Raw genomic sequence first — 112,804 nt, 5'->3', positions numbered from 1 at the left:
GTGATCCTGTTCGCCACCGTCGACCCGGAGCTGGGCTCGCGCGGGGTCACCTGCTTCCTCGTCGACATGGACAACCCGGGCCTGACCCGGTCGCGGCCGATCCCCACCATGGGCGACGACTGGGACCCGCACGAGCTGTCCTTCGAGAACTGCGTGGTGCCCGACGAGAACCGGCTCGGCGACGTGGGCGCCGGCTGGGCGCTGGCGACCGAGCAGCTCACCCACGGCCGGCTGAAGATCGCCGCGTTCCAGCTGGGCATCGCGCAGCGCTGCATCGACATCGCCGTCGAGTGGGCGAAGGAGCGCACCACCTGGGGCAAGCCGATCGCGTCGCGGCAGGCGGTGCAGTGGATGCTGGCCGACTCCGTGACCGAGCTCGAGGCGGCCCGGCTGCTCGTCCACCGCGCCGCCTGGCTGGCCGACGAGGGCCGCACGATCACCAGCGAGGCGTACATGGCCAAGCTCTACGCCACCGAGATGGCGCAGCGCGTCACCGACCGGTGCCTGCAGATCCTCGGCGGCCTCGGCTACACGCGCGAGCTGCCGATCCAGAGCTTCTACCGCCAGGTCCGGGTGTGGCGGATCGGCCACGGGACCAGCGAGATCCAGCGCTGGATGATCGCCCGCGAGCTGCTGGGCACGGCCGCTCGTGGGTGACGGCGACACCGGCGTCCTCGTCGCGGCGGAGCGGCGGCTGGCCGCCGAGACCGGCGTGACGCGGCGGCGCGACCTCGGCGTGCTGGCGGTCCGCGACCTGGAGCGTTTCGCGTTGGTGGCGGGCGCGCCGGCGTTGCCGGACGGGCAGGCGCCGCCGTTGTACCTCAGCTCGGTCATGGGCTGGTCGCCCGGCCCGCCCGAGTCCGAGCTGCGGCCCGACGGCTCCGGCACCGACGAGACCCGCGGCCTGCCGCTGGAAGGGCTGCGGCTCATGGGCGCCGGCCAGGAGCTGCAGTTCCACCACCCGGCCCGCGCCGGCGACCGCGTCGTCGAGACGACGACGCTCCTGAGCGTGCGCCACAAGAGCGGACGGACCGGCGACCTGCTGCTGCTCCACGTGCGCCGCGAGTTCGCCGACGGCGCCGGCCGGCCATTGGTGACCTGCGACGAGACGTTCGTGGCGCGATGACCGTCCTGACCGAGGTCGTCGCCGGTGTGACGCTGCCGCCGTACCGCCTGCGCACCAGCACCGTGCGGCTGTTCCGGTTCAGCGCGGTGACGTGGAACGCGCACCGCATCCACTACGACGCGGAGTACGCGCGGTCGGAGGGCTACCCGGACGTGCTCGTGCAGTCGCACCTGCACGGCTGTGTCCTGCTGAACGCCGTCCTGGCCTGGGCCGGGCCGGGGGTCACGCTCCGCTCGTTCGGCTGGCAGAACCGCGGCATCGCCGTCGCCGGCGACGAGCTGATCGTCACCGGCGAGGTGGTCGAGGTGCGGGACGCGCCGGGAGAGCGCGTCGCCGAGCTGCGGCTGGAGGAACGGCGCCAGGACGGCGAGCTGTGCGCGCCGGGCCACGTCACGGTGGCCTGGCCGGCCGGTCCGGCCGGCCCGGATGGGCCGGCCGGGCCGTAACGCGCCCCCTGCCCCGGGCGGGCGCGGCGAACCAGAATCGACAGCGCTGGTCAGAGAGCAATCGGCTGCGGAAGGACGACTCGCGTGCGCCCACTGGTGATACTCGGATCCGGCGGCCTCGGCCGTCAGATCATCGGCCTCGCCCAGGACGTGGAGCAGCAGACCTCCGCGTACAAGCTGCTGGGCTTCCTCGACGACGGCGTCGACGAGCCCGACGTCTGGGGTGTGCCGGTGCTCGGCGGCGACGACCAGCTGGCCGGGCTCGACGCCCACTACGTCATCGGCGTCGGGCTGCCCACCGCGCGGCGCCGGCTGGCCGCGATGGCCGACGCGCACGGGCGCGAGCCCGCGACCCTCGTCCACTCGGCGGCCTGGATCGGCCTGCACACCAGCGTCGGCGCCGGCTCGCTGATCTTCGAGACGGCGCACGTCGTCGCCGGCGCGCAGGTGGGGCAGCACGTGATGATGGAGGTCAACACGTTCGCCGGGCACGACTCCCGCATCGGTGACCACGTGCTCCTGGCCGGCGGCGCCTCCGTCGGCGCCCGGGCCGTCATCGGCGACGACGTCATGCTCGGCATCGGCTGCATCGTGCTCGGCGACGTCGTGGTCGGGGACCGTGCCGTGGTCGGGGCCGGCGCCGTCGTCACCAAGGACGTCCCCGCCGGCGCAGTCGTCGTCGGGATCCCGGCGAAGGAGACGCGGCTGCGGCGCGGCCGGATCACCGCATGACGGGCGGGCTGGCCGGCCGGCGGGTACTGGTGACCGGGGCCGACGGCTTCATCGGCAGCCATCTGACCGAGCGGCTGCTGCGTGAGGCGGCCTCCGTCAGTGCCTTCTGCGTCTACAACTCCAACGGCTCCTACGGCTGGTTGGACGAGCTCGGCAGCGACCAGCTGGCGGCGATGAACCTGCAGCTGGGCGACATCCGCGACGCCCGCTCGGTGCGCCAGGCGGTGCGCGACGTCGACCTCGTGTTCCACCTGGCCGCGCTGGTCGCGATTCCGTACAGCTACCAGGCGCCGGAGTCGTTCGTCGACACCAACATCACCGGAACCCTCAACGTGCTCGAGGCCGTCCGCGACGCCGGGCACGTGCGCATGGTCAGCACGTCGACCAGCGAGGTCTACGGCACGCCGGAGTCGGTGCCGATCACCGAGACGCACCCGCTGTGCGGCCAGTCGCCGTACGCCGCCTCGAAGATCGCCGCCGACCAGCTCTGCCAGGCCTACGCGCGCTCGTTCGGTGTCGACGTGCTCGTGCTGCGGCCGTTCAACACCTACGGGCCGCGGCAGTCCGCGCGCGCCGTCATCCCGACGATCCTCGGCCAGCTCCTCGCCGGCGCGACCGAGGTCCGGCTCGGCAGCCTTGCACCTCGGCGCGACCTGACCTTCGTCAGCGACACCGTCGACGGGTTCGTGCGCATGGCGCTGTCCGACCTGGCGCCCGGATCGCTGGTGCAGCTGGGCACCGGCCAGTCGGTCTCGATCGGCGAGCTGTTCGAGCTGTGCTGCGCGGTCACCGGGGTCGACGCCGTCGCCGTCACCGACCCGGAGCGAGTGCGGCCCGAGGCCAGCGAGGTGCAGCTGCTGCTGTCCGAGCCGAGTCGGGCCAAGGAGCAGCTCGGCTGGCAGGCCGGCTGGTCCCTGCGCGACGGGCTCGCGGCGACCGCCGCCTGGCTGGCGCCGCGCGTCGACGTCGAGCGGGCGGCGAGGTACCAGCGATGATCCCGCTCGCGGAGCCGTCCCTGGGCGGCAACGAGGCGCGCTACCTGCGCGAGTGCGTCGACACCGGCTTCGTCTCGTCGGCCGGGCCGTTCGTCGGCCGGTTCGAGCGCGAGTTCGCCGCCGCCGTCGGCAGCCCGAACGCCGTCGCCTGCGCCAGCGGGACCGCCGCCCTGCACGTCGCCCTCCGCATCGCCGGCGCCGGGCCGGGCGCCATGGTGGCGGTCTCGGACTTCACGTTCATCGCGTCGGCGAACGCCGCCCACTACACCGGTGCCGACCTGCTGCTGGTCGACAGCGAGCCGCAGACCTGGAACATGGACACCGAGCTGCTGCACGACGAGGTGCTGCGCCGGGCCCGCCTCGGCCGGCCGATCCCCGACGTCGTCGAGGTGGTCCATGTCCTGGGCCACCCCGCGCGCATGGAGCCGCTGTTCGACCTGCGCGACCGGTTCTGGATCGACATCGTCGAGGACGCGGCCGAGTCGCTCGGCGCCTCGTGGACGGCCGGTCAGCTGGCCGGGCACCAGGTCGGCACGGCGGGCGACCTCGGGTGCTTCTCATTCAACGGCAACAAGATCATCACCGCGGGTGGCGGCGGGATGATCGTCACCGCCGACGGCGACCGCGCTGCCGCCGCGGCCCACCTCACCACCCAGGCCAAGGTCGACGGCGAGCACTACCGCCACGACGACGTCGGCTACAACTACCGGCTCACCAACATCGCCGCCGCCGTCGCCACCGCCCAGCTCGAGCAGCTGCCGGCGAAGGTGGCCGCGAAGCGCGCGGTGGCCGCCCGGTACCGCGACGCGCTGCGGTCCGCCCCTGTGGCCGCCCCGCCGGCCGCTTCCTGGGCCGACTCGACATTCTGGCTCTACTCCGTCCTCCTCGACGACCCCGGCCTCGATCCGGAGAAGATCGTCGCCGTCCTCGCCGCCGACGGTGTCCAGGCCCGGCGGCTCTGGCCACCCCTGCACGACCAGCGCCCCTACCGCGCCGCGGACCGGATCGGCGGCGAGGTGGCGGACGACCTGTACCGTCGCGGCCTGTCCCTGCCCAGCTCCGCGCACCTCTCCGAGCGCGACCAGGACACCGTCGTCGCGGCCCTCATCTCGGCACTGTCCGCCAACTGACGCCAGAAAGGCTGCTTCGATGACCGTCCTCATCACCGGGATCGCCGGCCGAGTCGGATCGACCCTCGCGCACAGGCTGGTGCGCGCCGGCTACGACGTCCGCGGCACCGTCCGGCCCGGCGGCCGCTCGTTGCACCCGCTGCTCGCCGGTCGCGTCGAGCTCCTCGAAGCCGACCTGACCGACGCGGCGGCCCTGGAACGGGCGACCGACGGTGCCGACGTCATCGTGCACCTGGCCGCTCAGATGGTCATCGGCGACACGAGGCCCGACCGGTTCCACGACGTCAACGTGCTGGGAACACTGCGCCTGCTCGAGGCTGCCGCCGGCTCGAGTCGGCCCGTGCGCCGGTTCGTCTTCGCCAGCACGGACAACACCTATGGCCCGGCCGCACCGCAATTCCTGCCGATCACCGAAGACCATCCGCAACTGCCCGGTGACTACTACGGCACGGCGAAGGTGCTCGCGGAGCAGCTCGTTCGCAACCACCACGAGTTGTACGGCCTGGAGTACACGATCATGCGGCTCGGTTCGGTGGTCGCGCCGCACGAGGTGCTCCCGCTGTTCCGGCTGTCGTGGGTCACGGCCTTCCTCGGGGCGCAGGCCCAAGCCGGCCGCCGGGGCAATCTCTACCAGCTCTTCGCGGACCAGCCCGATCTCAGTGCAATGGTCCGCGACGCCGTCGGCGACCGGCCGGACGACCCCGCCGTGGCGCTGACCGGCCCGGGTGGGGAGCCATGGGCGCTGCACTTGAGCGACGTCCGCGACGTCGCGTCGGGACTCATGCTCGGCATCGAGCACGTCGCCGCGGCCGGCCAGTCGTTCAATGTCGTGGGCCCGCACACGACGACCTTCGCCGAGGCAGCCGCCGTCGTCGCCAAGGAGTTCGACCTCGACACGGTGACGGTCCATCTGCCGGTCACACTCTCCTTCGAGGTCTCCACCGACAAGGCACGACGAGTCCTCGGTTACCGGCCGGCCTGGGACTTCGCCGGGACGCTGCGCACGGCTCTCGAACCGGCGCCACAGGACTTCCTGCCGGCCGGCGGCGAGTGATCGATGCGCCGCGTCTGTGTATTCACCGGGTCGCGCGCCGACTACGGACCTCTGCTCGCGGTCATCGCGGCACTGCACAAGGACCCGGACATCGAGCTCGCCGTCCTCGCCTCGGGTGGCCATCTCGTCGAGGCACAGGGAACGACCGTGGACCAGATCGAGGCCGACGGCTTCCCGGTCTCTGAGCGGGTCGAGATGGTGCTGGCCAGCGATACCGCGACGGCCGTGGCGAAGTCGTTCGGGCTCGGGGTCATCGGCTACGCGGACGCGCTGGAACGACTCCGCCCGGAGATCCTGATGGTTCTGGGCGACCGTTACGAAGCGCTCGCCGTCACCGTCGCCGCGGCGCTCCGTCTGCTCCCGGTCGCACACATCGGTGGCGGGGAGCTCTCGTACGGCTCGACCGATGACTCCGTGCGGCACGCGATCACGAAGCTGGCTCACCTGCACTTCACCTCGAACGAGGAGTTCCGGCAACGGGTGATCCAGCTCGGCGAGGACCCCTCGCGCGTCCACGCCTTCGGCGCTCCCGGCCTGGACACGATCCGGACCATGCCGCTGCTCGGCCGCGGCGAGCTGGCGGAGGCCCTCGGCCTCGACCTGACCGGGCCGCTGTTCGCTGTCACCTACCATCCGGCGACCGCCGACCCGAGGGGCAGCCGCGACGGCGTTCTGGGACTGCTCGCGGCACTGGACCGGTTACCCGAGGCCACGGTCGTCTTCACGGGCACCAACGTGGACCAGGGCGGCGCCGGCGTGTTCGCGCCGATCCGCGACTACGTGTCCGCTCATCCCGGTCGGGCCATGGCTCGAGCATCACTGGGGCAGGTGACCTACCTCAGCCTGGTCGCCCAGGCTGCGGTGGTCATCGGGAACTCGTCGAGCGGCCTGGCCGAGGCGCCGGCCCTGCGGACGGCGACCGTGAACATCGGATCTCGGCAGGACGGGCGACCCCGGGCCGGCTCGGTCATCGACTGCGGCGAGTCGGCAGCCGAGATCGAGGGCGCCATCAGACAGTCCCTGTCGGCGGAGCATCAGGCCATAGCCGCCGTCGCCGTGTCGCCCTTCGGCGACGGCCACGCGGCGGAGCGGATCGCGGCCGTGCTCAAGATCGTGAGTGTGGACGCACTCACGGTGAAGGGCTTCGCCGACGTGACCCAACCGTCAGGCGATTTCCTTGACGATGCGCGACTGGGCGATCCATAATCAAGACACTGATTTCATTAGATAAAACAGCTGTATTCTGGCGCGCGGCTGTGGGCTGCGGCCAAATCGTGTGACTCAGCGGGGTCGTACCGCATCGAAAACGGCCACCCTGCGCCGTGTCCACGATCGCGAAAGTATGAACCCGTGCGGAGGTGAGCCTCCGGCGCGGAGCACATCTGGCGACGGACGAGGAGAGAATGTGACAGAGAACGACATCGTGGGGCTTGCCCGCAAGGCTTGCTCACATCTCGAGGCGCGGTATCAGGACGGTCAGGCCGGGATCACCCCGCCTCGGCCGCTCGACTACCACCCTCTGATCGACATGTTCGCCGAGGACGGCGTTTTCAAGGTGCCATGCCCGCCCGGCACTCCGGTCTTCGGAGGAGAGTTCCGAGGCAAGGACGCCATCAAGAAACTGTTCCTCGAGGACGACCCCGACCTCATCGAGGGACTCGTCGTCGAGAAGCCGCTCGAATACTTCTGCAACGGGGATCGCGTGGTCGTCCTCACGTCGTACGCCTACACGATCAAGAAGACCGGCGCGATCGCGAAGGGCAAGGACATCGCACTCGTTCTCGACTTCGCCGATGGCCGGATCTCTGTCGCGACAGAGATCCAGGACCTCTCCGAGTGGGCCGACGCATACAGCCAGAACGACTGATCCGGGCTCGTTTGCACAAGGAGGAGTTGGGTGTCGTTGGCTCAGCGATATCTGGATGACATGGAAGCCCGGCTGATCCGGTATGCGCCAGCGTTTGGCGCAGAGTACCGAGGAGTTCTCGACGAGAGCGCCTACGCGCAGGCTTTCGACGTCGTGTGCCGCCACTACGCCGCGACGCGAGCAGCGATCAGTCGTGATCGTCGAGGGTACGTTCTGATCGGGGAACGCGGGCAGCCGGAGTTCGTCTCAGTCGGCCGCGACCAGTTCGAATCGGCCCTCTGGGGTAGCTGGGACAACTCCGTCGCGCTGGCCAGGCTGGTCGTCGGTTCGGACGCGGACGGCGGTATCACGGCGCTGCGCATGTCCCACGCGGTCGTCGACGGGCGGGCGTTGAACACCATCATGTACGAGGTCTGGTCAACCTACGTCGACCTCGTGGCGGGCAGGAAGCCGGTACAGGCGGCGCCGGTCCCGCTTCCGACTCCGCCATTCGACCTGCTCTCCCAGAGGTTGCAGATCGCGAATCGCGCGCCCAGCCCACAGGTGAGCACGGCTGCCATTCATGTCGACAGTTGCGAAATCGTGCAGCCGCTGCTCCGGCTGACCGCGGCCGAGACGAGTGGATTGGTCGACACAGCCAAATCGGTCGGTCTATCGGTCCACTCGATACTCTGCGGGTCAGTGCTCACGGCGCAGCGCGACTTCGCGGAGGATCTCAACGGCTCGGCCCGGATGTTCTGCTGGGCCGCCGTGGATCTCCGAGATCGGGTGTCTCCGCCGGTCAGCGCGACCGAAACGAGCATGTTCGTCACGATGCACAGAGCTGACGTCGAGGTCGACCGTGCGGACGACATGATGCGTGTCGCCAAGCTGGTAGCCGATCAGGTCGACGAGGCGCTGGCCGATCCCAGGAAGCTTTCGGCGGACATGTCGGGCATGCTGGAATTGGACACCGAGAGCAGGCTGGGTCAGCAACTCGCGAACACAGGAGTCAGCAACTACGGACGACTCGCCGTGATTCCGAACGCTGAGGGCCTGCAGATCGCCAACTTTCGGACCATGGTCAACGTCTATCCGCCGGTGTCGCCGGGCTATTCCGTCTACACGTACGGCGGCCGGCTCAACCTGCAATGCCGATTCCGCTCAGACACCTTCTCCAGTTCGCAGATCGACCGGCTGACGACCGACATCGTGACTCGGCTTCGCACGATCGCCGGCCACGGCGTCTGACACAATTCGGCCGGCGGACCTGGTGCCAGGGCCGCCGGCCGAGCCTATGGTCAGCGCCGTCTCAGGTTCCGGCCCAGTGATTCGGACAACCGGTTCAGGCCGAGCACTGTGATGAGGATCGCGAGACCAGGGAACAGCGCGACCCACCACGCGCCGGCGTGGACTATCGCCTGGCCGTCCCGGATGATGTTCCCCCACGAGGGTGCCGGCGCCTTGATCCCTGCGCCGAGGAACGACAGAGCAGCCTCGGCAACGATCGCGTCAGCCATGATGAGCGTCGTATAGACCATGATCGGTAGTGCGACGTTGATGCCGACGTGATACCCGACGACGCGGACTGAACGCGTCCCGATCAGCGTCGCGGCCGTGACGTAGTCCTCCCCCTGCTCGGCGAAGATGCTCGCTCGGACCAGACGAGCCATGGAAGGCGTGTAGATCACCGCGAGAACGATGATCGTCGTGGTCATGCTCGGCCCGATGGCTGCGGCGAGGACGACTGCGAGGAGGATGCCGGGGAATGCCAATGCGACATCCATCAACCGCATGATCGGCTCATCGAGCCACCGCCTGTTCCTTGCCGCGATGGCACCGAGCAGAGCGCCCGCTACCAACGCCGTTAGCGCGGAGCAGGCAGCGACAGTGAAGCTCAAGCGTGCTCCGTGAACGACCCGGGCGGCCACGTCGCGGCCCAGTTGATCGGTCCCGAAGAGGTGTTCGCGACTCGGTGCCTCAAGCGGAGACCCGACATTCAACGCGTTGGGTGAACCGACCAGCGTTGCAGGGAGTATGACGAGCACGCTCAACAGGATGAAGGCGGCTAGCACCCACCACACCAGTCGACGCGTTCGTGCCGACTGGTCCTGTGGAGTATCGAGGCGCGAACGAGCGAAAGTCTCCGGGATCCCGTTCGACATCATGCAACCGCCTCCACGCTTCGTGGACTGAGAAAGAGGTAAAGGAGGTCGATGACGAGATTCACCACGACGAACGATGCGGCACCGACGATCGCGACCCCTCGAACGACGCCAAGGTCGCCTTGAGTCACCCCGGCGATCAGGAGGTGGCCCATCCCGGGAACGTTGAAGACGACCTCGACCAAGATCGCGCCCGACATCATGGCGCCGACATAGATGCCCAGCACGGTGAGCGGTCCGGTCATCGCGTTGCAGAGCACGTTCCTCCACAGGACCGCCGCCATCGGCACTCCGGCGCCGACTGCGGTTCGGACGTAGTCCTTGTCGAGCTCGTCGGCCACCGATGCGCGGACGACCCGCGTCAACGCAGCGGTGACCGGCAGGGCGAGCACGACAGCCGGACCGATCAAGGTCGACAGCCACTCTGAGAACCCGTTGCCGATCGGCATGTGTCCGCCGGATGGCAGGACCCCCAGCGATACCGCGAAGAGCTGTATGAAGAGGAGTCCGATCCAGAACTGCGGGGTCGCATAGAACACAGCCGCGGCGGAGCTGATCACGCGGTCGGTAGCCCTTCCCTCACGCCAGGCGGCAAGCACTCCGAAGCCGAAGGAGAGCACGACGGCGATGAGCGACGTGAGCAGCAGAAGCTGCAATGTCACGGGCAGGGCCATGGCGACCAGCTGATTTACGGACTCCGACCGAACCACCGAGTCGCCCAGGTCGAACTGAGCGAGGTCGGCGAGGAATCGGAGGAAACGCAGGGGAAGCGGATCGTCCAGACCGTGCTCGGCGGCGAACTGTGCCCGTGCTTCTGCGCTGGCGAAGATGCCCAGACGGGCTCGCGCGGGATCGTTCGGGGACAGATCGACGGCTACGAAGACCGCAAAGCAGGCTCCGATCAAGAGCAGCGGTGCGCCTGCCACCCGCCTGATGACGAGTCTTCGTGCGATGGAACGGCTGAGCCGGCGGTTGGCGTCGGGCCCTCCGTTCGCGGCGGAATTCCGCGCTGGGCGTGTGTCGAGAAGGTTCGCGGTCACTTCGCTCCTTGGGCTGTTCAGCCCTGGACGTCATCGAGTGCCAGGCCGGCGGCCGGTAGCGCCTTGAAGCCGTCGAGGGAGTCGTCCCATGCCGTGATCTGCTTCTTGAAATGCAATGGGACGATGGGAACCTCATCCTGGATGATGTTCTGAACCTCTTCGAGGATTCGTTCTCTCTCAGCGTCGTTCGTCGAGAGGGACACGGATCGAAGGAGCTCTTGCACCCGGGTCGCCTCGGGCGTCAGCCAATAGAAGAACCCGGTCTGGAATGTCCCGACCCAGAGGAAGCGGATCATGAACTCTGCGTCGGCGGCGTAGACCGAGGGGTCGGTCAAACCCAGCCATAGCCCGTAGTTGCCCTCAGTTACACGGGAGACATGCGCGACACCTTCGCCGGGGATCATATTCGGTTCGAATCCCGCGGACCGGAGGTTCTCCTCGATGATGGGGCCCTGCGATCCGAGGAACTCGACGTTGGTGGTCACGAGCACGTCGATGGGCACGCTCTGATCGCCGTAACCGGCCTCGGCGAGCAGCTCACGAGCGCGCTCTGGGTCGTGTCGATAGACCGTTTCGGCTTCCACCGCTCCGGAGATCTCCGCGGACAGACTTTGAGCCCACGCGGGCTCCGCCTGGCCGAAGAACGATGACTGCGTCACCGAGTCGCGGTCGATGGCGTAGGCGACGGCCTGGCGCACGCGAACGTCATCGAACGGTGGCTTCCCGCAGTTGCACATGAGGTAGGTGATCAGCGCGCTCGGCGCAGCCTCCGTCCGAATGCCGTTCGCTGTCGACAGTTCCTCGTAGGCACTGGCCGGAACGTCCTCGATCGCCCTGAACTGTCCCGTGCGTAGGCCGGAGATGCGGGCATTGGCGTCAGCGACGACGCTGATGTCGACGCGCTCGTAATGGAACTCGCGGGCACCCGTGTACTCGGTGAATCGCTCGAGGCTGATCCTCTCGCCCGAGACGGCGGACACCACACGCAGCGGGCCGCTGCCGACGGGCTCGAGCACAAGTGCATCGGCCGATGCCGTCACTGCCGCTTCTGACAGGATTCCGGGGATGAGCGCCAGGCGCTCGGCGAGGCGAGTAGTGGGTGCCGTGAGTTCGATCTCGATCTCGGTCGCGCTCGGAGCGCGGACCGCTGCGATGATCTCGAAGGTCTGTGCGAAGGGGGACGCCGTCTCCGGATCCTTGATGCGATTGATCGTGTAGACGACGTCGCTTGCTGCCAGCGTGCTCCCGTCATGCATGCGAACGTCGTCGCGGATGGTCAGGCGGTAAGTGGTCGGCGTGATCTCCTCGGGGAGACCTACCGCGATCTCGGGTGAGATCTCGGAACGCGGAGTGAATTTGTCGATGCTATAGAGCGATTCGTAGACGTAATCGTTGACGGTGATGGTTCCGAACTGGATGGCGGTGGTCGGGTCGAGATCGCTGAACGGATTCGCCATGGCGACGGCCAAGGAGTCGGGCGACTCGCCGGCGTCTTGATCCTGCGATGACGATGCGCTCTCGCTCGTGCATGCCGCGATGGGTAGGCCGACCGCGGCGGCGCCCATGGTCAATCCGGTCATCCGGAGAAACTGTCGGCGGGACGCGAGTAGTGGCCAAAGACCCTCGAAGTCGTCCTCGTGCCTGCTCGTATTCATTCGAGCCTCCGACCTGCGGGAAAACGAAACAGGCGTTTCAAGGTACGTTAGGATCGTTGCTGCCGTCGTGTCAACGTGGTCGTGGCTCACAAACGTGGCCGTGCCGCCGTGGCGGCCATGGAGCGAAAGTCGAAGCGGGGCTCGAAGCCGAGCATGGTGCGGGCACGGCGGATGTCGAGCTCGAGGTGGTGGGCCATCGGCATCTCGACCATCAGTTTCGGCACGCCGTAGGCGTCGGCGATGGCAGCCGCTCCGTCGTCGTGGGAGGTGGGGCGGGCGGCGGCGAGGTTGAAGGCGTGGCCGACGGCCTCGGGCTCGGTGAGGGCCAGGTAGAGGCCGTCGACGGCGTCGCGGACGTCGAGGATCGAGAGGGTCCAGGGTGTGCCGTCGGGGCCGGTCAGGCCCACGGCGGTGTCGCCCGGCGCGTCGCCGGTCTGGGCATCGAAGATCTTGACCAGGTCGGGTTGACCGTCGAAGAGATGCCAGATGTGGCAGTCCTTGCCCAGGGCCTGCCAGCTCAGGACGCGCCGCCAGAAGTCGAGGCGGAACATGTCGCCGACCTCCTCGGGGCTGACGACGGTCGCGAACCGGGTGATGGCGAAAGGGATGTCGTACTGGGCGGCGTGGTTGCGCAGGATGTACTCGCCCAGCAGCTTGCCGGTGCCGTAGTAGTCGGCCGGTTCCTGCGGCGAGTCCTCGGTCAGCGGCACGGCGGGCGGCGCGCCCGGGCGGTAGGTGCCGTCGGAGCTGGCCAGCACGAACCGATCGATCGGGACGCCGGCCTTCACGACGCCCTCCAGCAGCCGGAGGGTGCCGAACGCGTTGACGTCGTAGAAGCGGTCGACGGGGGTGTCGCCGCGGATCAGCTGGGCCGCGAGATGGACGACATGGGTGACGTTCTTGCAGGCGGCGTCGATGGCCGGCTGGTCGCCGAGATCGGCCTCGACGACCTCGATGTCGGGGAACGGGTCGAGCTTGCTGCGCAGCGGGTCGCCCGGTAACACCATGGCTTTCACGTCGGCGCCGGCGGTCACGAGCCGCCGCACCATGTTCGCGCCCACCCTGCCTGCCGCACCGGTCACCAGAACTCGCATGTCGCGCCCACTTCCGTCGTCGTCGTGCCGCCGCGTTCGTGTGGTGCGGCGGGCGATGGCCGTCCGCTATGGTGGCGAGAATGGAACCTGAGTTTCATTAATCCTAGACGGCGACCTCCATGGACTCAACGCGGTAGGACGAGCGACGACATGGGCGAGGTGGCGATGGAGCGAGCTGATCAGGCGTCGAACGAGCAGACGGCGCTGGCGGGCGGGGCGGTGCTGACGACGGTCCGCGGTGGCCCCGGGCCGACGGTCGCGCTGCTCGGCGGGGTGCACGGTGACGAGGACGAGGGGGTCCTCGCGGTGCTCCGGGTCGTGCGCGAGCTGGCCGGCGCGCCGCTGGCCGGGACGGTGCGGGCGGTCGCGCGCGCCCACGCGGCGGCCTGGGCGGCGGGCAGCCGGACCGGTCCGCTCGACGGCGGCAACCTCGCGCGCTGCTTTCCCGGCGATCCGAAGACCGGCCCCACGGCCGGGGTCGCGGCGTCGATCACCGAGTCGGTCATCGACGGCGCCGACGTCCTGATCGACCTGCACTCGGCCGGCGTGGCGTACCGCATGCCGCTGTTCTGCGGGTTCATCCGTGACGCGGGCGACGCCGAGGGGTCGAGCCGGGCGGCGACCGCGTTCGGGGCGCCGCTGATCTGGGCGCACTCGGGAGCGCCGCCGGGACGGAGCCTGTCCGTGGCGGCCGACCTCGGCATCCCGGCGGTCTACGCCGAGTGCGGGGGCGGCGGCGGCATCCGCGGCGAGCACCTGGACGCCTACACCCGCGGCGTCCTGGGGGTCCTCGCGGAGTTCGGGCTGCTCCCGCCGTCGTGGCGGCCGCCTGAACCCGCCGCGACGACCTGGGTCTACGACGGCGGCGGCGACCTCGACGCCGGGGTGCTCGCGGCCCACGACGGGTTCTTCGTCAGCGCGGTCGACGCCGGCGAGCGGGTGACTCCGGGAGCGGAGATCGGCCGCCTCCACGGCTACGACGGCGCCCTGCTCGAGACCGTGACGGCGCCGGCGGCGGGCATGGTGATGTTCCTGCGCCGCCGGGCCCGCACCCGCGCCGGTGACGTGCTCTTCGCGCTGGCCGGCCTCGACGACGGCGGCCTCGGCGACGGGGCGGGCGCGTGAGCGGGCTCGGAATCGGCCGGTTCGCGGCGGACCTGCCGGACGCCGGCGAGTTCGTGACCCTCGGCGAGGGCGACACCCCACTCGTGGACCTGCCCGTCCTGGCGCGACGGCTCGGCCTGGCCCGGCTCTCGGCCAAGATGGAGTCGCAGAACCCCACCGGCTCCTACAAGGACCGGGTGGCTGCGCTCTCGGTGTCGCTGGCGCGACAGCAAGGCAGGAACGGCTGGATCGCCTCGTCCTCGGGCAACGCCGGTCTCGCCATGGCCGCCTACGGTGCTCGGGCCGGGCTTCGTGGCTTCCTGTGCCTGGTCGCGTCGGCGCCGGTCGAGAAGCGACTCCCGGTGCTCCCGTACGGCGTCGAGCTCATCGGAGTCGACGGTGTGGGCGACGGCTCCACCGCCGCGGCGATCGACGCGCTGGTCAAGCAGTTGCGGATGGCCTCGGAACGGTACGACCTGTTCCTCGGCATCACGGCTCACGCCTTCAACCCCGACGGCATGCGCGGGATCGACACCATCGGCTACGAGCTGGCCGAACAAGCGCCCGATCTCAGCCACCTCTACGTGCCCGCCGGAGGGGGCGGGCTCCTGGCCGCGGTGACCCGAGGGCTGCGTGCGCGCGGGATGCGCGCGCGCACCATCGCCTGCCAGCCGTCGGGCTGCGCGCCGATCGTGGCTTTTCTCGACGGAGCCATCGCGACGCCGGCCATCGATCGTTGTGAGAGCGGGATCTCGGCCTTGCAGATCCCCGATCCGCCCGACGGCGACCTGGCCGCCCAGGCGGTGATCAGCACGCAGGGCTGGGGCACGGCGGTCGGCGACGACGCCATTCTGGCTGCTCAGCGCATGCTGGCCGAGGTCGAGGGCCTGTTCGTCGAGCCGGCCGCCGCGGCCACTCTGGCCGGCCTCGTCGCTGACGTCGAGCGAGGACGAGTGGCGCCGGACAGCCGGCCGGTGCTCGTCCTGTCCGGCGCGGGGTGGAAGGACCTCGGCCGGATCGCCGCCGCGACGAGCGACCTCCCGGTCGTCGCGGCCACCGAGGTCGCTCACCACATCGGTACCTGGTTCGACGGGCGGAACGGTCAGTCGAGTTCGTAGGGGTGGTGCTCGAGCAGTTCCGCCGGGATGCCGTGCCGCGGGAAGGGGGTGCGGCGCTGGCCGCGGATGGGCGTGGTGACGACGAAGACGTCGCCGGCGAGGCGGCCCTGGCGGCCGTGCTGAGGGGCCGCCTGCGCCGCCGTCGTGATGTAGAGCTCGTTGCGGTGCGGGCCGCCGAACGCGCAGCTCGAGACGTTGGGGGTGGGGACGGCGACGGCGCCCAGGAGGCGGCCGTCGGGGGCGTAGCGGCGGACCTCGCCGGCGCCCCAGACGGCCAGCCAGAGGCAGCCCTCGCTGTCGACGGTGAGGCCGTCGGGGAGGCCGTCGCCCGACGGGACCTCGATGAACGGCTCGGGGTCAGACGGCACGCCCGCGCAGGCGTCCCAGCGGTACCGGTGGACGGTCTGCGCGATGGTGTCGACGTGGTAGAACCAGCGGCCGTCGGGGCTCCAGTCGAGGCCGTTGGACATGCCGATGCCCTCGAACAACGGCGTGGTGCTGCCGTCGGGGTCGACGCGGTAGAGGGCGCCGGTGAAACGCGGGTCGTGGGCCGCGGTGCCGGCGACGAACCGGCCGTCGGGGGCGCACTTGCCGTCGTTGAACTGGGTGGCGCGGTGCGGCTCGACCGGCTGCCAGAGGACGGGGAGGTCGTTCCAGCCGGCCAGCACCAGGACGCCGCGCCGTCCGGCGAGCAGGAACCCGCCGCCGTCGATGAGCGCCACACTGCCCAGCGGCTCACCGATCTCGCGGTACGCGACGTCGCGGCTGGTGCGGTCCCAGCGCCACAGGTGACCGGCGGGGATGTCGACCCAGTAGAGCGTGCCGGACGTGGGGTCGTAGACGGGGCCCTCGCCGACGTCCGCACGGCAGTGAACCAGCAGGCGCGGCTGAATCGTGTTCACCATCGTCCGTCGGTTCGTCCTCTCGTCACGGTCCCACCGCCCCGGGCCGACCGCCCCTGCGCCGCGGGCGGACGGGGGTCAGCCTCCTGTCGTTCGGTCGGTGCGGTAGGCGCCGGGCTCGCCGGCCAGGTGCGCGGCGACCTCGGCCAGCCGGGCGGCGACCACGGGGACCTCCTCCATGGCGAACCGCACGGAAGGCGCGCTGACGCTCAGCGCCGCGGGCAGCCGGGAGCCGAGGATCGCGACGGCGACGCAGCGTCCGTCGTCCTCGTTCTCGCCGTCGTCGACGGCGTATCCCTGGCGTCGGACTTTGTCGAGCTCGGCGAGGAACCTGTCGATGGACGTGATGGTGTGGCCGGTGCGGGGCTTGAGGTCGACCTGCTCGAGCAGCTCGACGACCTGGCCCGCGGGCAGTTGAGCGGCGATGGCCTTGCCCAGAGCGGTGCAGTAGAGCGGGTCGCGGCTCCCGCGCACGCTCACCATGCGCACCGTGCGTGGGCTCTCGGCGACCTCGACGTAGCGGACCGCGACGCCGTCCAGCACACCCAGGTTGGTGGTCTCGTCGGTCTCGTCGCGCAGCCGCTCCAGCCAGGGGCGGGCGCGGTCCTGCAGGACCTCGAGGTCGCGCGACTGCATGCCGACGAAGCCGAGACCGAGGCGGTAGCGGCCGCTGGCGTCGCGCTCGACGTATCGGTGTTTCTCGAGCGTCCAGAGGTAGCGGAACGCGGTGGCCTTGGCCATGCGGATGGACCGGTGGATCTCGACGAGCGACATGGGCTCGGTCGACTCCTGGAGCACGTTGAGCATGGACACGACCCGTTCGACGGACCGGTTGTTGTATTTGCGGGCTTGTTCGGGTGTCGCAGTGGCCGGGTCGGGCGCATCGTGGATGTCGAGATGCTCGTCGCCGGCCTCTGACGTGGACTCGTGGTCGAGGTCCTCGGGGTTGCGGCCTGCGGGCCGTCTGCGTGGCATGAGGCCGCCTCCGTGGGTTTCTGGATCCGAACCTGCAGTTTCAGACTGAGAATACCGGAATCAAGATCATCTGCCAGGGGCCAATTTCGCGGCGTTCGTCCCTCGCCGGCGCGCCCGATGGTCCATCGCCTCGATCCCGGTCGCAGGCGGATGCTGCGAACTGGCCCCCTTGACGCATGGTTTCTCACGATCGTAGCGTGATTTGCCAAGTGGAGCATCTGTTTCGATAAACAAAACGCGCCTGACCCGGAACCCGTGTCCAGCCCGTTCGGCAGGAGCCCGCCTCATGAGCACAGATGCTCGACCACACGTCCGTTCCCACGAGCTCCACCAGCGGGCCAGCCGCTGCACGCCCGGGGGCGTCCACTCCAACGTACGGCTGCCCGGCCCGCGGATCTTCTTCGAGCGGGCCGACGGCGCCTGGCTGCGAAGCGTCGACGGACACGACTATGTCGACTACCTGCTGGGCCAGGGCCCGAACTTCCTGGGCCACGCGCCCGCCGCGGTCCTCGCGGCGGTCAATGACGCGTGCCAGGACGGGGTGATCTTCGGCGGCCAGCACGAGATCGAGGTGCAGGCGGCCGAGCTGGTCTGCGAGACGCTCGGCTGGCCCGACATGGTGCGCTTCGGCGTCTCCGGCACCGAGGCGGTCCAGGCGGCGTTCCGGCTGGCCCGCGCGGTCACGGGCCGCACGAAGATCATCCGGTTCGAGGGGCACTACCACGGCTGGCTCGACAACGTGCTCATGGCGCCCGACGGCGACGGCTGGGGCACCGCGAGCGCGGGCCAGCTCGCCAGTCACCTCGACGACGTCGTGGTGCTGCCGTGGAACGACGCCGACCGGCTCGCCGACGCGCTGGCCTCCGGTGGCGACCAGGTGGCGGCCGTCATCATGGAACCGGTCATGATCAACGCCGGTGTCATCGAGCCGCTGCCCGGCTACCTCGAGCGCGTGCGCGAGCTGTGCACGCTGCACGGCGTCGTCCTGATCTTCGACGAGGTGCTGTCGGGGTTCCGGCTCGGGCTGGGCGGCGCCGCCGGCCGGTACGGCGTGGCGCCCGACCTCGCGACGTACGCCAAGGCGCTGGCCGCCGGCTGGCCGGTGGCGGCGCTGGCCGGGCGGGCGGACCTGATGGAGCGGTTCGGCACCGGCGAGGTCAACCACTCCGGCACCTTCAACGGCTCCGTCGTGGCGACGGCGGCGGTCAAGGCCAGCCTCGAGCGGCTGCGCGACGACCCGCCGTACGCCGCCATCGAGGAGCACGGCACCGCGCTCATGGCCGGCATCCGCGAGCTCGGCGAGACCCACGGCGTCCCGCTGCGGGCGGCCGGGCTGGCGGCGGCGTTCCACGTCTCGTTCGGCGACGCCGACGTCGTCGACTACCGGTCCCTGCAGCGGCTCGACCTCGCCCGGTACGAGCAGTTCGCCGACAAGCTGATCGACAACGGCGTCTGGGTGGCGCCGCGCGGGGTCTGGTACGTCTCGGCCTGCCACGGGCCGGCCGAGTTGGACGCCGCGCTGACGCGGTTCGGCAAGACCCTGGCGGAGTGGCTGTGACGGCGACCTCTCCCGACACCGCGCCGTTCTCGGCCTACGTCCAGGCCGGTCCGTTCGTCTTCGTGTCCGGCCAGGCGTCGGTCGACGAGGCCGGCCGGCTGGTGCCGGGCACCTTCGAGGAGCAGATGCGCCGCTCGATCGAGAACGTCCGGCGCGTGCTGGCGCTGGCCGGACTGGACCTGCGCCACGTCGTGCGGACCGGGTGCTATGTCCACGACCCCGCCGACGCGCCGGAGTTCAACCGCATCTACCTCGAGTACTTCCCCCCGCCGCGCCCGGCCCGCACGACGCTGACCGGCTGCCTCACCGAGCAGGTCCGGTTCGAGATCGACGTCGTCGCGTTCGCCGGCGACGGGGAGGGCTGACCGGTGCGGCTGGCCCTGCTCGGCCTGTTCCACGAGGCCAACACGTTCTCGCCGCTGCAGGCCGACCGGGCGCTCTTCGCCTCCGGCGGCGTCTTCCGCGGCGGGGGCATCGTCGACGAGTACGCGGGCTCGTCGACGACCATCGGCGGCTACCTCGCCGCGGCCGAGCGGCTCGGTGTCGAGGTCGTCCCGCTGACGTTCGCGTTCGTCAACCCGGTCGGGGCCGTCACCGAGGACGCCTTCGAGTGGCTCGCGGGCGAGATGCTCGACGACTTGCGGCGCGAGGGACCGTGGGACGGCGTGCTGCTCAACCTGCACGGCGCCGCCGTCGCCGCCCATCTCGACGACGCCGACGCGGAGCTGGCCCGGCGGGTGCGCTCGGTCGTCGGCCCCGACGTGCCGGTCGGGGCGGTGCTCGACCTGCACGGCAACGCCTCGCCGGCGCTGGTCGACGCGCTCACCGTCACGCTCGCCTACCAGACGAACCCGCACGTCGACGCGGCCGTGCAGGGAGCGCGTTGCACCGAGCTGGTGGTCCGGGCGGCGCGCCGAGAGATCGCGCCGGTCCAGGTGCTGGTGCCGCTGCCGCTGGTCGTGAACATCGCCCGCCAGGACACCGGCGAGGAGCCCATGGCCTCGCTCGTCGCCGCCGCGGAGCGGATCTCCGCGCGGCCCGGCATGCTCTGGGCCGGCGTGGTCGAGGGCTTCCCGTACGCCGACGTGCCGCACCTCGGGATGTCCTGCCTGACGCTGCACGACGGCGACCGCCTGGCGGCCGAGTGGGCGGCCTGGGAGCTCGCCGAAGCGGTGTGGAACCGTCGTGACGACCTGCAGGCCACCGGACTCACCGTCGATGAGGCCCTCGACCTGGCCGAGCGCGAGCCGAGCGGGCCTGTCGTCCTGCTCGACGTCGGCGACAACGTCGGCGCGGGCGCCCCCGGAGACTCCACCGTGATCCTCGAGGCCGCGGTACGCCGCGGCCAGCGCTCGCTGGTCCAGACGCTCTGGGATCCCGTCGCCGCCGCGACCTGTGTCGCCGCCGGCGTGGGCGCCGAGCTGAGCCTCAGTGTCGGCGCGCGGCACGGCCACTCCGCCGGCGCGCCGGTCCCGGTGAAGGGCCGGGTCCGGGTCATCTCCGACGGACGGTTCGAGGAGCCGGCGCCGACGCACGGCGGGTTCCGCTGGTTCGACATGGGCCCGACCGCCGTCCTCGAGACCGCCGACGGGCCCACTCTCGTCCTGATGTCGCGGCAGACCATGAACACCAGCCGGCGCCAGCTCACGTCCCTGGGCCTCGACCCGAGGTCGTTCCGGGTGGTCGTCGCCAAGGGCGTCAACGCCCCGCGGGCCGCCTATGCGCCCGTCGCCAGCCGGCTGGTCGTCGTCGACACCGACGGCATCACGGCCATGGGCCTGGAACGCTTCGAGTACCGGCGCCGGCGCCGCCCGCTCTACCCGTTCGAGCCAGCGCGGTTCCCCGTCCGGCCGGCGGAGGAGCCGAGCCGATGACGACGGCGGCGTTCGACCATCTCACGCTGGGCGCCGTTCTGGCGCACCGGGCCGCGGCCGACGGCGACCGGCCGTTCCTCGCCTACGCCGATCCGCTCGAGCCCGCGGCCGCCCGGACCTGGACCTACTCGGACTGCGCCGCCGGCGTGGCCGAGCTCGCGGCGCTCCTGGGCGAGCTCGGCGTCGGCCCCGGCGATCGCGTCGTGCTGCACCTCGAGAACGCGCCGGCGTTCGTCGTCGCGCTGCTGGCGATCACGGGGCTGGGGGCGGTCGCCGTCCCCACGGTGGCCCAGTACACCGCCGACGAGCTCGGCTACGTCGTCGAGCACAGCGAGTGCGCCGCCGTCGTCACGAATTTGCGGCACCAGGGCCTGGCCGAACGGGTGGCCGCCGGCGCGTCGGTCCCGCCGCCGGTCGTGTGCGGCACGACGGTGACCAACGGCCGACGCCGGGCTCGCACGACGACGACGCCGCTGCCGGACGATCCCGCCGGCCCGCCGGGGCGGCGCACCGCGCTGATCATGTACACGTCGGGCACCACGGGCCGGCCCAAGGGGGTCATGCTCTCGCACGCGGCGCTGCTGGCGGCCGGCGCGACGACCCGCGACCAGACCGCGCTGACACCGTCGGACCGCTCCTATTGCGTGCTGCCGCTGTTCCACGTCAACGCGATGTGCTTCCAGCTGATGCCGGCCCTGCTCACGGGCTCGCAGCTGGTGGTCGGGCCGGTGTTCAGCGCCCGCGCCTACTGGTCGGTGGTGGCGGAGCACGCGGTCACCGTAGGCAATCTCACGGCCGGGCCGCTGCGGATCCTGCTCGCCGCGCCCCCGGGACCGGGCGAGAGGGAGGCGGCGGCGTCGATGCGGCTGATGATGTACGCGCTGCCGCTCGACGGCGACGAGATCCGCGCCGTCGAGACTCGGTTCGGCGTGGCGGTGTCCATGGGCTGGGGGCTGACGGAGTCCGCCGCGTGCGGCACGCGCACCCCCGTCCACCTGGACCCGCGGCACGACTGGCAGTCGATCGGAACGGTGAGCCCCGGCTGGGACCTGCGGGTCGTGGGCGACGACGGGGCCGAGGTCGCGCCAGGCGGCGTCGGCGAGCTGCTGATCCGCGGCCCGTCGACCATGGCCGGCTACTTCAAGGACCCGGCGGCGACGGCCGAGGTGCTCGACGGCGGCGGCTGGCTGCGCACGGGCGACCTCGGCCGGGTCGACGACGGCTACGTGTTCTTCCACGACCGGCGCAAGGACGTCATCAAGGTCAAGGGCGAGAACGTCGGCGCCGGCGAGGTCGAACGGGTGCTGCTGGAGCATCCGCTGGTCGAGGAGTGTGCGGCGGTCGGCGTCCCCGACCCCATCCTCGGCGAGCGGCTGCTGGCCTTCGTCGTGCTGTCCGCCGGTGCCGCCGTCGACGACGACGCGCTGCGCGACCACTGCGCCGAGCGGCTGGCGTCGTTCAAGGTGCCGTCGCGGGTCGTGCCGGTGCCGGAGTTCCCGCGCACGTCCATCGGAAAGGTCCGCAAGGCCGGGCTGCGCGACCTCGCCCGGGCGCTCGCGTGAGCGCCGAGCTCCTCGAGCTGTACCGGCGCATGCGCCGCATCCGGCGGTTCGAGGAACGGGCCGGGCAGCTCTATCGCGACACCGAGGTGCCGGGGTTCCTGCACCTGTCCATCGGGCAGGAGGCCACCGCCGTCGGCGCCTGCTGGCCCCTGCGCGCCACCGACGCGATCACCTCGACGCACCGCGGGCACGGGCACTGCCTGGCCAAGGGGATGCCCCCGGCGCCGATGTTCGCCGAGCTCATGGGGCGCGACGCCGGCACCTGCCACGGGCGCGGCGGGTCCATGCACATCGCCGACCCCGCGCTCGGCGTCTACGGTGCCAACGGCATCGTCGGCGCCGGACTGCCGATCGCCGGGGGCGTGGCCACGGCGTTCCGCCTCACCGGGAACGACGGCGTGGTCGTGGCGTTCTTCGGCGACGGCGCCGTGGCGCAGGGGATGTTCCACGAGGCCGTCAACCTGGCCGCCGTCTGGGACCTGCCGGTGATCTTCTGCTGCGAGAACAACCACTATGCCGAGTTCTCGCGGGCCGCCGACCAGCACCGGGCCGGACTGGCCGACCGGGCGGGCGGCTACGGCATCGAGTACGCGCATGTCGACGGCAACGACGTCGTCGCCGTCGCCGAGGTCATGGCGAAACTGGTGGAGGGGCGCCGGCGGGGCGGCGGCCCCGTGCTGCTCGAGGCCGACACCTATCGCTGGCAGGGCCACTACGAGGGCGACCCGCAGCGCTATCGCGACGCCGGCGAGGTGGACGAGTGGCGCCGGCGCGACCCGCTCACCGTCGCCCGCGACCGGCTGCTCGCGCTCGGCGTCGGGTCCGCAGCCGTCGCCGTCGTCGACACCGAGGTCGACGCCGAGATCGAGGAGGCCATCGAGTTCGCCCGGGCGGCGCCGGAGCCGTCACCGTCGTCGCTGGGGGAGTATGTCGTGGCGCCGTCGGTCGCGGCGGTGTCCGAGACCGTTCCGGTCGCTGAGGCGGGGACGGGGGCGGGGGGCGAGCGGTACCGGGTGATGGACGCCGTCCGCGACGCCCTGGACCGCGAGCTGGCCGAGGACCCGGACGTCTTCGTCGCCGGCATCGACGTGGGCGCCGGCGGCAACGTCTTCGGGCTGACCCGCGGGCTGGCCGAGACGTACCCGGAGCGGGTGCGCGACACCCCGATCAGTGAGACGGCGATCGCCGGGCTCGCCGTCGGAGCCGCGATGGCCGGGCTGCGGCCGGTCGTCGAGATCATGTACATGGACTTCCTGGGCGTCTGCTTCGACCAGCTGCTCAACCAGGCGGCGAAACTGCGGTACATGACCGGCGGGCGAGCCCCGATGTCGCTCGTGCTGCGCACCCAGTTCGGCGCCGGGCGGTCCTCGGGCAGCCAGCACTCGCAGAGCCTCGAGGCGCTGCTCGCGCACATCCCCGGGCTCACCGTCGTCATGCCCTCGACGCCGGCCGACACCTACGGACTGCTCCGCGCCGCGATCCGCGACCCGAATCCGGTCGTGTTCGTGGAGCACCGGCACCTGTACGGGTTCCGCGGAGTGAAACCACCGCCGACTCATCTGGTGCCGCTCGGGCGCGCGGTCGTGCGGCGGCCGGGGACCGACGTCACGGTGGTGTCGTGGTCGCGGATGGTGCACGAGGCGCTGGCCGCCGCTGACGCCGTCGCCGCCGAGGGGATCTCGGTCGAGGTGGTGGACCTGCGGACCATCGTGCCGCTGGACCGCGCGACGGTGCTCGAGTCTCTGGCCCGTACGAATCGCCTGGTCATCGCCCATGAGGCGGTCCGCGACTTCGGGGTGGGGGCCGAGCTCGCCGCCCTCGCCGTCGACGAGGGGTTCTGGCACCTCGACGCCCCCGTCGTCCGTGTCGCCCCGCCGCCCACGCCGGTGCCGTACGCGCCGGCGCTCGAGCGGGCCTGGCTGCCCGGCGCCGAGGCCATCGCCGACGCCGTCCGCCGCCTCGTCCGCACCTGACGTCTCACCGTCCACGCCCGCAGGCGCAGCCCGCCCGGCTGCGCCCGCGGGCACTTGACGTGCCACGCGCCGTGCCGTATTAAAACTGTTGTATCAGTGAACGAAACACCCGAGCGTCGGTCCATCGGCTCCGATCGACCGCGGAATGGAGGGCCGACCCGTGTCCGTGGGCTTCCGATCGTTCCTCCACACGTTCTCCGGACCGGTCGTCGAGACCGTCGTCGACCACGTCGGCCGGTGGTCGGCAGCGAAGGAGATCGACGTCGACGCGGGGCGGCCGGGACGGTCCGAGCTCGACGCCGACGACGTCGTCACCGTGCTGGTGGCCGACGACGACACCGGCCGCCGGCTGTACCGCTGGCGCCGGCTGCACCCGCTCGCGCGCGGGGCCGAGGAGATCTGGCGCACCACCATCACCGCCGTCGAGGCGGGCGAGTCCGGCCCGGGGTGGATGTGGGTCGAGATCGAGGTGGCCGACGAGCCCGGCGACCGCGCGCCGAGGGTGCCGTTCATGTCGGTGCCGGCGGTCCTGCGCGGGCTGCTGCCCGACCTCGACTGCGCCGACGGCCTGGTGCCGGTGAGCACGGAGCCGCGCTGGGCCGGCAGTGCCGACCTTCCCGACCTGATGGACTACCTCGCCGACGAGTCCCGGCTCGGCCCGGTGTACGTGGCGCGGCAGGGCGCGCGCGACTCCGCCGAGTTCCAGACCTGGGCCACCAACGTCGCCTGGGAGGTCGTCAGCCTCGGGCACATGTTCCTGCTCCCGTCCGGCGTGGAGGACGAGTTCAACGACATGGTCGGCCCGAACCACGCGATCCCCGACGCCGCCATCCGCACGTACCTACCCGGCGTGCGCCTCGACGACCCGTTCGACCCGCGCCGGCACCAGATCCTCGGCAGCGTGCGCATCGACCGCACGGGCCCGCGGCGGCTGTCGTACATCCTCGGCCTGTCGCAGCGTGACCGGACGCTCAGCACCCCGCTGCCCGACGAGGTCGGGCTCGTCGACTCGGCACTGACCCTGCTCGAGAGCCGCATCGCCGACGACGCCGTCGTGGCCAGGCTGCCGGTGGTGACGGCGCCGACGGGGGCCGGCGGCGTGGGCGCCGCCACCCGCCGGCCCGTCGCCGACGGCGTGACGCACCAGTCGGCCAGTGGGCCGGCCGCCGGGCCGGACGGCGCGCCGGTCCAGGTGCTGACCCGGCGCGGCCAGCACCGCCGGCTCGTCGAGCTGCTGTCCGAGAACGACCGGCTCCGCGCCGAGAACGACGAGCTGCGCGGCGTGCTGAACGGTCAGGGCCACACCGGCGCCGCCGTCGTCGCGGCTCTGGACGCCCTCGAGCAGCAGGTGCGGTCGTTGCGGCAGCGGCTGGGCGTCGACGCGGCGGACTGGCGGCGGCTCAGCGCGTCGTAGTCCGCGGCCCGGGCGGCGATGAGATGTCGCAGCCGGAATTCGGCTGTCGAGCCGTCATTTCGGCGAGTCTTGTGGCAGACTTCGAGTCGACAGACAATGAGTAGCATTTTCCATGAGTTCGCACGATGCACCACTGGTGGCATCCGGTATTCGGCCCGGTTCGGCCGGCTGCGTCATGAGCAGTCGGGTTGCACATAGTCAGCGCCGTAGGACAATGGCTGATCAGGAGTTGGAGCTCGCCCGCCCATCTCGAACGAGGTGGTCCAGGTGTTCGACGCCGCTCGTGACCGCCCTGTCGGCTGTGACCCCGGGCCAGCCGGACAACCCGCCCTGCGAACCATGTCGTGCGAGCGAGGTGACCGGAATGGCTGACCTTCCCGCGAACCCGATGTCGATCGAACTGAGCGTGACCCACAGGATGCTGTGGTGGCAGACGGTCGACGAAGATGACCTCCCCGAACACTGGCACGTTTCCGCGGACGTGTGGAACCTCGACCTCTGCCGCCCCGAGCACCGTCACGTGGGCGACTTCTCCCTCGCGGTCGCCGACCTCAACGGCGACCGCAACCTCCTCGACAGCGTCGAGCTCGGCGAGTGGGCCCTCGAGTTCATCGCCGAGACCGTCCTCGACCTCGCCGAGGGGACCCTGGTCGCCGAGCTGGACGACCAGATCAGTGACGGCCTGCCGCGCATGGTGATCCTGCGCCGGTTCGAGCTCGCGCCCGCGTGGCGCGGTTTCGGCCTGGCCGGACCGCTCATCGCGGCCAGCCTCGAACGGTTCGCCGCCACCGCACGGCTGGCGGTCTGCCGCATCTCGCCGGCCGACTTCTTCGGGGTCGCGGGCGACCGCGTGTCCGCCGAGCTCACCTGCCTGCGGCTCGGCGCGCTGCTCGAGCGCATCGGCTTCTACCTGTGGCGCGGGGTGTACGTGGTCGACCTCCGCAACACGGCGCTCACCGACGCCAGCCTCGAACCCCTCGAGCGCTGGGGCCCCTACAGCGACCTGGACCAGTGAGGGGCGGGCCCACGACCGTGCTCAGCGCCCCACCGGCCAACCCGATGTCCGTCGAGCTGACCGTGCTGCAACGCCGTGCCTGGTGGCAACCCGACGACGAGCTCCGGCCCGAGGCGTGGGAGGTCACCGCCGCCGTCTCCGAGCTCGGCCTGTGCGCCCCCGAGGTGCGCCACGTCGCCGACCTGTCCGTCACCGTCGCCGACCTTCGGCGCGGCCGGGTGGCCCTCGACGCCGTCGTGCTGGGGGAGTGGGCGCCCGGTTTCCTCGCCCATGTGGTCGACGACGACGGCGGACGCCTGCTGCCCGAGCTCGAGGCCTGGGTCGGCGACGGACCGCCGCGGGTGGTGGTCGTGCGCCGCTACGAGCTCGCCGCCGCCTGGCGCGGGCACGGGCTCGGCCCCGTCCTGCTGGCCGGTGCGCTCGGCGCCTTCCTGCCGCTGGCCCGGCTCGCCGCGTTCCGGGTGGCGCGGGCGGCGCCCGCCGTGCCCGGCCGGCCGCACACCACCGGACTCGGCCGGGCCGCCCGCGAACGCGTGGCCGAGCGGCGGAGGGCGCGGCGGACCGCGGTGCTCGAGGAGCTCGGGTTCCGGCTCTGGGACGGCGTGCACGTGGCCGACCTGCGCAGCCCCGCGCTCGCCGACACCCGTCAGGGCGCCCTCGAGCGCTGGGAGCGCCTCGATTGGCACTGACCGCAGGCTGACCCCGTCGTCAGATGGTGGCGAGGGCGTCGACGCCGGTGAGGATGGCCGAGAGCGACCACAGCCGGGCCGCCTGCTCGGGGTCGACGGCGTAGTCCTTCACCCCGCTGGCGGTGGCGCCCTCACCGGCGGCCGGACCGGCGACGTCGCAGTCCTCGAGGTAGAGGCCGCCCAGGCCGTCGAGCTGGGGCGACGTCGCCGCGAGGACCTGCGTCGCCGCGCCCTGCTCCGGCGTCTTGAAGCCCTGCCCGAGCGGGTTGCCGGCCTCGTCGATCCAGCCGTAGCCGACCATCTCCTCCCTCGGCAGGTGGCGCTGCAACGGCGTCAGGATGCCGCCCGGGTGCAGCGCGAACGCCCGCACCCCGGCGTCCTTGCCGAGGGTGTCGAGGTGGACGGCGAACAGCACGTTCGCGGTCTTGGCCTGCCCGTACGCGAGCCACTTGTCGTACCGGGTCTCGAACTGCACGTCGTCCCAGCGGATCGGCGAGCGGTGGTGGCCGCGGGACGAGACCGACACGACCCGGGCGCCGCCGCCGGCGGACAGGGCCGGCCAGAGCCGGTTGACCAGCGCGAAGTGCCCGAGGTGGTTGGTGGCGAACTGCGCCTCCCAGCCCGGCCCGACGCGCGTCTCGGGGCAGGCCATGATTCCCGCGCTGTCGATGACGGTGTCGAGGCCGCGGCCAGACGCGAGGAACCGCTCGGCGAACCCGCGGACGCTCTCGAGATCGCCCAGGTCGAGCTCGTCGACCTCGACGGAGCCGGTGCCTGAGCCGCCGAGGCCGGCCAGGGCCTCGCGGGCGTGGTCCGGTCGCCGCGCCGGCACGACGACGTGCGCGCCGGCCGCGGCGAGCGCGCGGGTGGTCTCGAGGCCGAGGCCCGAGTAGCCGCCGGTGACGATCGCGACGCGCCCGGACAGGTCGAGCCCGGCCAGGACCTCGGTGGCGGTCGTGTGGGCGCCGAACCCGGTGCCGATCGGGTGTTGTTGCTCGATGGTCATGCTTCGACGCTACGAATTCGAGTGCGCTCGAAGTCAAGCCGCACGGAGCACGCCCTAATGGGGATCGACCGGCGTTTCTGCGTTGGCTGTTGTGCGTCGATGGGAAGGCTGGTCGTCGAGCCGCCGGCCGGTGAGCACTGCCACGCCTCGGAGATGGTTGATTCCTAGGGCTAGATCGTGCCCCGGCCGGTCGGTGAGGGCTGTCGTAGCGCTGATGGGGTGTCGTGCCGTGCGAGCACTGATCCATTAGGTCGCCGCCGAGGCCCTCGTGGCTCCGACCTGTGTCACGACATCGAGAGGGCTGAGGCGATGTGATGATCTTCGTGGGTGATGACTGGGCCGAGGACCACCACGACGTGCATGTCATGGACGAGGGCGGGACCCGGTTGGCGTCGCGGCGGCTTCCCGAGGGGCTGGCGGGCATCGGCGGGCTGCACGAGCTGATCGCCGGGTATGCCGACGAGCCGGGCGACGTGGTGATCGGGATCGAGATCGACCGGGGCCTGTGGGTCGACGCGCTGACCGCGGCCGGCTACCAGGTGTATGCGATCAACCCGCTGGCGGTGACCCGTTACCGCGACCGCCACCATGTGTCCGGTGCCAAGTCCGATGCCGGGGATGCCAAGCTTCTGGCCGATCTGGTCCGCACCGATCGGCACAACCACCGCCCGGTCGCCGGCGACACTGGCCAGGCCGAGGCGATCAAGGTGCTCGCCCGCACCCACCAGAGCCTGATCTGGGCGCGGAACAAGCACACCAACGCGCTGCGCTCGGCGTTGCGGGAGTACTACCCGGCCGCCCTGCAGGCCTTCGACGACCTGCATGATCGTGACGCGTTGGCGGTGCTGGGCCGTGCCCCGGCTCCAGCCGACGGCGCCCGGCTGACGATCGGTGCGATCCGTTCCGCGCTCAAGCACGCCGGGCGGCGCCGCAACCTGGACCAGCGGGCGGCGCAGATCCAGGCCGCGCTACGCACCGAACAGCTCACCGCGCCCGGCCCGGTGACGGCCGCGTTCGCTGCGACCACCCGCGCCACGGCCGGCATCATCGTGGAGTTGAACCGGCAGATCAGCGAGCTGGAAACCCAGCTCAACGACCATTTTGAGCAACACCCGGACGCCGACATCTACCTCTCCCTGCCAGGACTCGGTGATGTGCTCGGCGCCCGGGTGCTCGGTGAGTTCGGGGACGACCCCGACCGCTACACCACCGCCAAGTCTCGCAAGAACTACGCCGGCACGTCACCGTTGACCATCGCCTCGGGCAAGAAACGTGCCGTGCTCGCCCGCCACGTTCGTAACCGCCGCCTCTACGACGCGATCGACCAGTGGGCATTCTGCTCACTCAGCGCCAGCCCCGGATGCCGAGCGTTCTACGACCAGCACCGCGCCGCCGGGGACCTGCACCACCAGGCACTACGCGCCCTGGGCAACCGACTCGTCGGCATCCTGCACGGCTGCCTACGCCACCACACCCACTACAACGAACACACCGCCTGGGCCCACCGGGGCCAAGATCAACCAGAGGCCGCTTGACAAGTTACGCCCCTGGGATGTCTAGTCCGACAGGAGGTCCCGCGGGTCGGTGTCCAGGGCGGCAGCCAGGAGGTAGAGGTTGTCCAGCGTGAGGTTGCGGGCGCCGCGCTCGACGCCGCCGGAGAACTTGCCGCGATAGCCCATGCGCGCGTCCAGCTGCCGCTGGGTGAGTCCGAGCGCCGCGCGGCGGGCGCGCGCCGTCTCGCCGAAGGCCATGAGGAAGTCGGCCTTGCCGGCCTTGACGTCGTCGTGTGCGGGCATCCCCTCACCGTCGGGGCATGATGATCGTTCGTCGACAGACTATGGAGAGCACAGTCAGAGCAGATCGCGGGCGGTCACACCCAGGGCCTTGGCGAGGCGGTGGATGTTGAGCAGCGCGACGTTGCGTTCGCCCCGCTCGATCGACCCGACGTACGTGCGGTGGAGGTTCGCGCGGTCGGCGAGGTCCTCCTGGCTCAGCCCCAGCTCGCGGCGGAGCTCTCGGACGCGAGTGCCGAACGCGCTCAGGGCGCGGCGCTCGTCGTCGAGGGGCTGTGGCACCCGTCTACGCTGCGGGTCGCCCCGCTTCAAGATCTACAGACTATGAGTAGCATGAGGCGGTTCAGCGGATCGGGTCGCGCCGGTTATTCCGGCACTCCGGGCAGAACGGGCGGCGGGTGGGCGGGCAGAAGATCACGCGCGGGCCGCCCCAGCGCCTCCGCCAGCAGGTGCACGACGAAGATGGACGGCGTGCGTTCGGCGCGTTCGAGCATGCCGACGTAGGAGCGGTCCAGGCCGGCGGCGATCGCCAGTGCCTCCTGGCTCAGCTCGGGCTCGGCGGCGTCACGCAGCTCCTGCAGGCGCGCGGCGAACGCCTCGCGCAGCCCACGGGCATACTCCTCGGTCGTCGACACTCGTCCACGGTCGAGGGCTGGGCACTATGGGTCGACAGACTATGGATGGCATTCCACGCTGTCAGTGCCGGGTGGCAAGGTGGGATCCATGATCACTCGCGCGCAGGTGCTCGCCTACCGGGCGGCGGCCGCCGGCCTCTCCGGGCCCGGCGCCGGTGCCGAGGCGATCCTGGCGGTGGGCGTCCAGGACCACCCGGCCGGGGCGACGGCGCGGCTGGCGGTGGCACTGCGCGGGGGAGGGGGCGACGGCGTCCTCGTCCATTCCGTGCGGGCCGCCCTGCACCTGCACCGCGCCGACGACCTCGCCCTGCTGGCCGCGGCGCTGCGCATCGACGACGGCGCTCAGCTCGCCCCGCAGGCCATCGGCCCGTCCGGTGCCCAGGTCGGCGCCGGCTTCGGCGCGGCCGTCGACGAGGTCGCCGGGGTCATGCGCGAGGTCATGGCCGACGGCGACGCGCGCACCAAGGGCGAGCTGTCCGGGGCGGTCTCGCCGCGGGTCGCGCCGGCCCTCGCGCCGTGGTGCGCGGGCTGCGGCGTCCACCACGTCCAGGACGCGCTGTTCCGGTACGCGACGCTGCAGGCGCGGCTCGTCGCCGAGGTCGAGTCGGCCCGGGTGTTCCGGTTCCGCCGGGCGCCCGCGGACGGAGAGCACGCGGTCGACGCCGCGGGCGCGCGGGCCGAGCTGGTCCGCCGCTACGTCCACGTCGCCGGCCCGGTGCGCCCGGCCCACCTGGCCAGCTGGCTGTCGCTCACCCCGGCGGCGGCCAGGGACTGGTGGGCGCTCGTCGAGTCCGAGCTGTCCGAGGTCGACGCCGGCGGCCGGGCGGGCGCCGTCCTCACCGCCGACCTCGCCGCCCTCGACGACCCGCCGGCGCCCGGCGAGCTGCGGCTGCTCGGCCCCTACGACCCGCTCACCGAGCTGGCCGACCGCGAGCTCGTCCTGCCCGACGCCGCCCGGCGCAAGCAGCTCTGGGCGGCGGCGGCCAACCCCGGCATCGTGCTGCACGACGGCGAGATCGCGGCGACCTGGCGGCGGCGCACCAGCGGCAACCGGCTCACGCTGACGGCGACCCCGTTCGTCGCGCTCCCGCCCGGCTGGGCCGGCCACCCGGCGATCCAGTCCGATGCCGACGTGGTCAGGACCCTCGCCGGAGCCCGGGAGGTGCGCATCGAGACCGCAGGCTGACGCCGTCGCGACCGCAGGCTGACGCCGTCGCGACCGGCGGCCGGCGCCGTCGTCACTCCACAGCGCGAAGACACGCCGAGTCCGTCCGCCCCCCGGTACATGGCGGCCGGGCAACTCGTCGTGCACAATGGGACACGTCGCAGGTTCACCTGGACGGGAACGAGGTCGCAGGGGAAGGCGTCCCTCGAACCGCAGGAGGATCCGGTGACGACTCGTGGCGTCCTGTACGTCCACGCCGCAACGTCGGCGTTGTGCCCGCACATCGAGTGGGCCGCGGCCGGCGCTCTTGGCGTGCGCGTGAAGCTCGAATGGAGCCCACAGCCCGCCTCACCCGGCATGTACCGCGCCGAGCTGTCCTGGCAGGGTGCCTCGGGCACCGGCGCCAAGATCGCCTCGGCGCTGCGCGGCTGGATGCACCTGCGGTTCGAGGTGACCGAGGAGCCCAGTCCCGGCTGCGAGGGCGCGCGCTACTCGTACACGCCGACGCTCGGCGTCTTCCACGCCGTCACCGGTGTGCACGGCGACATCATGATCCCCGAGGACCGCATCAAGGCCGCCGTCGTCAAGGCGTCCCTGGGCGAGGCGGACCTCGAGGAGGAGATGCGCCGGCTGCTCGGAGCGCCCTGGGACGAGGAGCTCGAGCCGTTCCGGTACGCGGGCGACGGAGCCCCCGTCCGGTGGCTTCACCAGGTCGTCTGAGCAGCTCGGAGGCGCCGTCTCACGCGTCTCGAAATTCGTCCGCGACAGGGGCTTCACAAGCGGCGAAGACCTCGGTATGGTCACGGACAAGTAACACACCTCAAGACGTGGCCGCTCCGGCATCGGTGGTTGTCCCCGGCCCGGTGACCGGGAAATACAGCGGCCTCACCACGTAGTAGCGCCCCGGACCTCAGGGTCCGGGGCGCTCCGTGTGTCGGGCCTCGAGGGCCGGTCGGGCGAGGCGCCGGTCGACGCCGCGCGACGCGAGTTCACCGAGGAGCTCGGCCTCCCCGTGCCCGACGGCGACCTGGTGGAGCTGGGCACGGTGAAGCAGTCCGGCGGCAAGACGGTGACGGCGTGGGCCCTGCGCGGCGACCTCGACCCGGACGCCGTCGTGCCCGGGACCTTCGAGCTGGAGTGGCCGCCGCGCTCGGGCCGGATGCAGGAGTTCCCGGAGGTGGACCGGGGTCGAGTGGTTCTCGCTCGATGTCGCGCGCGAGAAGATCGTCAAAGCGCAGGCCGCCTTCCTCGACCGGCTGGCGGTGACTCGACGCTCGGCCGATGAGTGAGCGCCTACTGGCGCCATAGCCCCTGCAAACGCTCACACCATCCCTCGACCACGCACCTGGGTGAGGGAAGAGTGTCGCCAGGGCGACACCGATCCCTCACCCATCGCGCGAACAGATCAGCCCGAGCGGCGGGCGGCGGCCGCGACCAGGCGGCCCTCGAAGGAGGGCCGGCCGTGCGGCCCGGCGAACCGGGCCGCACCAAGGCGTTCTACAGCGGGATGTTGCCGTGCGAGCCGCGCTGCCCGGCGGGTGCGGCGGCGATGGCCGCGGCCAGTGCCGACCGGGTGACGGCGGGCTCGATGACCTCGTCGATGACGCCGATCTCGATGGCGCGATCGAGGCTGCCGGTGATGCGCTGGTGCTCCTCGGCGAGCTCGGCCTCGACCTGCGGGCGGACCTCGGGGGCCACCTCGGCCAGCTTGCGCCGGTGCAGGATGCGGACGGCGGCCACGGCGCCCATGACGGCGACCTCGGCGGTCGGCCAGGCGAACACCCGGGTGGCGCCCAGAGCACGCGAGTTCATCGCGATGTAGGCGCCGCCGTAGACCTTGCGGGTCACCAGCGTCACCCGCGGGACGGTCGCCTCGGCGAACGCGTGCAGCAGTTTCGCGCCGCGGCGGACGACGCCGTCCCACTCCTGGCCGACACCGGGCAGGTAGCCGGGGACGTCGACGATGACCAACAGCGGAACGCCGAACGCGTCGCACATGCGCACGAACCGGGCCGCCTTCTCGGCCGACGCGGAGTCGAGGCAGCCGCCGAGGCGCAGCGGGTTGTTCGCGATGACGCCGACGGTGCGTCCGCCGAACCGGCCCAGCGTGGTCGTGATGTTCGGCGCCCAGCGCGGGTGCAGCTCGAGCCCGGTGTCCTCGTCGAGCAGGTCGGCGACGATCGGGTGGACGTCGTAGGCGCGCTTCGCCGACTCAGGGAAGTGGACACCGAGGTCACGATCCGAGACGGCGTCGACGTCGAGCGAGCCCTGCGCGCCCAGCAGCGACCCCAGGTGCCGCGCGTGGTCCAGCGCCTCGCGCTCGGTGCTGGCGACGACGTGGACGACGCCGGAGCGCCGGCCGTGCGGCTCGGGGCCGCCGAGGCGCAGCATGTCGACGTCCTCGCCGGTGACCGAGCGGACGACCTCGGGGCCGGTCACGAAGACGCGGCCCTCGGGTCCCATGATGACGATGTCGGTGAGCGCCGGGCCGTACGCGCCGCCGCCGGCGGCCGGGCCGAGCACCACGGACAGCTGCGGGATCTTGCCCGACGCGCGGGTCATGATCGCGAAGATCTCGCCGACGGCGTGCAGCGAGAGCACGCCCTCGGGCAGCCTCGCGCCGCCGGAGTGCCACAGGCCGATGATCGGGACACCGTCGGCCAGCGCCCGCTCGTACGCCTCGACGACCACGCGGCAGCCGTCGGCGCCCATGGCACCGCCCATGACGGTGGCGTCGGAGCAGAACGCGACGGCGGGCGTCCCGTGCACGGTTCCGACGGCGGCGAGCATGCCGCTGAGGTCGTCGGGGCTGATCAGCTCGAGCGAGCCCTCGTCGAAGTGGGCGGTGAGCCGGTGCTTCGGGTTGCGCGGGTCCTCGTCACGCGGCGGCTTCGCCGGCTTGCCCGGCGCGGCCGCTTTCTCCGATGCCGGGCGATCTGCCAGAGCGGTCATCAGGGCCTCCTGAAGGCGAGGACGACGTTGTGCCCGCCGAACCCGAACGAGTCGTTCAGGGCGGCCAGCGGACCGTCGTCGAGTTTCCGCGGGGTGGTGCGGACGATGTCGAGGTTGACGTCGTCGTCGACGTCGTCGACGTTCGCCGTGGGTGGTACCAGGCCGTGGTGCAGGGTGAGCACCGTGGCCAGCGACTCGACGGCGCCGGCGCCGCCGAGCAGGTGCCCGATCATGGACTTCGGTGCGGTGACCGGGATGGACGTGATCCGGTCGCCGAAGACGGTGTTGAGGGCCAGCGACTCCGCGACGTCGCCCGCCGGGGTCGAGGTGGCGTGGCAGTTGACGTGGGCGATGTCCTCGGGGGTCAGGCCCGCGTCGGTCAGCGCCTTGCGGATGGCCGTGATGACGCCGCGGCCGGACGGCTCCGGCTGGGCGATGTGGTGGGCGTCGGCGCTCATGCCGGCCCCCGCCACTTCGGCGTAGATCGTCGCGCCGCGCGCCTCGGCGTGCTCGGCGGACTCCAGCACCATGAGCGCGCCGCCCTCGCCGAGCACGAAGCCGTCGCGGTTCTTGTCGAACGGCCGGCTCACGGCGGTGGGGTCGTCGTCGCGCTTGGACAGCGCCATCATGTTCGCGAACGCCGCGATGGGCAGCGGCGAGATGACCGCCTCGGTCCCGCCGGCCACGACGACGTCGGCCCGGCCGAGCCGGATCATGTCGAGGGCGTAGGCGATGGCCTCGGCGCCGGACGAGCACGCGCTGACCGGGGTGTGCGCGCCGGCCTGCGCCTGCAGGTCGATGCTCACGTTGGCCGACGGGCTGTTCGGCATCAGCATGGGGATGGCCAGCGGCGACACCCGGCGCGGGCCTGCGTCGCGGAGCTGGTCGTAGTTCGAGAGCAGCGTGGTGAGCCCGCCGATGCCGGAGGCGCACACGACGCCGACGCGCTCGGGGTCCAGCCCCGCCGCGCTCGACTTGCCTTCGAAGCCCGCGTCGGCCCACGCCTCGCGGGCGCAGATCAGCGCGAACTGGGCCGAGCGGTCCAGCCGCCGGGCCTCGACGCGGGGGAGGACCTCGGAGGGGTCGACGGCCGCCGGTGCGCCGATCTGCACCGGCAGCTCGGCGACCCACTCCTGGGTCAGCTTGCGCACGCCGGACCGGCCGGCGAGCAGGGACTCCCAGGTCGACGCCACGTCGCCCCCGACGGGCGTGGTGGCGCCGAGCCCGGTGACGACGACTCGTGCCTGGGAACGTGCCATGAGATCAGGACCCTGCCTTCTCGATGAAGGTGACGGCGTCGCCGACGGTGGCCAGGTTCTTGACCTCCTCGTCGGGGATCTTCACGCCGAACTTCTCCTCGGCGGCGACGACCACCTCGACCATCGACAGGGAGTCGATGTCGAGGTCGTCGGTGAAGGACTTGCCGAGCTGGACGTCCTCGGCGGGAACGCCGGTGATCTCATTGACGATCTCGGCAAGACCCTCGCGGATCTCCTCGGTGCTGGCCATGTCTGTCGTTCTCCTCGTTGGGTTGTGATGATGCGCGTGACCGATCGTGGTCGGTGACGATCGTAGGTGCCCACACGTCGTCGGATGGGCACGTGGCGCTACGTCAGGGGATCCGGATCACCTGGCCGGCGTACACCAGCCCGGCGCCGAAGCCGATGATGAGGGCGAGGTCGCCGCTCTGTGCCTGGCCCGTCTCGAGCATGCGCTCGATGGCCAGCGGGATGGAGGCCGCCGACGTGTTGCCCTGCGTGGCGATGTCGCGGCCGATGGCCACCCGCTCGGGCAGCTTGAGCTGGCGGGCCATGGCGTCGGTGATGCGCATGTTCGCCTGGTGCGGCACGAAGACGTCGAGGTCGTCGACGGTGACGCCGGCGGCCGTGAGGGCCTCCTGCGCGACCTTCGCCATCTCGTACGACGCCCAGCGGAAGACCGGGTTGCCCTCCATGACCAGGTGCGGCATGGCCGGGCCGGTCTCGCTGAACAGGGCGTCGCGCCAGTCTTCCTTCTGCTTGATGAGGTCGAGGTGCTCGCCGTCGGAGCCCCAGACGACGGGGCCGATGCCGGCCTCGTCCGGTCCGGCGGCGGGCCCCACGACGGCCGCGCCGGCGCCGTCGGCGAACAGGAACGCCGTCGACCGGTCGGTCTTGTCGGTGAGGTCGGAGAGCCGCTCGACGCCGATGACGACGACGTGGCGGGCGGTGCCCACGCGGACCATGTCCGACGCGAGCGACAGGCCGTAGCAGAACCCGGCGCACGCGGCGGAGACGTCGAACGCGGCGGCCCGGTTGGTGCCCAGCTTGTGCGCGATCTCGGCCGCGGCCGACGGCGTCTGGTACAGGTGCGTGACCGTCGAGACGATGACGCAGTCGACCTGCTCGGGCTGGATGCCGGCGTCGGCCAGCGCCTTCTGCGCGGCGGCCAGGCTCATGGCGACGACGGTCTCCTCGTCGTTCGCCCAGCGGCGGCTCTCGATGCCGGAGCGGGTCCGGATCCACTCGTCGGAGGAGTCGATCTGGTCGACGATCTCGGCGTTGGTGACCACCCGGCTCGGCCGGTAGCCGCCGATGCCGAGGATCCGCGACGAGCGCGGCTCGCGCGCGACCTGGATCGTGACTGTGCTCATGCTCACGCCACCGCCTCAGGATGCAGCCGGACCAAGGGCTGGCCCGGGGCGACCGGGTCGCCGTCTTCGACGAGCCACTCGATGATGGTGCCGCCATGCCCCGCCGTGACCTGCAGCGAGTCGCGCAGCGAGCCGACGGTGCCGATGGTGTCGCCCGCGGCCAGCCGGTCGCCCACCTTGGCGCCGGCGGCGGTGAACGTGCCCTTGATGGGCGCGACGACCAGGCGCCAGGTCGGGTTGGTGGTCAGCTGACTGGGCTGGCCGTGCTTCTCGACGAACGCGCGGGCGTCGTCGAGCTGGTCGGGGGTCTTCAGCGCGAACGTCTCGACGCCGGGCAGCGCGCGCTTGACCAGGCCCGTCAGCGTGCCGGCCGGCGGCACCTCGAGCACGCCGGTGACGCCGAGGTCGGCCATGGTCTGCATGCACAGGTCCCAGCGGACCGGGTTGGACACCTGGTCGACCAGGCGGTCGAGCACCTGGCGGCCGTCGTGCACGACCTGACCGTCGCGGTTGGACAGCAGCAGCGTGCGCGGGTCGTGGGTGCTGATGGACTGCCCGTAGTGCCGCAGCCGCTTGACCGCCGTCGCCATGTGCGTGGTGTGGAACGCCCCCGCGACCGACAGCGCCCGCAGCCGCGCGCCCGCCGGCGCGTCGGCGGCCAGCGCCTCGAGCTGCGCGACGGTGCCGGCGGCGACCACCTGGCCGGCGCCGTTGACGTTGGCCGGGGTGAGGCCGTGGCGCTCGAGCGTCGCCAGGACGTCGTCGGCGTCGCCGCCGAGCACGGCGGTCATGCCGGTGGACTCCTTGGCGGCCGCCTCGGCCATGCCCTTGCCGCGCTCGCGGACGAAGACCATGGCCTGCTCGGCGGTGATGACGCGCGCGCCGGCGGCGGCCGTGATCTCGCCGACGCTGTGCCCGGCCACCGCGCCCACCGTCGTGAAGGCGTCGGCGGGGTGCGGGAACAGCGCGAGCGCGGCGACCAGACCCGAGGCCACCAGCAGCGGCTGGGCGATCGCGGTGTCGCGGATGGTCTCGGCGTCGGCCTCGGTGCCGTAGTGGGCCAGATCGAGCCCGGCGACGGCGGAGAGCCAGTCGATCCGAGCGGCGAAGGACGGCTCCTCGAGCCATGGCGCGAGGAAGCCGGGCGACTGGGACCCCTGACCCGGGGCGACGATCACAAGCACCCTTCAAGCCTCGCGGCTACCCGGCCGTAGAAGGGGTCGGCCGCAGTCACAAGGTCGTCCCACTAAGTTTGGTCGTTTCCCACAACCACGGTTGCGGGGCGATTGACCGCGTCACGTCTGGGTAACAGGGGCAGTCACTCGATGACCGGCGGGTTCATCCTTCCGAGCGACAGGGCGAGGCGCAGGGTGTAGGAGTCGCGGGGGTCCGTCGGGGTGAGCCCGACCACGTCCGAGACCCGCCGCAGCCGGTACCGGACGGTGTTCGGGTGCACGAACAGCAGCCGGGCCGCGGCCTCGACCGACGCGCCGGTCTCGAGGTAGGCGGCCAGCGTCTCGAGGATGACCGGGCCGGCCTCGGCGATCGGCACGTACAGCTCGGTGACGAGGTCGTGCAGCGCCTCCTGGTCGCCGGACAGCGCCCGCTCGGGCAGCAGCGCGCTCGCCGCGACCGGGCGCGGGGAGTCGGGCCACCCCGCGGCGGCCAGCAGCCCGGACACCGCGGGCCGGGCCGACGCCGCCGCCGACACCAGGTCGGGCACCAGCGGCCCGACGACGACCGGTCCCGGCCCGAAGTGGGTGACGATGGCCGTGGCCGCCTGCGCCGGGTCCTCGACCCGCCCGAGCACCGCAACCAGCCGGTCGCCCTGGCCGCCGGTGAGCACGTCGTACCCCGCGTGCCGGGCGGAGCGGCGGATCTCGTCCGCCGACGCGCCGTCGTCGGTGCGTGGACGGCCGATGATGACGGCGACGCCGCTGGCCGCCGTCCAGCCCAGTGCGGACGCGCGCGACCGGACGTCCTCGTCGACCTCGCCGCGCAGCAGCGAGTCGACCACCGTCGCCTCGAGCCGGGCGTCCCACGAGCCGCGCGCCTCGGCATAGCGCGCGTACACGTGTGCCGCGGAGAACGCGACCTCGCGCGAGTAGCGCAGCACGCCCTCGGTGACGTCGCGCGCGTCCTCGGGCCCGACGACCTCCTCGACGCTGTCCTCGACCACCTCGATGGCGACCCGCACCACCTCGACGGTCTGCTGCAGGCTGATGGAGCGGATGAGGTCGCGCGGCGCGGTACCGAACACGTCGGCCGTCGGCGTGGGCCGCGACTCGTTCGCGCTGCGGTACCAGTCGACGAACGCCGCGATGCCGGCCTGGATCACCAGGCCCACCCACGACCGCTGCTCCGCGGGCATGGCGCGGTACCAGCTGAGCGTCTCTTCCATGCGGGCGATGGCCGCGGTCGCGAGCCGGCCGGTGGCCCGCTCCAGCAGGTGCACCGTGTGCTCGTGCCCGCTGCCGCCGAAGGTGCCGGGAGCCGCCGGCAGATCGGCGTCGGAGGAAGGCCGCATGCTCGGCAGCGTACGCGGCCGGGGTCGCCCGACGGTCGACCAGGGCGGTCGGAGTTGTGGTGAACGGACAATCCCGGCGCTCGGCGGCCGGTGCGGCGCCGGGTACCGCTCCCGCCTGCCGATAGGCTCCGGGGCATGTCGACACCGACTTCGCCGGGGAGCGGCGCCCCGACCGACGATCTCGGCCGCGCGCTGCGGTTGGTGAGTCTCGCCATGCTCGGCGGCGTGGCGATCATCGCGGCCATCACGGTGGCCACCATCGGCGACTCGCCCGGATCCGGCGTCGACGCGTTCGGGGCGATCGTGGTGAGCGTCGTGTTCGTGGCCGCCGCGTTCCTGATCCCGCGGCGCATGATCAAGCCGTGGCCTCCCGGCTCCGCGCCCGACCCGACGAAGGCGGCCGGGCAGCTGCGCAGCGCGGCCTTCCTCAGCCTGGTCCTCGCCGAGCTGCCGACGCTGATCGGGCTGGTCAACTCCTTCGCCCGCGGCGTGTGGCTGCCCGTGGTCATCGGCGCGCTGTTCAGCGTGGCCGGGCTGCTGCTGACGGCGCCGACGGCGGACCGGCTGCGGGGCTGGCTGGCGCGGCTGGAGTCCGCCGGAGCGCGCACCGGGCTGTGACCGGGCGGTGAGCGCCGATGTCCGGCGGGCCGGCGACCGGTTCGTCACGCCCGGCGACGGCGTGGTGTCGCGGCACTCGTTCTCGTTCGGGCCGCACTACGACCCCGGCAACGTCGGGTTCGGGCTGCTGGTCGTGGCCAACGACGACGTCGCCTCGGCCGGCGGCGGCTACGCGACCCACCCGCACCGCGACGTCGAGATCGTCACCTGGGTGCTGGCCGGCGCGCTGGCGCACCAGGACACCGCCGGGCACGGCGGCGAGCTGGTACCCGGCGTGGCGCAGCGGATGAGCGCCGGCCGCGGCGTGCGGCACTCCGAGCTGGCCGCCGGCGCCGGGGCGCGGTTCGTGCAGATGTGGCTGCCGCCGACGACGGCCGGTGCGGACCCGTCGTACGGGCAGGCCGACGTGACGGCGGACCTGGCCGGCGGCGGCCTGGTGCCCGTGGTGAGCGGCCTGCGACGACACGCTCACGCCGTCGCCGTCGGGCTGGGACAGGACGCCGCCGCCCTGCACGTGGGCCGGCTGCGCGCCGGGGAGCGGGTGACGCTGCCGTCGGCGCCCTTCGTGCACGTCTACGTGGCCGCCGGCGCCGTCGATGTCGAGACCGTGGGGCCGCTGGCCGAGGGCGAGGCCGTCCGGTTCACCGACGAGGGCGGCCGGACGGTGACGGCCGCGGCCGGCGGCGCCGAGCTCTTGGTGTGGGAGATGCACGGCGCCGCCGGCCGGCCCGTCAGGGCGTGAGCGCCTCGGCGACGCACTCGCCGATGGTCTGCTCCGCCAGGCGGCTGTAGCACCAGCTGACCAGGGCGTCGCCGGTGAGCGTGCCGCCCGGCGTCCCCGGTTCGCCCTGCGGCCCGGGCTCGCCCTGCGGCCCGGGCTCACCCTGGGGACCGGGCTCGCCCTGCGGGCCGGTGGCGCCGGGTGGCCCGGCCGGACCCTGCCGGTTCCAGCTCACCGGGTCCTCGGTGCGCCGGCAGTCGTCCGGCCCGTCGACGATGCGCACGTTCCCGGCGCCCAGGCCGAGCAGGCCGCGGCTCACGCACGCGTGGATGACGTCGTCGGACGTGGTCGCGGCCAGGACCGCGACCGTGCCGCCGCTGACGATCACCGCGGTCGTCCCGGCCACGGCGAGCAGGCGGCGGTTCACGAGGCCCGCTCCATGTGGTCGGAGACGATGGTGACGACCTCGAGGAGCCGGCCACTGCCGTCGCCGGCGTCGATGTAGGTGAGCTCGCTGGGCCAGGCGTTGACGTAGAGGAACTCGGCGACCGGCTCACCGGCCTGGTCGAAGAGCCAGACCGAGATGTCCTTGCGGGCGCTGGCGATGCCGGCGAGCGAGGCCTCCTGCCACTCCTCGAGCGTCTCGTCGTCGCTCACCGCCCGGCTGCAGACGAGGTCGAGGACCCGAGGCTCGCCGGGCACCTTTCTCGTCACGGCCTCACCGCCCGGGCCGGTCTCCTGGTGTTCGACGACCTCGGTCGCCACACCGAAGCCGACGCACTGCTGCATGGTCAGGCGGACGCCGTCGATCTCGAGCGCGTAGACGGCAGACGTCGGGACGGACTGGGCGACGCTGGGTGCGGACGTGCTCAGGACCAGGGCCGCCGCGGCTGCGACGGCGGCCCCGGCGACCGGTGTTCTCTTGCGCATGGCAAACCCCCTCGGATGGACCGGTGCTCCGTCGCGGTCGCGACGGAGCAGCGGATCCAAGCCAAGCGGGTCGATCTTGGCAATGGGGGAGTTTTGCCGATTATTCGGTGCGAATGCACCTGGACTACGACTCGCCGCCCGCCTCCTCGGCGGTGGTGGCCTTGACGTCGTCGAGCTTGTAGCGGTCGTGCGCCTGCTTGACCGTCTCCCAGGGCAGTTCGCCGCGCCGGGCCAGCAGCGTCAGCACGCTGATGACGATGGACTGGGCGTCGACCTTGAAGTGCCGCCGCAGTGCTGCCCGGGTGTCGGACAGCCCGAACCCGTCGGTGCCCAGCGAGGTGTAGTCGGTGGGGACGTACGGTGCGATCTGGTCCTGAACCGCGCGCAGGTAGTCGCTGACGCCGACGACGGGGCCGCGGGCCTCGCGCAGCCGCTGGGTGACGTACGGGACGTGGGCGTCCTCGCCCGGGTGCATGAGGTTCCACTCGTCGGCGGCCAGGCCGTCGCGGCGCAGCTCGTTCCAGGAGGTGACCGACCAGACGTCGGCCGCGACCTGCCACTCGTCGGCCAGCCGCTGCTGCGCCTCGAGCGCCCAGTTCATGCCGACGCCGGAGGCGAGGATCTGCGCGTGCGGGACGTTGTCGCCGGGCGCGGTCTCCATGGGCTGGTAGAGGTACATGCCCCTGAGCAGGCCGTCGACGTCGAGGTTGTCGGGCTCGGCCGGCTGTACGTACGGCTCGTTGTAGATGGTGAGGTAGTAGAAGACGTTCTCGGAGTCCTCGCCGTACATGCGCCGCAGGCCGTCGCGGATGATGTGGCCGATCTCGAAGGCGTAGGCGGGGTCGTAGTGCACGACGGCCGGGTTCGTCGACGCGAGCAGCACCGAGTGGCCGTCCTCGTGCTGCAGGCCCTCGCCGTTGAGCGTGGTGCGACCGGCGGTGGCGCCGAGGACGAAGCCGCGGGCCAGCTGGTCGGCGGCGGCCCAGAAGCCGTCGCCGGTGCGCTGGAAGCCGAACATCGAGTAGAAGATGTACAGCGGGATCATCGGCTGGCCGTGGGTGGCGTACGACGTGGCCGCCGCCGTCCACGACGCCACCGAGCCGGCCTCGTTGATGCCCTCGTGCAGGATCTGCCCGTCCTTGGACTCCTTGTAGGACAGGAACAGCTCGCGGTCGACGGGCGTGTAGTTCTGCCCGTGCGGCGAGTAGATCTTCAGCGTCGGGAACAGGGAGTCCATGCCGAACGTGCGGGCCTCGTCGGGGATGACGGGGACCAGCCGCTTGCCGATCTCGGGGTCCTTGAGCAGGTCCTTGACCAGCCGGACCAGCGCCATGGTCGTGGCCACCGCCTGCTTGCCGGAGCCGCGCTTGGCCACCTCGTAGACCTTGTCGCCCGGCAGCACCAGCGGCTTCGCCGGGGTGCGGCGGTCGGGCAGGAAGCCGCCCAGCTTCTGCCGCCGCTCCATCATGTAGGCGTGCTCGTCGGAGTCCTGGCCCGGGTGGAAGTACGGCGGGTTGTACACGTCCTCGAGCGCGGAGTCGGGGATCTCCATGAACAGGCGGTCGCGGAAGAGCTTGAGGTCGTCGCCGGTCAGCTTCTTCATCTGGTGGGTGGCGTTGCGAGCCTCGAAGTGCGAGCCGAGCGTCCAGCCCTTGATGGTCTTGGCGAGGATGACCGTCGGCTGGCCGGTGTGCTCCGTGGCCGCCTTGTACGCCGCGTAGAGCTTGCGGTAGTCGTGCCCGCCGCGCTTGAGCCCCCAGATCTCGTCGTCGGACATGTCCTCGACCATCTTGCGGGTGCGGGGGTCGCGGCCGAAGAAGTGCTCGCGGACGTATGCGCCGGACTCGGCCTTGTACGTCTGATAGTCGCCGTCGGGCGTGACGTTCATGAGGTTGACCAGCGCGCCGTCGGTGTCGGCGGCCAGCAGTGGGTCCCACTCGCGGCCCCAGATGACCTTGATGACGTTCCAACCGGCGCCGCGGAACAGCGCCTCCATCTCCTGGATGATCTTGCCGTTGCCGCGCACCGGGCCGTCGAGGCGCTGCAGGTTGCAGTTGACGACGAAGGTGAGGTTGTCGAGCTCTTCGCGGGCGGCGACGCCGATGGCGCCGATGGTCTCGGGCTCGTCCATCTCGCCGTCGCCGAGGAACGCCCAGACGTGCTGCTGGCTGGTGTCCTTGATGCCGCGGTGGTGCAGGTAGCGGTTGAACCGGGCCTGGTAGATGGCGTTCAGCGGGCCCAGGCCCATGGACACCGTCGGGAACTCCCAGAAGTCCGGCATCAGCCGCGGGTGGGGGTACGACGGCAGTCCGCCGCCCAGCCCGGCGTGCGAGAGCTCCTGCCGGAAGCCGTCGAGCTGGCTCTCGGAGAGCCGGCCCTCGAGGTAGGCGCGCGCGTACATGCCGGGGGAGGCGTGTCCCTGGAAGTAGATCTGGTCGCCGCCGCCGGCGTGGTCCTTGCCGCGGAAGAAGTGGTTGAACCCGACCTCGTACAGCGCCGCCGACGACGCGTAGGTGGAGATGTGGCCGCCGACGCCCACGCCCGGCCGCTGGGCGCGTTGCACCATCATGGCCGCGTTCCAGCGGGTGTAGGCCCGGATGCGCCGTTCGACGAACTCGTCGCCGGGGAACCAGGGCTCGGCCTCGGGCGGGATGGTGTTGATGTAGTCGGTGTTGCGCAGGCTCGGGACGCCGACCTGCCGCTCCTGGGCGCGCTGCAGCAGGGCCAGCATCAGATAGCGGGCCCGATGGCGTCCGCGCTGGTCGATGGCGGCATCGAGCGACTCCAGCCACTCCCTGGTCTCGTCCGCGTCGATGTCGGGGAGCTGGCTCGGAAGGCCGTTGATGATGATCGGCGAGCGGTCGGCAGCCACGACTGTCCCTTCGTGGTCTCATATGACGCCGATGAGCGTCGGGGGATGTTCGGGGTCTCTGGTTCCTATCCTGCTCGCTCGGGCGCCGTACGTCACATTCGGACCCGCGCACATCTTTCCAAGAGCGCTGAGCAGGGGCACCATAGGCGCGTTCGGGTGAGCGTGTCAGGCTTGGTCTGGCGGGTTCACTTGCGCAAGCGCGCGTCCTTGGGTGGACTACAGCAAACACGGTACGCACCGAGCGTGCCGCGACGACTGCGAGGAGGACGATCGGTGGGCCAGATCGCGGGCCACTCGGACCAGCACGACGGGCCGGCGGCCAAGCTCGGCTTCCGCCCCAACCAGGTGGTCTTGGAGCTCGGCTGGGACGAGGACTGCGATGACGATCTCCGTATCGACATCGAGGAAGTCACCGGCAACGAGCTGCTCGACGGCGAGTCGGGCGAGGTGGCCGACGTGGTGCTGCAGTGGTGGCGCGAGGACGACGGCGACCTCACCGACGCCCTCATCGGCGCGACCACCGACCTCGCCCCCGGCGGCGTCGTCTGGCTGCTGACGCCCAAGGTGGGCCGCGACGGTGCCGTCGAGGCCAGCGACATCGCCGACGCCGCCCTGACCGCCGGCCTGGCGACCACGTCCACCGTCTCGGCGGCCGAGGACTGGTCGGGCACCAAGCTCGTCGCCCCCAAGGGGTCGGCCCGCAAGTGAGCCTGGTCGGTGCCCCGGCACCGGACTTCGAACTGCCGGACCAGCACGGTTCGGCAGTCCGGCTCTCCTCGCTGCGCGGACGTCCCGTCGTCCTGGCGTTCTTCCCGTTCGCGTTCACCGGCGTGTGCACGGGCGAGCTGACCGCCATCCGCGACTCGCTGATCCCGGCCGTCGCCCCGTCGGTGCGGGTCCTCGCCGTGTCGTGCGACTCGATGTTCGCGCTGCGGGTGTTCGCCGACACGACGGGGCTCGACTTCCCGCTCTTGTCCGACTTCTGGCCACATGGGGCGGTTGCCTCGGCGTACGGTGTGTTCGATCACGAACGCGGCTGTGCCGTTCGAGGTACCTTCGTAGTGGACGCAGGGGGGACCGTTCGCTGGGACGTCGTCAACGCGCTTCCCGACGCCAGGGACGCCGACGACTACCGGCGCGTGCTGAGCTCGCTCGGCGCGGCCTGACGGTCCGGGCACCCTGCGGCGTCCGCGTGCCGTCGACCAGTAGCAGAGCAGGAAGGGAGCTCGCTCGTGCCGTGCTACCGCTGTGGAGCCCGCCAGTCCGACCCTGCCCGGGGGACGAACCTGTGGGTGCGCGGGGTCCGCGCCGATGAGCAGGTGCTGATCTGCCCCGACTGCCAGCAGAACAAGGGCTGGTCCTCCGACCTCGACCGCTGCACGGTCTGCGGCGCCACCACCCTCGTGCGCCGCCTGGGCCACACGGTGTGCCGCTCCTGCGAGGCGTCGGCCACGGCCGAGTTCCTCGCCGTCGAGACCACCATGGACCGCGGCTTCGCCATCCGCATGCCCGGCCCCGGCCGGCACCGTCGCACCGACAGCCGCGACCTCTCCGCCGACGTCGCCAGCGCCATCGACCGCGTGCTGGGGCGCGCACCGGCCCGGCCGACCCGCTCGGCCATCGCCGACGCCCTCGACACACCCGAGGTCAACACCCAGGAACAGGAGAAGGTCCCGCCCGACGGAGCCGCCTGACGTCGATTTACGGGTCGGGCGGATCTCTCGATACCCTGAGCCTTCGCACGGCGACGGGGCGCATAGCTCAGCGGTAGAGCACTGGTCTTACAAACCAGGGGTCGTAGGTTCGAACCCTACTGCGCCCACTTTCCGTTTCGACGGCCCTGATTGCAACGAGCGCCGGCCGCTCTTGCGGCCGGCGGCGTGACCCGTGATCATGCCGGGAGTCAGCTCTCGGGAGGAGATCACTGTGGGTGACGTGGACCGCCGGACCCTGCTCGCGTGGCTGGGCGGAACCGCCCTCGGCGCCGGGGTGACCGGCTGGCCGGGACTGCGGTCCGCGGCGGCGGCCGAGGCCGCCATGCCCGCCGGGGCCGGCGCGGGAGTGACGGTCCTGACCGGCGCGACGCTGGTCGACGGCACCGGCTCGGGTCCGCGGCGGGCGACGGTGGTCCTGGCGGGCGAGCGGATCCTCGCCGTCGGGCGTGGCACGGACGTGCCCGAGATCGCCGGTGTACGGGTCGTCGACCTGGGCGGGAAGTTCCTGGTCCCCGGCCTGTGGGATCTGCACACCCACAGTGCCGAGGTTGCGGACACGTTCCCGCCCATGCACCTGGTGTACGGCGTCACCGGCATCCGCGAGATGCGTGGGTCGGCCGAGACGCACGAGGTGTGGCGGCGGGTCCGGCGCGGCGACCTCGACGGACCGTCCATGGTCATCGCCAGCAAGGTCCTCGACGGGCCGGACTCGCGCAACCCGTTCAGCGTCCCCATCGTGACCGCGGCCGACGCGCGCAGGGCCGTGCACGAGGCGCGGGCCGAAGGCGCCGACGTCGTCAAGGTGTACTCGTTCATGGACCGCCCCACGCACGCCGCGATCGCCCGCGAGGCCGCCCGCGTGGGGCTGCGCATCGCCGGGCACAGCCCGTCGCCCATCTCGGTGCAGGACGTCGTCGCCGCCGGGCAGCTCTCGATCGAGCACAACTACGGCATGCACCTGTCGACGTCGACGCGCCGCGACGAGTACTTCGCCCGGCTCGAGGCGATGCCCGACGACGCGGACGACCCGAACTGGTGGGGCTGGCAGGCCTCGCAGCTCGAGCGCGAGGCGTTCCGCACCTACAGCCCGGACCACGCCGCCGAGCTGGGCACCCTGCTGGCCGAGCACGGCGCCTGGCACGTCCCCACGCTCGCGGTGGAGTCGTCCATCTCGATCCACCCGTCGAAGCACCTCGACGACCCCGAGCGGGTCGCGCTCATGGAGCGGTTCATGCCGCGTGCCCTGCGCGAGGAGTGGCTGGCCTGGATCGAGGCGTGGCCGGCCTGGACGCCCGAGCGCGAGGCCCTGGAGCTGGAGTACTTCGACGCGAAGCTGCGGCTGGCCGGCGACCTGGCCGCCGCGGGGCGGGAACGTCGGCGCGGGCACCGACTGCGGCACCCCGTTCGTCTTCCCCGGCCTGGCCGTGCACGACGAGCTGGAGCTGCTGGTGCGGGCCGGACTGTCGCCGATGCGCGCCCTGCAGGCCGCCACCCGCGACGCGGCGCGCTGTGCCGAGCAAGAGGACGTGGCCGGCACCGTCACCGCGGGCCGGCGCGCCGATCTGCTCGTGCTCGACGCCGACCCGCTGGCCGACATCCGCAACACCCGGCGCATCCACGCCGTCGTCGCGCGTGGCCGGTACCTGGGTCCCGGCCAGCGGCAGCGGATCTTCGACCAGCTGGAGCAGGCCGCCCAGGAGGCCTGACCGTCAGTCGAGGCAGAACTCGTTGCCCTCGGGGTCGGTCATGACGATGAAGCCGCCGCTCCACGGCTCGTCGGGATCGTGCCTGCGGACCCGGGCCGCTCCCAGGGCGACCAGCCGGTCGCACTCGGCCTCCAGCGCCGCCATGCGCTCGTCGCCCTTCAGGCCGGGTGCCGCGCGGACGTCGAGGTGGACGCGGTTCTTGGCGACCTTGTCCTCCGGGACCTGCTGGAAGAACAGCCGCGGACCGTCGCCGTCGGGATCCTCGATGGCCGAGCGCGAGTTCCACTGGTCCTCGGGCACGCCGATGCGGGCGAGGAACTCGTCCCAGGCGGCGAGCGGGTCGGCACCGTCGGGCAGATCGGCGCCCGGCGGGGCGGGGTGGACGTAGCCCAGGACGTCGCGCCAGAACGACGACAGCGCCCCCGGGTCGTGGGCGTCGAAGGTGACCTGGATCTGTCGGCTCATCGGCCGCTCCGTTCGTCTCGCCGGTGGATGCGGAACCCAGCCTGGCACGCCTGGCGGACAGGATCGGTCCGCTATCGCCGGCCGGAATGTCAGCGGAATGTCAGAGGACTCTGAACTCGTGCCGCCGCCCCTGGCGACGGGGCCGCTGATCACGCCACGGTCGTGGGCAACCCCGCAGTCCGGCGACGAGGAGGTTGCTCATGGTGCTCTGGGACCGGCCCACCAGGACACGTCGAGGGCGGCGGGGAGGTGTGCTCGCCGCCGCTGCCGCCGTGGCGGTGATCGTCCCCCTGACAGCGGCGACGACGGCGCCAGCGGCCACCCCCGCGGCAGACGCGGCCCGCCCCGGCCCCGTCGAGATCAGCGTGCTGTCGGGACGCCCGGACACGGTGACCGGCGGCGACGCGCTGGTGCGCATCGAGGTGCCGGTGAACGTGCCGCCGCATCGGGTGCGGGTAGCGGCCGACGGCGTCGACGTCACCGCGGCCTTCACCGTCGACCGCACGAGCCGAACCCTCACCGGGCTGGTCACCGGGCTGCCCGAGGGGACCAGCAGCATCACGACCTCCGGGCCGTCGGCGCGCGCCGAGGCGGAACTGACCGTCACCAACCACCCGATCACCGGGCCGGTCTTCTCCGGGCCGCACCAGCAGCCGTTCGTCTGCGAGACCGCCTCGTTCGGCGTGCCGGTGATCGGCGGGAACCTCGGCCAGCCGCTCGACGCGGACTGCTCGATCGCCGACCGGGTCGACTACTTCTACCGGACGACGGCGAACACGTTCGCGCCGTGGCCCGCCGGCGCCACCGACTACCCGGCGAACCTGGCCACGACCACCACCTCGACCGGCGAGACGACGCCGTTCATCGTGCGCATGGAGACCGGGACGGTCAACCGGGCGATCTTCCAGACGACGGTCCTGCATGACCCGCTCACCGAGGACGCCCCGGCCCCGACCGGCGCCGCACGACCCGAGGCCTGGAACGGCGGCGCCATCTACACCCTCGGTGGCGGCTGCACCGGCGGCTGGTACCGGCAGGGCAACTCCACCGGCGGCGTGACCGACGCGTTCATGCTCGGCCAGGGCTACGCGGTGCTGTCGTCGTCGCTGAACGTGTTCGGCAACAACTGCTCGGACCTGACGGCGGCAGAGTCGGCCATGATGGTCCGCGAGGAGTTCACCGAGCGCTACGGCCGCCCCGACCACGTCATCGGGTTCGGCTGCAGCGGCGGCTCCTACCAGGGCCACCAGATCAGCGACAACTACCCCGGCATCTTCGACGGCATCGTCGTCGGCTGCTCGTTCCCGGAGGTCGGCTTCGGGACGGTGCAGTTCATCACCGACGCGTGGCTGCTCGATACCTACTTCACGACCGACGCCGGAGTGGCGTGGACGGCTGAGCAGCGGCGCGCCGTCACCGGATTCGCCACCTACGCCACGGCGCCGAACGTCGCCAACGGCGCCCGGCGCATCGATCCGCGGGTGTTCTGCGGCGTCGTGCCGCCCGCTCAGCGCTACCACCCGCAGACCAACCCCGGCGGCGCCCGCTGCGACGTCTTCGACCACACGGTCAACGTCTACGGCACCGACCCGGCGACGGGGTTCGCGCGGCGCCCGCTGGACAACGTCGGCATCCAGTACGGCCTGACGACGCTGAACGACGGCACCATCACGGCGGAGCAGTTCCTCGACCTCAACGAGCGGGTCGGCGGGTTCGACGACGACGCCAACGTCGTCGCGGCCCGCACCGAGGGCGACACCGATGCGATCCGGGCCGCCTACCGGTCCGGCCGGCTGACCAACGGCGGCGGCGGGCTGGCCGACATCCCGATCATCGACTACCGCGCCTACTACGACGACGTGGCCAGCGGCGACATCCACGTCCGCTACCACACGTTCTCGATGCGGGAGCGGCTGCTGAAGGCCAATGGCACCGCCGCGAACCACGTCAGCCTGCTCGAGGACGCCCGCTACGGCCTGTTCAGCACCGCCAGCCCGCTGCTGCGCCACGCCGTCACGCAGATGGACCAGTGGCTGCGGACCATCGCCGCCGACGACTCCGACGCCGAGCCCATCGACAAGATCGTGGCGGCCCGGCCCGAGGCCCTGATCGAGGGCTGCAACACCCGCGACGCGTCGGCCGCGTTCCTGGCCCAGCCGCTGGACCGCGACCCCGGCAGCGAGTGCGAGCAGCTCTATCCGTCGGCGTCGTTCCCGCGCGAGGTCGCCGGCGAGAGCATCGCGGCCGACGTCGTGAAGTGCCGGCTGAAGGACCCCGAGCGCGACGACTACGCCGTCACGTTCACCGACGAGCAGTGGCAGCGCCTGACGACGATCTTCGCCGGCGGCGTCTGCGACTACACGAGGCCGGGGGTGGAGCAGCAGGGCCTGGCCGGCACCTGGCTGCGCTTCTGACCAACCATCCGTCTCACAGAGCGTCCGCTCGGGCCGCTCTGTGAGACGGACCGTGTACAACGGACGGCCATGGGAGCTGAGGACGTCACGTTCACCGTGCGGGGCCGCGAGGCGTTCGTCCGGCTGCCGGAGCGCCGCGACGACGGCCCGATCGACTGGGTCTGGTTCGCGCCCGTGGTCGACGGCCAGCCGTCGGCACGCCACGACCATCTCAGCCGGGGCATCCTGGCCGCCGGCCTCGCCTTCGCGGGCGTGTCCGTGGGGGAGTCGTACGGAAGCCCGGCCGGCCGCGAGGTGTTCACCGCCTTCCACGACGAGGTGACGGGCCGGTTCGGGCTGGCGCCCCGCGTCACGCTGCTCGCGCAGAGCCGCGGCGGGCTCCAGCACTACGCCTGGGCGAGCGAGCAACCGGAGCTCGTGCGCCGCATCGGCGGCAACTATCCGGTGTGCGACATTCGCGACTGGCCGGGGCTCGAGCGGGCCGCGCCCGCGTACGGGCTGAGTCCCGGCGACCTGGAGCGCGACCTCGATGCGCACAACCCGCTGGCGGTGCTCGAACCGCTGGCCCGGGCCGGCGTCCCCCTCTTCCACGTGCACGGCGACCAGGACACCGTCGTGCCGCACACCGCGCACACCGAGAAACTGGCGGCGCGGTACCGGGAGCTCGGCGGGTCCATCGAGGTCGATGTCGTGCCCGGCTACGGGCACGAGGAGGCCGACGTCTTCTTCGTCAACGCCCGGCTGCTGTCGTTCCTGCTGTACGGCGACCCGGACCGCGACCCGGGTCGCTGAGTCAGAGCGGCAGCCGGTCGCCCTGCCGCGCGACGAGGTCCTCGGGCGCGGTGAGCCGCCAGGCCTCGAACGTCAGCTCCACCAGCTCGTCCAGCTCGAGGCCGTCCAGGTAGACGACGACCCAGCCGAACGCGCCGGCCGTGAACTGCACCTCGAACACGTCCGGCCGTTCGGCGACCAGCGCGCGCTGTTCGGCGATGGTCTGCTTGAGCCCGACGGTGGAGGTGCGGGGCCAGAGGTAGCCGAACGTGCGGCCGCGCACCCGGAAGGTCGTCCAGTTCTCCGAGTCGGTGCCGCCGGCCTCTGGCAGCCGGTCGATGATGGCGAGGAAGTCGGCGATCGGCACGGCCATGCGCTCATCCTGCCCGAGTCGGGCGGTGCCAACTGGTCCGGTCCGGGGCAGCGGTCATCGCGGGCATGGGGTATTCAGGCATGCAAGGCGGCGGCCCGGCGCAACGGAGCGCCGGTGCCGTTGCCTGCAAGGGGGCACGCCATGACGGATTTCATCGCCGAGCTCAATCTGGCTCTGGACTCCCTGCCCATGGCCGAACGCCGGACGGCGCTGCGCGCGCTGATGCCGTCGATCGTCCACTGGTACCAGGAGTCGCTGGTTCTCGACGACCCCTCCCAGCCCGTCGACGTGAGCCTGCTGCTCTGGGTCGAGGAGCTGTCCGCGGGGTTGATCGGACCACTGTGCGCCGCGGCGCAGGACGTGCGGCTGGCGGCGACGCCGGTCCGGCAGTCGCGCCGCATCCAGGGGCGAGTACCCGGCCAGCGACATCTGCGAGCCGCGGTGAGGGAGCCGTAACGCGGCGGTAAACCGACCGGTTCCGGGTGGAAACGGATCATTGATTCTTTATGGGCGTCCTGGTCCTGTGAACCGGAGGTGCCCTCGATGTCGTTCCCCCGGAACGTCGCGGCGTTGCGCGGACGTGTCCCGCTGGCCGTCGCGGCCGCCGTCGCCCTCATGCTCGTCTTCCTGCCCGGTGCCGACGGCGCGCCGGCACAGCCCCGGCAGGCCGTGCAGACGGTGCCCAAGGCGGTCGTCCGCGCCGCCGACGACGCCCTGCCGACGGTCACCGTCGTCGCGACCGGCGGCACGATGGCCGGGCTGTCGGACACGCCGACCAGCTTCCAGCGCTACCGCGCCGGCACGCTGCTGATGGAGGACATGCTCGCCGAGGTGCCCAACCTCGACGAGGTGGCGAACGTCAACAGCCTGCAGTTCGGCAACAAGGGCTCCGGCGGCTACACGATCGCCGAGCTGTACGACCTGTCGCTGGCGGTCGACAACGCGCTGCGGACTTCCGACGGCGTCGTCGTCACCACCGGCACCGACACGATGGAGGAGATCGGCTACTTCCTGGACCTCACGGTGCAGAGCCCGAAGCCCGTCGTCATCACGGGCGCCATGCGGCCGTGGACGGTCATCGGCTCGGACGCGCAGGCCAACCTGTTCAACGCGATCGTGACGGCGGCCAGCGGCAAGACTGGCTGGTTCGGCACGGTGCTGATGCTCAACGACGAGATCCACGCCGTCCGCGACGTGACCAAGACGTCGGCCTACCGCATGGACACCTTCCAGACGCCGGAGTTCGGCGTGCTCGGCTACGTCGACGACCTCAAGGTGCGGATCATGCGGATGCCGGCCCGTGCGCTGCGGGTGTTCGAGACCCGGGGGAGCGTCGTGACGACGGCGAACGCGCTGCGGAACTGGCGCACGCCGTTCGATCTCGCGACGATCGACAAGGCCGACCTGCCGCGCGTGGAGATCTTCTACAACGCGCAGGGGTCCGGCGGCGAGTCGATCGATGCCTGGGCCGCGGCCGGCGTCGAGGGCATCGTCACCGCCGGTACCGGCGCGGGTGGCATCTCCGGCGCGGCCGGCCAGGCCCGCAACCGGGCGGTGCGGGCCGGCGTCATGTTCGCGTCGACGACGCGGACCGGGTCGGGCAGCGTCTACGGCGGCAGCGGCGCGGTCTTCCCGGCCGACTCCCTCAACGCCCCGCACGCCCGGCTGCTGCTGATGATGGCGCTGGCGTTCAACGACGGCGTCGACGACACCCGCGCGGACTTCGTCGAGTGGGCGAGCCTGCAGGCCGACATCACGTCGGCGCTGCCGGCGCTGACCCCGTAGACGACGAACCGGCGGCCGGCCTCCACCGCAGAGGGAGACCGGCCGCCGGCGGGTGACCCGTGCGTCAGCGGGTCGGCACCACCCAGATGGGGTTCGTGTAGAACCAGAGGTCGATCCAGGGGTCGGCGTTGCCGACGACGTCGAGGGCCGGGCCCTCGGGGTCGATGGCGGCGCCGAGGAAGCCCGGCTGCGAGCGGTTGCCGTCGGTGCCGCGCAGACGTACGTAGAAGGCGTCGTCGACCCGGCCGAGGTCGTGGACGATCTCGAACGTGCCGGTACGGCCCGAGGTGTCCCACTGCTGGACGACCTTGGTGTCGGGTGCGACGAAGGTGTCGCGCCGGCTGTCGGCGTGGCCGGGGTCGACAGCGCCGCGGATGAGGTCGACGCGCCGCAGGGCCGGCTGGAACTGCGCCCAGTTCGGGAGGTCCTGCGCGGTGATGCGCACGACCAGCTCGACCCGGGTGCCGCGGCGGGCCCGCAGGGTGTCGCCGAGTGAGACACCGGAGCGGCGGCCGCGCTCGCGGACCGTCACCTCGACGCCCTTGACCAGGTGGCCGTGGTCGACCCAGACCCGGCCGTCGCGCAGGCCGCGCATGACGGCGAGGTAGTCGCGCTTGGACGCGCCCACGTGGGTGCGGGAGTAAAGGCCCGGCCAGTAGTCGCCGGCGGTGAGGTTGACGCCGCCGCTGTAGACGGGGTCGCCGTAGCGGCCGTCGGTGTTGAAGTCGCCGCCGGTGGGCCGGCGGCTGGTGTCGCCCCAGTTGGTGTGGGAGTCGGAGTTGGCGCTGATGGACCACGGCTTGCCCTCGGCCAGCAGGCTGTCCCAGAGGCCGCCGACGGTGGCCGTCATCCAGTCGAAGCCGCCCCAGGTGCGGTAGCTCTCGAGTGGGTAGCCCGGGAACGAGTTAGCGTTGGGCGAGCCGCCGTAGAAGCCGCGCGCCGAGCCCGCGCCCACGCCGGCGGGCAGGCCGGCGGCCTGGTGCCCGGGAGCGCCCTCGAACCCGATGGCGATGCGCGGGTCGGCGTCGCGCCAGGCCCGGATCTCGTGCGGGCTGTCGATGCCCTGGCGGGCCGGGTGGTTGGCCAGGAACAGCGCGTCGTCGACGCGGCGGCGGTCGACCTGGCGCCCCAGCCAGGTGATGCCGGCCAGCGCCTGCGCCTCGTTGGCCGGGCTGTTGGCCGAGGTGCCGTTGACGGAGCCGTCGTAGTCGGTCTCGAACTGCTTGAGGACGGCGACCTCGTTGCGCCCCGGCGCGACGAACACGGTGCCGTGCTCGGCGGACGGGATGTTCCACTCGAGGCCCTGGAAGACCAGGGTGCCGGGGAGCAGCTCGCGCGCGGCACGGATGTCGGGGTTGACCAGCTCGACGCCGATGCGGGCGTGCGTGGCGCCGCCGTGGTCGGTGATGACCATCCAGTCGAGGCCGTACGCCGCGCCGTGCTGCACCTGGTCGTAGACGCGGTACATGGCGTCGGAGCTGTGCTGGGTGTGGATGTGGTGGTCGCCGGCCAGCCAGTGGCGGACGTCGCCGCCGGAGCCGTGGTGGTCGTCGTCGCGGCCGTCGGCCATGGCGGGCGTGACGCCGGCCATGCCGAGCGCGGTGACGCCGCCGACGATGCCGGCCGAGCGGAACAGCCCGCGGCGGGACAGCTGGGTGGGGGACAGCTCGCTGTCGTCGATGGAGAGATCGAGGGCGACGCTGGTGTCGGTGTCGAGGGCGTCACTCATGTCGTGCGGGTGATGGTGGTGCTCGTGGTGGTCGTGCCCGTGGTCATCGGTGTGACACATGGGTTCCCCTCCATGCCCGAGTCGACTGATGGCGGGACTATTCCGCCGGCAGGTGACGATCAGGCGACGAATCGGGGCGATCGATGCGAACTGTGGGCGACCTGCGGCCGCCGCCCCGAGGTGCGGAGCGGCGGCCGGTCTGCCGGGTCGTGTCTCACCGGATGGCACGGGCGGCAGCCTCGACGAGGGCATGGCCGACGGCCTCGGCCTCGTCGGGTTTGAGGGTGAGCACCGCCGGGGCGGTGTGCCGGGTGGTGGCGGTGAGCTCGACGTGGTGCGGGTCGGCGCCGGCCTGGACGACGTTGATCCCGACCAGCCAGGTGTTGCGCCAGGTGAGCAGGGACGTGAGGTACAGCCGGTGCACGGTGTGGTCGCCGGCCTCGTTGCACCACTTGAGCTCGCACTCGTCGGAGCCGGTGGCGGCCGTGGCGGTCATCGGGCCGGCTCGCTCTCGGTGCGGTAGAAGCGCTGCAGCGCCTCGAGCTCGGCCTTGACGGCGCCGAGCTGTTCGACCGCCTGTTGGTGGGCGGCGAGGTGCTGCTCGGCGGCGTCGACGGCCGCGGCGGCGCGGTCGAGCAGCTCGGCGCCGACCTCGGCGGTGAGGATGCGCCCGGCCCGCCAGTCGAGCTTGCCGCGGTAGCCGAGCACCAGTCCGCCGAGGCGGGCGGTGAGGGCGTCGAGGCGGGCGATGATCTGCTCGTCGGACTGGCCGGGCAGGTAGCGCTCGCGGGCGTCGGCGAGGACCTCGGGGGTCCAGCCGGCGCGTTGCGCGGTGGCGGCGAGGTCGGTGAGCTGGGCGGCGATGAGGCGGGCTTCGGACGGGGTGAGCGCGACGTGGGCGCGCTGGCCGTCGGAGTCGGCCGGCGCGAGGTCGACCTCGATGGTGGGGCCCTCGGTGTCGTGCCGGGCGACCATCTGGCCGACGTCGTCGCTGAGGAAGGCGGACCGCGCGATGACGGCGCGGCGGTCCGCCGTGGGAACGGTGACCACGGTCTCCTCCAGGGAGTGGACTCACGAGCTGGATGGGGCCGGGGAGCCGTCGCGGCGGCGGGTGCCGTCGGCGGCTCCGTCCAGCAGCCGACCCGCGGACGGGTGGCGTGAACATGCGCGTCGGGTCGCCGAACCGTCCCACCATGAGCGGCCGGTACGAGGACTGTCCGGCCGGCTGCCGCGCCTCGTGGTCGATAGCGCTTGCCCGGACCCTCGAGGAGGGTGGGGCGCTATGAGTCAAGGATGACGGTGGTGGAGCGGAAAAGTCAAACTCACGTTCGAGGGGTCGCCTCGTCGCGGGCCTCGAGGGCGCCGGCCAGCGCGGTCAGCGCGCCCGCCAGTTCGCGCGCCTCGGCGGCGGTGAACCGCGGCAGCGTCCGCGGAGTGGGCCGCGCCAGCGCCACGACGATGAGAGAGTCCTGGCCCGGGGCGCCCTCGAGCCAGGCGGCGCCGTCGCGCGGCAGGACGTGGAGGTCGCCGAGGCAGGTGCCGCTGGGGTCGTGCTCGGCGCACCAGGGGTGGCCGTCGGTGTGCTGTGGCGTGCTGATGGGACGAGCCTTCCTCGTGCGTGCCATGCCCCTCGCGCTCTGAGAATCACACCGGTGTCGTCCGCCCGTCAACCGGAGACCGTCACGGGTCACCGGCACCGATAGGGTCGCTCTGTGCCAGCCCATCCTCGTCTCGCCGATGTCGTCGCCACCGCGGAGCGGCTGTACCCGCCGGAGCTCGCGGAGTCGTGGGACGCCGTCGGGCTGGTGTGCGGCGACCCCGAGGCCGAGGTGGGCCGCATCCTCTTCGCCGTCGACCCCGTGGCCGCTGTGGTCGACGAGGCGCTGGCGTGGGGAGCCGACCTCGTCGTCACCCACCATCCGCTCTTCCTGCGCCCGGTGCACGGGGTGCCGGCCACCACGCCCAAGGGCCTGCTGGTGCACCGCCTCATCACCCGCGGCGTCGCGCTGTTCACCGCGCACACGAACGCCGACCGCGCCGCGCCCGGGGTCAACGACGCGCTGGCGGCGGTGCTCGGCCTCGAGGACACCCGCCCGCTCGTTCCCGTCGACGACGACCCCGCGCTCGGCCTGGGCCGCGTCGGGCGGCTGGCGCACCCGGAGCCGCTGGCGGTGTTCGCCCGCCGGGTGGCCGGGGCGCTGCCGGTCACGGCTGCCGGCATCCGCGCCATGGGCGACCCGCACGCCGTCGTCGAGACCGTGGCCGTGTGCGGCGGGGCGGGCGACTCCCTGCTCTCCACGGTGCGGGCCGCGGGCGTCGACGTCTACGTCACGGCCGACCTGCGCCACCACCCGTCGTCGGAGTCGGGCGAGTCCGGCGGGCCAGCCCTCGTCGACGTCGCCCACTGGGCCAGCGAGTGGCCCTGGCTCGGCACGGCCGCGGCCCTGCTGGCGGCCGAGTTGTCCGCCGCAGGCAGTACGGTGGAGACTCGCGTCTCGGCCACCCCGACCGATCCGTGGACGCTGCACCAGCCCGCTCACGTTCCCGGGCCCGACGAAGGAGCTCACGCTGAACGCTGACCCCGCCGTCCAGTTGCGGCTGCTCGACGTCCAGGCGGTCGACCAGCGCCTCGACCAGCTCGCGCATCGCCGCAAGACGCTGCCCGAGGCCGCCGAGCTCGAGACGCTCGCCGCCGAGCACAGCCGCCTCCGCGACGCCGAGGTCGTCGCGGGCACCGCCGTCGCCGACCTCGAGCGCGAGCAGAAGCGCGCCGACTCCGAGGTCGAGCAGGTGCGCGCCCGCAAGGACCGCGACCAGAAGCGGCTCGACGCCGGCCAGGTGTCGTCGGCCAAGGAGCTCGAGAGCCTGCAGAGCGAGATCGCCTCGCTCAACCGCCGGCAGGGTGTGCTCGAGGACGCCGAGATCGAGATCATGGAGCGGCTCGAGGAGGCGCAGAACGAGGCCGCCGCGCTGGCCGCCGACCGCGACAGCGTCGCCAAGAAGGCGCAGGAGGTGCAGGCCGCGCGCGACTCCGCGTGGTCGCAGATCGACCAGGACGCCGCCGGCTCGCGGACCGAGCGCGAGTCGCTGGTCGCCGGCATCCCCGCCGACCTGCTGGCGCTGTACGAGAAGATCCGCGCCGACCGCGGCGGCATCGGGGCGGCCGCGCTGCGCCAGCGTCGCTGCGAGGGCTGCATGATCCAGCTCGACGCTGCCGAGCTGGGCCGCATCCGCGGGCTCGCTCCCGAGGTCGTCGTCCGGCACGAGGAGTGCCGGCGCATCCTGGTGCGCACCCCCGAGTCCGGGCTGTGACCGGCCGCCGGCTCATCGTCGAGGCCGACGGCGGGTCGCGCGGCAATCCCGGGCCGGCGGCCTACGGCGCCGTCGTACGCGACGCCGAGTCCGGCGCGGTGCTGGCCGAGATCGCCGAGACCCTCGGCGTCACCACCAACAACGTCGCCGAGTACCGCGGCCTGCTGGCCGGGCTGCGCGCCGCCCACGGCATCGACCCCGACGCTGTCGTCGAGGCGCGGCTGGACTCCAAGCTGGTGGTCGAGCAGCTCTCCGGCCGCTGGCAGGTCAAGAACGCCGACCTCAAGCCCCTGGCCGACGAGGCGCGCGGCGTCTTCCCGCCCGGCCGGGTCGGCTACACCTGGGTGCCGCGGGCCGAGAACGCCCACGCCGACCGGCTGGTCAACCAGGCGCTGGACGGCAAGCCCGTCGGCGTTCTCCCGGCGCCGGCCGAGGGGGCGGTCACCGAGCCGAGCAGCCCCGCGAACCGGCTGGCCGCCTGGAGCCCCGAGCTCGGCCAGCCCACCACGCTGCACGTCGTCCGGCACGGCCAGACCGCCCTCACGGCGGCTCGCGCGTTCAGCGGCGGCGGCGTGCCCGGGCCGAGCCTCGACGACACCGGCCGGGCGCAGGCCGACCGCGCGGCCGCCCTGCTCGACGGGTGCGGAGCGGTCGCCGTCGTCGCCTCACCCATGGTGCGCACCCGCGAGACCGCCGACGCCGTCGCGCGCCGCCTGGGCCTCACCGTGCGCATCGACGACGCCTGGCGCGAGTGCGAGTTCGGCGAGTGGGAGGGTCTCACGCTGGCCCAGATCGGCGAGCGTCACCCCGACGTCCTGACCCGCTGGTACGGCTCGACGGCCACCCGCCCGCCGGGCGGGGAGTCCCTCGACGACGTCGCCCGGCGCATCGGCGCCGCCCGCGACGCGCTGACCGCAGAGTTCCCCGGCCAGCCGGTCGTCGTGGTCACCCACTCGATGCCCATGCGCACGCTGACGACGCTGGCGCTCGGCGCACCGCCCACGACGCTGTTCCGGCTGCTGCCGGCGCCGGGTTCGGTCACCGAGCTGCAGTACTACGCCGACGGCACCACCGCGGTCCCGTCGTTCGGCCACCGCCCCTAGCGGTTCATGGCGCTCCAGCTACTGCTCTGGCCGTCCAACGAGCGCCATCAGACCGCTGGATCGGGCGTCAGCGACAGCCGCGGCCTCGTCTCGCTGCCGGCCGCGACGATCTCCTCGATCTGCCCGACCGGGAGCCGGCCGGCCACGGCGAGGTCGTCGATGGTGGTACCGGCATCGGACAGCAGCTCGACCGCCGCGCCGAGCAGGTACGGCGACTCGGGCGGGCCGAGCGGGGTGGGCTCCGGGTAGCCCAGGGCGGCGAGGTGCTGGTTCGCCCGGCGGTAGGCGTGCTCGCCCCACAGGCCGAGCCGGTGCGCCCGGTGGACCAGCGCCGCCAGGCTGATGCCCCATTTCGTCTTGGCCTGGGCGAGGGCGTCCCAGTCGACGCGGCGCGGCAGCTCCGGTTCCAGCTCGGTGCTCGGCGCGAGGAACTCGGAGGCGAAGGTGTCGGCCTGGCGCTCGACGATCTTCGAGCCGGGGTCGACGTCCTGGTGCATGACGAGGTGGGCGAGCTCGTGCGCGGCGTCGAAGCGGCTGCGGGCGCGGTCGTCCTTGACCGGCGACAGCAGCACGAGGGGCCGGTGGCCGGCCTCGGTGGAGAACGCGTCGACCCGGTGGTCGATCTCGCGCGGGAGCCGGAGCACGACGATCCCGTGCGCCTCGAGCAGCCGGACCATGTGCGGCACCGGCCCCGGGTCGACGCCCAGGCGCTCCCGGGTCGCGGCGGCCAGCCGGGCGATCCGGCCGGGCTCGGGCTCGGCGTCGAGCGGTTCGGCCAGCGGCGGCACCCGCGGCAGGTCGACGTACTGCTCGACGAGGTCGACCACGACGAGGGAGATCTCGGCGAACGCGAGCGCCTGCTCGCGCGAGATCGCCGGGGTGGCGCGCAGCGAGCGGAAGTGCGCCGCACTGGCGGGCACCGGCTCGATGGGCCGGCCCTGCCGGAAGAAGTCGACCGGCATGCCCAGCGCGAGGGCCAGTTCGGCCACGGCCGCGTTGGTCGGGCGCGCCGAGCCGCGTTCGAACTGGGTGATGGCGGCGGCACTCACGCTGGTCAGCTCCGCGAGCGCGCTGCGCAGCAGGCGCTGACGCCGCCGGGCGAGCGCGAGCCGGCGGCCGTCGAAGTCGACGACCGTGCCGCTGGCCCGGCGCCGGCGGGCCCGCTGGGTCGGGCCGGACTCCGTCGTCACGGAGTCGTCGTCTCCCGCACGCGCGGCTTGAGGGTGATGGTCGGCACGGGAGCCGGCTTGTCCTCGAAGCCCGGCGCGTCGTGCGTGGTGAGCCGGTCGTCGCTGTCCACACGGCCGGAGCCGATCGGCTCGTCCCACCACAACCGCGTCACCGCCAGCCAGCGCGCCGCGGAGGTCGTCGGCAGGCCCAGCCAGCCGGCGGTCAGCCCCGACGCGAGGTCGGCGCCCCAGGCGAGGAAGACGTCGCGGCAGCCCTGGACCGCCGTCGCCGCGTCGGGCAGTTCCAGCTCGAACAGCGTCGCCATGGACGGGTCGCGGGGAGGCGGCCCGTAGGCCGCCCGGTTCCGCGCGGCCGCGGCATGGCGCATCTCGCCCGACTGCCAGTCGAAGTCGGCGATGAAGTCGGGATGGCGGCCCGCGGTCGACGGAGCCTTGACCATCCGCACCTCGAGGCCGCTCGTGTGCAGCACGGTCGCGCCGTACTCGCGGCTCGCGTACGCCCCGGTCGCCCGCCAGCGCGGGTCGTCGCGCACGTACGCGGCCAGCCGGTTCGCGAGGTTCCTGGTCGAGGTGACGCCGAGCGTGAAGGAGTCGTCGAAGAGCTCCTCCGGCTCGTGCCGGGCGGTGTTGGCCCGCCAGACGTCGGCGATCGCCTCACGCGCGAGGTCGACCAGGCCGATCCGGTGCAGCTCGTCGCCGATGGACGCGAGCCGCTCGGCCGCGAACGGGTCCCAGGTTCCCATCCGGGCAGTGAACCAGGGCCCGCCCGCACGGCGACGCCGACACGCCGATGCAGTGGGATCGCGCTTCGGCTGCGCGAAAATCAAGTGGAATCTACGGCCGCCAGGTGCCCTGCGCGACCTGGGGGACGAACGCGTCGAGGTCGACGGGGAAGCGCACGGTCTCGCCGGTCTCGGCGGAGAGGTACGCGGCCATCATCAGCTCGCTGACCTCGACACCGTGCGCCAGGCTCTCGCGCGGCTGCCGCCCGGCGAGGAAGTCGGCGGCCACGGCGCGGTTCTCCGTCGTGTAGCCGTAGGTCATCGCCTCGTCGGACACGACCGGCAGCAGGCCCTGCTCGGCGCCCTGCTTCTCGACCAGATCCTCACCCGACGGCGACGACAGCTCGCGGCTGAGGAACAGCTGCGCCTCGGTGTCCAGCGTGCTGGCGCTCATCGAGTACTCCGGGCCGAGCAGCTCGAACGTCAGCCGCAGTCCCGGGCCGACGTAGCTCCACGACGTCGTCGCCTCGATGACGGCCTCGTCGCCGTCGCCGTTGCGGAAGCTGATTGTGGCGTGGGCGTAGTCCTCGGCGGGCCGGCGGGTGTAGTCGACGGCCCCGCCGAAGCGCTCGGCCAGCTGGGCGGCGTGCTTCTTGCGCGACCACTTGAGCGAGGCGATCTGGGCGCTGACCGACACCGGCGTCAGCCAGGTCGACACGTCGACGCCGGGTGGGGTGAGCAGGTAGCGGCCGGCCTCGATGGAGTGGCACATCATGTCGCTGAGCACGCCGCCGCCCTGCCGGGTTCCGTCCCAGAACCAGGCGGCGTGCGGACCGCTGTGCTCCTCGGCGCAGCGGGCGAGGTACGGCGTCCCGGCCAGTGCGGCGCCGCGCGACCAGACCAGCTCGTGCCCGCGGGTGACGGCCGGCGCGTAGACCTGGTTCTCGAGGTAGGCGTGCAGCAGTCCGGCGCCCTCGACCAGCTCGAGCACGCGGCGCGCCTCGGCGAGCGTGCGGCCCAGCGGCTTCTCGACGGCGATCCCCACCAGCGAGGCGCGGCCGGACGCGACCTCGTCGGCGATGGTCTCGATGACGGCGAGCCGCGCGTGGTTCGGCGCCACCACCCAGACGGCGTCGACGCGCGGGTCGCGGACCAGTTCGCGCAGGTCGGTGTAGGCGGTCGCGTCGCCCACCCGCAGCTCGCGGCAGCGGCCCGCCAGTTCCCGCGCGCTCTCACCCGAAGGGCTCTGGACGGCGACGACGTCGGCGTCGCGCACACCCGTCCACGACGTGACGTGGAAGTGCGCCATGAAGCCGGCGCCGACGATGCCGACCCCGAGCCGTTCCCTGTTCTCCATTTCGCGGACCCCTAGCTCCGAAGGCGACGCTGACGCCCGTAGAGCGACAGCAGGACGAGCAGGACGACGCCGTTGACGACGGTGCGCCAGGCGCCGCCGATGTCCAGCGTGGTGAGCAGACCCTGCAGGACGGTGAGCACGATCGCGCCGACCGCGGTGCCGGCGTACCCGCCGATGCCGCCGGCCAGCAGCGTCCCGCCGATGACGACGGCGGCGACGGACGGCAGCATGTACTGGTCGGCGAGGTCGAGGAAGACCGACTCGGTGTAGCCGAGCAGCAGGATGCCGGCCAGCCCGGCGAACGTCGCCGACAGCACGTACGCCAGGATCAGCGTCCGGTTCACCCGCACGCCGGTCAGCTCCGCGGCGGTGCGGTTGGCGCCGACGGCGAACAGGTTCCAGCCGAACGTGGTGCGGCGCAGCAGCCAGACGGCGAGCAGGCCGAGCAGCAGCCACAGGAACAGCAGGCCGGGCAGGTCGAAGACGACGCGCCCGTTGACCAGCGACGTCAGCGCCGGCGCCGCGCGGCCCTCGGCCTGGCCGCCGGTGTAGGCGAGGATCAGCCCCTGCACGACGCCGATCATGCCCAGGGTCATGACGAACGGCGGGATCCGCAGGAACGTGACGCCCAGCCCGTTGACCAGGCCGATGGCGGCCGCGACCAGCAGCGACAGCGCCACGGCCAGGGCGATGTTCGCGTCGTCGCCGTCCATGACCCGCGACCCGATGATGGCCGAGAACGTCGCCACCTTGCCGACGGACAGGTCGACGCCGCCGCCTCCGGCGATGATGACGATGGTCTGGCCGATCGCGATGACGCCGAGGAACGCCGCCACCCGCATGAGGTTGACCAGCTGCCCGTACCCGGCGAACCCGGGGGAGACGATCTCGCCGACGATCACCAGGGCGACGGCGACGGCTCCGGCCAGCGCGACCGGCCCGGGCCGCCAGGCGCCCAGACCCCCGGGCGTCTCCAGCACAGGGGTGCTCATGCCGCCGGCCTCCGTTTCTGCAGCGCCGGGATGCCCGCGAGGGCCAGCGCCAGGATGATCACGGCGCCGTTGACCAGCTGCCGGTAGTCGGTGGGCACGTCGGCGAAGAACACGATGTTCGTGACGAGGGCCAGCACGATCGCGCCGAGGATCGACCCGCCCGCCCCGCCGCGCCCGCCCGCGAGCGCCGTCCCGCCGATCACCACGGCCGCCACCGACGCCAGGGTCAGCTCGTTGCCGACGAACGGGTCGCCGGACCCGGTGTTGGCCAGGACTGCCAATGCCGACAGCGCCGCGAACAGCCCGCCCAGCACGTACCCCCAGACACGGGTCCGCGCGACCGGCACCAGCGAGGCGTACGCCGCGTCGGCGTCGCCGCCGACGGCGTAGACGTGCCGCAGGACGCGGTGTCCGCGCAGCACCCACCAGAGCAGCGCCAGCGCGAGGATCAGCAGCAGCGCCACCGGCACGCCGAGCACGGCGTCGCGATAGGCCGTGGTGACCTCGAACGGCACCGAGCCGCCCGGCGTCGGCAGCACGACCAGCGCCAGCCCGCTGAACACGAAGCTGGTGGCGAACGTCGCGACGATCGGCTGCAGCCGCAGCAGCGCCACGACCAGCCCGTTCAGCGCGCCGCAGACCAGCCCGACACCCAGGGCAGCGGCGACGGCCAGCGGGAACCGGCCCATCTCACCGTCGACCACCTGGACCGCGACGACGCTGGCCAGCGTGACCTGCGCGCCCAGGGAGAGGTCGATGCCGCCGCTGAGCACGACGATCGTCTGCCCGACGGCGATCGCCACCAGCGGCACGAACGTCGCGAAGTTCGAGGTCAGCGCGTAGCTGTCCCAGAAGTTCGGCTGCAGTGCGGCGTTGACGGCGACGGCGACGACCAGCATCGCGACCGTGGCCAGGCCGGACAGCTGGACGCCGCGCACGCGGTCGACGACCCCCGCCGCCGAGACGCCGTTCACAGCTTCTCACCCGGCGCGAGCCGCAGCGCGCTCGAGACCAGCCGGCTCTCCGAGATCGCCTCGGCGGCCAGTTCCTCGGCGACGGCGCCCTCGAACAGCACCAGCACGCGGTCGCTCAGCTCAGTGAGCTCGCGGTTGTCGCTGGAGTTGAGGATGACGACGGCGCCGTCGGCGGCCAGGCCGCGCACGATCGCGTAGATCTCCTCCTTCGACGACACGTCGACGCCCTTGGTGGGGTCGTCGAGCAGCACCACGCGCGGCCGGTCGAGCAGCCACTTGCCGATGACGACCTTCTGCTGGTTGCCGCCGGACAGCGTCGACACCGGGTCCGCCAGCGAGCCGATCTTGATCCGCAGCCGTTCGACCATGGTCTGGGCCGCCGCGCGCTCGGTCCCGGCACGCAGCGCCACCTTCGCCGTCGCCCGCCGGTGCATGCTCGCCAGCGAGAGGTTCTCCTGGATCGGCCGCACCGCGAACATGCCCTGCCGGCCGCGGTCGCCGGGCACCAGTGCCACTCCGGCCCGGGCCGCCTTCGCCGGCGAGCCGAGGGGGAGCGGCCGGCCGTCGAGCACCGCCTCGCCGCCCGTGGCGTGCGCGCCGCCGAACAGCGCGAGCAGCAGCTCGGACTGGCCCTGCCCCTGCAGCCCGCCCAGGCCCAGCACCTCGCCGGCCCGGACCGCGAAGCTCACGTCGCGCAGCCGGTCGGTCGTGAGTCCGCGCACCTCGAGGGTGGTCGACGACGGCGTGAGCGTGCGGTCCGCGCCGTCCCCGGCCACCGCAGCTGCCGCCGTCGCCCCAGAGGCCCGTGGCGCCTGGTGCGGCGCGTCGCCGACCATGAGCCGGACCAGCTCGTCCTCGTCGGTGGCCGCCAGCTCGACGGTGCCGACGGTACGGCCGTTGCGCAGGACGGTGGCGCGGTCGCAGAGCGCGAACACCTCGTCCAGCCGGTGCGACGTGAAGACGACCAGGACGCCGTCGGCGCGCAGCTCGCGGACCACGTCGAACAGCACCTCGACCTGCTCCTTGTGCAGCGAGGCGGTGGCCTCGTCGAGCACCAGGATGCGCGGCCCGCGGGCCAGCGCCTTGGCGACCTCGACGATCTGCCGCTCGCCGGGGCCGAGCGCGCCGACCGGGCGGTCCAGCGGCAGCCGCCCGGCGAACGCGGCGGCGAACCGCTCCAGCGCGGCGGCGGCGCGATCGCGGGCGGCACGGTGGTCGAGGAACCCGAGGCGCCGCACCGGCTCCAGCCCGAGCACGACGTTCTGCGTCACCGTCAGGTCGCCGACGATGCTCAGCTGCTGGTAGACGGCCGCGACGCCCAGGGCGTGAGCGTCGCGCGGCCCGCCGATACGGGCCTCGGCGCCGTCGATGCGGATGGTGCCCTCGTCGGGGACGACGGTGCCGGCCAGCGTCTTGTCCAGCGTGCTCTTGCCGGAGCCGTTGGGCCCGAGCAGGGCGTGGACCTCACCGCGCACCGCGGTGAGGCCCGCCCCGTCGAGCGCCTGGACGCCGCCGTACCGCTTGCGGACGCCGGACATCTCCAGCAGAGGAGTGCTCACTCGAAGAATTCCGCGGCCTCGTCACGCGTCAGCGAACCGTCCAGGCTGTACGCGTCGCTCTCGGCGCTGGCCTCGCCCCAGTACTGGTCGTACGTGGCCTCGTCGACGGTGTACGGGATCGGGATGGTGACGGTGTTGCCGTCGATGCTGCCGGACGCGAACTCCTCGCCCTCCAGCACGTTGATGGCCATGTGCAGCGCCGACACCGCGCCGCCGGGCGGGTTCACCACGCCGATGCTCTGGAAGCCGCTGGCCCGGGCCTCCCCCCACAGCCGCATGAAGCCGACGCGCGCCTCGCCGCTGATGGTGATCTGGTCCAGGCGCCCGGCCGCGTCGACCGCGCGGAACACGCCCTCGGCCATGCCGTCCTGCGTCCACACGCCGTCGACCTCGGGGTAGGTGGCCAGCAGGTTCGTCATGACCTGCTGCCCGGTGGCCTGGTCCCAGTTGCCGTCGGCGACGGTGAGTACGTTGACCCCGGCGCCGTCGAAGACCTCTTCGGCCGCGCCCCAGCGCATCTCGTTGGCCGGGTGCCCGGCGATGCCGTTGACCACGACGATGTTGCCGCCCTCGCCGACCTGCTCGGCCAGCCACTCCGCGGAGATGCGCGCCCACTCGGCCTGGTCGATGACCACGTTGGTGACGTCCTCGGAGGTCACCGCCTGGTCGATGGCGAACACCTCGATGCCCTGCCCGGTCGCCTCGCGGAACACCGCGTCCAGCGCCGTCTCGGAGTTCGGGTTCACGATGATCGCGTCGACATCGCGGTTGATGAGGTTGCGGATCTGCTGGATCTGGCCGTTGACGTCGGTGTCGGCGCTCTCGACCACGAGCTCGTCGACGACGCCCTCCTCCTCGTACTCGGCGAACGCCGTCTCGAGGCCCTCGACCATCTGCGTCCGCCACTCGCTGCCGACGAACCCGTTGGACAGGCCGATGGTGAACGGCCCCTCGCCGCCGCCCTCACCGCCGCCGCCGTCGCCGTCGTCCGAGCTGCAGGCCGTCAGGAGCACGGCCACGGCACCGGCCGCGGCGCCCGCACGCCACCCTCGACTCGGTCTCGGCATCAGGACCACACCCTTTCTCGGGGACTTTTCATCCAGCACGAGCGATAAGTGCGTTCACTCTGCCGTACGCCCCCGCGGTCCGTCTACCGTTCCGGGTCACGTTTCCGGCACGAAGCAGGCCCGCGGCCGGCTCGTCGACCCGGTCCGGCCGGTGTCGGGGGATGCCGTCCCCGCCCGCCTCGCTCGTTCCTCGCTCGGACGCCCGCGCCTACCCCTGACGGCATCCCCCGACACCGGCCTGGTTGGTCGGATGCCTTCCGCCGGCGGTGGCCGCGCCGGAGACGTGGCCCGGCCCGTCAGCGCGTCGCCTGGGCGTGGGCCTCGTCGATGGTTCAGCGGGTGGCTTGGACGTAGGTGTCGTCGCTGACGAGGCGGGCGGCGAGCTCGGCGGCGCCGACGATGGCGGCGTCGTCGCCCAGCTCGGACGCGGCCAGCCGGGGGACGTGGGGGATTCGGCCGACCAGGCGGTCGCGCAGGCCGGGGGTGATGAGGTCGGCCGCACCGCCCATCTCGCCGCCGACGATGACCAGCTCCGGGTCGAGGACGGTGCACAGGTTGGCGACCGCCAGCGCGACGTAGTCGAGCGTCTCCTCGAACAGCGCGCGCGCCTCGACGCTGCCGGTCCTGACCAGGTCGAACACGTCCGCGGCGGTGAGTGGCCGGTCCGCCGGGGCAGGGATGCCGCGCTCGCGGGCCTGCCGCGTCAGCCCGGTCGACCCGACCCGGCTCTCGAGGTCGCCGAAGCCGGGGAAGAGCCGCGCCAGCGACGTGCGGTCGAGCAGCATGTAGCCGATCTCGCCGGCCGCCGCCCGCGACCCGCGGTGCAGCCGGCCGCCGGTGACGATGCCGGTGCCGATGCCGGTTCCGAGCACGACGGCGACGAGGTCCTGCACGCCCCGGCCCGCGCCGTGGTGGTGCTCGCCGACCGCCAGCACGTTGGCATCGTTCTCGACGACGACGGGGAGCCCGGTGCGGTCGGCCAGCAGTGAGCCGACCGGCACCTCGCGCCAGTCGAGCGCGGGCGCCCAGGTCACGCGACCGTCGGCGCCGTCGACGACACCGGGGACGATGACGCCGATCGCCTGGCTGGGCTGGCCCCGGCCGTCGGCGGCAGCGCCGAGCTCGGTGACCACGGACAGCGCCTCCTCCAGGCGGATGGTGGCGCGGTCGGCGGCGTGCAGCACGTCCGGGACCACGGGGCGCTGCACCCGCTGGACGATGGTGCCGTCGAAGTCGACCAGCGCGCCCTCGGTGCGCGTGGCGCCCACGTGCACCACCGACACCAGGTGCGCCCGCCCGCTGTAGCGCAGCAGGATCGACGGCCGCCCGCCGGTGGACGGCTGGTGGCCGTCGGTGACCACAAGCCCCTTGCGCAGCAGCTGGGCGGCCAGCCGGTTCACGGTCGCCGCGCTGAGACCCGTGCGCGCGCCGATCTCCTGCCGCGACAGCGGGCCGTGCTGCCGGAGCGCGTCGAGGATCGCGGTCTGGTTCACCCGCGAGACGGTCTCGGCGTTGGCCGTCGAGGAGGTCCGACCGGACATGGCTTCCCCCTGGAGTTTTCTATCAGGCTGATACTGTACCCATCCCCAGCCGGCTCGAGACTGGAGACGCCGCCCGTGGTGATGCCCGGAACCGACCGTACCGGCCTGGCCGGCCCGCTTCGCCGTGCCCTCGCCGAGGCGGGCTGGCTGTCGCCGTCGGCGCAGGTCAACATGCCCGGGGCCGACGGCGACGGCGGCGGGGGAGCGGAGCCCGTGGTGGGCGTCGACCTCGGCGGCACCAAGCTGCACGCCGTCCTCTACGACCCCGTCCGGCACCGGCTGCTGGACCGCGTCGAGCCGACCGACCCGCGCGGCGGCACGGACGTGACCAGCCAGATCGCCCAGCTCGTCGCCGCCCTGACCAGCGCCGCAGGGCTGCCCGCCGGCCCGCCGCCGCGGGTCGCCGTCGGCTGCCCGGGTGCGCCGGACCCCGTCAGCGGCGCCGTCCTGCACGCCCCCAACATCCCCGGCTGGGACCGGATGGACGTGCCGGGCGACCTCGAGGCCCGGCTGGGCGCCCGGCCGCTGGTGCACAACGACGCCAACCTGGCCGCCTGGGGCGAGCACGCCTGGCAGCCCGGCGGCGGCTCCGACCTGGCCTTCGTCGCGGTCGGGACGGGGGTCGGGCTCGGCCTGGTGCTCGGCGGGCGCCTCTACGCGGGCAGTCGCGGCCTGGCCGGCGAGGTCGCCCACCTGCCCATCGGCGCCGACCCGTTCGACCCGGTCAACCTCGTGCACGGCCCGCTGGAACAGCAGGTCAGCGGCGCTGGCATCGAGCGCCGATACCTCGAGCTGGCGGGCCGGCGCCGCCCCGCCCCCGAGGTCTTCGCGGCCGCGGACGACGGCGACGGCGCGGCCGCCCAGGTACTCGACGACCTCGGCCGGCTGCTGGCGCTGGCGCTGCGGGCGGTGAGGGCGATCGTCGACCCGGCGACGTTCGTGCTCGGCGGCGGCATCGGCTCGCGGCCCGAGATGCTTGCCGCCACCCGGCGCTGGCTCACCGTCACCGAGGGAGAGTCGCTGCAGGTCAGGACCAGCACGTTCGGCAACCGCGCAGCCCTGGCCGGTGCCCTCGCTGCTGCGGTTTCTACTCACCGAGCATAAAAAGTCCGCTTCAGGGGTTCCCGTGGCGATCTGTCGCGGGTAGCTTCACAGAGATCAGCGGTCTGCTCGACGTTTGTCTCAGCCTGAGCGGATCTGCTCTCCGGCATGCCCCCGACCCCCCGAAGGAGTGGCCATGACCAGGACCGCACCGAGACGACTCGCGACGGCGGGACTCCTGGTGGCAATGACCACCGGCACCCTGATCGGTTCCTCGGCACCAGCGGCGGCGGCCTCCGACGACACCGCGGCCGACGCCTGCCCGGGCGGCTGGTCCACCGAGACCACGGTCTGGTTCGGCCCGCCGCGCATCGACACCGGCATCGCCAACCCGGAGGCCGCCGACGGCTGCACCCTCCTGGACCGCGTCTGGGCGGAGGAGCCGTTCGCCACTCACGGCGAGTTCGTCGGCACCGTCGTCCGCGCGACCCGCGAGTTCCGCGACCTCGGCCTGCTCGACGGGCAGGAGGCCGGGGCGATCCGCTCGGCGGCCGCACGCAGCGCCGTCGGCGGCCCGCACGACGACTCGATCCCCAACACCTGCACCGACCGCGTCGCGCTGACCTTCGACGACGGCCCGTCCTTCTACCGCGACCAGACGCTGGCGATCCTGCGCGAGAAGCAGGTCACCGCCACCTTCTTCGACGCCGGGATGCGCATCGAGGCGAACCCGCAGCTGCCGGCGTTCGAGCGGCTCGAGGGGCACCTGGTGCTCAACCACACCTGGGAGCACCCCAACCTCAACCAGGTCACCCTCCCGCGGCTGCGCGACGAGATGCGCAAGACGGAGGAGGCGCTCGACGCGGCCGGCGTGCAGCGGCCGTTCCTCGGCATGCGTCCGCCGTTCCTCGCGGCCAACGCGTCGGTCCGGGCCGAGCTGGCTCGGCTGGGCTTCACCGTCATCAGCGGCGACATCGACGCGGCCGACTGGGAACCGGACCGCCCGGCGGCACAGCTGCGAGCGGACATCGCCGAGGGCATCGCCGACGGGCGGCGCAACATCTTCCTGCACGACGGACCCATCGACACCGTCGCCGGGCCGGAGCTCATGGTCGCCCTGCCGCTGATCATCGACGACATCCGCGCGGCCGGGCTCTGCTTCGGCACGTTCGACAGCACCGGCGCCATCGTCGCCGATCGGTACGTCTCGAGCGGCGAGCCGATCCCGTCGGTCGAGAACGCGGTGCCGTACCTGCCGCTGCTGTTCGGCGGCGGCCTGCCGCCGGAGCCGTACGAGATCATCGTCCCCACCCCGCTCGCGGCGCCTGCGGCGACCACGACGGCGGCCGCAGCTGACGCCGTCACCACCGAGGCCGAGGACGCCTGCCCGAACGGCTGGTCGCCGGAGGAGACGGTCTGGTTCGGCCCGCCCCGGGTCGAGACCGAGGTGCCCAACCCCGAGGCGCCCGACGGCTGCACCCTGCTCGACCGGGTCTGGGCCGAGGAGCCGTTCGCGACCCACGGCGCCTTCGTCGCCGCTGCCCGAGCGGCCGCCGACGAGTTCGTCGCCTCCGGGCAGCTCAGCCGTCAGGACCGCGCCCGGGTCGTCTCGGCCGCCGCACGCAGCCACGTCGGCGGCCCGCGCGACACCTCCGTCCCGAACACCTGCGACAACCGCCTCGCCATCCAGTTCGACGACGGCCCGTCGCACTACCGCACCGAGACGCTGCGGATCCTGCGCGAGAAGCAGGTGACCGGCGTGTTCATGGACACCGGCACCCGCGTGCTGGCCAACCCGCAGTTCGCCCGGTTCCAGCTGGCCGAGGGGCACGAGCTGCTCAACCACACGTTCAGCCACGCGAACCTCAACCAGACGTTCGCGGCCGGGGGAGCCGACGCCGTCCGCAAGGAGATCCTCGACGCGGAGGCCGCCTTCGCCTCCGTCGGCGCCCCGATCTCCTTCAAGGGCATCCGCCCGCCGTTCGGGTCGGCGAACGCGTCGGTCCGGCAGGTCATCGCCGAGATGGGCTACACCGCGTACATGACCCGAATCGGCACCGACGACTGGGTGCCCGAGCGGACTCCGCAGCAGATCAGCGACGCGATCGTCGAGCAGCTGTACCCGGGCGCGATCATCTCGCTGCACGACGGCCCGTACGACACGCCCGCCGGGCCGGGCACCAACGGCGGGCTGGCGCTGCTCATCGACGCCGCCCGCGAGCTCGGCTACTGCTTCGGCACCGTCGACATCCACGGCGACGTCGTGGCGGACCGGCTGATCCCGACGGGCGACCCGGTCCCCGTCGTCGTGAACCCGGTGCCGTACGCGCCGCTCGTCTTCCCGGGCGAGCCGCCGGAGCCGTACGTGATCCTGGGCTAGGAGGTCGGCACCTCGGTCACCACGACGTCGACGGTGGCCGGTCGGCCGGGCGCGGACGGCGGGGTCAACTCCGCCGTCCAGCCCAGCCGGGTCAGGACCGCGGCCAGCCGCTTCGGGGTGGCGACGTTGGCGCCGTCCTGCAGCAGCCGGCGCACCATGCGGCCCTTCGTCGCCTTGTTGTGGTGGCTGACGACGGTGCGCCGGCCGTCGTGCTCGTGCAGGACCCGGACGACGACGGTGCGAGCGGCCAGGTCCGCGGTGGGCCGCCAGAACGACGCATACGTGCTGGAGCGCAGGTCGACGATGAGCTCGTCGCCGGCCGCGGCGGGCAGGCTCTTCGCCAGCGGCCGGCGCCAGAACGCCGCCAGCGGACCGACGCCGGGCAGGCTCACCCCGCCGCCGAGCCGGTACGCCGGGATGACGTCGGACGGGCGCAGCAATCCCCACAGCCCGCTGGTGATCAGCAGCGACGCGTCGGCGCGGCGGGCGGTGCCGCCGCGCAGCGACCGCAGGCCGAGCGCGTCGTACAGAACGCCGGAGTACACCTCGCGCGCCGGGGCGGCCGGCGCGTGCGGCAGGACCGCGTTGCGCTCGACGTCGGCGGCCTGCGTGGGGCCGAGCCCGAGCGCCGTCGCCGCCTGCTCCGGCGCGGTGCGGCAGAGCCGGACCAGCGCGGCCAGCAGGTCGACGCGGTCGCCGGTGAGCTCCGGAAACGACAGCGCGTCGAGGTCGACGGGGGCGCCGTCGCCGGGCGCGGTCTTGCCCTCCGACGGCGGCAGCAGGATCAGCACCCCGGCAGCGTATCCGCCGCAGCTGTCCGCCGTCCGTTCCGTCAGACGACGGACGGCGGACACGGAACGTTCGTCATCTGCCGGGTGAGGATTGGATCCATTGTGACTAGCGTCCTCGCGGGGGGGACCGATGCCGCAGTCCGCAGAGCTGGCCGTTCCCCCATGAGCGCGAGGGGTGAGGTGGCGATGGCCAAGCGGAGGATCGCGGCCGCCGTAGGGGTGGTCGGACTGTTGGGGTCGTTGCTGACGGGCGCGGTCCCGTCGGTCGCGGCGGACGAGGTCGGGTCGGCGACGGTGGTGCCGCTGCAGGTGACGGGGGATCCGGCCGACCGGCTGAACCTCATCATCCTGGGTGACGGCTACACGGCCGAGGAGATGCAGCAGTTCCGGGACGACGTCGACAAGCACCTCAACGTGCAGTGGAGCATCGAGCCGTTCCGCAGCTACCGCGACTACTTCAACGTCTACATGATCGAGATCGTGTCGGGCGAGTCCGGCATCAGCTGTGACCCCGACGACGGCAACGTCCGCCGCGACACGCCGCTGAAGCTGCAGTACGCCGGCACCTGCCCGGCCGGCGCGAACGCCCGTGGCGTCACCTTCGGCACCGGCGGCCAGGCGGCGCTCGAGCAGTACGTCTCGATGATCCCGGGGGTCACGGCGCAGAACCGGCAGACGCTGACCATCGCCAACACCAGCACCTACGGCGGCATCGGCGGGCGCAACGCCACCACGACCGGCCAGGCGCCGCAGGGCCCGCTGGTCAGCCCGCACGAGCTGGGCCACTCGCTGGGCAACCTGCAGGACGAGTACCCGTACAGCTCGCGCAACGTGCCCGGCGCGCCGTACACCGGCGGTGAGCCGTCGTCGATCCACCACACGATCCTCACCGAGCAGCAGATGCTCGACCAGCAGGTCAAGTGGTACCGCTGGCTGGGCGAGGAGAGCCTGTCCGGCGGCCCCATCGGCCGCTACGAGAGCGGCCAGTCGCGCGCGTCGGGCATCTGGCGCCCGAGTGAGCACTCGATCATGCGCTGGATCGGCTACCACTTCGACCAGATCGGCCGCGAGCGGATGATCGAGAAGATCTCCGGCCGCCGCGACGACGTCGAGATGACCGTCGAGTCCACCCCGACCGACGAGCCGGTGTCGCCGGGCGACGTGCTCTGGGTCGAGACCATGCACCCGCTGTACCACGAGCTCACCGTCACCTGGGCCGTCAACGGCCAGGTCGTCGCGGGGACGAACAACAGCCGCAACTTCGACCTCGACGCCCACGGCGTGCAGATCGGCGACACCGTGAAGGTCACCGTCTCCGACGACACCGAGGACGTCCGCGACCCGGCTGTGGCGAACGGCGGCGCGCTGACGCAGACCCGCGAGTGGACCATCGTCGAGGAGCCGCCGGCCCCGTCCGAGGTGAAGTTCACCTCGTCGACCGCCACCACGCACCCCGTCGGCGGCCAGGACGTCGTCTACGTCGAGACCACCCACCCGCGCGACCGCGTGCTCGACGTCACGTGGCGGCTCAACGGCAACGTCGTGGCGAACCCGAACAACTCGCGCAACCTGGACCTCGGCGCCCTGAACCTGCCAGCCGGCAACCACCAGCTGACGGCGACGGTGACCGACCCGGAGGTGGCCTCGGCCCCGACGCAGACGCTCACCTGGACCGTCGACAACGTCGCCCCCGAGGTGACGTTCGAGCTGTCCGACCCGGTCTCCGTCGTGCCCGGCACCCGCGTCCGCCCGCCGCACTACGTGTTCCGCGAGTGGTTCGAGATGGGCCTCGAGGCCACGGACAACCAGGACGGTTACGTCGTCATCGAGTTCCAGCTCGACGGTGACGGCTGGTTCAACTACCACGGCTGGCCGGACGCGCCCGAGGGCACGCCGTACCGCTTCACCCCGGCCGGCACCGTCATCAAGGAGATCGCGTACGGCAACCTCGGCAGCGGCGGCCTCACCAAGGCGCCGTTCGAGCAGTCCTACGACGACTTCGTGCCCGGCTACGGCCGCCACGAGATCCAGTACCGGGCCATCGACGCCGCCGGCAACATCAGCGCGCCGAAGACCTTCACGGTGACGGTCACCGACACGAACGGCGCGGTGGCCCTGCCGCCGGGCGCGATCGTGCCGGACTGAGTGAGACCCGGGCGGGCGCCCCTGACGTGCGGGGCGCCCGCCCGTAACAATCTGCGAGGCTCGGTAGTGTCCGGCGTTCTCCGTAGCGTCGGACCATGCCGGACTTCGACGCTGTGTCGCGCGATCATGTTCTCTCGGCACTCGCCGAGTACGACGAGCGTGGCGCCGACGACTTCCTCGCCGCCTATGGCTTCGGCCGGGCCCGCGACTACGTGCTCTGGCACGACGGCAAGGGCTACGACTCGAAGGCCGTCCTCGGGGTGGCGCTGAAGTACGCCACCGGTGCCGCCGCGCAGTCGACGGAGTTCTCCGGCGGCCGGTACGGCGCCGCGAAGGTGCTGTGGGCGCTCGGATTCGACGTCAGCGAGCCGGCCGGAACTCCCGGTGACGGCGAGGACTGGCGCGAGGCCTCGGACGTCGGCACTGAAGCGGCCCGCTCGGCCTGGGCGGCGGAGGCCCGCGAGGTCCTGCTCGACGCCGCGCTGCGCTACCGCGGCGTCGTCACGTACAAGGAACTCGCCACCGAGGTGCAGTCGCGCACCGGGATCCGGACGCGGCAGCTCATGCACTACTGGATCGGCGATGTACTCGAGCGGGTGTCGAAGGAGTGCGCTCGCCGCGGCGAGCCGATGCTCTCCTCGCTCTGTGTCAACGCGGAGGGCAGCGTCGGGCCTGGGTACGCGTCGGCGGCGCGCGGCGCGTACGGCCGCGCGCCGGACGACCTCGACGACCACGCGGCGCAGGAACGGCTCGCCTGTCATCAGCACTTCCGAGCTCCCGACCTGCCCGCCGACGGCGGAGTCCCGGCGCTGACGCCGCGGCTCGCTGCTACCCGCGCGCAGACGAGGCGAGCCGTACCCGTCCGCCGCGAGGCCGCCACCTGCCCGACCTGCCACATGCAACTGCCCGCCACCGGGGTCTGCGACACCTGCGGCTGACGGCCTCACCTCAGTTGATCATGGAGAAAGTCGCCTTCCGGCTCACCGGGGAGCCTCCCTTCTCCATGATCAACGAGGGTGGGGCGGGTTCCACGGAGCGAACGGTCCCGACGTCGGGGGCGTTCGCTCCTTACCGTGGAGGTATGGCGACCTACACGCACGGGCATCACGAGAGCGTCCTGCGCTCGCACACGTGGCGCACTGTCGCGAACTCGGCGGCCTACCTGCGCGACCACCTGGTGCCGGGCACCGACGTGCTCGATGTGGGGTGCGGGCCGGGGACGATCACCGTCGAGATGGCGGGGCTGGTGGCGCCCGGCCGGGTGGTAGGGCTGGACGCGTCGGCTGAGGTCATCGCCACGGCGCGGGCCGCAGCCGACGCCGTCACCGCCGAGTTCCGCACCGGTGACGCCACGGCCCTGCCGTTCGACGACGACAGCTTCGGCGTCGTCCACGCGCACCAGCTGCTCCAGCACGTCGCCGACCCGGTCGCCGTCCTGCACGAGATGCGCCGCGTCGCCCGCCCCGGCGGCCTCGTGGCCGCGCGCGACTCCGACTACGCCGGCATGATCTGGTACCCGCGCCTGCCCGGCCTGGACGAGTGGCTCGAGCTGTACCGCACCCTGGCCAGGGGCAACGGCGGCGATCCGGACGCCGGCCGGCGACTGCTGTCCTGGGCCCGCGCCGCCGGGTTCGAAGCCGCCGACGTGACAGCGACGGCGAGCGTCTGGTGCTTCGCCGACCCCGAGGACCGCGCGTGGTGGGGCGGCCTGTGGGCCGACAGGGTCAGCTCGTCGGCGTTCGCGCGGCAGGCCGTCGACCGCGGCCTGGCGACCACCGGCGACCTCGGGCGGCTGGCCGGCGCCTGGCGGGAGTGGGCCGGTCAGGACGACGGCTGGTTCCTGGTTCCGCACGGTGAAATCCTCGCCCGGGTCCCCGGGATCGAGTTCGTCCCATCGGCCTCACACCACTAGGGTTCCTCTGTGCTCACGATGCAGGACGCGCTGCTGGCGCTGACGAAGTACTGGACCGACCGGGGCTGCCTCATGGTGCAGCCGTTCAACACCGAGGTCGGCGCCGGAACCATGAACCCGGCCACCATCCTCCGGGTGCTCGGTCCGGAGCCCTGGCACGTCGCCTACGTCGAGCCGAGCGTGCGGCCCGACGACGCCCGGTACGGCGAGAACCCGAACCGGCTGCAGACGCACACCCAGTTCCAGGTCATCCTCAAGCCCGACCCGGGCGACCCGCAGGAGATCTACCTGGCCAGCCTCGAGGCGCTGGGCATCGACATCCACGCCCACGACATCCGCTTCGTCGAGGACAACTGGGCCTCGCCCGCTCTCGGCGCGTGGGGGCTGGGCTGGGAGGTCTGGCTCGACGGGCTCGAGATCACCCAGTTCACCTACTTCCAGCAGGCCGGCGGGCAGACCCTCGACCCCGTCTCGGTCGAGATCACCTACGGCATCGAGCGCATCATCATGGCGCTGCAGGGCGTCAGCCACTTCAAGGACATCGAGTACGCGCCCGGCATCTCCTACGGCGAGGCGTTCGGCCAGGCCGAGTACGAGATGTCGCGCTACTACCTCGACGACGCCGACATCGAGGCCAACCGCCGGCTCTTCGACACCTACGCCGCCGAGGCCGAGCGCATGATCGCCGAGCGGCTGCCGGTCCCGGCGCATGTCTACGTGCTCAAGTGCTCGCACACCTTCAACGTGCTCGACGCCCGCGGCGCCATCAGCACGACCGAGCGGGCCAAGGCGTTCGCCCGCATGCGTGGCCTGGCCCGCGAGGTGTCGTCGCTGTGGACGGCGCGACGCGAGGAGCTCGGTCACCCGCTGGGCCTCGTCTCGCGGCCGGGTCGCGACGACGACGACGCCGAGCCGCTGCTGCCCGACCTCCCGCAGGCCGACCTGCCGGGCCCGGCGCCGCTGCTGTTCGAGATCGGCACCGAGGAGATGCCGCCGCACGAGGTCACCAACACGGTGGCCGCGGTGCGCGGCGCGGTGACGGCGAAGCTCGCCGCCACTCGCCTCGGCCACGGCTCCATCGACGTCGTGGGCACGCCGAGGCGCATCGTCGTCCAGGTCGACGCCGTCGAGCCGCGTGAGCCCGACGCCGACCGCACCGTCCGCGGCCCGCGCGTCGAGGCCGCCTACGACGCCGACGGCAACCCCACCAAGGCGCTGCTCGGGTTCGCCCGCGGCCAGAACGCCGAGGTCGAGGACCTCACGACTGCCGACTTCGGCGGCAACCAGCACGTCGTCGTCAGCGTGGTCGACGCCGGCCGCGGCGCGGTCGAGGTGCTCTCGGGCCTGCTCGCCGAGGTGGTCACCGAGCTGCGCTCGGAGAAGAACATGCGCTGGAGCGACCCCGCGCTGTCCTTCACCCGGCCCATCCGCTGGCTGACGGCGCTGCTCGGCGACACCGTCGTGCCCGTGCGGGTGTCCGCGCTGGTCAGCGGCCGCAGCACGCGCGTGCACCGCACCGCGACCGAGCCCGTCGTCTCCGTGCCGTCCGCCGCCGGGTACCTCGAGTTCCTCAGCGGGCACGGCATCGTCGCCGACCCCGCCGTCCGCCGGGCCGCCGTCGTCGACGCCGCGTCGGCGCTGGCCGCCACCGTCGGCGGCGTCGTCGACACCGAGGCCGAGGCCGGGCTGGTCGACGAGATCACCAACCTCGTCGAGGAGCCCAACGCGCTGCTCGGCGGGTTCGACACCCGCTACCTCGAGCTGCCCGAGCAGATCCTCACCACGGTCATGCGCAAGCACCAGCGCTACCTGCCGGTCCGCGCGGGCGACGGTGCGCTGCTGCCGCACTTCGTCGCGGTCGCCAACGGCTCGTGCGACGCCGACGCGGTGCGGGCCGGCAACGAGGCGGTCCTGCGGGCCCGCTACGAGGACGCCGCGTTCTTCTGGCGCGCCGACCTCGCGGTGCCGCTCGAGCAGTTCAAGGCGGGGCTGTCGAAGCTGACGTTCGAAGAGAAGCTGGGCTCCGTCGCCGAGCGGGCCGCCCGCATCGAGACCATCGCCGCCGACCTCGCCAAGGGCGTCGAGCTGTCCTCCGACGACTTCGCCGCCCTCGAGCGGGCCGCCGCACTGGCCAAGTTCGACCTGTCTTCGCAGATGGTCGTCGAGCTGTCCAGCCTGGCCGGCGTCATGGCCCGTGAGTATGCCGTCCGCGCGGGCGAGTCGGACGCCGTCGGGCAGGCCCTGTTCGAGATGGAGCTGCCGCGGTCGACGGCCGACGCGCTGCCGTCGTCCGCACCCGGCGCCATCCTGGCCCTGGCCGACCGGTTCGACCTGCTCATGGCCATGTTCGCCCTCGGCGCCAAGCCCACCGGCAGCTCCGACCCGTTCGGGCTGCGACGCGCCGCGCTGGGCGTCGTGCGGATCCTGCGCGAGACCCCGGCGCTGTCCGCGGTGACGGTCGACGGCGGGCTGGCGGTCGCGGCCGAGCGGCTGCGCGCCCAGGGCATCGACGTGTCCGACTCCGCGGTGGCGGCGGCGCGTGAGTTCGTCGTCGCCCGGTTCGCCCAGCAGTTGCGCGACGAGGACGTCCCGGCCGACTTCGTGTCCGCCGTCCTGCCCGGCGCCGACGCTCCGGGCCAGGCGGTCGCGACGCTGTCGGCGCTGCGCGCCCGGGTCGGCGACTCATCGTTCCGCGCGCTCGTGGCGGCACTGCAGCGCATCAACCGCATCGTTCCCGCGGGGACGGCGGCAGCTTACGACGCCGCCGTGCTCACCGAGCCGGCCGAGCAGCGCCTCGCCGAGGCGGTCGCCGCGGTCGGCGACTGGTCCGGCCGGCCGGTCGGCGACTACGCCGGCGCCGCCGCCGCGCTGGTCGAGCCGGTCAACGCGTTCTTCGACGACATCCTGGTCATGGCCGAGGACCCGGCCGTGCGCTCGTCGCGGCTCGGCCTGCTGGCGACCATCAGCGCGCACAGCCCGCGCACGGTCGACTGGGCCGCGCTCGACACCGCCCTCGGCTGACGGTTCCCGCCGCGCCACTACCAACTGTGTCACCTGATCATCTTCGCGGCGATGATCAGGTGACGGGGGACGGGGACGGGCGGCCGGTTGGTCACCTGATCGTTCCCCTCAGGGCGGCGCGACGGCGGCCTGCTGGTTCCGGTGGTCGCGGATCAGCCAGTCCTCGGCGACCCCCGGCGTGAGCCGCGGGTCGTCGTCACCGCGGCCGGCGGCGAGCTCGTCGAGGTAGCGGCGGTCGGCGGCCAACCGGCGGCGCAGCTCCGCGGCGTCGCCCACGTGTCCGTGACCGGGCACGACCCAGCGCACCTCGTCGACCAGGGCCGAGAGCAGGCCCAGCGCGGCCATGTAGTCGCCCAGCGGGTCGGCGGCGTCGAGGTCCAGCAGCGGCACCTCCAGATCCGAGAGCAGGTCGCCGGCCACCAGAACACCGGCGACGACCAGCGCGGCGTGCCCGGGCGCGTGCGCCCGGTGCTCGACGACGTCCACGCGCGGCCCGTCCCACGGCACCGAGCGGACGCCGTCAGGCAGCGGCGTGAGTACCGCGAACAGGTCGCCGTCGACGTCCGGTGCGACCGAGCGGGCCTCGGCCAGGCCGGCCACTCGCCCGGCCGCAGCTGACGCCGTCGCCGCCGATGTCGCGAACCGCGGCGCGGAACCGAGCGCCCGGCTCCACAGCACGTGGTCCCAGTGCGGGTGGGTCGCGAGCCCGGCGGTGACGTGCAGGCCGCGGCGGGCCAGCGCTTCAGCCAGGTCGGCCAGCTCGGCCGGCGTGATGCCGGGGTCGACGACCAGGCAGCCGCCTTCGTCGCCCACGACCACGGTGGTGGTGTGCGTGCAGAAGTCGTGCGTGGCGACGAGGACGTCGCGGGTCACCTCGGCGAGGCCGGCCATGCGCCGACCGTACCCGGTGCACCGTCACGAGTTAGGTCAGCCTATCCTTTGGCTCATGTCGTTCACCGCCGCGGGCCGCCGGCTCGCCCTCGTCCTGACGGTTCCGCTCCTGCTCGCCGCGTGCGGGGGTGACGACGGCGACGGCTCGGCCACGGGGGAGTCGGGCTCGACGGCCGCGCCGGACGGCGAGCAGACCGGCGGGTTCCCGGCGTCCGTCGACCACCGCTACGGGACGACGGAGCTGACCGAGGCGCCCGAGCGGGTCGTCACCCTCGGCTTCAGCGACCAGGACTTCGTGCTGGCCTTCGGCGTCGCGCCGGTCGCCGTCACCGACTGGTACGGCGAGTACGACCACGCCACCTGGCCGTGGGCCGAGGACGAGCTGGGCGACGCCGAGCCGGTCGTCATGAACGAGGGCGCGTTCACGGGTATGCAGGCGTTCAACTACGAGGAGATCGCCGAGCTCGCGCCGGACCTCATCATCGGCCTCTACACCGGCATGACCCAGGAGGAGTACGACACCCTGTCGTCCATCGCCCCGACGGTGGCGTCGTCGCCGGACTACCCCGAGTACGGCATGCCGTGGCAGGAGACCACCCGCATGGTCGGGCAGATCCTCGGCCAGGGCGATCGCGCCGAGGAGCTCATCGCCGGCATCGATCAGCAGTTCGCCGACGCCGCCGCGGCGCACCCCGAGCTCGAGGGCGTCGAGATGGTCGTCGCCGAGCAGTTCGAGCCGGGCTCGTCGTTCGCCCGCAGTGCCACGGACCCGAGGACGGTGTTCATGACGCAGCTGGGCTTCGTGCTGCCCGACGAGATCGCCGAGCTGGCCGGCGACCTCGACGGCGCGCCCATCAGCGACGAGCTGATGACCCAGCTCGACCGCGAGCTGCTGATCTGGAACGTCGGCCACGACGACACGCTCCGGGCGCAGATCGAGGCCAAGCCGCTGTACGACCAGTTGCAGGTCGTGCAGGACGGCCGGGTGTTGTTCATCGAGGACCCGCTGGTCTCCGGTGCGCTGACCTGGGCGACGGTGCTCAGCCTGCCGTACGCGCTGGAGCAGCTGGTGCCGCAGCTGGCCGAGGTGGTGGGCGGCGCGGCCTAGGTCGTCCGGGCGGGGACGACCCCGCCGACGTCGTGCACGTGGTGCGGGTCGTCCTCGCGCGGGTGCTCGCCGCGGGCGTGGTCGGCGTGGAACAGCGCCTGCTCGAGCAGCTGGCGCACGTGGGTGTCGGCCGCGTGGTAGTAGACGAACGTGCCGTCGCGGCGGCTGCGCACCAGGCCCGAGAGCCGTAGCTTGGCCAGGTGCTGGCTGACGGCGCTCGGGCTCGCGTCGACCAGCTCGGCCAGGTGGTTCACCGACGACTCGCCCTGCAGCAGCGCCCACATGAGCTTGAGCCGGGTCGGGTCGGAGAGCATGCGCAGCGCTCCGGCCGCCCGCTCGACCTGCTCGGACTCGGGCATGTCGAAGCCGTCGATGGTCTCGTGCACGGGGGGAGTCTACTCCGCGCACTTGCATATCTGCGTAGGTGCGCAGATATGCTGATGGTGTGCGGACAGCTGAGCATCACGGGACGGGCCACGGCCATGGGCATGGCCACGGGCACGGTCATGGACACGGACACGGTCATGGGCCTGAGGGCGGGGACGGCTGGTTCGCGAGGCTGCGGCACGCGGTGAAGCCGCACTCGCACGACGCGACGGAGGCGATCGAGAGCGCCGAGCAGGCCAGCGGCGCGGGGATCCGGGCTGCCTGGGTCGGGCTGGCCGGCATGATGGCGACGGCGGTGCTGCAGCTGTTCATCGTCGCCGTCAGCGGGTCGGTCGGGCTGCTCGCCGACACCGTCCACAATCTCGGGCACGCCGTCACGACCATTCCGCTGCTCATCGCGTTCCGGCTCGGGCGCCGCGCCCCCACCCGGCGCTACCCGTACGGCTTCCGCCGCGCCGAGGACCTCTCCGGCGTGCTGATCGCGCTGGTCATCGCGGCGTCGGCGGCGCTGATCATCGTCGAGGCGGTGCGGGCGCTGCTCGACCCGCGCGAGCTGACGAACCTCGGCTGGGTGCTGGCGGCCGCGCTCATCGGGGCGGCGGGCAACGAGGCGGTCGCCGTCTACAGGATCCGCGTCGGCCGCCGCATCGGCTCCGCCGCACTGATCGCCGAGGGTCAGCACGCCCGCGCCGACGGCCTCACCTCACTGGTCGTCGTGTTCGGCGTCGCCGGCGCGTGGCTCGGCTTTCCGCAGGCGGACGCCGTCGTCGGCCTGGTCGTGGGTGTCATGATCCTCTGGATCCTGGTCAGCTCCTGCCGGACGATCTTCCGCCGGCTCATGGACGGGGTCGACGACGGCACCGTCGAGTCCATCGAGGAGGTCACCGCGAGGGTCGACGGCGTCCGCGGCGTCGGCCGGGTGCGGGCGCGTTGGACCGGGCACCGGCTCGAGGCCGATGTCGACGTGAACGTCGACGGCGAGGCCACCGTCGCCGAGGGGCACCGCATCGCCGAGGTCGTCCACCACGCGCTGCTGCACCGCGTGCGCCACCTCGACCACGTCGTCGTGCACGTCAACCCGGCCGTCGACGGCGAGGTGCCCGACCACGTGCACGAGCTGACCGCGCACCACGTCTCTCGTTAGCCGGGGACGCGGGCCCAGAACAGGGTGTGCCCGCTGTCGCCCTCGGGGACGAACTCCTCCCGCTCGACGGCGAACCCGGCGGCCTCGATCCACACCCGGTAGGTCGCGGCGTTGGCGTGGCTCCACCACATGGTCGCGCCGCCGCCGAGCCAGTCGTCCTCGGTGCCCGTCCACGCCTGGTGGCCGGTGGTGGCGACCAGCAGCCCGCTCGGCCGGAGCCAGCCGGCGATGCGCGCGAGGAGCGGCGGCTGCTCCTCCAGCGGGATGTGGATCAGCGCGTACAGGCACACGACGGCGTGGAAGCTGCGCTCCGGCAGCTCGACGGTGGTCGCGTCGGCCGCCAGGAACGTCGCGTCGGGCACCAGCGCGCGGGCCCGGGTGACCTGGACCTCGCTGAGGTCGACCCCGATGACGGCGAAGCCCGCGGCGGCCAGGTCGCGGGCGACGGGGACGCCGTTGCCGCAGCCCAGGTCGAGGACACTGGCGTGACGCGGCAGCCGTTCGGTGAGCTCGGCGACCCACGGCCGGTGCGTCTCCGGGTCCGCGTCGTCCGCGCGGTAGTGCAGCGACACGGCGTCGTAGCCGCGGCGGACGATCTCCTTCGGGTCGGCGTCGATGTCACGGTGACTGGTCATGATCGGTCACGCTACTCCGTCGATCTTGATGAGAATCGCGGCGAAACGCCCGAAAGGGGTTCCCGGGTGCTCATGATCGCGCTACCGTCCGGGGCTTTGATGTGGGCCGTACCTACGGCCTATGTAGCAGAGATCCGAAGGGGGGCGACCTTGCGAAAGGTCACCATAGCGATACTGGCCGGCCTGGCCCTGCTGTTCGGCGGCGCCATGCCCGCCTGGGCCGAGGCCACCACTGAGGCGAAGACTGCGGCCGACTGTGCCGCGTACGTCGACTCCGAAGACTGGTGTGACCCGGGTTCGGAGCTGAACTACAACTGCGATCCGGCACACATTCCGGAGCAGTACTGGCCGGTCCAGCTCGTCGACGTCGAGAACGATCCGTTCGATCTCGACGGCAATGACAACAACGGCTGGGGCTGCGGCGACGCACCTGTCGAGGAACCACCGGCCGAGGAGCCACCGGTCGAGGAACCGCCCGCGGAGAGTTCCGGCTCGTGCGAGGCCTACGTGGGCTCCGAAGCGTGGTGTGCCGACGGCGTCGACGACTACGACTGCCCGCAGATCGACAACGCGCACAAGCCGATCCTGCTGGTCGACGCGCAGGACGATCCGTTCCACCTCGACGACGACGTCGACGGCGTCGGCTGCGAGGTCGACACCGAGGGCGACGAGGACCCGTCCAACAACGGCGGGACCGGCGATGACGATGCCGGTACCGGCGGCGACGGTGAGGCGCTGCCGAACACGGGCTCCGGCGACCTGGGACCGCTCTGGCTCGCGGTCCTGGCCTTCCTGGCCGCCGGTGCGCTGCTGGTGACGCGCAGGGTGGTCAGCCAGCGGTAGGGATGAGCGGCGGGCGGTCCGGCGCAGCCACAGCGGCGCCGGACCGCCCGCCGTCGTATGTCCGCCCCTGGAGCGTGGCTGGCGGATCGACGGCGCCCTTCCTACCCGTTCGTGATCATGTTCCCTCGCGGTCGCTGTGGCGCCGTGAGGGAACATGATCATCGAAAACGACGAGGTGGCGGTCCCGTTGACCCGTCGAACACGCCCTAGAGGTTGTCCTTGAGCCAGTCGCCGCACTCCTGGTTGAAGCCGATCCACGACGCCGGCGCGCCGGTGACGTCGATGACGAGGATCTCGTCGCCGTGGTTCATGTGCATCCACAGGGAGTCGCGGACCTGGGTGATGCTCATCCGGGTCTCGACCAGCCACAACGAGTCGAGACAGTGCCAGTAGGACCCGAAGCTCTCGAGCGAGTCGAGGAGCCTGTCGTAGTCACCGTCCGGCCCGTTCAGGTCGTAGCCGATCAACATCATCGCCATGTCCGGCACTCCGCGATCTCGACGAATCAAAGCGCGGAGACTACCCCAGTTGTCGGACAGAACCGTGTCACGGAAGTGACGTCCAGCGAGCCGGGCGCGGCCGGCGCCCGTTCTGTCCGGCGTCGCCCGTAAGGTGCTCCGGATGTGGACGAGGGGGATGCGCCGACACCGCACGATCGCGGCGCTCGTCGCGGCGCTGGCGATGGTGCTCGGCGGCTGTGCCGGAGCCGCCTCCATCGGGGCGGGCGCCGATCGCACGACGGCGCCCGAGGACGATCGATTCGGGGCCATGGTGGTCAGCGAGCGCGGCAACCTCATCAAGGACATCGGCGTCCTCGCCGCCATCGTGGACGAGCGGAACGGCGTCTCGCGCGTCGAGTTCACCGTCGACGCCATCGAGGTCGATCCCGGCTGCGCGACCGACGCCGGGCCGGCCCTGAACGGGCACTTCGTCGTCGTGACGATCACCGTGTCGACCGCGGCGACCATGAGTGAGAACGACGGGCCTGCCGAGATCAGCTTCGACCCGAGCATGTGGTGGATCATCGGCCCCGATGGCGCGGCCGAGGAGTCGTCGTCCTCCGAGGCGGCCTTCTCGTGCCTGGGCGAGGCCGAGCTGCTCCCCGTCGGCCTTGGACCGGGCGAGAACCACACGGGGAAGATCGTCCTCGACACAGCGCACGCGACGGGCACGATCCTCTACGCGCCGTTCGTCGAGCCCGGCGGCTGGGAATGGCAGTACTGAGGGGACGAGCCGGCCTGTAAGCCGGATTCTGTGATTCCCGGCGGACCGGGACCGGCGACCATCCATCTACGACCACCGTTGCCGGTGGTCTCCAGCGGTCTACCCGGGAGCTCGGGCGGGCCGCCCTCGAACGCTCCCTGTCTGACCTTGCTCCGGGTGGGGTTTACCGAGCCGCCCCAGTCACCTGGGGCGCTGGTGGTCTCTTACACCACCGTTTCACCCTTACCGCCCACGCGAACGCGGGAGGCGGTCTGTTTTCTGTGGCACTGTCCCGCGGGTCACCCCGGGTGGGCGTTACCCACCACCCTGCCCTGTGGAGTCCGGACTTTCCTCGGCAGGACCTGACGGCCCCGACGCGGCCGCCCGGCCGGCTCGTCCTCCGCCGACAGAATACCGCCTATGCGGCGCGCTCGGCCGCCAGGAGAGCGGCGCCGATGATGCCGCCGTCGTTCTTCAGCCCGGCCGGCACGATGGGTGTGGCGAGGTCGAGCAGCGGCAGGAACTTGTCCGCCTTCTTGCTGACGCCGCCGCCGACGACGAAGAGGTCGGGGGAGAAGATGAACTCGAGGTGGGCGTAGAACTCCTGCAGCCGCTCGGCCCAGTGCTCCCAGGAGAGCTCCTTCTCCTCGCGGACGGAGGCGGCGGCGAACTTCTCCGCCTCCTTGTGGTGGGCGAGGTAGAGGTGGCCGAACTCGGTGTTCGGCAGGAGGACGCCGTCGTGCAGGACGGCGCTGCCGATGCCGGTGCCCAGCGTGGTGACGATGACCACGCCGTCCTGGTCGGCAGCGGCCCCGAAGCGGTCCTCGGCGATCCCGGCGGCGTCGGCGTCGTTGACGATGCTGACGGGCTGGCCGGTGCGCTCGGTGAGCTCCTTCTCGAGGTTCACCCCGATCCACGACTTGTCGACGTTGGCGGCGGAGCTGATGACGCCGCGCTTGACGATGCCGGGGAACGTGCAGCCGAACGGCCCCGTCCACTCGAACTGCGCCAGCACGTCGAGCACCACCGCGATGACGTTGTCCGGGGTGGACTCCTCGGGGGTGTCGACGCGGACCCGCTCGGCGGCGAACTCGCCCTCGCCGAGGTCGACCGGTGCGCCCTTGATGCCGCTGCCGCCGATGTCGATGCCGAAGCCCTGCGTCGTCGAGGTCACGTCATCAAGCTTCGCTCATGACGCCGCGCGCGGCCACCCGGGGGTTCGAACTCGGGGCGGGCTCAGGGCGGGCTCGGGGCAGGGCTCAGGGCAGGGTGAGGATCTCGGCGCCGCTCTCGGTGACGAACAGGGTGTGCTCGAACTGCGCCGACCGGCGGCCGTCGGCGGTGACGACCGTCCAGCCGTCGTCCCACATGGTCCACTCGTGGGTGCCGAGGTTGAGCATGGGCTCGATGGTGAACACCATGCCCGGCTCGATGATCGTGGTCGAGCCGGGGTCGTCGTAGTGCGGCACGACCAGGCCCGAGTGGAACGCCTCGCCGACGCCGTGGCCGGTGAACTCGCGCACGACGCCGTAGCCGAACCGCTTCGCGTACGACTCGATGACCCGCCCGATGACGTTGATGGCACGGCCCGGCTTCACCGCCTTGATGGCGCGGTTCAGCGCCTCCTGCGTGCGCTCGACCAGCAGCCGCGTCTCCTCGTCGACCTCGCCGGCGAGGAACGTGGCGTTGTTGTCGCCGTGGACGCCGTCGATGTAGGCGGTGATGTCGATGTTCACGATGTCGCCGTCGCGGACCACCGTGGAGTCGGGGATGCCGTGGCAGATGACCTCGTTGACGCTGGTGCACAGCGACTTCGGGAACCCCCGGTACCCGAGCGTCGACGGGTACGCCCCGCGCTCGACCAGGAACTCGTGCCCGATGACGTCCAACTCGTCGGTGGTGATGCCCGGCGCGACGTGCTTGCCGACCTCAGCCAGCGCCTGCGCGGCCAGCTGGGCGGCGACCCGGATGCGCTCGACGGTGCCGGCATCCTTGATCTCGGAGCCGGAGAACGGGCTGGGCCGCGCCTTCCCGACGTACTCCGGCCGTGCGATGGACGGCGGAACGGGGCGTTCGGGCGACACGATGCCGGGTACGACGGGCGACATGGTGTGAAAGTCTAGGCTGAGGTGCGCTGAAGGGAGTCATCGTGGCCGACGGACCCTGGTACTGGTGCCTTGATCACGCGCGGGTGGAGCCCGAGGACGGCTGCCCCAACGACCGCCGTCTCGGCCCCTACGAGACCCAGCAGGACGCGCAGGACGCCCTGGCCAGGGCGCACGAGCGCACCGCCCAGCAGGACGCCCTCGACCGCGACTGGGACGACGACAACTGACGGGCTGTCGTTCGGGGCGTGGGGTGCGTGTGGATGCGCTGGGTTCCCCCGTCCCCCTGCTGCCCATTCTCTTAAGCCGCGCGGGTGCCCTCAAGTCCGCGCGCGTTGGGGTTGGGTCGCTGCTGTGGTGGGGGCGCTTGGACTTGACCGCACCCGCGCGGCCTAAGAACGGGCAGCTATCAGGGGGACGGGGGGAGTCTGGCGACGGGTGCGGGGTCGGACCTGGTGCGGCCCGGCGTGGGGAGGGAGTTTTCCTCGCTATAGCGGGGGAAACTCCCTCCCGACAACCATCGGTGTCCACGTGGTGGGATTTCCCGGCGATTCTTGGGCTGCCCACTACGTTTACCCGTGCATCAGGAGGCCTGTAATCGTGTTGAGGCTCGGGTAATCCTGGTGATGTACGCGATCCTTGATGATCATCGCTGTCCACAGCCAGCACAACCGGACGAAACGGACACGGCTACAGCGAGGCGTGCCCAGGGTCTCCCCGTCCCCCTGATGGGTGCCAGGTTCTTAGCCGGGTGCGTGCGGGTCGAGTCGAAGCCCCCCGACCACAGCGGCGAATCAACCACAGAGGGCGCCGACTTGAGGCGCGCGTGCGCGGCTAAGAGACTGAGCACCAGGGGGACGGGGAGCCGAACCCCGAAGCCTCAGTGGTAGGTGTGCTCGTCAGCGGGGAACACGCCGGTGACGACGTCGTCGGCGAAGGCCTTGGTGGCGGTGACCAGGGCGCCGCGGAGATCGCCGTACTGCTTGACGAACTTGGGCATGCGGCCGGAGCGCAGCCCGGCCATGTCCTGCCAGACCAGCACCTGGGCGTCGACGTCGGGACCGGCGCCGATGCCGACCGTCGGGATGGCCAGGCGCTTCGTCACCTCGGCGGCGACCTCGGCGGTGACCATCTCGAGGACGACGGCGAAGGCGCCGGCCTCTTCGAGCGCGAGGGCCGCCTCGACCAGCCGCGCACCGTCGGTTCCGCGCCCCTGCACGCGGTAGCCGCCCAGCGCGTTGACGCTCTGGGGGGTGAACCCGATGTGCGCCATGACCGGGATGCCGGCCTCGACGATGCGGCGGACGGACTCGACGACCGGCAGCCCGCCCTCGAGCTTCACCGCCTGGACGCCGGCCTCTTTCATGATGCGGATCGACGTCTCGAGCGCCTGCTGCGGCCCCAGCTGGTACGAGCCGAACGGGAGGTCACACACGACGAGCGCCCTGCTGGTCGACCGCACGACGGCGCGGGCGAGGGGGACGAGTTCTTCGACCGTCACCGGGACGGTGTCGGGGTGGGCGTAAACGTTGTTGCCGGCGGAGTCGCCCACCAGCAGCACCGGGATGCCGGCGGCGTCGAAGATCTCGGCGGTGTACATGTCGTACGACGTGAGCATGGGCCAGCGCTCGCCGCGCTCCTTGGCCGTGCGCAGGTCGCGGATGGTGACCCGCCGGGAGAGGGTGCCGCCGTACAACGGGACGGTCTCGTGCGTCATCGCAGGACTCCTAGGGTGTGTCTCGAGGCCCGTGGCCGGGTCCCCTAACACCCCCCATTCTCCCATGTTCGGGCCCGCGATGCCCGTCAGCTGGGCGGCGGGGGCGGCGGCAGCTCGCGTCGTTGCTCCTGATCGACGACGGCGTCAGCCTGCGGTTCCGCCGCAGGTACGGCGGCCGGAGCCCCCGAAGGCTCGGCAACCGGAGCGGCAGCCGGCGCCGGCGGCGTGTGCGGTACCTCACGCCACGCGCTGGTGATGGGCACCCGGCGGTCGCGGCCGAAGTTGCGGATGGTGATCTTCGGGCCGGGCGGGTACTGGCGCCGCTTGTACTCGGCGGTGTCGACCATGCGCAGCACCTTGGCGACGAGGTCGGCGTCGAACCCGGCGGCCTGCAGCTCCGTCGCGGCGAGGTCCTGCTCGAGGTGGCGGTACAGGATGTCGTCGAGCAGCGGGTAGTCGGGCAGCGAGTCGGAGTCGAGCTGGCCGGGGCGCAGCTCGGCGCTCGGCGGCTTGTCGATGGAGCCCTGGGGGATGGGCGGGGTCTCGCCGCGCTCGGCGGCCGCGGCGTTGCGCCAGCGGGCCAGCTCCCAGGTCAGCGTCTTCGGCACGTCCTTGATGGGGGCGTAGCCGCCGACCGCGTCGCCGTAGATGGTGGAGTAGCCGACCGCGAGCTCGGTCTTGTTGCCGGTGGCGAGGACCAGGTGGCCTTCCTGGTTCGACAGTCCCATGAGCGTCATGCCGCGCACCCTGGCCTGCAGGTTCTCTTCGGCCAGGCCGGTGAGCTCGAGGTTGTCGAGGAACGCCCGGACCATGGGCGCGATGGGTATGGTGCGGAAGTTCAGCTTCGTCCGGTCGGCGAGGTCCTGCGCGTCGGACTTCGAGTGCTCCGACGAGTACGAGCTGGGCATCGACACGCCGTAGACGTTCTCGGCGCCCAGGGCGTCGACGGCGACGGCGGCGACCAGCGCGGAGTCGATGCCCCCCGACAGCCCCAGCACGACGGACGTGAAGCCGTTCTTGCGCACGTAGTCGCGCAGCCCGGTGACGAGGGCCGCGTAGACCTCGGCGTGGTCGGACAACCGCGGCGCCAGCGCGCCGGGGTCGGGCGTGTAGGCGGGCAGCGGCGCCGTCGTCAGCGTGGTGCGGTGCACCGCGAACCCGGCGATGCGCTCCTGTGCCATGCCCCACGGGCCGGGGGCGGGGGCGACGGCGTCGGGCAGTTGCAGGTCGACGACCAGGCAGCCCTCCTCGAACTGGGGTGCGCGGGCGAGCACCTCGCCGTCGGGCCGCACGACCAGGCTGTCGCCGTCGAACACGAGCTCGTCCTGGCCGCCGACCATGTTGACGTACGCGAGCGTGGCCTGCGCGTCGGCGGCGCGGCGGCGGGCGAGGTCGAGGCGGGTGTCGTCCTTGTTGCGCTCGTACGGCGAGCCGTTGACCACGAGCAGCAGGCCGGCGCGGGCCTCGCGCGCGACCGACACCGGGCCGCCGTCCTGCCAGATGTCCTCGCAGACCGCGAGCGCGACGTCGATGCCGTGCAGCCGGAAGACGCCCAGGTGGTCGCCGGGGACGAAGTAGCGGAACTCGTCGAACACGCCGTAGTTGGGCAGGTGGTGCTTGGCCTGCCGCGCGACCACGCGCCCGCCGTAGAGGACGGCGACGGCGTTCTGCGGCGACCCCTTGGGCCGGCCGAGCTGGTACTGCCGGGCGGTGGCGTCGTCGCGCCCCAGGTACCCGACGACCACGGCGGTGGCGCCGAGCCCCTCGGCGTCGAGGCGGACGGCCAACTTCTCGAGCGCCGCCCGGGACGCGTCGACGAACGACGCCCGCAGCGCGAGGTCCTCGACGGGGTACCCGGTGAGCATCATCTCGGGGAACGCGACGAGGTGCGCGTGCTGGCCGGCGGCGTGCTTCGTCATGCGCACGACGAGGTCGGAGTTGGCCTCGAGCGCACCGACGGTGGGGTTCACCTGAGCGAGCGCGATTCTGATCTGCGGCACGGTCCGAGCTTATCCGCGCGGGGATACCCGCCAGCTACCCGGCGGACACACCGGTGGGGCACACTGGCGGCGTGGAGAAGCAGCAGCAGTTCGTCCTCCGGTCGCTGGAAGAGCGCGACATCCGGTTCGTCCGGCTCTGGTTCACCGACGTGCTCGGATTCCTGAAATCCGTGGCGGTCGCGCCGGCCGAGCTCGAGAACGCGTTCTCCGAGGGCATCGGCTTCGACGGCTCGGCCATCGAGGGGTTCGCGCGCGTCTATGAGGCCGACATGCTCGCGAAGCCCGATCCGACGACGTTCCAGGTGCTGCCCTGGCGTGGCGGGTCCAACGGCACGGCCCGCATGTTCTGCGACATCCTCATGCCCGACGGCTCGCCGTCGTACGCCGACCCGCGACACGTGCTCAAGCGCGCGCTCAGCCGGGCCGCCGAGCAGGGGTTCACCTTCTACACCCACCCCGAGGTCGAGTTCTTCGTCTTCAAGAACGAGCCCAGCGGCGGCGAGGTGCCCATCCCCGTCGACGCCAGCGGGTTCTTCGACCACACGGCGCACGGCATCGCTCAGGACTTCCGCCGCGACACCATCACCATGCTCGAGGACATGGGCATCTCGGTGGAGTTCAGCCACCACGAGGGCGCGCCCGGCCAGCAGGAGATCGACCTGCGCTACGCCGACGCGCTGGCCACGGCCGACAACCTCATGACGTTCCGCGCCGTGGTCCGCGAGGTCGCGCTGTCGCAGGACCTCTACGCGTCGTTCATGCCCAAGCCGTTCACCGAGTGGCCGGGCTCGGGCATGCACACCCACGTGTCGCTGTTCGAGGGCGACCGCAACGTCTTCCACGAGGCCGGCGCGGAGTACCAGCTGTCCAAGACCGCCCGCTCGTTCATCGCCGGCCTGCTCCAGCACGCGCCGGAGATCACCGCCGTCACCAACCAGTGGGTCAACTCCTACAAGCGCCTGCGCGGCGGCGGCGAGGCACCGGCCTACATCTGCTGGGGCCACAACAACCGGTCCGCGCTGGTCCGGGTGCCCATGTACAAGCCCGACAAGGGCCAGTCGGCGCGCGTGGAGTTCCGCTCGCTCGACTCCGCCTGCAACCCGTACCTCGCCTACGCCGTCATCCTCGCGGCCGGCCTCAAGGGCATCGAAGAGGGCTACGAGCTGCCGCCGGGCGCCGAGGACGACGTGTGGGCGCTGACCGACCGCGAGCGCCGCGCCATGGGCATCGACCCGCTGCCGGCGTCGCTCGACGAGGCGATCCAGGCCATGGAGAACTCCGAGCTCGTCGCCGAGACCCTGGGCGAGCACGTCTTCGAGTTCTTCCTGCGCAACAAGCGCGCCGAGTGGAACGAGTACAGCCTGCAGGTCACCGCGTTCGAGCGGGCCAAGATGCTGCCGGTGATGTGACCCGTTGATCCAGGTCATCGAGCACGAGGCGGGTTGCCCGCTGGACCGTCTCGGCGGCTGGCTGACGGCCACGGGCGCCGAGCTCCGGATCATCCGGCCGTACGACGGCGACACGGTTCCGTCGCGGCCGGACTCGGGCCTGATCGTGCTGGGCGGGCAGATGTCCGCCTACGACGACGACGTCGCGCCCTGGCTGCCGGCGGTGCGCTCGCTGCTGCGCGTCGCCGCCGAGGACGCGACGCCGACGCTCGGGATCTGCCTGGGGGCGCAGCTGCTGGCGGTGGCGTGTGGTGGACGGGTCGACGTCGGTGCGGCGCCGGGGCGCGAGTCGGGCGTCGTCGACGTGCGCTGGCTGCCTGCGGCAGGCGACGATCCGCTGGTCGGCGGCCTGCCGGACCCGTTCCCCGGGCCGAGCATGCACGCCGACGCCGTCGCCGAGCTACCGCCGGGCGCGGTGTGGCTGGGGTCGTCGGCGATGTACCCGCACCAGGCGTTCCGGGTCGGCGCCGCGGCCTGGGGGGTGCAGTTCCACCCCGAGGTGTCCGAGCCGACGTTCGCCGGCTGGGCGGCCGAGCACCCGGACGTCGACTCGACCGCGGTGGTGGGCGAGCTGGTGGCGCGAGATGCCGAGGTCGCGGCGGCGGGGCAGCAACTGGCGACCCGGTTCGCGGCGATCGTCGCCGGGTAGCCCGATGGGAACGGCGCGCGGTCAGGCCTCGGTGCTGGCGGCCATCGCGGCCGGGGGAGTGCTGGGGTCGCTGGCCCGCCACGGCGCCGGCGTGCTGTGGCCGTCGTCGCCGCCCGCGTGGCCGGTGACGACGCTGCTGGTCAACGCCTCGGGCTGCCTGCTCATCGGGGTGTTGATGGCGGTCCTGCTCGACCTCACCGCGCCGCACCGGCTGCTGCGCCCGTTCCTCGGCATCGGCGTGCTGGGCGGCTACACGACGTTCTCCACCTACGCCGTCGACGTGCAGCGGCTCCTGGTCGACGGGCGCGAGGCGGCGGCGCTCACGTATGTCCTGCTCACGCCGGTGGTGGCGCTGGTGGCGGTCTGGCTGGGCACGGCGGCCACCCGGGCCTGGCGACGAAGGAGGCACCCATGACCCTGCAGGGACCCGCGCGGCGGCTGACCGTCGTCGTCGGCGAGAACGACACGTGGCACGGGAAACCGCTGTACACCGAGATCGTGCACCAGGCGCACGCCGCGGGGCTGGCCGGCGCCAGCGTGTTCCGCGGCATCGAGGGGTTCGGCGCGTCGAACCACATCCACACCACGCGCATCCTCAGCCTGTCCGAGGACCTGCCGGTCGCCGTGGTCATCGTGGACGTGGCCGAGAAGGTGGAGCCGTTCGCCGCCGAGATCGCTCCGCTGGTGCACGAGGGGCTCATCACGCTCGCCGACGTCGAGGTGCTCCGCTACGTCGGGCGCGGCCGCGAGGGTCGCGAGGGCGGGGCTTCGTGACGGTCCTCCTGGTGGCCGCGGGGGCCGCCGTCGGGGCGCCGCTGCGCTACCTGGTGGACCGCTGGGTGCAGTCGCGGCTGGACGGCGCGTTCCCGTGGGGCACCCTGGTCGTGAACGTCGTGGGCTCGTTCGTGCTGGGGCTGGTCCTCGGATCGCCCTCCGTGTCGTCTGCGGTCGCGGCGCTGGTCGCGACCGGGTTCTGCGGTGCGCTGACCACCTACAGCACGTTCAGCTACGAGACGCTGCGGCTGATCGAGGACGGCGCCTGGTCGCGCGGCGCGGCCAACGTCCTGGTGAGCATGGCGGCCGGTCTGGGCGCCGCCGCGCTGGGCTGGACGCTGGCCCCCTGACCCCTGTCCGCCTCGACCCTGACCGCCGTCCCTCCGCCCCGTGCCCTCGTCCTCGCCTTGCAATGAGCACCTATACGCACCACTCCCGGCCCGCAGCCGGCGCCGCCGGGCCGCTGAGGGGCCTTGGCACGCCTGAGCGTCCTCCTTGGCACGCTGGGAGTGACCTGGAGCGCCCGATTTGCCACGTTTTGTGGAACCCGCAGGCGTGCCAAGGCATGGACACCCGCGGTGCGGGCCGATGCGTCGGCCGCTGGGCCGGCTGCCGGCGGGACCGGCTGCGGGCCGGGGGTGGTGCGTATGGGTGCTCATTGCAAGCGCCCCGCACATGGGGCTGAACTGCGGCGATGCGGCGGCCGTCTGGTGGTGGCCGGGGGCGGTTCGGGCGGCGGGGCCGGCGGGTAGGTTGGTCGCATGGCTGTGCACCGGACCGAGGGCCGTGTCGCCTCGTTGGCCAAGGCCGGTTTCGCCGACACCGCCGCCGCCCAGCGCGAGCTCGACGGCCCGCAGCTCAGCGGCCTCGCCACCGAGACCGACCTCGTCGCCGCGCTCGCCGTCGTCGCCGACCCCGACCTCGGGCTGCGCGGCCTCGGCCGGCTGATCGAGTCGGTCGAGTCGCTGGACGACGGCGCTCAGCTGACGGCGTTGCACGAGGTCCTCAGGGACGACACGCCGCACCGACGCCGGCTACTGGCCGTGCTCGGGTTCAGCTCGGCGCTCGCCGACCACCTGTGCCGGCACCCGGAGCACTGGCGCGACCTCGGCGACCTCGACCCCGAGCAGCGGCCGGGCGCTGACGCCGTCCGCGCCCGCATGCTCGAGGCCGTCGGCGCCGACCCAGCCGCAGCGGACCCCGTCGCCGATGGAGAACAGCCGGCACTGCTCGATGCGCTGCGCGCGGCCTACCGGCGGCACGTGACGTCGCTGGCGGCGCTCGACCTCGCCGACCGGCTCGACGTCGCCGCCGTCGCCGCGGAGCTGGCCGACCTCGCCGGTGCCACGCTCGAGGCCGCCCTCGCCGTCGCCCGGGCCGCGCTGCCCGCCGACGCGCCCGGCTGCCGGCTCGCCGTCATTGCCATGGGCAAGGCCGGCGGGCGCGAGCTGAACTACGCCTCCGACGTCGACGTCGTGTTCGTGGGCGAGCCGCCGGCCGACGCGCCCGACGACGCCACCGGCTGGCTGGTCACCGCGACGACGCTGGCCACCGCGCTCATGCGCGCCTGCTCGGTCTACACCGGCGAGGGCACCATCTGGCCGGTCGACGCGGCGCTGCGGCCCGAGGGCAAGCAGGGGCCGCTGGTGCGCACCGTCGCCAGCCACGTCGCCTACTACCGCGATTGGGCGAAGACCTGGGAGTTCCAGGCGCTGCTCAAGGCGCGCCCCGTCGCCGGCGACCGCGAGCTGGGCCAGGAGTACCTCGACGCCGTCGGGCCCATGGTCTGGACGGCGGCCGGCCGCGACAAGTTCGTCGACGACGTCCACGCCATGCGCCGGCGGGTCGAGGACCACATCCGCCCGGCCGAGGCGGACCGGCAGCTCAAGCTGGGCCCCGGCGGGCTGCGCGACGTCGAGTTCGCGGTCCAGCTGCTGCAGCTCGTGCACGGCCGGGCCGACGCTTCGCTGCACGACGGGAACACGCTCGGCGCGCTCGCGGCGCTGACGGCGGGCGGTTACGTCGGGCGCGAGGACGGGGCGGTGCTCGACGCCGCGTACCGGTTCCTGCGCACGTTCGAGCACCGCATCCAGCTGCGTGGCCTGCGCCGTACCCACGTCGTGCCCGACTCCGACGAGCAGCTGCGCATCCTGGCGCGGTCGCTGTCGCTCCGGCAGCCCGCGGAGCTGAACGAGGTCTGGCACCAGCAAGCGCGCGAGGTGCGGCGGCTGCACGAGAAGCTGTTCTACCGGCCGCTGCTGTCCGCCGTCGCGCGATTGCCCGGCGACGGCGTCCGCCTGAGCCCCGAGGCGGCGCTGGCGCGGCTGCAGGCGCTCGGCTACGCCGACCCGGCCGGCGCACTGCGGCACCTCGAGGCCCTGACGACGGGCGTGTCGCGGCGGGCGTCCATCCAGCGGACGCTGCTGCCCGTGCTGCTCGGCTGGTTCGCCGACGCGCCCGAACCGGACACCGGGCTGGCCGGATTCCGCAAGGTCAGCGAGGCGCTCGGCACGACACCCTGGTACCTCCGGCTGCTCCGCGACGACGGCGCCGCGGCCGAGCGGATGGCCCGGGTGCTCGCGTCCGGCCGGTATGCGACCGAACTGCTGCTGCGCGCGCCCGAGTCCGTCGCCATGCTCGGTGACGACGACGCGCTTCGGCTGCGCGAACGCGGACCCCTCGAGAAGGAGGTCCTGACCGGCGTCCAACGCCACGACGACCCCGTCGACGCCATCGGGGTCGTGCGGGCCATGCGCCGGCGCGAGCTGTTCCGCGTCACCGTCGCCGATCTGGCCGCGGACGCTCCCGTCGAGGCCGTCGGCGAGGCGCTCACCGTCATCGCCGAGACCACCCTGGCCGGCGCCCTCGCCGCCGCCACCCGCGCCGTCGAGGCGTCCCGTGGCGGCCCCATCCCCACCCGGCTCGCCGTCGTCGCCATGGGCCGGCTCGGCGGACGCGAGATGGGCTACGCCTCCGACGCCGACGTGCTCTTCGTGCACACCCCCTACCCCGACGAGGACGAGACCGAGGCGGGAGCCGCAGCGCTCGCCGTCGCCAATGAGATGACCCGGCTGCTCTCGCTGCCCTCGCCCGAGCCGTCCCTGACCGTCGACGCGGCGCTGCGGCCCGAAGGCAAGCAGGGGCCGCTGGTGCGGACGCTCGCCTCGTACGCGGCGTACTACGACCGGTGGGGCGAGGTGTGGGAGCGGCAGGCGCTGCTGCGGGCGGCCCCCTGTTGCGGCGACCCCGAGCTGCTGCGGCGGTTCTCGGCTCTCATCGACCCCTTGCGCTGGCCGACGGCCGGGCTGTCGGAGACGCAGATCCGCGACGTGCGGCGCATGAAGGCCCGCGTCGAGTCCGAACGCCTGCCCCGCGGCGCCGACCCGTCGATGCACCTGAAACTGGGACCGGGCGGCCTGGCCGACGTCGAGTGGACGGCGCAGCTACTGCAGCTGCGGCACGCGTCCGGGGTTGCGGCGCTGCGGACGACGTCGACGCCGGGGGCGCTGTCTGCTGCGGTGGCTGCGGGATTGCTGGCGGAGGACGACCGGCTGGTCCTGGTGGACGCCTGGCGGCAGGCGGCCCGCATCCGCAACGCGACGGTCCTGGTGACCGGCCGCCCGTCGGACATGCTCCCGAAGGACCCGAAGACGCTGGCCGCGGTGTCGCGAGTCTTGGGTTACGGCGCCGGCGAGTCGACCATCTTCGTCGACGACTACCACCGCTGCGCCCGCAAGGCCCGCTCCGTCGTCGAGCGCCTCTTCTACGACGACGCCCGCTGACGGCTGACTCCCGTGATCATCCAGGATCGACCACACCAGGACGTGGTCGATCCTGGATGGTCAAGCGAGAGTGGAAAGGACCTTCCCGAGATGACGCACGCCGACGATCGCTCTGGTGACGCCATTCACCTGGAGCGCTGCATCGAACTGGCCGAAGCGGCGCTCGCCGCCGGCGACGACCCGTTCGGGTCGGTGCTGGTGGGTGCGAACGGCACCGTCCTCGGTGAGGACCACAACCACGAGACCTCGCGGGCGGACCCGACGGCGCACCCGGAGCTGGCGCTGGCCCAGTGGGCGGTCGCGCAGCTCTCGCCCGCCGAGCGGGCTGCTGCCACCGTCTACACGTCCGGCGAGCACTGCCCGATGTGCGCCGCGGCGCACGGCTGGGTCGGGCTCGGCCGCATCGTCTTCGCGGCGTCGAGCGCGCAGCTGGCTGCCTGGCGCGCGGAGTGGGGTCTGCCGCCGTCACCCGTGAGCGCCTTGCCTATCACCGCCGTCGTGCCTGGACTCGAGGTGGCGGGTCCGGTGTCGCCGTTCGACGAGCGCATGCGCGCCATCCACGAGCGCGCCGCTCGGCGCTGAGCCGCGGCGGCCGGTCAGCTCTCGTCCGGCTTCTTCGGCAACTGAGTGGCGAGTCGTTCCCGCCACCTGTAGAGCTCGGCCAGAGCGCGCAGCCGTGCTTCCTCGGTCAGCGACGCTGCGGCCAGGCGCAGGGCGGGCTCGTGTTCCTGCCAGTAGCTCCCGACCGCGTCGGTCAGCTCCTGGCCGCTCGTGTCGCCACGCGCTGCCGCCTGAAGGTGCTCTCGGAGCCGCTCGAGATCGTGGGTGGCCGCCTCGAGCGACTCGTCGCCCCTCTCGGCCCGCTCGTCGTCGTCGGGAGGCGTGATCATGACGGTTGCACCTGACCGGGCGCCGCCGCCCCGCCGCCGAGGCCTTCGAGCAGACGGATCAATGCGTCGATGAGGTTCTGGAGCAGCCGGCCGAGCGTGCTGCCGAGGTCGACCCCGTCGAGGAGCCCGGCAACGGCACAGAGCAGATTGCCGAGGAGGTTGCCCGGGCCCGGGATCGCGGTGATGTCGAGGACGACCTGATTGAGCTGCACCCGCAGTCCCAGCAGATTCAGGTCGAGTGGGCCGAGCTCCAGATGCAGGATCGGACAGGTCGTCGGTTCTGGTGGTGTCGTCATCGCGCACCCCCGATGTCGAGAACGGACAGCTGTCGCGTCGCCGACCCGAGGGCGCGAACGCGAGTGCCCGCCGCGATACCCCGGCCGATGAGCTCCATGCGAACCGGACCGGACCTTTGGGCGCGCCTGCGCCTGGTGCGCTGCCAGACCCGGACATGAGGAACCGCCGGCCGCGCCTCGAGGCATGCGGCCGACGGCTCCCGTCAGGGGTGTGCCCTGCAGACCGAAGTCTAGATGTCGAAGTAGAGCTCGAACTCGTGCGGGTGGGGGCGCAGGCGGATCGGGTCGATCTCGTTGGTGCGCTTCCAGTCGATCCAGGTCTCGACCAGGTCGTCGGTGAAGACGCCGCCCTCGAGCAGGTAGTCGTGGTCGGACTCGAGGGCGTCGAGGGCCTCGCCGAGGGACGACGGGACCGTCGCGATGTTGGCGTGCTCCTCGGGGGGCAGCTCGTACAGGTCCTTGTCGACCGGCTCCGGCGGCTCGATCTTGTTGCGGATGCCGTCGACGCCGGCCATGAGCATGGCGGAGAAGGCGAGGTACGGGTTGCTCGACGGGTCGGGCACGCGGAACTCGATGCGCTTGGCCTTCGGCGAGGTGCCGGTGACCGGGATGCGGACGGCCGCGGAGCGGTTGCGCTGCGAGTAGACCAGGTTGACCGGGGCCTCGAAGCCGGGCACCAGGCGGTGGTACGAGTTCACCGTCGGGTTGGTCCAGGCGAGCAGCGAGTCGGCGTGCTTGATGAGGCCGCCGATGTACCAGCGGGCCATGTCGGACAGGCCGCCGTAGCCGAGCTCGTCGTAGAACAGCGGGTCGCCGTTCTTCCAGAGCGACTGGTGGCAGTGCATGCCCGAGCCGTTGTCGCCGAACAGCGGCTTCGGCATGAAGGTGGCGGTCTTGCCGGCCTCCCAGGCGACGTTCTTGACGATGTACTTGAACAGCATCAGGCGGTCGCCGGCGTGCTTGAGGGTGTCGAACTTGTAGTTGATCTCGGCCTGGCCGGCGGTGCCGACCTCGTGGTGGGCCCGCTCGATCTCGATGCCGACGTTGGTCATCGCCTTGACCATGTCGTCGCGCAGGTCGGCGTAGTGGTCGACCGGCGGGACGGGGAAGTAGCCGCCCTTGTACCGCGTCTTGTAGCCGCGGTTGCCGCCCTCTTCGGTGCGGCCGGTGTTCCAGGCGCCCTCGATGGAGTCGATGTAGTAGTAGCCCGCGTTCTGCTTGGTCTCGAAGCGGACGTCGTCGAAGACGTAGAACTCCGCCTCGGGGCCGAAGTAGACGGTGTCGGCGATGCCGGAGCTCGCGAGGTAGGCCTCGGCCTTGGCCGCGATGTTGCGCGGGTCGCGGCTGTACGGCTCGCCGGTGAAGGGGTCGACGATGGAGAAGTTCAGCGCGAGGGTCTTGGCCTTGCGGAACGGGTCGACGAACGCCGTGGCGGGGTCGGCCATGAGCTTCATGTCGGACTCGTGGATCGCCTGGAAGCCACGGATCGAGGAGCCGTCGAACATCAGGCCCTCGGCGATGGCATCGGCGTCGAACGCCGTCGCGGGCACGTTGAAGTGCTGCATCACGCCCGGCAGGTCGCAGAAGCGGACATCGATGAACTCGACGCCCTCGTCCTTGACGAACTTCAACAGCTCGTCCGCGTTGGTGAACATCCGCATTCTCCTTCGCGCCGGTACGGCGCAGTCCGCATCCGTCGACGGTCGGCGTTGACCGAATTACCCTCGTGGCCCGGACGCTAGATTCCTGGGATTTCCCGATGGTGTCCCAAGTGTTTCACCAGTGTTACGTGCGAGGTGAGACCCTTCCCGGATCCGGTCTCCGCCGCGCCGGTACCAGGGCCTAGGCTCGGCCTGTGAGTCCGAACCAGCCGCCCGCCACCGACGTCCAGCTGCCCGAACGCGGACCCGGCTCGCCCGGGAGCTGGCCGCGGCGCATCGCGGCGCTCCTGCTCGACTGGCTCGCCGGCAACCTCGTCGCCTTCATCGTCACCGGCGGCAACTCCGGCGTGTGGGACGCGCAGAGCGACGTCTTCTGGCTGCCGCTGGTCTGCTGGTACGTCCTGGTGGTGCTGTCGACGACGGTGTCGGGTGGCAGCCTGGGCCAGCTCATGCTCGGCCTGCGGGTCGCCCACCTGGGTGGACGGCGCATCAACCTGCTCGTCGCGGCGGTGCGGACGCTCATGATCGCGCTGGTCATCCCGCCGCTGGTGTTCACCCGCGACGGCCGCGGCCTGCACGACCTCGCCTCGAACACCGCCGTGGTCACCATCCGCTGACCCGTTCGGGCACGACGGCGTCAGCCTGCGGTCGGCGACGGCGACGGCGACGGCCCGCGGCGCCGTCGTCAGCGACTCAGCGGCCGGGGAGCTGCGTTCCGCGGGGGATCCGGGCGCCCTTGGGCAGCGGGCCCTTGGGGATGCCGATGGGCGTGCTGCCGAGCGCCCGCAGCCGCTGGCGCAGCTCGGTGACCTCGGCCGGCCGGATGTTCTTGGGCAGCTTGTTGAGGTGCCGGGTGAGCCGGGGGAGCGGGACCTGGCCGTCCTCGCGGCCGACGATGATCTCGATGACCGGCATGTCGGGGGCGACGCGGTTGTGCCGCTTCTTCTCCTGCGCCAGCAGGTTGGCGACCCGGCCGGCGACGGCGCCCTCGCCGATGAGCACGATGCCGGGGCGGCCGACGGCGCGGTGGACGACGTCCTGGTAGCGGTTGGCGCCGACCATGGGCGTGGTGTCCCAGCCGCGGCGCAGCGTGCCCAGGGCGGCCGCGGCGGCGCCGGGCTGGCCTTCGATCTGACCGTACGCGGCCCGCTCGGCGCGCCGTCCGAACACGATGGCGGCGGCCAGCAGCGCGATGGGCAGGCCGACGATGATCCAGAGCCACAGCGGGCCCACGAAGATGCCCACGAGCACCGACAACGCGATGACGCCGAGCAGGATGCCGAGGAGGATCCAGCCGACCCAGCGGTCGGACCGGCGGGCCATCTTGTAGGTCTGCCGGATCTGCGCGATGCGCCCGGTCTTCTCGGTTCCCTCGTCGTCATTGCGTGCCATGGGGAGAAGAGTACTTCTTCGCTGGTGGTGCTCCGGAACCGCCCGAAAGCGACAGCCGGGCGTGCCGCCGTCAGTGCGCGGCGCGGGCCTCCATGGCCTGCCGGTAGAGCCGCCCGGCGCGGTAGGACGAGCGCACCAGCGGCCCGGACATGACGCCCGCGAAGCCGATCTGCTCGGCCTCGGCCTGCAGCTCGACGAACTCTTCGGGCTTCACCCACCGCTCGATGGGGTGGTGCCGGACGGACGGGCGCAGGTACTGCGTGATGGTGATGAGGTCGCAGCCGGCGCCGTGGAGGTCGACGAGGGCCTGGGAGATCTCTTCGCGGGTCTCGCCCATGCCGAGGATGAGGTTCGACTTGGTGATCATGCCGGCCGCTCGCGCGATCGACAGCACGTCGAGCGACCGCTCGTACCGGAACGCCGGGCGGATGCGCTTGAAGATGCGCGGCACGGTCTCGACGTTGTGCGCGAACACCTGCGGCTGCGCGTCGAAGACCTGCTGCAGCAGCTCGGAGCGGCCGGAGAAGTCGGGCGTCAGGATCTCGACGCCGGTGTTGGGGTTGAACTTGTGGATCTCGCGGATGGTCTCGGCGTACAGCCAGGCGCCTTCGTCGGGGAGGTCGTCGCGGGTGACGCCGGTGACCGTGGCGTAGCGCAGGCCCATGGCCTGGACGGACTCGGCGACGCGGCGCGGCTCGTCGCGGTCGAGGTCCTCGGGCTTGCCGGTGTCGATGAGGCAGAAGTCGCAGCGGCGGGTGCAGTGGTCGCCGCCGATGAGGAACGTCGCCTCGCGGTCCTCCCAGCACTCGAAGATGTTGGGACAGCCGGCTTCCTGGCAGACCGTGTGCAGGCCCTCGCGCTTCACCAGCGACTGCAGCTCGCGGTATTCGGCGCCCATGGTCGCCTTCGTCTTGATCCAGGAAGGCTTCTTCTCGATGGGTGTCTCGGCGTTGCGCACCTCGAGGCGCAGCAGCCGACGTCCCTCCGGTGCGACAGTCACCCCTTCACCTTACGTCTGCGGCTGCAGCGCGAGGAGTTCGTCGAGGTGACGTTCGACATACGGGAGCACCTCGGCGACGGTGACCCGGCGGCCCAGCTCCTTCGAGAGCGTGGTGGTGCCGGCGTCGCTGATGCCGCAGGCGATGATGCGGTCGTACCAGCCGAGGTCGTTGTCGCAGTTGAGCGCGAAGCCGTGCATGGTGACGCCTTGGGCGACCCGCAGCCCGACGGCGCCCAGCTTGCGGTCGGGGCTGCCGTCGCCGGGCTGGATCCAGACGCCGCTGCGGCCGTCGACCCGGACGGCGCCGACGCCGAAGTCGTGGCAGACGTCGAGCATGAGCTGCTCGACGCGGCGGACGTAGCCGATGACGTCGTACGGCTCGGGCAGCTTGAGGATCGGGTAGCCGGTGAGCTGGCCCGGCCCGTGCCAGGTGATCTTGCCGCCGCGGTCGACGTCGATGACCGGCGCGCCGGCGTCGAGCAGCGGCCGCTCGTCGGGCGTCGTCCGCTTGCCCGCCGTGTAGACAGCCTCGTGCTCGAGCAGCACGACGGTGTCCTCGATGTCGCCCGCGACCCGCGCGGCGTGCAGCCGCCGCTGCTCGTCCCACGCGTCCTGGTACGGCACGTAGCCCTCGTGCCGGATGATCCGTAGCTCGCCCACGGACGTCGAGCCTACGCCCGCCGGGAAGGCTTCCGGCAACAGCGCGGTTGGCACCTGTCGTGACCTCTTCTTCAACGGCGGGCTTCCGCAACGCGCGGGCCCGATTCCGCGGAGTACCCCTGTCCGTTCTCGATCTGGCTCCCGTGGTGACGGGGTCGACCCCGTCGGCGGCCCTGGCGAACACGCTGGAGCTGGCCCGGCTCGCCGACGGCCTGGGCTTCCGGCGCTACTGGCTGGCCGAGCACCACAACATGCCGGGCATCGCCAGTTCGTCGCCGCCCATCCTCATCGGGGCGGTGGCCGCGGCGACGTCGTCGATCCGGGTCGGCTCGGGCGGGGTCATGCTGCCGAACCACATGCCGCTGGTGGTCGCCGAGCAGTTCGGCACGCTCGAGGCGCTGCACCCGGGCCGGATCGACCTCGGCATCGGCCGGGCGCCGGGGACGGACGGCCTGACGGCGCACGCACTGCGGGGGAGCAGCGACCCGCGCCTGGTCGAGGAGTTCCCGCAGCACCTGGCCCAGGTCCGGGCGTTCTTCTCCGGCGACTGGCCCGCCGACCATCCCTACGCGGCGATCACGGCGACGCCGGGGCGGGGCGCCGACGTGCCGGTGTGGCTGCTCGGGTCCAGCGACTACAGCGCCCAGGCCGCCGCCGCGCTGGGGCTGCCGTTCTCGTTCGCGCACCACTTCAGCTCGGCCAACACCGTTCCGGCGCTGAAGCTCTATCGCGACCGGTACGAGCCGTCGGCCGCCCATCCCGCGCCGTACGCGATGGTGGCGGTCAGCGTCGTGCTGGCCGAGTCCGACGAGCGGGCCGAGTGGCTGGCCGCGCCGATGAAGCTGTCGATGCTGCGGCTGCGGACGGGGAGGCCGGGGCCGCTGCCGACGCCCGAGGAGGCCGCGGAGCACGAGTTCACCCCGGCCGAGCTGGAGATGATGGCGCCGTTCCTGGGCGGGCAGATCGCGGGCGGGCCGGACACCGTCCGCCGCGAGCTGGAGTCGCTGCTGGACCGGACGGCGGCCGACGAGCTCATGGTCGTCACGACGGTGACCCCGCAGGCCGAGCGGCTGCGGTCGTACGAGCTGCTGGCCTCGCTGCTGCCCTGACGTCAGACGGCGGCGGCGTCGAGCACCGTCTCCTTGGCCTCGCCGCCGGCCGCCTCGACGAGGTAGCCGCGGGCGCCCTCGCGCTCGGAGTGGACGGCGACCAGCTCCGTCCCGCGATACTGCAGGCCGGCGCCGTCGTCCGTGGCGTACGAGGTGGGCAGGACGCCGTCGGCGACCAGCCGGTGCAGGAGCGGGCGGCGCTGCTCCTCGGAGTCGTAGTGCACGCCGTTGCCGTACGGCAGCAGTGCGAGCCCGTCGGCGACGGCGCGCAGCCGCGGTCCGAACGAGTCGGTCGGCCCGCCCGCGTGCCAGCAGATCGACCCCGCGGACACTCCGGCCAGCACGACACCGGCCTCCCAGGCCTCGCGCATGACGTCGTCGAGTCCGTGCAGCCGCCACATGGCCAGGAGCCCGGCGACCGAGCCGCCGCCGACCCACAGCACGTCCTGCGCCAGCACGTGCTCCCGGACGTCCTCGACGTTCGGCATCGGGAACAGGCTCAGGTGCGACACGTCGACCGACCAGCCCGCGAACGCCGCGTAGGTGACCTGCACGTAGCTCACGCTGTCGCCGGACGCCGTCGGCAGGAAGCAGAGCTTCGGCCGGTCGGCGCCGGTGAGCCGCAGCGCGAGCTTCGCGAGCCCCGTCGGCCGCAGGTTGTCGCGGGCGTCGCGGGCGAACCCGCCGCTGGTGGCGAGGACGGTGGGGGTGCGGGTCATCGGGCCTCCTGGTCGTGGACGAGCGCCTGGCGTGCCCGCCGCCGACGGTACCCGAGCACGACGGCGACGACGGCCAGTGCCGCGAGCAGGACGGCGGCCACGGTCAGCGGGGCCGCCGAGGCGAGCTCGGCCGCTCCCCACGCCACGCTCAGCCCGCCGACGGTCCAGATGACCGCCCAGAGCGCGGACCCGACGAGCATGGCGGTCAGGTAGCGGCCGAACGGCATGCGGGTGGCGCCGGCGACGGCGTTGACGGCGGTCTGGACGCCGATGGTGAGGAACGACAGCGTGACGGCGACCGGCCCGTACCGCGCGACGACGCGTTCGGCGCGGGCCAGGCGGTTGCGGCCGACCCGGTCGCCCCAGCGCGACCGGGCGATCCCCGTCCCGGCGGCGCGGCCCAGCCAGTAGGTCGCCTGGGCGCGCGCGACCACGATGCCGAACATGACCGCGACGCCGATCCAGAGGGGCAGTCCGAACGGGCTCTCGGGGGCGGCGAGCGGCGTGACCCCGTCCATGCCCGGCATCGTAATCACCTTTCGCGACACGCCAGGTGAAGCATCCGGGCATGAACTGTGACACCGCCCCTGCGGACTTGTGACACGGCCGATGAGGCATCCGGGCCCGAGGTTTGCAACGATGGGCCGATGCAGGGTCTCGAGACTCCCGCGGGTTACACCATCACCCGACGGCTCGGCTCCGACGCGTCGGCGATGTTTCTCGCGCGAGAGGACGCGACCGGTGCGTCCGTCACCCTGCGCTTCGTCGGCCAGCCCGACCGCCAGGTGCGCGACCGGCTCCGCCTCTCCGCGGCGGCGCTGCGCTCCATCGACCACCCGCACGTCATCGAGTTCCTCGACATCGTCGACGGCCCGGGCGGCGTGGTCGTCGTGCTGGGCGCGGCCGAGGGCGGCAGCCTGGCCGGCATCATCGGCGCGCGCGGCGTGCTGCCGGCCGGCGAGGTCGTGACGGCGTGCGCTCCGGTCGCCGAGGGCCTCACCGAGGTGCACCGCCGCGGGCTCGTCCATGGCGACCTCACGCTCGACGACATCGTCTTCAGCCTCGACGGGCGGCCCATGGTCGCCGGTATCGGGCTGGTCCAGGCCGGCGTCCCGCTGCGGGTCGGGCAGCGCGCCCGGCCGGTGCCGCCCGAGGTCCAGGCCGGCACGCCGCCCGGCCCGCCGGCCGACGTGTACGGGCTGGTCACGGCCGCCGTCGTCGCCCTGACGGGGTACCTGCCGTCCGCGCGGCTGTCGCTGCCCGCCGTCCCGCCGGCCACCCAGGCGCTGCTGGCCAGTGCGCTCGACCCGGTGCCCAACCGCCGTCCGCCCGTCAGCAGCATCGGCAACGTCTTCTTCGCCGTCGCCGACCCCGCCCCCGTCGAGCTCGTCCTCGAAGAGGGCCACGCGACGACGGGCACCCTGCGGCCGGTCCTCGACGCGCCGGCCATGGGCGCCGACGACGACGTGGCGGCCTTCATGCGCCGCTCCACCGCCACCGGCCGGCGCGCCCGCCGCCGGGCCGAGTCCGGCGACCAGCGCGAGGTCCCCGAGGTCGGCACGCCGGGCGCCATCGGCGGCCTGGTGGCGCCGGCGGGCGCCCCGGGTGCTGCCGGGCCCGGTGTCGCGGGCGCGGTGCCGGGTGGCGCCGGGGTGAGCCCGACGGCGCCCACCGGACCGATCAGCACCCCCCGCCGCGGCCGCCGCGGACGGGGCGAGGAGTCCCCGGCCGGCCCGGGCGGGCCCGCGCCCGCTGCCGCGGGACCGGGCGGCGCCGGGCAGGGTGGTCCTGGGCCTGGTGGCGCCGGACCGGGTGGTCCCGGCGGACGTGGCGGCGCCGGCGGGCGTGGTGGCCGCGGCGGCATCGACGACGGCGCGAACGTGCCGGTTCCCGACGGCGTGCTGGCGGGCGAGCGGCGCCGCAGCCGCAGCCCGAGCGAGGTCCTGGCCGCGGCTCCGGCGGCGAAGGAGTCGCGCCGCGGCGGGCCGCCCGCCTCCGACGACCACGGCGGCGGTGGTGGCACGAAGCGCAAGGACCGCCTGTGGGTGGTCAGCACGCTGGTCGCCTTGTTGGTGGTCGCGGGCGTGGCGATCGTCGGCTGGCGCATCTTCGGCGACGACACCCCGACGGACGGCCCCGGCAACGGGTCCAGCCCCGACTCCACCGTCGCGTCGACGGACCTCTGCGGCGGACCGCAGCCCGCGCCCACCGCGCCTCCGCCCGCCGTCACCGACTGGACGCAAGAGGTCCAGCGGCTGTACTCGCTGCGGGCGCAGGCGTTCGAGGAGAGCAACCCCGAGCTGCTGTGCCAGGTGCACGCCCCGACCAACTCCATCCTCACCGACGACGCCGAGCTGCTCGAGGAGTACGCCGACGCCGGCGTCCACACCGAGGGGCTCACGTTCGAGGTGGTCAACGCCGAGCTGGTCTCCCAGGAGGGCGGCCGGGCGACGGTCACCATCACCCAGCGCATCCCCGACTACACACTGGTCAACGAGGACGGCGAGGTCGAGCAGGAGATCGCCGGCACCGAGGAGCAGACCTGGGACGCCGACCTGGTCGCGGTCGCCAATCCCGATGGGACGACGTCCTGGCGGTTCGGCTAGCCGGTTCTGCGGTGGGGTCCAGATCCGCCGGCGGGCTGCTGAACGTGGTCAATTCCGGGGGAGGGCGGCTTTGATGATCGCGCGCGTGTCGGGGTGGTCGAACGCGAACCCGGCTTCGGTCAGCCGCGTGGGGAGGATCCGCAGGCTGCCCAGCAGCTCCGACGACGCCTCGCCCAGCGCCACCTGTAGGCCGATCCCCGGCACGGGCAGCAGCCGCGGGCGGTGCAGCTCGTCGGCCAGGACGCGGCTGAACTCGCCGTTCGACACCGGAGCCGGGCAGCAGACGTTGTACGGGCCCACGCACCCGTGCTGCTCGACCATGAACCGCAGCGCCCGCACCACGTCGTGCAGCGAGACGGGGCTCCAGAACTGCTCCCCGGTCCCGAAGTGCCCGCCCAGCCCGAGCCGGAACAGCGGCAGCAGCGGCTTCAACGCGCCCCCGCCGGGTCCGATGACCAGCCCGAACCGGGGGTGGCAGACGGCGATGTCGGCGGCCCGGGCGGGGGCGGCGGCGTGCTCCCAGTCCTGGCACAGCCGGGCGAGGAAGCCGTCGCCGGGCTCGGACTCCTCGTCCAGCACCTCGCGCCCGCGGTCGGGGCCGTAGAAGCCCATCGCCGACGCCGACACGAAGACCCGGGGCCGGGTCGCGAGCCCCGTCAGGGCCGACGCGAGCACCGTCGTCGACCGGATGCGGCTGTGGTGCAGCTGCTTCTTGAACCGCCGCGTCCACCGCCGCGAGCCCACGTTGATGCCGCCCAGGTGGACCACGGCCTCGACGCCGGCCAGCCGCGCCAGTGGGACCACGCCCTGCTCGGGGTCCCACTGGGCCTCGTTCGCGGCCGCCGGGCGGTGCCGGACCAGCCGGACGACCTCGTGCCCGGCCGCCGACAGCCCGGCGACCAGCGCCGTGCCGATGAACCCGCTGGAACCCGCGACGGCGACCCGCACGTCGCTTACAGGCCCAGGTCGGCCTCGAACGCGCCGCCCTCGAGCCGCTTCTTCACCGTGCCGAGGAACCGCGCGGCGTCGGCGCCGTCGATGAGCCGGTGGTCGTAGCTCAGCGCGAAGTACACCATGTGCCGAACGGCGATGGTCTCGCCCAGGTTGGGGTCGTCGACGACCATGGGCCGCTTGACGACGGCGCCGGTGCCCAGGATCGCGACCTGCGGCTGGAAGAAGATCGGCGTGTCGAACAGCGCGCCGCGGCTGCCGGTGTTGGTCAGCGTGAACGTGCCGCCGGTGATCTCGTCGGGCGTGAGCTTGCCGGTGCGCGCCTTCTCGGCCACCTCGGCGATCTTGCGGGCCAGCCCGGCGATGTTGAGGTCGCCTGCGTCCTTGACGACGGGGACCAGCAGGCCCTGCTCGGTGTCGACGGCGACGACGAGGTTCTCGCGGTCGTGGTAGGTGACCTCGCCCTTCTCGACGTCGATGGACGCGTTGATCTTCGGGTGCGCCTTGAGCGCCTCGACCGCGGCCTTCGCGAAGAACGGCAGGAACGACAGCTTGACGCCCTCGCGTGCCGCGAAGTCGGCCTTCTGCCGGTCGCGCAGCCGGGCCAGCGTCGTGATGTCGATCTCGATGACGGTGGTGAGCTGCGCGGTCTCCTGCAGCGACTCGTGCACGCGCTTGGCGATGACCTTGCGCATGCGGGTCAGCTTCTCGGTGGTGCCACGCAGCGGCGACGGCTCGACCGACTCGGCCGCCGCGGCGGGCTGGGCCGCGGGGGCGGGGGCCGACGGCGCCGGCTGTGCGGCCGCCGCCTTGGCCGCCTCGGCCGCCGCGAGCACGTCCTGCTTGCGGACCCGGCCGCCGACGCCGGTGCCCTGGACGGAGCCGAGGTCGACGTTGTGCTCGGCGGCGAGCTTGCGGACCAGCGGCGTGACGTAGGTGGCGCCGTTGCCCGACGGGGCCGGGGCGGGCGTCGGCTGCGCCGGAGCGACGGGGCGCTGCGCCTGCTGGACCTCTTCGGACGGCGTGGTGGTGGAGGCCTGCGGGCCCGGGGTCTGTGCGGCCTGCGGAACCGGCTGCTCGGCCGGCGCGGGAGCCGGCGCCTCCTGGGCGGGAGCCTCCTGGGCCGGAGCTTCCTGGGCGGGGGCAGCCGGAGCCGGCGACGGAGCCGAGGCGCCGTTGCCGCCCGACGTGCCCACGAGCGCGAGCACGGCGCCGACCTCGACGGTCTCGTCCTCGGAGACCTTGATCTCGAGCAGGGTGCCCGCGACCGGCGACGGGATCTCGGTGTCGACCTTGTCGGTGGAGATCTCGAGGAGCGGCTCGTCGACCGCGACGGTGTCGCCCGGCTGCTTGAGCCAGCGCGTGACGGTGCCCTCGGTGACGCTCTCGCCCAGCGCCGGCAGCGTGATGGGCGTGCTCTCGCCCGAGCCGCTCGCACCGTTGCCCGACGG

At 72.3% G+C, this 112,804-nt stretch carries 109 protein-coding genes, 1 tRNA gene, 1 other RNA gene and 1 pseudogene (2 of these 112 running past the window's edge); 59 read left to right on the top strand and 53 right to left on the bottom strand.

All coding sequences use genetic code 11. The features are described 5' to 3' along the window. From HD601_RS31085 to HD601_RS31040, 10 genes are all read left to right on the top strand, one after another. Positions 1-657, top strand: partial view of an acyl-CoA dehydrogenase family protein gene (locus HD601_RS31085; RefSeq protein WP_184828614.1) — the 3' portion only. 489 nt of this gene lie to the left of the window's left edge; 657 of the gene's 1,146 nt are visible here — the last part of the coding sequence; its start codon lies beyond the left edge, outside the window; its stop codon occupies positions 655-657. Then, complete coding sequence (locus HD601_RS34415) at positions 650-1,126, top strand: FAS1-like dehydratase domain-containing protein (RefSeq protein ID WP_184828612.1); 477 nt, start codon at positions 650-652, stop codon at positions 1,124-1,126. The genes HD601_RS31085 and HD601_RS34415 overlap by 8 nt, the downstream gene beginning before the upstream one ends. Beyond that, positions 1,123-1,572, top strand: coding sequence for a hotdog family protein (locus HD601_RS31075; protein WP_184828610.1), 450 nt, complete (start codon positions 1,123-1,125; stop codon positions 1,570-1,572). The genes HD601_RS34415 and HD601_RS31075 overlap by 4 nt, the downstream gene beginning before the upstream one ends. An 84-nt stretch (positions 1,573-1,656) precedes the next feature. After that, entirely contained in the window at positions 1,657-2,304 is a 648-nt protein-coding gene (locus tag HD601_RS31070; RefSeq protein ID WP_184828608.1) for a NeuD/PglB/VioB family sugar acetyltransferase, read from the top strand. After that, complete coding sequence (locus HD601_RS31065; protein ID WP_184828606.1) at positions 2,301-3,299, top strand: SDR family NAD(P)-dependent oxidoreductase; 999 nt, start codon at positions 2,301-2,303, stop codon at positions 3,297-3,299. Before HD601_RS31070 ends, HD601_RS31065 begins: the two co-directional genes overlap by 4 nt. Beyond that, positions 3,296-4,429 (top strand): DegT/DnrJ/EryC1/StrS family aminotransferase, encoded by a 1,134-nt coding sequence (locus HD601_RS31060; RefSeq protein WP_184828604.1) that lies wholly within the window; start codon positions 3,296-3,298, stop codon positions 4,427-4,429. The genes HD601_RS31065 and HD601_RS31060 overlap by 4 nt, the downstream gene beginning before the upstream one ends. A 19-nt stretch (positions 4,430-4,448) precedes the next feature. Beyond that, positions 4,449-5,483 (top strand): NAD-dependent epimerase/dehydratase family protein, encoded by a 1,035-nt coding sequence (locus tag HD601_RS31055; RefSeq protein WP_184828602.1) that lies wholly within the window; start codon positions 4,449-4,451, stop codon positions 5,481-5,483. A 3-nt stretch (positions 5,484-5,486) separates the two neighbouring features. Beyond that, a complete protein-coding gene (gene neuC, locus HD601_RS31050) occupies positions 5,487-6,689 on the top strand; it encodes a UDP-N-acetylglucosamine 2-epimerase (RefSeq protein ID WP_184828600.1) in 1,203 nt (400 codons plus the stop codon). 199 nt (positions 6,690-6,888) lie between these two features. Further along, on the top strand, positions 6,889-7,350 hold the full coding sequence (locus tag HD601_RS31045) for a nuclear transport factor 2 family protein (protein ID WP_184828598.1): 462 nt from the start codon (positions 6,889-6,891) through the stop codon (positions 7,348-7,350). 30 nt (positions 7,351-7,380) lie between these two features. Next, a complete protein-coding gene (locus HD601_RS31040) occupies positions 7,381-8,580 on the top strand; it encodes a phthiocerol/phthiodiolone dimycocerosyl transferase family protein (protein WP_184828596.1) in 1,200 nt (399 codons plus the stop codon). 50 nt (positions 8,581-8,630) lie between these two features. On the opposite strand, the gene HD601_RS35240 is transcribed toward HD601_RS31040, so the two are convergent. The 4 genes from HD601_RS35240 to HD601_RS31020 form a co-directional block, all read right to left on the bottom strand. Next, entirely contained in the window at positions 8,631-9,377 is a 747-nt protein-coding gene (locus HD601_RS35240; protein WP_184828593.1) for an ABC transporter permease subunit, read from the bottom strand. A gap of 116 nt (positions 9,378-9,493) precedes the next feature. Continuing rightward, positions 9,494-10,534, bottom strand: a complete 1,041-nt coding sequence (locus tag HD601_RS31030) for an ABC transporter permease subunit (protein ID WP_221441464.1) — start codon at positions 10,532-10,534, stop codon at positions 9,494-9,496. 17 nt (positions 10,535-10,551) lie between these two features. After that, positions 10,552-12,114 (bottom strand): ABC transporter substrate-binding protein, encoded by a 1,563-nt coding sequence (locus HD601_RS31025; protein WP_184828591.1) that lies wholly within the window; start codon positions 12,112-12,114, stop codon positions 10,552-10,554. A 161-nt stretch (positions 12,115-12,275) separates the two neighbouring features. After that, positions 12,276-13,283 carry an NAD-dependent epimerase/dehydratase family protein gene (locus HD601_RS31020; protein ID WP_184828589.1) on the bottom strand — a complete coding sequence of 336 codons (1,008 nt, stop codon included), beginning with the start codon at positions 13,281-13,283 and terminating at the stop codon, positions 12,276-12,278. A gap of 150 nt (positions 13,284-13,433) precedes the next feature. Between HD601_RS31020 and HD601_RS31015 the strand changes: the two genes are divergently transcribed. Both HD601_RS31015 and HD601_RS31010 read left to right on the top strand, forming a co-directional pair. Beyond that, positions 13,434-14,408 carry a succinylglutamate desuccinylase/aspartoacylase family protein gene (locus HD601_RS31015; protein ID WP_184828586.1) on the top strand — a complete coding sequence of 325 codons (975 nt, stop codon included), beginning with the start codon at positions 13,434-13,436 and terminating at the stop codon, positions 14,406-14,408. Beyond that, positions 14,405-15,505: a pyridoxal-phosphate dependent enzyme gene (locus tag HD601_RS31010; RefSeq protein WP_184828584.1), complete on the top strand. Its 1,101-nt coding sequence runs from the start codon at positions 14,405-14,407 to the stop codon at positions 15,503-15,505. Before HD601_RS31015 ends, HD601_RS31010 begins: the two co-directional genes overlap by 4 nt. Here the strand turns inward: HD601_RS31010 and HD601_RS31005 are convergent. Next, entirely contained in the window at positions 15,490-16,410 is a 921-nt protein-coding gene (locus HD601_RS31005; RefSeq protein WP_184828581.1) for an SMP-30/gluconolactonase/LRE family protein, read from the bottom strand. The two genes, HD601_RS31010 and HD601_RS31005, sit on opposite strands and share 16 nt — an antisense overlap. Positions 16,411-16,485: 75 nt before the next feature. Further along, a complete protein-coding gene (locus HD601_RS31000) occupies positions 16,486-17,382 on the bottom strand; it encodes an IclR family transcriptional regulator (protein WP_184828579.1) in 897 nt (298 codons plus the stop codon). Between the two features lie 286 nt (positions 17,383-17,668). Here HD601_RS31000 and HD601_RS30995 point away from each other — a divergent pair, with 286 nt between their 5' ends. The 8 genes from HD601_RS30995 (at position 17,669) to HD601_RS30960 (ending at position 27,467) form a co-directional block, all read left to right on the top strand. Then, entirely contained in the window at positions 17,669-18,940 is a 1,272-nt protein-coding gene (locus tag HD601_RS30995) for an aspartate aminotransferase family protein (RefSeq protein WP_184828576.1), read from the top strand. Then, positions 18,937-19,305, top strand: coding sequence for a Rid family hydrolase (locus HD601_RS30990; protein ID WP_221441463.1), 369 nt, complete (start codon positions 18,937-18,939; stop codon positions 19,303-19,305). Before HD601_RS30995 ends, HD601_RS30990 begins: the two co-directional genes overlap by 4 nt. Before the next feature lie 3 nt (positions 19,306-19,308). Next, positions 19,309-20,814: a M81 family metallopeptidase gene (locus HD601_RS30985; RefSeq protein ID WP_184828572.1), complete on the top strand. Its 1,506-nt coding sequence runs from the start codon at positions 19,309-19,311 to the stop codon at positions 20,812-20,814. Beyond that, positions 20,811-22,376: a class I adenylate-forming enzyme family protein gene (locus HD601_RS30980; protein ID WP_184828570.1), complete on the top strand. Its 1,566-nt coding sequence runs from the start codon at positions 20,811-20,813 to the stop codon at positions 22,374-22,376. The genes HD601_RS30985 and HD601_RS30980 overlap by 4 nt, the downstream gene beginning before the upstream one ends. 29 nt (positions 22,377-22,405) lie before the next feature. Beyond that, a complete protein-coding gene (locus tag HD601_RS30975) occupies positions 22,406-24,349 on the top strand; it encodes an alpha-ketoacid dehydrogenase subunit alpha/beta (RefSeq protein WP_184830299.1) in 1,944 nt (647 codons plus the stop codon). A 160-nt stretch (positions 24,350-24,509) separates the two neighbouring features. Next, positions 24,510-25,763, top strand: a complete 1,254-nt coding sequence (locus tag HD601_RS30970) for a hypothetical protein (RefSeq protein ID WP_184828568.1) — start codon at positions 24,510-24,512, stop codon at positions 25,761-25,763. A 364-nt stretch (positions 25,764-26,127) separates the two neighbouring features. Further along, positions 26,128-26,778, top strand: a complete 651-nt coding sequence (locus HD601_RS30965) for a hypothetical protein (RefSeq protein ID WP_184828566.1) — start codon at positions 26,128-26,130, stop codon at positions 26,776-26,778. Positions 26,779-26,822: 44 nt separating this feature from the next. Next, the gene (locus HD601_RS30960) at positions 26,823-27,467 is read left to right on the top strand and encodes a hypothetical protein (protein WP_184828564.1); all 645 of its coding nucleotides are present in this window, start codon (positions 26,823-26,825) and stop codon (positions 27,465-27,467) included. 19 nt (positions 27,468-27,486) lie between these two features. Here HD601_RS30960 and HD601_RS30955 read toward each other — a convergent pair whose 3' ends face one another. Then, positions 27,487-28,473, bottom strand: a complete 987-nt coding sequence (locus HD601_RS30955; RefSeq protein WP_184828562.1) for an SDR family NAD(P)-dependent oxidoreductase — start codon at positions 28,471-28,473, stop codon at positions 27,487-27,489. Positions 28,474-28,787: 314 nt separating this feature from the next. Here HD601_RS30955 and HD601_RS30950 point away from each other — a divergent pair, with 314 nt between their 5' ends. Then, complete coding sequence (locus tag HD601_RS30950) at positions 28,788-30,008, top strand: IS110 family RNA-guided transposase (protein WP_184818979.1); 1,221 nt, start codon at positions 28,788-28,790, stop codon at positions 30,006-30,008. A gap of 21 nt (positions 30,009-30,029) precedes the next feature. On the opposite strand, the gene HD601_RS30945 is transcribed toward HD601_RS30950, so the two are convergent. The 3 genes from HD601_RS30945 to HD601_RS30935 all read right to left on the bottom strand — a co-directional run bounded on the left by HD601_RS30945 (position 30,030) and on the right by HD601_RS30935 (position 30,901). Next, complete coding sequence (locus HD601_RS30945) at positions 30,030-30,269, bottom strand: helix-turn-helix domain-containing protein (RefSeq protein WP_221441461.1); 240 nt, start codon at positions 30,267-30,269, stop codon at positions 30,030-30,032. A 54-nt stretch (positions 30,270-30,323) separates the two neighbouring features. Next, a complete protein-coding gene (locus HD601_RS30940; RefSeq protein WP_238992240.1) occupies positions 30,324-30,548 on the bottom strand; it encodes a helix-turn-helix domain-containing protein in 225 nt (74 codons plus the stop codon). Positions 30,549-30,631: 83 nt separating this feature from the next. Next, a complete protein-coding gene (locus HD601_RS30935) occupies positions 30,632-30,901 on the bottom strand; it encodes a helix-turn-helix domain-containing protein (protein ID WP_343076466.1) in 270 nt (89 codons plus the stop codon). Between the two features lie 88 nt (positions 30,902-30,989). On the opposite strand from HD601_RS30935, the gene HD601_RS30930 reads away from it, so the two are divergent. The 3 genes and pseudogenes from HD601_RS30930 to HD601_RS30920 form a co-directional block, all read left to right on the top strand. Next, the gene (locus HD601_RS30930; RefSeq protein WP_184828560.1) at positions 30,990-32,087 is read left to right on the top strand and encodes a DNA glycosylase AlkZ-like family protein; all 1,098 of its coding nucleotides are present in this window, start codon (positions 30,990-30,992) and stop codon (positions 32,085-32,087) included. A 204-nt stretch (positions 32,088-32,291) separates the two neighbouring features. Further along, the gene (locus tag HD601_RS30925) at positions 32,292-32,786 is read left to right on the top strand and encodes a DUF3145 family protein (protein ID WP_184828558.1); all 495 of its coding nucleotides are present in this window, start codon (positions 32,292-32,294) and stop codon (positions 32,784-32,786) included. 238 nt (positions 32,787-33,024) lie between these two features. Further along, positions 33,025-33,355 (top strand): annotated as a pseudogene (locus tag HD601_RS30920) (NUDIX domain-containing protein); the annotation flags it as partial. 208 nt (positions 33,356-33,563) lie between these two features. On the opposite strand, the gene HD601_RS30915 reads toward HD601_RS30920, so the two are convergent. The 6 genes from HD601_RS30915 to HD601_RS30890 form a co-directional block, all read right to left on the bottom strand. Next, a complete protein-coding gene (locus HD601_RS30915; RefSeq protein ID WP_184828556.1) occupies positions 33,564-35,018 on the bottom strand; it encodes an acyl-CoA carboxylase subunit beta in 1,455 nt (484 codons plus the stop codon). After that, positions 35,018-36,277 (bottom strand): beta-ketoacyl-ACP synthase II, encoded by a 1,260-nt coding sequence (fabF, locus tag HD601_RS30910; protein WP_184828554.1) that lies wholly within the window; start codon positions 36,275-36,277, stop codon positions 35,018-35,020. Before fabF ends, HD601_RS30915 begins: the two co-directional genes overlap by 1 nt. 4 nt (positions 36,278-36,281) lie before the next feature. Then, the gene (locus tag HD601_RS30905) at positions 36,282-36,527 is read right to left on the bottom strand and encodes an acyl carrier protein (RefSeq protein ID WP_116950160.1); all 246 of its coding nucleotides are present in this window, start codon (positions 36,525-36,527) and stop codon (positions 36,282-36,284) included. A gap of 103 nt (positions 36,528-36,630) precedes the next feature. Next, positions 36,631-37,650: a beta-ketoacyl-ACP synthase III gene (locus tag HD601_RS30900; protein WP_184828552.1), complete on the bottom strand. Its 1,020-nt coding sequence runs from the start codon at positions 37,648-37,650 to the stop codon at positions 36,631-36,633. A 2-nt stretch (positions 37,651-37,652) separates the two neighbouring features. After that, the gene (locus HD601_RS34405) at positions 37,653-38,834 is read right to left on the bottom strand and encodes an acyltransferase domain-containing protein (RefSeq protein WP_184828550.1); all 1,182 of its coding nucleotides are present in this window, start codon (positions 38,832-38,834) and stop codon (positions 37,653-37,655) included. Positions 38,835-38,968: 134 nt separating this feature from the next. Next, on the bottom strand, positions 38,969-40,177 hold the full coding sequence (locus HD601_RS30890) for a PucR family transcriptional regulator (RefSeq protein ID WP_184828548.1): 1,209 nt from the start codon (positions 40,175-40,177) through the stop codon (positions 38,969-38,971). A gap of 135 nt (positions 40,178-40,312) precedes the next feature. Here HD601_RS30890 and HD601_RS30885 point away from each other — a divergent pair, with 135 nt between their 5' ends. Next, positions 40,313-40,795: a hypothetical protein gene (locus HD601_RS30885; RefSeq protein ID WP_184828546.1), complete on the top strand. Its 483-nt coding sequence runs from the start codon at positions 40,313-40,315 to the stop codon at positions 40,793-40,795. 7 nt (positions 40,796-40,802) lie between these two features. Beyond that, entirely contained in the window at positions 40,803-41,537 is a 735-nt protein-coding gene (locus tag HD601_RS30880; protein ID WP_184828544.1) for a pirin family protein, read from the top strand. On the opposite strand, the gene HD601_RS30875 is transcribed toward HD601_RS30880, so the two are convergent. The 3 genes from HD601_RS30875 to aceE all read right to left on the bottom strand — a co-directional run bounded on the left by HD601_RS30875 (position 41,527) and on the right by aceE (position 45,318). Further along, positions 41,527-41,943 carry a collagen-like protein gene (locus HD601_RS30875; RefSeq protein ID WP_184828542.1) on the bottom strand — a complete coding sequence of 139 codons (417 nt, stop codon included), beginning with the start codon at positions 41,941-41,943 and terminating at the stop codon, positions 41,527-41,529. The two genes, HD601_RS30880 and HD601_RS30875, sit on opposite strands and share 11 nt — an antisense overlap. Continuing rightward, positions 41,940-42,446 (bottom strand): phage tail protein, encoded by a 507-nt coding sequence (locus tag HD601_RS30870; protein ID WP_184828540.1) that lies wholly within the window; start codon positions 42,444-42,446, stop codon positions 41,940-41,942. Before HD601_RS30870 ends, HD601_RS30875 begins: the two co-directional genes overlap by 4 nt. Positions 42,447-42,570: 124 nt before the next feature. Next, positions 42,571-45,318: a pyruvate dehydrogenase (acetyl-transferring), homodimeric type gene (gene aceE, locus HD601_RS30865; RefSeq protein WP_184828538.1), complete on the bottom strand. Its 2,748-nt coding sequence runs from the start codon at positions 45,316-45,318 to the stop codon at positions 42,571-42,573. Between the two features lie 273 nt (positions 45,319-45,591). Here aceE and HD601_RS30860 point away from each other — a divergent pair, with 273 nt between their 5' ends. From HD601_RS30860 to HD601_RS36145, 5 genes are all read left to right on the top strand, one after another. After that, entirely contained in the window at positions 45,592-46,026 is a 435-nt protein-coding gene (locus HD601_RS30860) for a DUF3052 domain-containing protein (protein ID WP_343076465.1), read from the top strand. Beyond that, positions 46,023-46,484 carry a redoxin domain-containing protein gene (locus HD601_RS30855; RefSeq protein ID WP_184828534.1) on the top strand — a complete coding sequence of 154 codons (462 nt, stop codon included), beginning with the start codon at positions 46,023-46,025 and terminating at the stop codon, positions 46,482-46,484. Before HD601_RS30860 ends, HD601_RS30855 begins: the two co-directional genes overlap by 4 nt. A 126-nt stretch (positions 46,485-46,610) precedes the next feature. Continuing rightward, complete coding sequence (locus HD601_RS30850) at positions 46,611-47,012, top strand: hypothetical protein (protein ID WP_184828532.1); 402 nt, start codon at positions 46,611-46,613, stop codon at positions 47,010-47,012. Between the two features lie 56 nt (positions 47,013-47,068). Beyond that, positions 47,069-47,140, top strand: a tRNA-Val gene (locus tag HD601_RS30845). A 1,131-nt stretch (positions 47,141-48,271) separates the two neighbouring features. Beyond that, the gene (locus HD601_RS36145) at positions 48,272-48,739 is read left to right on the top strand and encodes an amidohydrolase family protein (protein WP_221441458.1); all 468 of its coding nucleotides are present in this window, start codon (positions 48,272-48,274) and stop codon (positions 48,737-48,739) included. Between the two features lie 3 nt (positions 48,740-48,742). Here the strand turns inward: HD601_RS36145 and HD601_RS30835 are convergent, their stop codons facing one another. After that, entirely contained in the window at positions 48,743-49,204 is a 462-nt protein-coding gene (locus HD601_RS30835) for a VOC family protein (RefSeq protein ID WP_184828530.1), read from the bottom strand. Between the two features lie 200 nt (positions 49,205-49,404). On the opposite strand from HD601_RS30835, the gene HD601_RS30830 reads away from it, so the two are divergent. Together HD601_RS30830 and HD601_RS30825 are read left to right on the top strand one after the other, a co-directional pair. After that, on the top strand, positions 49,405-51,618 hold the full coding sequence (locus HD601_RS30830) for a DUF6351 family protein (protein ID WP_221441457.1): 2,214 nt from the start codon (positions 49,405-49,407) through the stop codon (positions 51,616-51,618). 69 nt (positions 51,619-51,687) lie between these two features. Further along, the gene (locus tag HD601_RS30825) at positions 51,688-52,410 is read left to right on the top strand and encodes an alpha/beta hydrolase family protein (protein WP_184828528.1); all 723 of its coding nucleotides are present in this window, start codon (positions 51,688-51,690) and stop codon (positions 52,408-52,410) included. 1 nt (position 52,411) lies between these two features. On the opposite strand, the gene HD601_RS30820 is transcribed toward HD601_RS30825, so the two are convergent. After that, positions 52,412-52,762: an MmcQ/YjbR family DNA-binding protein gene (locus HD601_RS30820; protein ID WP_184828526.1), complete on the bottom strand. Its 351-nt coding sequence runs from the start codon at positions 52,760-52,762 to the stop codon at positions 52,412-52,414. Between the two features lie 141 nt (positions 52,763-52,903). Here HD601_RS30820 and HD601_RS30815 point away from each other — a divergent pair, with 141 nt between their 5' ends. Beyond that, entirely contained in the window at positions 52,904-53,218 is a 315-nt protein-coding gene (locus tag HD601_RS30815) for a hypothetical protein (protein ID WP_184828524.1), read from the top strand. 87 nt (positions 53,219-53,305) lie between these two features. Further along, on the top strand, positions 53,306-54,547 hold the full coding sequence (locus tag HD601_RS30810; protein WP_184828522.1) for an asparaginase: 1,242 nt from the start codon (positions 53,306-53,308) through the stop codon (positions 54,545-54,547). A 64-nt stretch (positions 54,548-54,611) separates the two neighbouring features. On the opposite strand, the gene HD601_RS30805 is transcribed toward HD601_RS30810, so the two are convergent. The 4 genes from HD601_RS30805 to HD601_RS30790 all read right to left on the bottom strand — a co-directional run bounded on the left by HD601_RS30805 (position 54,612) and on the right by HD601_RS30790 (position 57,901). Beyond that, positions 54,612-56,336, bottom strand: a complete 1,725-nt coding sequence (locus HD601_RS30805) for a CehA/McbA family metallohydrolase domain-containing protein (protein ID WP_184828520.1) — start codon at positions 56,334-56,336, stop codon at positions 54,612-54,614. 154 nt (positions 56,337-56,490) lie between these two features. Then, positions 56,491-56,772, bottom strand: a complete 282-nt coding sequence (locus HD601_RS30800; protein ID WP_184828518.1) for a hypothetical protein — start codon at positions 56,770-56,772, stop codon at positions 56,491-56,493. Then, entirely contained in the window at positions 56,769-57,326 is a 558-nt protein-coding gene (locus tag HD601_RS30795; RefSeq protein WP_184828516.1) for a hypothetical protein, read from the bottom strand. The genes HD601_RS30800 and HD601_RS30795 overlap by 4 nt, the downstream gene beginning before the upstream one ends. A 272-nt stretch (positions 57,327-57,598) precedes the next feature. Beyond that, entirely contained in the window at positions 57,599-57,901 is a 303-nt protein-coding gene (locus tag HD601_RS30790; protein WP_184828514.1) for a hypothetical protein, read from the bottom strand. A gap of 87 nt (positions 57,902-57,988) precedes the next feature. Between HD601_RS30790 and HD601_RS30785 the strand changes: the two genes are divergently transcribed. From HD601_RS30785 to HD601_RS30775, 3 genes are read left to right on the top strand one after another with little or no spacing between them, the layout of a single operon-like run. After that, positions 57,989-58,855 (top strand): Nif3-like dinuclear metal center hexameric protein, encoded by an 867-nt coding sequence (locus tag HD601_RS30785; protein ID WP_184828512.1) that lies wholly within the window; start codon positions 57,989-57,991, stop codon positions 58,853-58,855. A gap of 13 nt (positions 58,856-58,868) precedes the next feature. Beyond that, a complete protein-coding gene (locus tag HD601_RS30780; RefSeq protein WP_221441456.1) occupies positions 58,869-59,588 on the top strand; it encodes a zinc ribbon domain-containing protein in 720 nt (239 codons plus the stop codon). Then, positions 59,585-60,691 (top strand): bifunctional RNase H/acid phosphatase, encoded by a 1,107-nt coding sequence (locus HD601_RS30775; protein ID WP_184828510.1) that lies wholly within the window; start codon positions 59,585-59,587, stop codon positions 60,689-60,691. Before HD601_RS30780 ends, HD601_RS30775 begins: the two co-directional genes overlap by 4 nt. Before the next feature lie 47 nt (positions 60,692-60,738). Here the strand turns inward: HD601_RS30775 and HD601_RS36140 are convergent, their stop codons facing one another. From HD601_RS36140 to HD601_RS30735, 8 genes are all read right to left on the bottom strand, one after another. Further along, complete coding sequence (locus HD601_RS36140) at positions 60,739-61,881, bottom strand: ImmA/IrrE family metallo-endopeptidase (protein WP_184828508.1); 1,143 nt, start codon at positions 61,879-61,881, stop codon at positions 60,739-60,741. After that, positions 61,878-62,624 (bottom strand): hypothetical protein, encoded by a 747-nt coding sequence (locus tag HD601_RS30765; protein WP_184828506.1) that lies wholly within the window; start codon positions 62,622-62,624, stop codon positions 61,878-61,880. The genes HD601_RS36140 and HD601_RS30765 overlap by 4 nt, the downstream gene beginning before the upstream one ends. Positions 62,625-62,715: 91 nt before the next feature. Then, positions 62,716-63,960 (bottom strand): Gfo/Idh/MocA family protein, encoded by a 1,245-nt coding sequence (locus tag HD601_RS30760; RefSeq protein ID WP_184828504.1) that lies wholly within the window; start codon positions 63,958-63,960, stop codon positions 62,716-62,718. A gap of 11 nt (positions 63,961-63,971) precedes the next feature. Further along, entirely contained in the window at positions 63,972-64,952 is a 981-nt protein-coding gene (locus HD601_RS30755; protein ID WP_184828502.1) for an ABC transporter permease, read from the bottom strand. After that, positions 64,949-65,926 carry an ABC transporter permease subunit gene (locus tag HD601_RS30750; protein WP_221441455.1) on the bottom strand — a complete coding sequence of 326 codons (978 nt, stop codon included), beginning with the start codon at positions 65,924-65,926 and terminating at the stop codon, positions 64,949-64,951. Before HD601_RS30750 ends, HD601_RS30755 begins: the two co-directional genes overlap by 4 nt. Then, positions 65,923-67,485 (bottom strand): ATP-binding cassette domain-containing protein, encoded by a 1,563-nt coding sequence (locus HD601_RS30745; RefSeq protein WP_221441454.1) that lies wholly within the window; start codon positions 67,483-67,485, stop codon positions 65,923-65,925. The genes HD601_RS30750 and HD601_RS30745 overlap by 4 nt, the downstream gene beginning before the upstream one ends. Further along, positions 67,482-68,552: an ABC transporter substrate-binding protein gene (locus HD601_RS30740; RefSeq protein ID WP_184828500.1), complete on the bottom strand. Its 1,071-nt coding sequence runs from the start codon at positions 68,550-68,552 to the stop codon at positions 67,482-67,484. The genes HD601_RS30745 and HD601_RS30740 overlap by 4 nt, the downstream gene beginning before the upstream one ends. Positions 68,553-68,884: 332 nt before the next feature. Next, a complete protein-coding gene (locus tag HD601_RS30735) occupies positions 68,885-70,093 on the bottom strand; it encodes an ROK family transcriptional regulator (RefSeq protein WP_184828498.1) in 1,209 nt (402 codons plus the stop codon). An 81-nt stretch (positions 70,094-70,174) separates the two neighbouring features. Here HD601_RS30735 and HD601_RS30730 point away from each other — a divergent pair, with 81 nt between their 5' ends. Continuing rightward, entirely contained in the window at positions 70,175-71,197 is a 1,023-nt protein-coding gene (locus HD601_RS30730) for an ROK family protein (RefSeq protein ID WP_246402328.1), read from the top strand. A gap of 133 nt (positions 71,198-71,330) precedes the next feature. Continuing rightward, entirely contained in the window at positions 71,331-73,514 is a 2,184-nt protein-coding gene (locus HD601_RS30725; protein WP_184828493.1) for a polysaccharide deacetylase family protein, read from the top strand. On the opposite strand, the gene yaaA is transcribed toward HD601_RS30725, so the two are convergent. Beyond that, the gene (yaaA, locus tag HD601_RS30720; protein WP_184828491.1) at positions 73,511-74,305 is read right to left on the bottom strand and encodes a peroxide stress protein YaaA; all 795 of its coding nucleotides are present in this window, start codon (positions 74,303-74,305) and stop codon (positions 73,511-73,513) included. The genes HD601_RS30725 and yaaA overlap by 4 nt on opposite strands. Before the next feature lie 186 nt (positions 74,306-74,491). Here yaaA and HD601_RS30715 point away from each other — a divergent pair, with 186 nt between their 5' ends. From HD601_RS30715 to HD601_RS30700, 4 genes are all read left to right on the top strand, one after another. Further along, positions 74,492-76,450: a M64 family metallopeptidase gene (locus HD601_RS30715; RefSeq protein ID WP_184828489.1), complete on the top strand. Its 1,959-nt coding sequence runs from the start codon at positions 74,492-74,494 to the stop codon at positions 76,448-76,450. 95 nt (positions 76,451-76,545) lie between these two features. After that, positions 76,546-77,388, top strand: a complete 843-nt coding sequence (locus HD601_RS33260; RefSeq protein ID WP_221441453.1) for a ScoMcrA-related endonuclease — start codon at positions 76,546-76,548, stop codon at positions 77,386-77,388. Positions 77,389-77,531: 143 nt separating this feature from the next. Further along, positions 77,532-78,362 carry a methyltransferase domain-containing protein gene (locus HD601_RS30705; protein WP_184828487.1) on the top strand — a complete coding sequence of 277 codons (831 nt, stop codon included), beginning with the start codon at positions 77,532-77,534 and terminating at the stop codon, positions 78,360-78,362. 18 nt (positions 78,363-78,380) lie between these two features. Beyond that, positions 78,381-81,383, top strand: coding sequence for a glycine--tRNA ligase (locus tag HD601_RS30700; RefSeq protein WP_184830291.1), 3,003 nt, complete (start codon positions 78,381-78,383; stop codon positions 81,381-81,383). Positions 81,384-81,491: 108 nt separating this feature from the next. Here the strand turns inward: HD601_RS30700 and HD601_RS30695 are convergent, their stop codons facing one another. After that, entirely contained in the window at positions 81,492-82,274 is a 783-nt protein-coding gene (locus HD601_RS30695; protein WP_184828485.1) for an MBL fold metallo-hydrolase, read from the bottom strand. Between the two features lie 55 nt (positions 82,275-82,329). On the opposite strand from HD601_RS30695, the gene HD601_RS30690 reads away from it, so the two are divergent. Beyond that, the gene (locus HD601_RS30690) at positions 82,330-83,382 is read left to right on the top strand and encodes an iron-siderophore ABC transporter substrate-binding protein (protein WP_184828483.1); all 1,053 of its coding nucleotides are present in this window, start codon (positions 82,330-82,332) and stop codon (positions 83,380-83,382) included. On the opposite strand, the gene HD601_RS30685 is transcribed toward HD601_RS30690, so the two are convergent. Next, positions 83,379-83,768, bottom strand: a complete 390-nt coding sequence (locus HD601_RS30685; protein WP_184828481.1) for a metalloregulator ArsR/SmtB family transcription factor — start codon at positions 83,766-83,768, stop codon at positions 83,379-83,381. The genes HD601_RS30690 and HD601_RS30685 overlap by 4 nt on opposite strands. Before the next feature lie 185 nt (positions 83,769-83,953). Between HD601_RS30685 and HD601_RS30680 the strand changes: the two genes are divergently transcribed. Further along, positions 83,954-84,913: a cation diffusion facilitator family transporter gene (locus tag HD601_RS30680; protein ID WP_221441451.1), complete on the top strand. Its 960-nt coding sequence runs from the start codon at positions 83,954-83,956 to the stop codon at positions 84,911-84,913. On the opposite strand, the gene HD601_RS30675 is transcribed toward HD601_RS30680, so the two are convergent. Further along, positions 84,910-85,548: a class I SAM-dependent methyltransferase gene (locus HD601_RS30675; protein WP_184828477.1), complete on the bottom strand. Its 639-nt coding sequence runs from the start codon at positions 85,546-85,548 to the stop codon at positions 84,910-84,912. The two genes, HD601_RS30680 and HD601_RS30675, sit on opposite strands and share 4 nt — an antisense overlap. Before the next feature lie 66 nt (positions 85,549-85,614). On the opposite strand from HD601_RS30675, the gene HD601_RS30670 reads away from it, so the two are divergent. Then, positions 85,615-86,391, top strand: coding sequence for an LPXTG cell wall anchor domain-containing protein (locus tag HD601_RS30670; protein WP_184828475.1), 777 nt, complete (start codon positions 85,615-85,617; stop codon positions 86,389-86,391). A 206-nt stretch (positions 86,392-86,597) separates the two neighbouring features. On the opposite strand, the gene HD601_RS30665 is transcribed toward HD601_RS30670, so the two are convergent. After that, positions 86,598-86,870 carry a SinR family protein gene (locus HD601_RS30665; protein WP_184828472.1) on the bottom strand — a complete coding sequence of 91 codons (273 nt, stop codon included), beginning with the start codon at positions 86,868-86,870 and terminating at the stop codon, positions 86,598-86,600. Positions 86,871-87,027: 157 nt separating this feature from the next. Between HD601_RS30665 and HD601_RS30660 the strand changes: the two genes are divergently transcribed. Continuing rightward, positions 87,028-87,615, top strand: coding sequence for a DUF4352 domain-containing protein (locus HD601_RS30660; RefSeq protein WP_184828470.1), 588 nt, complete (start codon positions 87,028-87,030; stop codon positions 87,613-87,615). A gap of 1 nt (position 87,616) precedes the next feature. Here HD601_RS30660 and rnpB read toward each other — a convergent pair. The 3 genes from rnpB to map all read right to left on the bottom strand — a co-directional run bounded on the left by rnpB (position 87,617) and on the right by map (position 89,702). Beyond that, positions 87,617-87,990: RNase P RNA component class A (gene rnpB, locus HD601_RS30655), an RNA gene on the bottom strand. 22 nt (positions 87,991-88,012) lie between these two features. After that, positions 88,013-88,768, bottom strand: coding sequence for a polyphosphate--glucose phosphotransferase (gene ppgK / locus HD601_RS30650; RefSeq protein ID WP_184828468.1), 756 nt, complete (start codon positions 88,766-88,768; stop codon positions 88,013-88,015). 85 nt (positions 88,769-88,853) lie between these two features. Beyond that, complete coding sequence (map, locus tag HD601_RS30645; protein ID WP_184828466.1) at positions 88,854-89,702, bottom strand: type I methionyl aminopeptidase; 849 nt, start codon at positions 89,700-89,702, stop codon at positions 88,854-88,856. A 41-nt stretch (positions 89,703-89,743) separates the two neighbouring features. Between map and HD601_RS30640 the strand changes: the two genes are divergently transcribed. Further along, on the top strand, positions 89,744-89,929 hold the full coding sequence (locus HD601_RS30640) for a hypothetical protein (RefSeq protein WP_184828464.1): 186 nt from the start codon (positions 89,744-89,746) through the stop codon (positions 89,927-89,929). Positions 89,930-90,579: 650 nt separating this feature from the next. Here HD601_RS30640 and panB read toward each other — a convergent pair. Both panB and HD601_RS30630 read right to left on the bottom strand, forming a co-directional pair. Next, positions 90,580-91,416 carry a 3-methyl-2-oxobutanoate hydroxymethyltransferase gene (gene panB / locus HD601_RS30635; RefSeq protein ID WP_184828462.1) on the bottom strand — a complete coding sequence of 279 codons (837 nt, stop codon included), beginning with the start codon at positions 91,414-91,416 and terminating at the stop codon, positions 90,580-90,582. Positions 91,417-91,502: 86 nt separating this feature from the next. Continuing rightward, positions 91,503-93,416: an NAD+ synthase gene (locus tag HD601_RS30630; protein WP_184828460.1), complete on the bottom strand. Its 1,914-nt coding sequence runs from the start codon at positions 93,414-93,416 to the stop codon at positions 91,503-91,505. 71 nt (positions 93,417-93,487) lie between these two features. Here HD601_RS30630 and glnA (HD601_RS30625) point away from each other — a divergent pair, with 71 nt between their 5' ends. The 7 genes from glnA (HD601_RS30625) to HD601_RS30595 all read left to right on the top strand — a co-directional run bounded on the left by glnA (HD601_RS30625) (position 93,488) and on the right by HD601_RS30595 (position 100,651). Continuing rightward, positions 93,488-94,825, top strand: coding sequence for a type I glutamate--ammonia ligase (glnA, locus tag HD601_RS30625; RefSeq protein ID WP_184828458.1), 1,338 nt, complete (start codon positions 93,488-93,490; stop codon positions 94,823-94,825). 4 nt (positions 94,826-94,829) lie between these two features. After that, entirely contained in the window at positions 94,830-95,513 is a 684-nt protein-coding gene (locus tag HD601_RS30620) for a type 1 glutamine amidotransferase (RefSeq protein WP_221441450.1), read from the top strand. A 4-nt stretch (positions 95,514-95,517) separates the two neighbouring features. Next, entirely contained in the window at positions 95,518-95,928 is a 411-nt protein-coding gene (crcB, locus tag HD601_RS30615) for a fluoride efflux transporter CrcB (RefSeq protein WP_221441449.1), read from the top strand. Then, positions 95,925-96,287 carry a DUF190 domain-containing protein gene (locus HD601_RS30610; RefSeq protein ID WP_184828454.1) on the top strand — a complete coding sequence of 121 codons (363 nt, stop codon included), beginning with the start codon at positions 95,925-95,927 and terminating at the stop codon, positions 96,285-96,287. The genes crcB (HD601_RS30615) and HD601_RS30610 overlap by 4 nt, the downstream gene beginning before the upstream one ends. After that, positions 96,284-96,637: a fluoride efflux transporter CrcB gene (crcB, locus tag HD601_RS30605; protein ID WP_184828452.1), complete on the top strand. Its 354-nt coding sequence runs from the start codon at positions 96,284-96,286 to the stop codon at positions 96,635-96,637. The genes HD601_RS30610 and crcB (HD601_RS30605) overlap by 4 nt, the downstream gene beginning before the upstream one ends. Before the next feature lie 411 nt (positions 96,638-97,048). Beyond that, positions 97,049-100,069, top strand: a complete 3,021-nt coding sequence (locus HD601_RS30600) for a bifunctional [glutamine synthetase] adenylyltransferase/[glutamine synthetase]-adenylyl-L-tyrosine phosphorylase (RefSeq protein WP_184828450.1) — start codon at positions 97,049-97,051, stop codon at positions 100,067-100,069. A gap of 90 nt (positions 100,070-100,159) precedes the next feature. Continuing rightward, positions 100,160-100,651 carry a nucleoside deaminase gene (locus tag HD601_RS30595; protein ID WP_184828448.1) on the top strand — a complete coding sequence of 164 codons (492 nt, stop codon included), beginning with the start codon at positions 100,160-100,162 and terminating at the stop codon, positions 100,649-100,651. A 14-nt stretch (positions 100,652-100,665) separates the two neighbouring features. Here HD601_RS30595 and HD601_RS30590 read toward each other — a convergent pair whose 3' ends face one another. The 3 genes from HD601_RS30590 to glnA (HD601_RS30580) all read right to left on the bottom strand — a co-directional run bounded on the left by HD601_RS30590 (position 100,666) and on the right by glnA (HD601_RS30580) (position 102,910). Beyond that, positions 100,666-100,959, bottom strand: a complete 294-nt coding sequence (locus HD601_RS30590; protein WP_184828446.1) for a hypothetical protein — start codon at positions 100,957-100,959, stop codon at positions 100,666-100,668. After that, the gene (locus HD601_RS30585; RefSeq protein WP_184830338.1) at positions 100,956-101,255 is read right to left on the bottom strand and encodes a hypothetical protein; all 300 of its coding nucleotides are present in this window, start codon (positions 101,253-101,255) and stop codon (positions 100,956-100,958) included. Before HD601_RS30585 ends, HD601_RS30590 begins: the two co-directional genes overlap by 4 nt. 230 nt (positions 101,256-101,485) lie before the next feature. After that, entirely contained in the window at positions 101,486-102,910 is a 1,425-nt protein-coding gene (gene glnA, locus HD601_RS30580) for a type I glutamate--ammonia ligase (RefSeq protein ID WP_184828444.1), read from the bottom strand. Between the two features lie 200 nt (positions 102,911-103,110). On the opposite strand from glnA (HD601_RS30580), the gene HD601_RS30575 reads away from it, so the two are divergent. Further along, positions 103,111-103,533 carry an RDD family protein gene (locus tag HD601_RS30575; RefSeq protein ID WP_184828442.1) on the top strand — a complete coding sequence of 141 codons (423 nt, stop codon included), beginning with the start codon at positions 103,111-103,113 and terminating at the stop codon, positions 103,531-103,533. 76 nt (positions 103,534-103,609) lie between these two features. On the opposite strand, the gene HD601_RS30570 is transcribed toward HD601_RS30575, so the two are convergent. The 3 genes from HD601_RS30570 to lipB all read right to left on the bottom strand — a co-directional run bounded on the left by HD601_RS30570 (position 103,610) and on the right by lipB (position 105,968). After that, a complete protein-coding gene (locus tag HD601_RS30570) occupies positions 103,610-104,308 on the bottom strand; it encodes a DUF4191 domain-containing protein (RefSeq protein ID WP_184828440.1) in 699 nt (232 codons plus the stop codon). 70 nt (positions 104,309-104,378) lie between these two features. Continuing rightward, entirely contained in the window at positions 104,379-105,308 is a 930-nt protein-coding gene (gene lipA / locus HD601_RS30565) for a lipoyl synthase (protein WP_184828438.1), read from the bottom strand. Between the two features lie 9 nt (positions 105,309-105,317). After that, the gene (lipB, locus tag HD601_RS30560; protein ID WP_221441448.1) at positions 105,318-105,968 is read right to left on the bottom strand and encodes a lipoyl(octanoyl) transferase LipB; all 651 of its coding nucleotides are present in this window, start codon (positions 105,966-105,968) and stop codon (positions 105,318-105,320) included. A 146-nt stretch (positions 105,969-106,114) separates the two neighbouring features. Between lipB and HD601_RS30555 the strand changes: the two genes are divergently transcribed. Beyond that, a complete protein-coding gene (locus tag HD601_RS30555; RefSeq protein ID WP_221441447.1) occupies positions 106,115-107,077 on the top strand; it encodes an LLM class flavin-dependent oxidoreductase in 963 nt (320 codons plus the stop codon). A 2-nt stretch (positions 107,078-107,079) separates the two neighbouring features. Here the strand turns inward: HD601_RS30555 and HD601_RS30550 are convergent, their stop codons facing one another. Both HD601_RS30550 and HD601_RS30545 read right to left on the bottom strand, forming a co-directional pair. After that, positions 107,080-107,796 (bottom strand): Type 1 glutamine amidotransferase-like domain-containing protein, encoded by a 717-nt coding sequence (locus HD601_RS30550; RefSeq protein WP_184828434.1) that lies wholly within the window; start codon positions 107,794-107,796, stop codon positions 107,080-107,082. Beyond that, on the bottom strand, positions 107,793-108,314 hold the full coding sequence (locus HD601_RS30545; RefSeq protein ID WP_184828432.1) for a DedA family protein: 522 nt from the start codon (positions 108,312-108,314) through the stop codon (positions 107,793-107,795). The genes HD601_RS30550 and HD601_RS30545 overlap by 4 nt, the downstream gene beginning before the upstream one ends. 129 nt (positions 108,315-108,443) lie before the next feature. Here HD601_RS30545 and HD601_RS30540 point away from each other — a divergent pair, with 129 nt between their 5' ends. Next, positions 108,444-110,402 carry a protein kinase domain-containing protein gene (locus HD601_RS30540; RefSeq protein ID WP_184828430.1) on the top strand — a complete coding sequence of 653 codons (1,959 nt, stop codon included), beginning with the start codon at positions 108,444-108,446 and terminating at the stop codon, positions 110,400-110,402. A 48-nt stretch (positions 110,403-110,450) separates the two neighbouring features. Here the strand turns inward: HD601_RS30540 and HD601_RS30535 are convergent, their stop codons facing one another. Both HD601_RS30535 and sucB read right to left on the bottom strand, forming a co-directional pair. Beyond that, positions 110,451-111,350 carry a TIGR01777 family oxidoreductase gene (locus HD601_RS30535; RefSeq protein WP_184828427.1) on the bottom strand — a complete coding sequence of 300 codons (900 nt, stop codon included), beginning with the start codon at positions 111,348-111,350 and terminating at the stop codon, positions 110,451-110,453. A gap of 5 nt (positions 111,351-111,355) precedes the next feature. Then, a protein-coding gene (gene sucB / locus HD601_RS30530; protein WP_184828412.1) for a 2-oxoglutarate dehydrogenase, E2 component, dihydrolipoamide succinyltransferase crosses the window boundary here: on the bottom strand, positions 111,356-112,804 show its 3' portion. The gene runs 414 nt beyond the window's last position; the window shows 1,449 of its 1,863 coding nt (coding positions 415-1,863); the start codon falls outside the window, past its right edge; its stop codon occupies positions 111,356-111,358.

Origin of the sequence: Jiangella mangrovi, assembly GCF_014204975.1 — a bacterium.
Lineage (GTDB): Bacteria > Actinomycetota > Actinomycetes > Jiangellales > Jiangellaceae > Jiangella > Jiangella mangrovi.
The sequence above is the reverse complement of the archived record's forward strand: the minus strand, read 5'-3'. Positions and strand labels throughout refer to the sequence as shown.

Coding starts and splice junctions, on each gene's coding strand:
- HD601_RS31075 (WP_184828610.1), top strand. CDS start 1,123: ATGACCGTCCTGACCGAGGTCGTCGCCGGTGTGACGCTGCCGCCGTAC.
- HD601_RS31065 (WP_184828606.1), top strand. CDS start 2,301: ATGACGGGCGGGCTGGCCGGCCGGCGGGTACTGGTGACCGGGGCCGAC.
- HD601_RS31060 (WP_184828604.1), top strand. CDS start 3,296: ATGATCCCGCTCGCGGAGCCGTCCCTGGGCGGCAACGAGGCGCGCTAC.
- HD601_RS31055 (WP_184828602.1), top strand. CDS start 4,449: ATGACCGTCCTCATCACCGGGATCGCCGGCCGAGTCGGATCGACCCTC.
- neuC (WP_184828600.1), top strand. CDS start 5,487: ATGCGCCGCGTCTGTGTATTCACCGGGTCGCGCGCCGACTACGGACCT.
- HD601_RS31025 (WP_184828591.1), bottom strand. CDS start 12,114: ATGACCGGATTGACCATGGGCGCCGCCGCGGTCGGCCTACCCATCGCG.
- HD601_RS31020 (WP_184828589.1), bottom strand. CDS start 13,283: ATGCGAGTTCTGGTGACCGGTGCGGCAGGCAGGGTGGGCGCGAACATG.
- HD601_RS31015 (WP_184828586.1), top strand. CDS start 13,434: ATGGGCGAGGTGGCGATGGAGCGAGCTGATCAGGCGTCGAACGAGCAG.
- HD601_RS31005 (WP_184828581.1), bottom strand. CDS start 16,410: ATGGTGAACACGATTCAGCCGCGCCTGCTGGTTCACTGCCGTGCGGAC.
- HD601_RS31000 (WP_184828579.1), bottom strand. CDS start 17,382: ATGCCACGCAGACGGCCCGCAGGCCGCAACCCCGAGGACCTCGACCAC.
- HD601_RS30995 (WP_184828576.1), top strand. CDS start 17,669: ATGAGCACAGATGCTCGACCACACGTCCGTTCCCACGAGCTCCACCAG.
- HD601_RS30980 (WP_184828570.1), top strand. CDS start 20,811: ATGACGACGGCGGCGTTCGACCATCTCACGCTGGGCGCCGTTCTGGCG.
- HD601_RS30975 (WP_184830299.1), top strand. CDS start 22,406: ATGCGCCGCATCCGGCGGTTCGAGGAACGGGCCGGGCAGCTCTATCGC.
- HD601_RS30965 (WP_184828566.1), top strand. CDS start 26,128: ATGGCTGACCTTCCCGCGAACCCGATGTCGATCGAACTGAGCGTGACC.
- HD601_RS30960 (WP_184828564.1), top strand. CDS start 26,823: ATGTCCGTCGAGCTGACCGTGCTGCAACGCCGTGCCTGGTGGCAACCC.
- HD601_RS30955 (WP_184828562.1), bottom strand. CDS start 28,473: ATGACCATCGAGCAACAACACCCGATCGGCACCGGGTTCGGCGCCCAC.
- HD601_RS30950 (WP_184818979.1), top strand. CDS start 28,788: ATGATCTTCGTGGGTGATGACTGGGCCGAGGACCACCACGACGTGCAT.
- HD601_RS30945 (WP_221441461.1), bottom strand. CDS start 30,269: ATGCCCGCACACGACGACGTCAAGGCCGGCAAGGCCGACTTCCTCATG.
- HD601_RS30930 (WP_184828560.1), top strand. CDS start 30,990: ATGATCACTCGCGCGCAGGTGCTCGCCTACCGGGCGGCGGCCGCCGGC.
- HD601_RS30915 (WP_184828556.1), bottom strand. CDS start 35,018: ATGACCGCTCTGGCAGATCGCCCGGCATCGGAGAAAGCGGCCGCGCCG.
- fabF (WP_184828554.1), bottom strand. CDS start 36,277: ATGGCACGTTCCCAGGCACGAGTCGTCGTCACCGGGCTCGGCGCCACC.
- HD601_RS30905 (WP_116950160.1), bottom strand. CDS start 36,527: ATGGCCAGCACCGAGGAGATCCGCGAGGGTCTTGCCGAGATCGTCAAT.
- HD601_RS30900 (WP_184828552.1), bottom strand. CDS start 37,650: ATGAGCACAGTCACGATCCAGGTCGCGCGCGAGCCGCGCTCGTCGCGG.
- HD601_RS30890 (WP_184828548.1), bottom strand. CDS start 40,177: ATGCGGCCTTCCTCCGACGCCGATCTGCCGGCGGCTCCCGGCACCTTC.
- HD601_RS30885 (WP_184828546.1), top strand. CDS start 40,313: ATGTCGACACCGACTTCGCCGGGGAGCGGCGCCCCGACCGACGATCTC.
- HD601_RS30870 (WP_184828540.1), bottom strand. CDS start 42,446: ATGCGCAAGAGAACACCGGTCGCCGGGGCCGCCGTCGCAGCCGCGGCG.
- HD601_RS30835 (WP_184828530.1), bottom strand. CDS start 49,204: ATGAGCCGACAGATCCAGGTCACCTTCGACGCCCACGACCCGGGGGCG.
- HD601_RS30830 (WP_221441457.1), top strand. CDS start 49,405: ATGGTGCTCTGGGACCGGCCCACCAGGACACGTCGAGGGCGGCGGGGA.
- HD601_RS30825 (WP_184828528.1), top strand. CDS start 51,688: ATGGGAGCTGAGGACGTCACGTTCACCGTGCGGGGCCGCGAGGCGTTC.
- HD601_RS30820 (WP_184828526.1), bottom strand. CDS start 52,762: ATGGCCGTGCCGATCGCCGACTTCCTCGCCATCATCGACCGGCTGCCA.
- HD601_RS30815 (WP_184828524.1), top strand. CDS start 52,904: ATGACGGATTTCATCGCCGAGCTCAATCTGGCTCTGGACTCCCTGCCC.
- HD601_RS30810 (WP_184828522.1), top strand. CDS start 53,306: ATGTCGTTCCCCCGGAACGTCGCGGCGTTGCGCGGACGTGTCCCGCTG.
- HD601_RS30805 (WP_184828520.1), bottom strand. CDS start 56,336: ATGTGTCACACCGATGACCACGGGCACGACCACCACGAGCACCACCAT.
- HD601_RS30800 (WP_184828518.1), bottom strand. CDS start 56,772: ATGACCGCCACGGCCGCCACCGGCTCCGACGAGTGCGAGCTCAAGTGG.
- HD601_RS30790 (WP_184828514.1), bottom strand. CDS start 57,901: ATGGCACGCACGAGGAAGGCTCGTCCCATCAGCACGCCACAGCACACC.
- HD601_RS30765 (WP_184828506.1), bottom strand. CDS start 62,624: ATGGGAACCTGGGACCCGTTCGCGGCCGAGCGGCTCGCGTCCATCGGC.
- HD601_RS30760 (WP_184828504.1), bottom strand. CDS start 63,960: ATGGAGAACAGGGAACGGCTCGGGGTCGGCATCGTCGGCGCCGGCTTC.
- HD601_RS30755 (WP_184828502.1), bottom strand. CDS start 64,952: ATGAGCACCCCTGTGCTGGAGACGCCCGGGGGTCTGGGCGCCTGGCGG.
- HD601_RS30740 (WP_184828500.1), bottom strand. CDS start 68,552: ATGCCGAGACCGAGTCGAGGGTGGCGTGCGGGCGCCGCGGCCGGTGCC.
- HD601_RS30735 (WP_184828498.1), bottom strand. CDS start 70,093: ATGTCCGGTCGGACCTCCTCGACGGCCAACGCCGAGACCGTCTCGCGG.
- HD601_RS30730 (WP_246402328.1), top strand. CDS start 70,175: ATGCCCGGAACCGACCGTACCGGCCTGGCCGGCCCGCTTCGCCGTGCC.
- HD601_RS30725 (WP_184828493.1), top strand. CDS start 71,331: ATGACCAGGACCGCACCGAGACGACTCGCGACGGCGGGACTCCTGGTG.
- HD601_RS30715 (WP_184828489.1), top strand. CDS start 74,492: ATGGCCAAGCGGAGGATCGCGGCCGCCGTAGGGGTGGTCGGACTGTTG.
- HD601_RS33260 (WP_221441453.1), top strand. CDS start 76,546: ATGCCGGACTTCGACGCTGTGTCGCGCGATCATGTTCTCTCGGCACTC.
- HD601_RS30705 (WP_184828487.1), top strand. CDS start 77,532: ATGGCGACCTACACGCACGGGCATCACGAGAGCGTCCTGCGCTCGCAC.
- HD601_RS30700 (WP_184830291.1), top strand. CDS start 78,381: ATGCAGGACGCGCTGCTGGCGCTGACGAAGTACTGGACCGACCGGGGC.
- HD601_RS30695 (WP_184828485.1), bottom strand. CDS start 82,274: ATGGCCGGCCTCGCCGAGGTGACCCGCGACGTCCTCGTCGCCACGCAC.
- HD601_RS30690 (WP_184828483.1), top strand. CDS start 82,330: ATGTCGTTCACCGCCGCGGGCCGCCGGCTCGCCCTCGTCCTGACGGTT.
- HD601_RS30675 (WP_184828477.1), bottom strand. CDS start 85,548: ATGACCAGTCACCGTGACATCGACGCCGACCCGAAGGAGATCGTCCGC.
- HD601_RS30665 (WP_184828472.1), bottom strand. CDS start 86,870: ATGGCGATGATGTTGATCGGCTACGACCTGAACGGGCCGGACGGTGAC.
- HD601_RS30660 (WP_184828470.1), top strand. CDS start 87,028: ATGCGCCGACACCGCACGATCGCGGCGCTCGTCGCGGCGCTGGCGATG.
- map (WP_184828466.1), bottom strand. CDS start 89,702: ATGTCGCCCGTCGTACCCGGCATCGTGTCGCCCGAACGCCCCGTTCCG.
- panB (WP_184828462.1), bottom strand. CDS start 91,416: ATGACGCACGAGACCGTCCCGTTGTACGGCGGCACCCTCTCCCGGCGG.
- crcB (WP_221441449.1), top strand. CDS start 95,518: ATGGGAACGGCGCGCGGTCAGGCCTCGGTGCTGGCGGCCATCGCGGCC.
- HD601_RS30610 (WP_184828454.1), top strand. CDS start 95,925: ATGACCCTGCAGGGACCCGCGCGGCGGCTGACCGTCGTCGTCGGCGAG.
- HD601_RS30600 (WP_184828450.1), top strand. CDS start 97,049: ATGGCTGTGCACCGGACCGAGGGCCGTGTCGCCTCGTTGGCCAAGGCC.
- HD601_RS30595 (WP_184828448.1), top strand. CDS start 100,160: ATGACGCACGCCGACGATCGCTCTGGTGACGCCATTCACCTGGAGCGC.
- HD601_RS30590 (WP_184828446.1), bottom strand. CDS start 100,959: ATGATCACGCCTCCCGACGACGACGAGCGGGCCGAGAGGGGCGACGAG.
- HD601_RS30585 (WP_184830338.1), bottom strand. CDS start 101,255: ATGACGACACCACCAGAACCGACGACCTGTCCGATCCTGCATCTGGAG.
- glnA (WP_184828444.1), bottom strand. CDS start 102,910: ATGTTCACCAACGCGGACGAGCTGTTGAAGTTCGTCAAGGACGAGGGC.
- HD601_RS30570 (WP_184828440.1), bottom strand. CDS start 104,308: ATGGCACGCAATGACGACGAGGGAACCGAGAAGACCGGGCGCATCGCG.
- HD601_RS30550 (WP_184828434.1), bottom strand. CDS start 107,796: ATGACCCGCACCCCCACCGTCCTCGCCACCAGCGGCGGGTTCGCCCGC.
- HD601_RS30545 (WP_184828432.1), bottom strand. CDS start 108,314: ATGGACGGGGTCACGCCGCTCGCCGCCCCCGAGAGCCCGTTCGGACTG.
- HD601_RS30540 (WP_184828430.1), top strand. CDS start 108,444: ATGCAGGGTCTCGAGACTCCCGCGGGTTACACCATCACCCGACGGCTC.